Below are 115,343 nucleotides of genomic sequence, written 5' to 3'. Positions count from 1 at the left end.
AGTTTTTTGCTTTCTGTTTCACGACCTTTGTAGGTACGTCCACCCATCACCGCAGAGATCAGGCGCATCTGGCCTTCAGTTGCCGACGCCACGAGGTTGTAGCCGGCTTTATCCGTGTGGCCGGTTTTGATCCCGTCAACGTTCAGGCTGTTGTCCCACAACAGACCATTGCGGTTTAACTGGCGAATCCCGTTGAAGGTGAACTCTTTTTCTTTGTAGATAGAGTATTCGTTTGGCACATCGCGGATTAACGCCTGGCCGATCAGCGCCATGTCGCGCGCAGAGCTGTATTGTCCATCAGCATCCAGGCCATGAACGGTCTGGAAGTGGGTGTTTTTCAGACCCAGGGCATTCACATAGCTGTTCATCAGCCCGACGAAGGCATCCTGGCTGCCGGCGGCAAAGTCGGCCATCGCCACGCAGGCGTCGTTGCCGGATTGCAGGTTAATACCACGGATTAACTGGGAAACAGGAACTTGCATACCCGGTTTCAGGAACATCAGGGACGAGCCTTTAAATACCGGGTTGCCGGTAGCCCAGGCGTCGTTGCCGATCGTCACCAGATCGGTTTCTTTAAATTTCCCTGCTTTCATCGCCTGGCCGATGACATAGCTGGTCATCATTTTGGTCAGGCTGGCGGGATCGCGGCGCGTATCCGCATTCTGTTCCGCCAGCACTTTGCCGGAGTTGTAGTCGATCAGGATATACGACTCCGCATCGATCTGCGGAACGCCTGGGATCATGGTTTTGATATTCAGGTCATCGGCATGCGCGCTTGTGATAAAGGCGGCGCAAAGAGCCGTGGTGAGCGCCATGCGCTGCATGAAACGAGCGGAAAAAGTGGTCTTCATGGTCTGAACTACGACGTCCGTGATGGAATTAAAAAAAGTGCCCTACTATAGCAAAAGCATAACCGGCAGGCATCTGACTTTCCGCGTGACTTTGTTAATGTCATTTACAGAAATTGACAATTCAGATGCCCTTTGCAGGCTACTGCGCGCTGGCGATAAAGGACTGTAACTGGGCTTCAGATTGCAGACGCTGCTGCAACGCGCTGGCTTCAGTTTTGCTGGCGAATGGCCCAAGCTGAATGCGCCAGACCGCGCCGTTTTGCATCACACGGCCCGGTACGCCAAACTGCTGGCTTAAACGCTGCTGGTACTGCTGCGCGCGCGTTTGATCGCTGACCGCGCCAACCTGAACCACGAAACCGCTGCTTGCGGCGGCCGGAGCTGGAGCCGGCGTCGGGGCAGCGACTGCGCCCTGAGTCGAACCAGGAGCCGTTACCGGCGCGGCGGGTGTCGCTGCGGCGGGCTGTGGCGCGGGCGTTGGTTCGCTGCCTTCGAGCACCCCGGAGGCAAGCGTGGTCGGCGCGCCAAGGAAGCCGCTGCTGTTGACCGGTGCGCCGCTCGGGTCATCGCTTTTCAGCGTCGAATTGCTTATCGCCCGGACATCGCCTTGCGGCTGTACCGATTCCGGCGCGGAAGAGACGCTGCCCATGCCGCCGCTTAAATCAGGGCGCGCGGGCAGGGCGTAGGTCTGTTTCGCCACTGTCGTGCAGGCCATGCCTGGCCCTGACAGTGAACCGTCCTGCGCAACGATAATGGGATCAACGCGGACTTTGGTGTTATTCGACGTATTCAGGCGATCGGCCGCCGCGCGGGAGAGTGAAATCACCCGATCGTTACCGTAAGGGCCGCGATCGTTAATGCGTACCACGATCATCCGGCCATTCGCCAGATTCGTGATTCGCGCATAGCTCGGGATCGGCAGCGTTGGATGCGCAGCGGTGAGCTGCATCGGGTCAAACGCTTCGCCTGATGCGGTCAAATTGCTGCCGGGTTCCGCATCATAAATGGCGGCAAGCCCGGCCTGGCTAAAGCGAGACGGGTCCTGGACAATTTTGTAGCTTCTACCGTCTCGTTGATAATCCTGATTTGCTGTCGGGCTCAGAGGTTCATAACGTGGCTCCGCCCCGCCGATCTCAACAATCGGCCCGTTACACACCGCAGGCTGCGGCGCGACGGCAACCTGCTGCTGACCATCATCACTCGAACACGCCGCGAGTAACATTATTCCTGCCGCGACGCAGACTCCTGGCAACTGCTTACGCATTGCGCACCCCTTACACGCTTTTCGACAACATTTTTCTGTGGGTGTGGATCGACATAACAATCCCGAACCCGGCCATCAGCACTATCAGTGCGGAGCCTCCGTAACTGACCAGCGGGAGTGGAACCCCTACAACGGGCAGAATACCGCTCACCATACCAATATTTACGAAGACATAAACGAATAATATCAACATTAAACCACCGGCCATCACGCGGCCAAAGGTGGTTTGCGCGCGGGCAGCGATCCACAGTCCGCGCATAATCAGCAGAATGTAGAGCGCCAGCAGGATTAATATTCCCACCAGGCCTAACTCTTCCGCCAGTACGGCGAAGATAAAGTCGGTGTGGCGTTCGGGTAAAAACTCAAGCTGCGACTGAGTGCCGTGCAGCCAGCCTTTACCGCGCAGGCCGCCGGAGCCAATCGCAATTTTAGACTGGATGATATGATAACCCGCGCCTAAAGGGTCGGTCTCCGGGTCGAGAAGCATCATGACGCGCTGGCGCTGATAATCATGCATCAGGAAGAACCACATGATCGGGATAAACGCGGCAATCAGCACCACCGCAATGCCGATTAAACGCCAGCTCAAACCAGACAAAAACAGCACGAACAGGCCGGAAAGGGCGACCAGAATCGAGGTGCCCAGGTCAGGCTGCGCGGCGACCAGCAGCGTCGGCATAAAAATCAATACCAGCGCGATAGCCGTGTTTTTCAGCGACGGCGGGCAGACATCACGGTTGATAAAGCGCGCCACCATCAGGGGGACGGCGATCTTGGCGATTTCAGAAGGCTGAAAGCGGACGATCCCCAGATCCAGCCAGCGTTGCGCTCCTTTGGATATCGCCCCGAAGGCGTCTACCGCCACCAGCAGGATGATGCAGAAAATATAGAGATAGGGCGCCCATCCTTCGTAGACACGAGGCGGGATTTGCGCCATCACCACCATAATGACCAGACCCATCGCGATCTGACCGATTTTTCGCTCCATCATGCCAATATCCTGGCCGCTGGCGCTCCAGATGACTAATGAACTGTAAACCAGCAGCGCCAGCAGAATCAGTAACATCGTGGGATCGATATGGATTTTATCCCAGAATGTTTTTTTGTTCGGATTATCCGTCACGATTATTGGTCCTCCGCCGCTGCAACCGCCGGGTTTTCCGCAGGCAAATTGGTGTTGTTGTCGCCCAACATGATGTGGTCAAGAATCTGACGCATGATTGTACCGACAGCCGGGCCCGCGCCGCCGTTTTCCAGGATTATGGCGACAGCAACCTGGGGATTGTTATACGGCGCGAATGCCGTCATCAGTTTATGGTCGCGTAGTCGTTCAGCAATTTTGTGCGCGTTGTAGGTTTCGTTGGCTTTCAGGCCAAAGACCTGCGCCGTACCAGACTTCGCGGCGATTTTATACGGCGCGCTGGCGAAATATTTATGCGCAGTGCCGTTAGCGCGGTTTGCGACGCCGTACATGCCGTCTTTGGCGATTTCCCAGTAACCGGAGTGAATATCGCCGACAGGCGGTTCGTGCGGCTGTACCCACGGCACCTGCTTGCCATTCTCCGCCGTGCTCATCAGCAGATGCGGCACTTTTACCACCCCGTCGTTAATCAGGATCATCAGCGCCTTGCTCATCTGGATCGGGGTTGCCGTCCAGTAACCCTGGCCGATGCCCACCGGGATGGTATCGCCCTGATACCACGGCTTTTTAAAGCGTTTTTGCTTCCATTCACGGGTTGGCATATTGCCGGAACGCTCTTCAGCCAGATCGATGCCGGTATATTCCCCGTATCCAAATTTGCTCATCCACTCGGAGAGTCGGTCTATCCCCATGTCATAGGCCACCTGGTAGAAGAAGGTATCCGCTGACTCTTCAAGGGATTTGGTGATATTCAGATGACCGTGACCCCATTTTTTCCAGTCGCGGTAACGCTTCTCAGAACCCGGCAACTGCCACCATCCGGGGTCGAACAGGCTGGTATTGCGGGTGATCACCCCCGCGCTTAAAGCGGACACCGCGACATACGGTTTGACCGTTGAGGCCGGCGGGTAAACACCTTGCGTCGCCCGGTTAACCAGCGGCGTATTCGGGTCGTTGAGCAACCCTGAGTAATCTTTGCTGGAGATGCCATCCACAAACAGGTTCGGGTCGTAGCTCGGCATGGAAACCAGCGCCAGTACGCCGCCTGTCCGTGGGTCGGTTACGATCACGGCGGCGCGGCTGCCCGCCAGCAGCGTTTCAATATATTGCTGGAGTTTCAGGTCAATTGTGAGATGGATGTCATGCCCGGCCTGCGGCGGCACCTCTTTAAGCTGACGGATGACGCGGCCACGGTTGTTGACTTCAACCTCTTCATAACCCGTCTGGCCGTGCAGTACCTCTTCGTAATAGCGCTCAATCCCCAGCTTGCCGATATCGTGCGTGGCGGCGTAGTTGGCCAGCTTACCGTCTTTATCAAGGCGTTCGACGTCTTTATCGTTAATCTTCGAAACGTAGCCGATGACGTGGGTCAGCGCGGAGTTGTAAGGATAGTAGCGGCGCTTGTAGCCTTTCACTTCCACGCCAGGAAAACGGTACTGATTGACGGCAAAACGCGCGACCTGCACTTCGGTCAGGTTCGTTTTGACGGGAATAGAGGTAAAACGGTGTGAACGTGCGCGCTCTTTCTTGAACGCGGCAATGTCATCGTCGTTCAAATCGACCACGTTGCGTAACGCATCCAGCGTTTGCTGAACGTTATCGACCTTCTCCGGCATCATTTCTATCTGATAAATAGTGCGGTTGAGGGCGAGAGGGATGCCGTTACGGTCATAGATGATCCCACGGCTGGGGGCGATAGGGACCAGTTTGATGCGGTTTTCGTTCGAGCGGGTCTGGTAATCGGTAAAACGCACGATTTGCAGATTATAAAGGTTGGCGATGAGCACGCCGGTCAGCAGCAAAATACCCAAAAAAGCGACCAGCGCCCGGCGCACGAACAGCGCGGACTCAGCCGTATAGTCGCGAAAAGAATTCTGTAGTTTCATCCGCTGCTTAATCTACTCAAGGCTTAACAATCACTCACGGTGATAAGGGTGGTTGGTGGTAATACTCCACGCCCGGTACAGACTCTCTGCCACCAGCACCCGAACCAGCGGGTGAGGGAGGGTTAACGCAGAAAGTGACCAGCTTTGTTCCGCCGCCGCTTTACAGGCCGGAGACAACCCCTCAGGGCCGCCAATCAGGAGACTGACGTCGCGACCATCCAGCTTCCAGCGCTCCAGCTCAGTCGCCAGCTGCGGCGTGTCCCAGGGTTTCCCTGGGATATCAAGGGTGACGATACGGTTTTTGCCTGCGGCCGCCAGCATCTGCTCACCCTCTTTATCGAGAATACGTTTAATATCCGCGTTCTTGCCGCGTTTGCCCGCTGGAATTTCGATCAGCTCAAACGGCATGTCTTTAGGAAAACGCCGGAGATACTCCGTAAAACCGGTTTGTACCCAGTCGGGCATTTTCGTACCGACAGCGACAAGTTGAAGCTTCACGCATTAACTCCAGAGTTTTTCCAGTTCATACAGGCGACGGCTCTCTTCCTGCATGACATGGACAATCACATCACCCAGGTCAACGACAATCCAGTCGGCTACGCTTTCACCTTCAACGCCAAGCGGCAACATGCCTGCCGCGCGAGATTCCTGTACAACGTGGTCAGCAATAGACATAACGTGACGGCTGGATGTACCGGTGCAGATAATCATGCAGTCGGTGATACTGGATTTACCCTGAACATCTAAGGTGATGATGTCCTGACCTTTCAGGTCATCAATTTTGTCGATTACAAAATCCTGGAGTGCTTTACCCTGCAAGTTTTCCCCCTGGGTATTACGGATGAATATAAATAAGCCTGTCAGTATACCTGAACCCGAGGCGATGTCGGGACTAATGTCATCAACGGGCGTTTAAAAGTGGGTTATCATCCCATCCCGCACAACAGATTGCATCGCCATTTTTGTAAAACAATTTCTGCAAAGCTCTGAAGGGCGGGAGAAGTCTGGCGCGGAGGATAGCAGCCTGTCAGGGGGTGTCAATGGTCGAAACGCCCCCGAGGAGAAAAAACAGAAATATCACTCGCCGTGATGCCAGACGGCCCGACTGTTTAACACCTTCAGCGTGGCGAAATCTTCACAAAAATCAATGGCGCTCCAGCATCCTTGATCAACCCTGAAATGCCATAATGAGGCGGCGGGCATGGACAATAATCGCGCGATCATGAGACTCAGAACCCCCTGATGGCTCACGACCAACAGATTCTTATTATCTTTATAATCAGCAAGTTGTGCAATAAAACGCTCTACGCGTTGTGAGAATGCCTGGAAGCCTTCCCCATTGGTCGGGACGGCGTTCTGCCAGTCGGTACACCAGGCCGCGTAACTTGCCGCGTCTTCGCGGCTCAGATCGCGGTGATGACGCATCTCCCAGTCGCCAAAAAACATCTCGTTAAGCTCCGGGAACAGGCGCTGCGGCACGTCGCGGTCGTGAAGCACCAGCCGCGCCGTGTGGCGGGCGCGTTCCAGTTCGCTACAGAATACGTTGTCGAAGGGGACATTGCGCAGCAGGTTATTCAACGTTTGCGCCTGGGCTATCCCTTTTTCTGTCAGCGGAGTGGGGGCGTGGCCGCTGTATAATCCGGCTACATTGGCTTCGGTTTCCCCATGACGAACTAACCAGAGTCGCATGTTTTTCCTCGTGATACGTATTCGCGCAAAATATGATATTCACCCTGATTGCGCAGCGCTTTTTCACTAAAATAGACTTTTTATCGGAGGCAAGATGCCTTTACTGAAGAGTGCGCATGGCGGTAACACCCGGGAAGCCGCCGCATTGTTGGGCATCTCGCCTGAACAGTTGCTGGATTTTAGCGCAAATATTAATCCTCTGGGTATGCCAGGGCGCTTAAAACGCGCGCTTATCGACAATCTTACCTGCGCGGAGCGGTATCCTGATGTGGATTATCAGCATCTGCACCAGGCACTGGCGCAGCACCATCAGATCCCCGCGTCATGGCTCCTGGCCGGAAATGGCGAGACGGAATCCATCTTCACGCTGGTTCACGGGCTGAAGCCGCGTCATGCCATGATCGTCACGCCGGGCTTTGCCGAGTATCGCCGTGCGCTACAGTGGGGCGCGTGTGAGATACATGAATTTGCGCTTCGCGAAGCCGATGGCTGGCAACTCACGGACGCCATTCTGAATGCGCTGACCCCGGATCTGGACTGCCTGTTTCTCTGTACGCCAAATAATCCAACCGGACTCCTGCCTGCCCGCGAACTGTTACTGGCTATTGCGGAACGCTGTAAGACGCAGGGGATCGCGCTGATCCTGGATGAGGCGTTTATCGATTTTATTCCGGGTGAAGAGGGCTTTATTCCGCTGTTGCAGGGCAACCCGCATATCTGGGTGCTGCGTTCGCTCACCAAATTTTACGCCATTCCGGGGCTGCGGCTGGGCTATCTGGTGAACAGCGACGAGCAGGCGGTCGCGCAAATGAGAGCGCAACAGATGCCCTGGTCAATCAACGCGTTTGCGGCGCTGGCCGGAGAGGTTATCTTGCAGGATGCCGCCTATCACCAGGCGACCTGGCAGTGGCTGGCGGAGGAGGGACAACGCTTCCGTCAGCGGTTACATGCGTTTCCTGAGCTAACGGTTTATCCCGGTCGGGCGAATTATCTTTTATTGCGCTGTGAGCGGGAAGGTCTGGATTTGCAACGTGCCTTGCTGGAGAAGCACATTCTGATCCGCAGTTGTGCTAACTATCCGGGGCTTGACGCGCGTTATTACCGGGTGGCGATTCGCAGTCAGGAAGAGAACAGCCGCTTGCTGACGGCGCTGGCGGAAGTCTTTACCGATACAACCCTTGCTGGTTGATGTAGTTCAGGACGGATTCCGGCATGAGATCGTCGCACGGTTCGCCTTTCTCCAGCCGCTCGCGGATAAGAGTGGCGGAGATATTGAACCAGGGCGTTTCAGCCAGATAAATTTTACCCGCCGGGAGCGCGTGCAGATCGTCCGGCGTATGGGTTAAATGGCGCTCCAGCCACTGCTGATGTTGCTCTTTCACCATCTCAAGCGGGTAGCCGGGGCGTCGGCAAACGATCAGGTGAGTATTGTCCAGAATGGTTTCATAGTCGTGCCAGGTCGGGAACGTCAGTAAGGAGTCCTGGCCGATGATAAACGCCAGCGGCGCGTCCGGGCCTTGCTCTTCCCGCCACTCTTTCAGCGTTTGCGCGGTGTAAGAGGCGGTATCGCGTTTGAGTTCGCGCTCATCCAGGATAAACAGCGGTTTGTCGGCGATAGCCAGCTCAAGCATATATTTACGCTGTGCGCTGGACGCTTCAGGCTGTGGACGATGAGGCGGTACGTTATTGGGCATGATAATCACCCGCGACAGGCCAATCAGATTGGCCAGCGTTTCCACGGGCTTGAGATGACCATAATGCACGGGATCAAAGGTGCCGCCGAACAGAGCCTGTAACGATTTCATATCAACCATCAATAAAAACATCTGCCAGCGCTTTGTGGCAGAGAAGAAGAGAAAGCCCCTCCAGCTCAGCCCACACTGACTGTCCATAATCTTGTTTTAGCGTAATTTCCGTCCGCGTCAACAGTTGCACTGCCTGGCGAAGCTGGGTCTGCTGGAGCCGATTCAACGCATCGCCAATCATGCCGCGACGGTTTTGCCATACCCGATGTTTATCAAACAGCGTGCGCAGAGGCGTATGGGCGGATTGCCGTTTAAGGTTAACCAGCATCAGTAATTCGCGTTGCAGGGTGCGCAGCAGGATCACGGGTTCACTGCCTTCAAGGCGCAGTTGCTGCAAAATATGCAGGGCGCGTTTGCTTTTGCCCATCAATAACGCATCCACCCAATGGTATGGCGTGAAGTGCGCCGCGTCGTTGACGGCCTGCTCTACGCGTGGAAGCGTGAGCTTACCGTCAGGCCAGAGGAGTGAAAGCCGCTCCAGCGCCTGCGCCAGCGCCAGCAGGTTGCCTTCGTAGCAATAACACAGCAGCTGATTCGCGGCGTCATCCAGTTGCAAATTATTCTGCTTTGCTCTGGCGGCAACCCAGCGCGGTAGCTGCGCCTGCTCCGGCGTCTGACAGCTTACCTGCACGCCAGTGCCCGCCAGCGAGGTATACCAGGCGGCGTTTTCCTGGGCTTTGGTGAGCTTGTTTCCGCGCACGATCAGCAGCAGGTCGTCATGCAGCAAACCGCTGAGCGTTGCGAGCTGTTCATTGATCGCCGCATTCGGGCCATTTTCCGGTAGCAACAACAGCAGCGTTTGACGGCTGGCAAACAGGCTCATTGCCTGACACTGTGAGAACAGGGTTCCCCAGTCGGTGCTGGTGTCGATCGTAAAGGCGTGGTGTTCTTCGAACCCTTGCGCAGCGGCCGTCAGACGAATAGCGTCCTGGCTTTCCTGCAACAAGAGAGGGTCGTTGCCCAGGAGCAAATACGCCGCGCGCAGCCCTTCATTGAGCTGTGCGCGGAGTTGTTCAGGGTACAACCGGATCATCAGTTACCCAGCGTGGTGGACACGCGTGCCGGGGAAGATGCTGGCGTCGCCGTGGTGTTTTCAGCGGCGTCCGCGTTTTCCTGGGATGACTGAGCATCAGCGACATGGATACTCGGCAGCTTGCGAATCAACTGTTCGGCCGCTTTGTCATACATCTCTTTGATGATCATATCCTGTTCATTATCCTTCGCCAGCGCGGTTTGCGGGTTATCAAAGAATGAACGGTACACTTTCGTGCTGATCGGATAAATATCATGACCCGGGATCAGAACGCTTGCACTGACGCTCATGACCATCTGGTATTCCGCCGTACGGCCATCCTGGAACACGGAGGCGGTATCTTTAGAGATACTGGTCCGGCCAAGGCGCAGTGACGGAACATCCTGGCGCGTTGTATCTTTTTCAAGCAATTCAATATTGTTAAGACGCAGTTGGTTACGTACCGCCCGGCTTAATGGTCCATTCGGATCGCTTGTATCAAGAATCATAGTTTTCATCGTGCTGGGCACCTGCGTAGTGCTACGCAGATGCCAGCCGCACCCGGCGGTGACCAGCACCGCCAGGGATAACAACAATGTTGTCAGATGTCGCACGCTTCCTCCCGCGCTTAGCCAACGACCAAATTGAGGAGTTTACCCGGAACGTAAATCACTTTACGCACGGTAACGCCATCAAGATATTTTGCGACCAAATGTTCCTGGCCAGCACGTTCACGAACCTGTTCTTCAGTGGCGTTCACCGGTACGGTGATTTTGCCACGGACTTTACCGTTCACCTGAACCACAACCAGCGTAGAGTCTTCTACCATTGCTTTGTCGTCAGCGACCGGCCACGGCGCGTTATCGATATCGCCTTCGCCTTTCAGCGCTTCCCACAGCGTGAAGCAGGCATGTGGGGTGAACGGGTTGAGCATACGCACGACAGCCAGCAGCGCTTCCTGCATCAGGGCGCGATCCTGCTCGCCTTCCTGCGGCGCTTTCGCCAGTTTGTTCATCAGCTCCATAATTGCGGCAATCGCGGTGTTGAAGGTCTGACGGCGGCCGATATCATCGGTCACTTTCGCGATGGTTTTGTGGACGTCGCGACGCAGCGCTTTCTGATCTTCGCTCAGCGCATCAACGTTCAGTGCCGCAACCTCGCCTTTCGCGGTGTGCTCATAGACCAGTTTCCAGACGCGCTTCAGGAAGCGGTTTGCCCCTTCCACGCCAGATTCCTGCCATTCCAGCGTCATATCGGCCGGAGAAGCAAACATCATGAACAGACGCACGGTGTCCGCGCCGTAACGCTCAACCATTACCTGCGGGTCGATGCCGTTGTTTTTGGACTTGGACATCTTGCTCATGCCGGTGTACACCAGCTCATGGCCCGCCGCGTCTTTCGCCTTAACGATGCGGCCTTTCTCGTCGCGCTCAACGATGGCATCAACCGGGGAAACCCAGTTACGCTCGCCGTTTTCGCCTACATAGTAGAATGCGTCCGCCAGCACCATACCTTGGCACAGCAGCTGTTTCGCCGGTTCGTCAGAGTTCACCATGCCCGCGTCGCGCATCAGCTTGTGGAAGAAGCGGAAGTAGAGCAGGTGCATGATCGCGTGTTCAATACCGCCGATGTAGATATCGACCGGCAGCCAGTAGTTTGCTGCTTCCGGGTCCAGCATCCCTTCGTTGTACTGCGGGCAGGTGTAGCGCGCGTAGTACCAGGAGGACTCCATAAAGGTGTCAAAGGTGTCGGTTTCACGCAGCGCAGGCTGACCGTTAACGGTGGTTTTCGCCCACTCAGGATCGGCTTTGATCGGGCTGGTGATGCCGTCCATGACGACGTCTTCCGGCAGGATGACCGGCAGTTGATCTTCCGGGGTCGGCAGAACGGTGCCGTCTTCCAGAGTCACCATCGGAATCGGCGCACCCCAGTAACGCTGACGGGAAACGCCCCAGTCGCGTAGACGGTAGTTGACTTTACGCTCGCCGACGCCTTTTGCCGCCAGTTTATCGGCAATCGCGTTGAAGGCGTCTTCAAAGCCCAGACCGTTAAATTCGCCGGAGTTAAACAGTACGCCTTTCTCGGTCAGCGCCTGCTCGGACAGATCCGGTTCAGAGCCGTCAGCCGCCAGGATAACCGGCTTGATGGTCAGGCCATATTTGGTGGCAAATTCATAGTCACGCTGATCGTGGCCCGGAACGGCCATGACCGCACCGGTACCGTATTCCATCAGCACGAAGTTGGCGGCCCATACCGGGATCGCTTCGCCGGTCAGTGGGTGAATGGCTTTAAAACCGGTGTCGACGCCTTTTTTCTCCATCGTCGCCATATCGGCTTCCGCCACTTTGGTGTTGCGGCATTCGTCGATAAAGGCAGCCAGTTCCGGGTTGTTGGCAGCCGCTTTCTGCGCCAGCGGGTGACCTGCGGCGACCGCTAGGTAAGTGGCGCCCATGAACGTGTCTGGACGCGTGGTGTACACCGTCAGCGTATTGTCGTAGCCGTTCACGTCAAAAGTGATCTCGACGCCTTCAGAACGGCCGATCCAGTTGCGCTGCATGGTTTTAACGGTGTCTGGCCAGTGATCCAGTTTATCCAGATCGTTCAGCAGTTCGTCAGCGTAGGCGGTGATCTTAATGAACCACTGCGGGATCTCTTTACGCTCAACTTTGGTATCGCAGCGCCAGCAGCAGCCGTCGATAACCTGCTCGTTCGCCAGTACGGTCTGATCGTTCGGGCACCAGTTCACCGCAGAGGTCTTTTTGTACACCAGGCCTTTTTTATACAGCTCGGTGAAGAATTTCTGCTCCCAGCGGTAGTATTCCGGGGTACAGGTCGCCAGCTCGCGGCTCCAGTCATAGCCGAAGCCCAGCATTTTGAGCTGGTTTTTCATGTAGGCGATGTTGTCATAGGTCCACGGCGCAGGCGCCGTGTTGTTTTTCACCGCCGCGCCTTCAGCAGGCAGGCCGAAAGCATCCCAGCCGATGGGCTGTAAAACGTTTTTACCCAGCATGCGCTGGTAGCGGGCAATCACATCACCGATGGTGTAGTTACGCACATGGCCCATGTGTAGTCGACCAGAAGGATAGGGAAGCATCGACAGGCAGTAATACTTCTCTTTGCTCTCGTCTTCGGTTACTTCAAAGGTGCGCTTCTCGTCCCAGTGTTGCTGGACTTTTGATTCTATCTCTTCCGGGCGGTATTGCTCTTGCATGGCAGCCAGTGGTCCTGTTTTCATTACGGCTACAAACGTAGCGTTAGATGTGGTGTTTCAGATCCGCATAGCATAGCCCAAACGCCCGCGCCAAAACAGCCTTTCGCGCATTCTGCATTGAATTCCCGCCATGCTAATCCTTGCATGAATTTACACAGTCTGTGGGCGGTCTTGCAAAGCGCGGCGTAAATAACGTCTATTATTATAGACAGTTAACGACCCAGGAGGCGAAGCGATGAACAAGGTTGCTCAATATTACCGTGAACTGGTGACGTCATTAAGCGAACGCCTGCGTAATGGCGAACGCGATATTGACGCGCTGGTGGAACAGGCGCGTCAGAGCGTAATGAAAGCAGGGGAGTTAACGCGAATCGAGGTGGACGAACTGACGCGCGCCGTCAGACGTGACCTGGAAGAGTTCGCCATGAGCTACGAGGAGAGCCAGGAAGAGGAGAGCGACAGCGTCTTTATGCGGGTGATTAAAGAGAGCCTCTGGCAGGAGCTGGCGGACATCACCGACAAAACGCAACTGGAGTGGCGCGAAGTGTTCCAGGATCTCAATCACCACGGGGTCTACCACAGCGGCGAGGTGGTCGGCTTGGGCAACCTTGTGTGCGAGAAGTGTCATTACCATTTAGCGGTGTATACGCCGGATGTACTGCCGCTGTGCCCGAAATGCGGCCACGACCAGTTCCAGCGCAGACCGTTTGAGCCGTAATCGGCAGTGCCGGATGGTGACGCGAAGCGTCTTGTCCGGCCTACAAATTGTACGCTGATGTAGGCCGGATAAGCGTTAGCGCCATCCGGCTGGTTATGATGCGTAGAACGCCAGCCTCTCCGCCAGTAAATCTACAAAGCCCTGCCGGTCGATATCGACCATGACCGTCGCATTCGGTTTATTCCCCGTCAGGAAGTAATAATCCACGACCGTCATTCCCTGGGTGTATTTCCCCTGAGTCTCCACGCCGACCCAACGTTCAACGGTGGTGAAAAGCTCGGGTTTTAGCAGCCAGGCGATGGTGCAAGGGTCATGCAACGGCGCGCCGGTAAAGCCCCACTTTTCGTCTTTGTGATATTCGAGGAAGAAATCCAGCAGCTCCGCCACGATCGTGGAAACAGGATTGCCTATCGCCCGGAAACGCTCGGTATCTTCAGCGTGAATCTGCGCCTTGTGCGTTACGTCCAGCCCGGCCATCACCACGGGAATCCCTGACTGGAAAACAATCTCTGCCGCTTCGGGGTCGACGTAAATATTGAATTCTGCCGCTGGCGTCCAGTTACCTAATCCCATCGCGCCGCCCATGATCACAATACGGGCGATTTTACGGTGCAATTCTGGATGGCTGTTCAGCAGCAAGGCGACGTTGGTTTGCGGCCCGGTGGCGACGATGGTTACCGGTTCCGGGCTTTCGCGCAGGGTTTTCGCCATCAGCTCAACGGCGGTGCAGGTCTGCGGCGCAAATGACGGCTCCGGTAGCGCCGGGCCGTCCAGTCCGCTTTCGCCGTGTACGTTATCGGCGATGATCAGATCGCGCATCAGCGGTTTTATCGCGCCGCCCGCGACAGGAATATCGGTACGCCCCAGTAGCGTCAGCATACGCAATACGTTACGCAGCGTTTTGTCAGGCGTCTGGTTACCGGCGGAAGAGGTGATCGCTTTCACATCCAGTTCAGGCGATGCGAGGGCGAGAACAATTGCGATGGCGTCGTCATGACCTGGATCGCAATCAAAAAGGACTGGAAGTGCCATTGTTGCTCCTTGTAAGTGGTACTTTGTGACAAGGGTAACGCCGGGATGAGTGCGATTCGAGATATGAAGAGATAAAGCGTGATATGGCGCGCACTCTGTCGTGCGCGCCGAAAGGATTAATGCAGGATTTTCGCCAGGAAGTCTTTGGCACGGTCCGATTTCGGGTTGGCGAAGAACTCCTCTTTCGGTGAGTCTTCGACAATTTTCCCCTCGTCCATAAAGATCACCCGATTGGCCACCTTACGGGCAAAGCCCATTTCGTGGGTGACGACCATCATGGTCATCCCTTCGTTTGCCAGCTCGACCATAACGTCCAGCACTTCGTTGATCATTTCAGGATCGAGTGCGGATGTCGGTTCATCAAACAGCATAGCGATAGGGTCCATGCACAGCGCGCGCGCGATTGCCACACGCTGTTGCTGCCCGCCGGAAAGCTGCGCCGGGAACTTATTGGCATGGGCCGAAAGTCCTACGCGCTCAAGCAACTTCTGCGCTTTTTCACGGGCGGGCGCTTTGCCGCGTTTGAGCACTTTCACCTGCGCCAGCGTCAGGTTTTCAATGATCGACAGATGTGGGAATAGTTCAAAGTGCTGGAACACCATTCCGACCCGCGAGCGGAGCTTCGCCAGATCCGTTTTTTTGTCATTCACTTTGGTGCCGTCAACGGTGATTTCACCCTGTTGCACCGGTTCCAGTCCGTTCACCGTTTTGATCAGGGTCGATTTACCGGAACCCGACGGGCCGCAGACTACCACCACTTCACCTTTTTTCACTTCCGTGGAGCAGTCGGTCAGCACCTGAAAGTGACCATACCATTTAGAAACATTTTTCAGGGTAATCATTAAACTGTCCTTTTCTTCAAATAGCTGACCAACAACGACGCGCTCAGGCTGATAACAAAGTAGACGGCACCGGCAAACAGGATCATTTCGACCTGCGTACCATCACGCTCGCCAATGGTGGTGGCGGTGCGGAAGAAATCCGCGAGGCTTAACACGTAAACCAGGGAGGTATCCTGGAACAGTACGATACCCTGGGTAAGCAGCAGCGGCACCATTGCACGGAACGCCTGCGGCAGGATGATGAGCTTCATCGACTGCCAGTGGGTCATCCCCAGCGCCAGCGCAGCGCTGGACTGCCCGCGTGAAATGCTCTGAATACCCGCACGGATAATCTCCGAGTAATACGCCGCTTCAAACATGGAAAACGCGACCATCGCTGAAATCAGGCGAATATCCGTTTTGGGCGAAATACCCAGTACGTCCTGCAACAGCCCCGGCACAATCAGGTAGAACCATAGCAGCACCATCACCAGCGGGATGGAGCGGAAAACGTTGACGTAAGCTTTCGCAAACCAGGCGACAGGGGCGAAACTTGAGAGACGCATTACCGCCAGAATGGTGCCCCAGAGAATCCCGATCACCACGGCGGTGACGGTAATTTTCAGGGTGATCACCAGCCCGGCCAGCAAGTACGGCATGGAAGGAACGATCGAACTCCAGTCAAACTCGTACATTATTTGCCTCCCATATTGCCAGGCAGGCGGACTTTACGTTCCACCAGATTCATCACCAGCATAATGACGGCATTAATCAGCACGTAGGCCAGCGTAATTGCAGTGAATGACTCCCAGGCGTGGGCGGAGTAATCCAGCAGCTTGCCCGCCTGCGCCGCCATATCCACCAGACCAATGGTCGATGCGATGGCGGAGTTTTTCACCAGGTTCATCATTTCCGAGGTCATCGGCGGGACAATCACCCGATAGGCGTTCGGTAGCAGAACATAGCGATAAGCCTGAGGCAGCGTCAGCCCCATCGCCAGCGCAGCGTTTTTCTGCCCGCGAGGCAGCGACTGAATCGCGGCGCGTACCTGCTCGCAGACGCGCGCAGCGGTAAACAGCCCCAGGCAGATCATTGATGAGAGGAAAAATTGAATGTTCGGGTCCAGTTCCGCCTTGAACCACATGCCGATATTTTCCGGCAACAGCTCAGGCACGACCAGATACCAGGTAAAGAACTGAACAATCAGCGGGACGTTACGAAACAGTTCCACGTAAAGCGTCCCCATTCCTGAGAGGAAGCGGTTAGGTACAGTACGTAAAATGCCGAATAACGAGCCGACGAGGAAAGCAATAATCCAGGCGGTGATGGATAACGCGACGGTGACCTGGAAGCCGCTCCAGAGCCAGCCGAGATACGTGGTGTTGCCGAACGGGGCTTGTTGTAAAAAAATCCCCCAGTTCCAGTCTATTGACATAAATCTACTCCAGAAAAAAAAGGGTAGCAGCGCTACCCTCGAAGATTGTTATCCAGCGTTTTGCGGTTTTCAGGCCTGATGGGGAACGACCATCAGGCTTATAGTCTGTCCGTGCTGAATGACAATCGAGAGGGCAAGGAGATCCCGCCCCATTTATTTTAGTTAGTTAAGTGCTTTGTCATTCGGTTCTTTGAACAGCGCCTTCATCTCGTCGGACAGTTCGAAATTCATGTTCAGGTTTTTCGGCGGGATTGGGTTTTTAAACCACTTATCAAACCATTTTTCCGCTTCGCCTGAGGTCTGCACCTGGGCAATCGTGTCATCTACCAGCGTTTTAAACTCAGGATCGTTTTTACGCAGCATACAGCCGTAGGCTTCCTGAGATTGCGGCTTACCGACGATCTCCCAGTTGTCTGGTTTTTTGGCTTTCGCGCGTTCACCCGCCAGCAGGGCATCATCCATCATAAAGGCGACGGCGCGACCGCTTTCCAGCGTACGGAAGGAGTCGCCGTGGTCTTTCGCGCTGATAATGCGCATATTCATTTTTTGTTCTTCATTCAGCTTGTGCAGCAGAATTTCAGAGGTGGTACCGGAGGTGACCACGACCGCTTTCCCTTTCAGGTCCGGGAAGTCTTTAATATCGCCGTCTTTTTTCGCCAGCAGACGCGTACCGACGATGAAAATGGTGTCAGAGAACGCGGCCTGTTTCTGGCGTTCGACGTTGTTGGTGGTGGAGCCACATTCAAAGTCGAAGGTTCCGTTCTGCAACAGCGGGATACGGTTCTGGGAGGTAATTGGGATCAGCTTCACTTGCAGGTCAGGTTTGTTAAGCTTTTTCTTCACGGCTTCAACGATGGCGTTGGAGTAGTCCTGTGAATAACCGACCACTTTTTGCTGGTTGTCGTAGTAAGAGAACGGCACGGAGGACTCGCGGTGGCCGACGACGATAATGCCATTCTTCGCGATTTTATCCAGCGTACTGCCCGCCGCCGGCGCGGCGTCTTCCGCGTGTGCCAGACCGGCAGACATTCCCATGACCAGCATTGCTGTGGCTAGCTTACGTAATTGCATATCCAACTCCTTTATCGTCTGCGCCATCGACGCATTGATACCCATTGTGAGTGTTTGTGTTGTTATCGTCTGCAACTTGAGCGTGCAGTGTTATGCGTGTTTGTTAACATTTAGTTTGGCTGAATGTAAAGATTTTGCTGCTTTATTGTTTATTTTTGCGAAGTGCGCCGCACCGTTTAGAGGCAAAAATCTTTCATTGCACTGTTTGGGTGCTACCGATGATCGATATTGGTGCGACCAGGTTGCACATATAGCCAAAACAAGGTTTACCTTGTTTAACAAAGCAATAGGCGTGCCAGAATGGAGGGATATAGCCAGGCCGGATAAGACGCATTGCGTCTTATCCGGTAATAAGGGAGATTATTTACGACGCTGACGCAGGCTCATCACCACGGCGCCAAAGCCCATCAGCGCGGTGAGCAACCATAACGGCCAGTTGCCGGTACGGGCATAAGGCGTTAAACCACGGGTTGGCGTAACGTGGGTGGTCAACACGTCGCGGGTAAACTGCGGGATCATCGCCTGAATTTCACCCTGCGGGCCAATGACTGCCGTAATGCCGTTGTTGGTGCTGCGCAACAGCGGGCGCGCCAGCTCCAGAGAACGCATTCTCGCCATCTGGAAGTGCTGCCACGGGCCGATAGATTTTCCGAACCAGGCGTCGTTAGAGATGGTCAGCAGATAGTCAGTGTCCGGGCGGAAATTGTCCCGAACCTGTTCACCCAGAATGATTTCGTAGCAAATCGCCGCCGTCAGTTTAAAGCCATGCGCATGCAGCTGTGGCTGTATGTACGGCCCACGGCTGAATGAGGACATCGGCAGGTCAAAGAACGGCGCTAACGGGCGCAGAATCGACTCCAGCGGCACGAACTCGCCAAACGGCACCAGGTGGTTTTTGTTGTAGCGATTGCTGGAATCGTAGCTGTACGGGTTGTCTTTACCCAGCGTGATAATCGTGTTGTAGGTGTCGTAGCGGTTCTGCTTGTTCAGACGCGCATCGACTATGCCGGTAATCAACGTGCTGTTTTTGGATTTCAGCAGATCGTCCATCATGCCCAGAAAACGCTGCTGATTAATCTCCAGATCGGGAATGGCGGACTCTGGCCAGATAATCAGTTGCGATTTACCCATTTCCGGCTGGGTGGCGTCGAGATAGATTTTCAGCGTATTGATAAGCTGACTCTCATCCCACTTCAGCGATTGGGGAATGTCGCCCTGAACCAGCGAGACCTGCGTTGTTTTTTCTGGCTCCAGCGTATACCACTGGATGTAACGCAGCGGGAAGGGCAGGGCAAATAACACCAGCGCGACGACCAGAGGACGCCAGTTACGGGTGACTGCCGCCAGCACCAGCAGGCCGCTGACCATCATCAGCAGGAAGTTGATGGCCTCAACGCCCATCACCGGCGCCAGCCCCTTCAGCGGGCCGTCAATCTGGCTATAGCCGAACTGTAGCCACGGGAAGCCGGTCAGTACCCAGCCACGCAGAAACTCGGTGATTTGCCAGACTACGGGGGCGGCGATCGCCACGCGCAGCCAGGTGGTTTTCGGCCACAGACGCGACAGAATACCGGCAAACAGGCCCGTGTAGAGGGAAAGGTATGCGGCAAGCAGCACCACAAGGAAGACGTTTATCGGGCCGGGCATACCGCCGAACTGCGCGATACTGACGTAGACCCAGTTGATGCCGGAGCCAAAGAGTCCCAGCCCCCAGAAGTAGCCGATAGCAGCCGACTGGAGCGGGCGACGGTGTAAGGTTAACGCCTGTAGGCCCATAAGCGAGATAAGCGCGGCGGGCCAGACGTCATACGGAGAAAAAGCCAGCGTTCCGCAGGCGCCGAATAATAACGCCAGCAGCAGGCGAATGCGCTGGCGTTCAATCAGTGAGGCAAATGCCATTTAGTCTTTAGTCCACTTTTGGTTTTATTCGTCCAGTTTAGGCTGGGGCGAGTCATCCGGTATTCTGACATGAACCTGAATAATACGACGGCTGTCGGCCATAGCGACTTTGAACTGGTAACCATCAATGTCAATGGTCTCACCGCGCGCAGGCAGATGACCGAACGCCTGCATCACCAGACCGCCAATGGTATCGACCTCTTCATCGCTGAAGCTGGTGCCGAAGGCTTCGTTGAAGTCTTCAATCGGTGCGAGAGCGCGAATGGTCCAGGTGTGGCGACTGAGCTGACGGAAGTCGATATCATCTTCTTCATCATACTCGTCTTCAATTTCACCCACGATCAGTTCGAGAATGTCTTCAATGGTCACCAGACCCGACACCCCGCCAAACTCGTCGATAACGATCGCCATATGGTAACGCTGGGAACGGAACTCTTTGAGCATGCGGTCAACGCGCTTACTCTCCGGGACAACAACGGCCTGGCGTAACACTTTTTCCATGCTGAAGGCTTCGGCATCGCTGCGCATAAACGGCAGCAGATCCTTCGCCATCAGAATCCCTTCAATGTGATCTTTGTCTTCGCTGATGACCGGGAAACGCGAGTGTGCTGACTCAATGATGACATCAAGGCACTCATCCAGCGTCTGGTTGCGTTTCAGGGTAATCATCTGGGAGCGGGGGATCATGATGTCGCGAACGCGCTGGTCCGCAATGTCCATCACCCCTTCGAGCATATCGCGCGTATCTTCATCGATAAGGTCGTTCTGCCCGGAATCACGGATCAGCGCCAGCAGTTCGTCACGGTTTTTGGGTTCACCGTGGAAAAGTTGGCTCAGTAACAGGGAAAAAAATCCCTTTTTGCTGTTTAACGTGTCACTACTGTGTGAATTGTCGTCGCTCATGGCGTCGTATGGGTTCTCATGTTGGTTAATAGGTCGCTCGTCATGCATATACTTAACGGCTGACGGCATGTTTGTTCATCGTACTTAGTCTTTCTCGGAAATGTACGGGTCCTCATAGCCCAGAGCAAGCATAATCTCTGTTTCGAGGGCTTCCATCTCTTCCGCTTCATCGTCTTCGATATGGTCGTAGCCCAGCAAATGCAGGCTGCCGTGCACGACCATATGCGCCCAGTGGGCCTCCAGCGGCTTATCTTGTTCTTTCGCTTCTTGCTCCACCACCTGGCGGCAGATGATCAGATCGCCCAGCAGCGGTATCTCCATACCTGGCGGCGCTTCAAACGGGAAAGAGAGCACGTTGGTTGGCTTATCTTTCCCGCGGTAGGTCAGGTTAAGATCGTGGCTTTCGGCTTCATCCACCAGGCGAATCGTCACTTCTGATTCTTCCTGAAACTGTGGGATCACCGCATTCAGCCACGTCTGAAACTGGCTCTCTTCCGGCAGGTCGGAATGGTCTTCACATGCCAGTTGTAAATCGAGGATCACCTGACTCATTTTTGTTCCTGCTCCTGCGCTTCACGCTTGCGTTCTGCCGCCAGCGCTGCCTTGCGTTTTTGCTCCGCTTCTTCCCAGGCTTCATAGGCGTTAACGATACGGGCAACCACCGGATGGCGCACCACGTCTTCGCTGTGGAAAAAGTTAAAGCTGATCTCTTCGACTTCCGCCAGCACTTCTATCGCATGGCGCAGGCCAGACTTCGTGTTGCGCGGCAGGTCAATCTGCGTGACGTCGCCGGTAATAACCGCTTTCGAATTAAAGCCGATACGCGTCAGGAACATCTTCATCTGTTCGATGGTGGTGTTCTGGCTCTCATCGAGAATAATAAAGGCGTCGTTCAGCGTACGACCGCGCATATAGGCCAGCGGCGCGACTTCAATGACGTTGCGCTCAATCAGCTTTTCTACTTTCTCGAAGCCGAGCATCTCAAACAGCGCGTCATACAGCGGGCGAAGATACGGGTCTACCTTCTGGCTCAGGTCGCCTGGCAGAAAGCCCAGTTTTTCCCCGGCTTCCACTGCCGGACGGGTTAGCAGAATACGACGAATTTCCTGACGCTCAAGAGCGTCCACGGCGGCGGCAACGGCGAGGTAGGTTTTCCCCGTACCGGCAGGGCCAACGCCGAAAGTAATGTCGTGATCAAGAATGTTGGCGATGTACTGCGCCTGATTCGGCGTGCGCGGCTTAATCACGCCACGCTTGGTTTTAATATTTATCGCCTTGCCATAGTCAGGAACGCTCTCCGCGCTTTGTTCCAGCACGCGCGCTTCTTTAATCGCAAGGTGGATTTGTTCCGGCTCGATGTCCTGAATCTGACCGCGCATCGGGGCGGTATCGACGTACAGGCTGCGCAGGATATCTACCGCGGCGGTGACGCAAATCGGGCGACCGGTCAGCTTAAAGTGATTGTCACGACGGTTGATCTCGATGCCGAGACGGCGTTCCAGTTGTTTGATGTTGTCGTCAAACGGGCCGCAAAGGCTCAACAGACGGGCGTTGTCTGCGGGCTCAAGGGTAATTTCGCGAGTGTCTATGTTCAAACTGTTCCTCTTATGCCTGAGTCGCCGGAAAATGAAAATTCACCGGCAGATAAGGAAATTATTCACGCCACAGGATAAAGGCGCAAGCATTGCAATGAAGATGGGGGCGTAGGGGGGAATTACAAGGCCTGTCTGTTATTTGCCGGATGGCGGCACAAGTGCCTTATCGGGCCTACGAACCATATTGTGCCGTAGGCCCGATAAGTGCAGCGCCATCGGGCATTTTTTCGCTTTTCAGCAGGATTAAGGCTGGTAAAAACCGACGCCAATCTCGTTTTCTTTACGGGTACGGGCAATGACTGACTCCGGCGTTTCAGCCACACGCAGCCCCATCTCATCTTCGGTGCGTACAACCTTGCCGCGCAGAGAGTTGGTGTAGACATCGGTGATTTCCACATCCACAAACTTACCGATCATCTCCGGGGTGCCTTCAAAGTTCACCACGCGGTTATTTTCGGTACGGCCTGACAGTTCCATAATGCTCTTACGCGAGGTGCCTTCCACCAGAATACGCTGGACGGTGCCGAGCATCCGACGGCTCCAGGCCATCGCCTGCTGGTTAATACGCTCCTGTAGAATATACAGACGCTGCTTTTTCTCTTCTTCCGGCACATCGTCAACCATATCGGCCGCCGGTGTTCCCGGACGCGCCGAGAAAATAAAGCTGTAGCTCATGTCGAAATTGACGTCGGCAATCAGCTTCATGGTCTGTTCGAAGTCCTGAGTCGTTTCGCCAGGGAAGCCAACGATGAAGTCCGAGCTGATTTGAATATCCGGGCGCGCCGCGCGCAGTTTACGGATGATCGCTTTGTACTCCAGCGCCGTGTGGGTACGCCCCATCAGATTCAGTACGCGATCCGCGCCGCTCTGTACCGGCAGATGCAGGAAGCTCACCAGTTCTGGCGTATCACGGTAAACTTCGATGATGTCATCGGTGAACTCGATCGGGTGGCTGGTGGTGAAGCGGATGCGATCAATCCCGTCGATGGCGGCAACCAGGCGCAGCAGGTCGGCAAAGGAGCCGGTGGTGCCGTCGTAGTTTTCACCGCGCCAGGCGTTAACGTTCTGACCGAGCAGGTTGACTTCACGCACGCCCTGAGCGGCAAGCTGGGCGATCTCAAACAGGATGTCGTCAGACGGACGGCTGACCTCTTCACCACGGGTATACGGCACCACACAGTACGTGCAGTATTTATTACACCCTTCCATGATGGAGACAAACGCGGTCGGGCCTTCCGCACGCGGTTCCGGCAGGCGGTCGAACTTCTCGATTTCCGGGAAGCTGATGTCCACCACCGGGCTGCGGTCGCCACGAACGGAGTTGATCATTTCCGGTAAGCGGTGCAGCGTTTGCGGGCCAAAAATAATATCGACATAGTGCGCACGCTGACGGATGTGGTCGCCTTCCTGGGAGGCCACGCAACCGCCGACGCCGATAATCAGATCCGGGTTCTTCTCTTTTAAGAGTTTCCAGCGGCCTAATTGATGGAAGACTTTTTCCTGAGCCTTCTCGCGGATTGAGCAGGTATTCAGCAGCAGCACATCCGCTTCTTCCGCGACCTCGGTCAGTTGATACCCGTGGGTAGCATCCAGCAGATCGGCCATCTTCGATGAATCGTACTCGTTCATCTGACAGCCCCAGGTTTTAATATGGAGTTTTTTGGTCATCGACTTGCTCTTGCGAAATAGTGGCTGAATTGCAGGGCGCATAGTGTAATGCTTTGGCGCGGTTGTGACCAGTATGACGCTTATCAGCCCTTAGAGGTAAAAAATCCTGTAAACTTGTCTTATCAACGTAACAGGATGAGTGACCATGACAAATCAACCAACGGAAATTGCCATTGTTGGCGGGGGGATGGTCGGTGGCGCGCTGGCGCTGGGACTGGCGCAGCATGGATTTACCGTCACGGTGATTGAACATGCTGAGCCTGCGCCGTTTGTGGCCGATAGCCAGCCTGATGTGCGTATTTCAGCGATCAGCGCGGCGTCGGTGTCGCTGCTTAAAGGCCTGGGCGTCTGGGATGCGGTGCAGGGGATGCGCAGCCATCCGTACCGTCGTCTGGAGACCTGGGAGTGGGAAAACGCCCATGTGGTGTTTGACGCCGCCGAGCTTAAGTTACCGCTGCTTGGCTATATGGTTGAGAATATCGTGCTGCAACAGGCGCTGTGGCAGGCGCTGGATGCGCACCCGAAAGTGACGCTACGCGTACCTGCTTCACTGATTGCGTTGCATCGCCACAATGATCGACATGAGCTGGAGCTGGCGGATGGCGAGCGTCTTACCGCAAAACTGGTGATCGGCGCTGACGGTGCGAACTCGCAGGTACGACAGCTGGCGGGGATTGGCATTCATGCCTGGCAGTATGCTCAGTCCTGTATGCTGATTACTGTACAGTGTGAGAGCGAGCCCGGTGACAGCACCTGGCAGCAATTTACGCCAGACGGTCCACGGGCCTTTTTACCGTTGTTCGACAACTGGGCATCGTTGGTGTGGTATGACTCACCGGCGCGTATTCGCCAGTTGCAGAACCTGAGTATGCCGCAGTTGCAGGCGGAAATTATGCAACATTTTCCGTCGCGTTTGGGGGCGGTCACACCGGTTGCGGCAGGCGCTTTTCCGCTGACGCGCCGCCATGCGTTGCAATACGTACAGCCTGGTCTGGCGCTGGTGGGGGATGCGGCGCATACCATTCATCCATTAGCCGGGCAGGGGGTAAACCTGGGGTATCGTGATGTGGATGCGCTGCTGGATGTGTTGATCAGCGCCCGCAGTCATGGCGAGGTCTGGGCCAGTCACCAGGTGCTGAAACGCTATCAGACGCGCCGCATGGCGGATAACTTCATTATGCAAAGCGGGATGGATCTGTTCTATGCCGGTTTCAGCAATAATCTTCAGCCGCTGCGCATTATGCGTAATGTTGGATTGATGGCGGCAGAGCGCGCAGGCGTGTTGAAACGTCAGGCCCTGAAATATGCGTTAGGGTTGTAGGATGTTCTGTGCCTGATAGCGTTGCGCTTATCAGGCCTACACCGCCCGGAGTGCCGGGCAGAAAAGCAAAAAGCTCGCCGAAGCGAGCTTTTTTAATGTGGCTGGGGTACGAGGATTCGAACCTCGGAATGCCGGAATCAGAATCCGGTGCCTTACCGCTTGGCGATACCCCAATGATTGGGTTTTTGCGTTCGTCATCCGAACGTCTTTCAAATTTGGCTGGGGTACGAGGATTCGAACCTCGGAATGCCGGAATCAGAATCCGGTGCCTTACCGCTTGGCGATACCCCAAGAATTTGGTGGCTACGACGGGATTCGAACCTGTGACCCCATCATTATGAGTGATGTGCTCTAACCAACTGAGCTACGTAGCCAGATTGTTTTCTTCGATGGCTGGGGTACCTGGATTCGAACCAGGGAATGCCGGTATCAAAAACCGGTGCCTTACCGCTTGGCGATACCCCAATGACCGTCGCGGCAATCCGCAAACTCGAAGAAATATGGCTGGGGTACCTGGATTCGAACCAGGGAATGCCGGTATCAAAAACCGGTGCCTTACCGCTTGGCGATACCCCATCCGTGCAACGCGTACTGGTGAATGGTGCGGGAGGCGAGACTTGAACTCGCACACCTTGCGGCGCCAGAACCTAAATCTGGTGCGTCTACCAATTTCGCCACTCCCGCAAAAAAGATGGTGGCTACGACGGGATTCGAACCTGTGACCCCATCATTATGAGTGATGTGCTCTAACCAACTGAGCTACGTAGCCATCTTTTTTCGCGTTACCTTATCGGCGTTGCGGGGCGCATTATGCGTATTGAGCCTTGAAGCGTCAACCTCTTTTTCATTGAAAATGGCCGGAATGTGACTGTTTGGTTAGGTTGCGAACAGCGTGACGCAATATTCGGCAATTATTGGTTATTAATCGTTTTTTGCGGTGAAAAAACGGCGTAAAAAAAGAGCCCCGCAGGACTCTTTTTAACACGATAACTTATTTATAAGCGGACTGGTGTACGCCGACGGCGCGGCCTGATGGATCGTCCATCGTTTTGAACGCCTCATCCCATTCGATGGCCTTCGCAGAAGAACAGGCGACGGACGGGCCGCCTGGCACACATTCTGCCGCGCTGGGTACCGGGAACAACTCTTCGAAGATTTCACGGTACAGGTACGCTTCTTTAGAAGATGGCGTGTTGTACGGGAAACGGAAGCGGGCGGTTTCCAGTTGCTGGTCGGAAATTTGCTCCGCCGCGACCTCTTTCAGCGTGTCGATCCAGCTGTAGCCGACGCCGTCAGAGAACTGCTCTTTTTGACGCCATGCCACGCTTGCGGGCAGGTAGGATTCAAAACATTCACGCAGGATATGTTTCTCCATTTTGCCGTTGCCGCACATTTTGTCTTCCGGGTTGATGCGCATCGCCACATCGAGGAATTTCTTATCCAGGAACGGGACGCGGGCTTCGACGCCCCAGGCAGACATCGCTTTGTTGGCGCGAGCGCAGTCAAACATATGCAACGCCTGTAGCTTACGCACGGTCTCTTCGTGCAGTTCTTTGGCGTTTGGCGCTTTATGGAAGTAGAGATAGCCGCCGAACACTTCATCGGAACCTTCACCGGACAGCACCATTTTGATTCCCATCGCTTTGATTTTACGCGACATTAAATACATCGGCGTCGAGGCGCGAATGGTGGTGACATCGTAAGTTTCGATGTGGTAAATCACGTCGCGAATCGCATCCAGACCTTCCTGCACGGTGAAGTGAATTTCGTGATGCACGGTGCCGAGATGGTTTGCCACTTCCTGCGCGGCTTTCAGGTCCGGGGAGCCTTCCAGACCGACAGCAAAGGAGTGCAACTGAGGCCACCAGGCTTCCGAACGTTCCTGATCTTCCACGCGGCGTGCGGCGAATTTCTTGGTGATGGCGGAAATAATGGAGGAGTCCAGGCCGCCCGAGAGCAATACGCCGTATGGCACGTCTGACATCAGGTGGCTTTTGACGGACTCTTCCAGCGCCTGGCGCAGCACGTTTTTGTCCGTTTCGTTGTCTTTTACCGCGTCGAACTCGAACCAGTCGCGCTGGTAATACTGACGAATCTCACCGTCTTTGCTCCACAGGTAGCTGCCTGCCGGGAACTCTTTAATCGTGCGGCAGACTGGCACCAGCGCCTTCATTTCAGAGGCGACATAAAAGTTGCCGTGCTCGTCATGACCCATATAAAGCGGGATGATCCCGATGTGGTCGCGACCAATCAGCCAGGCATCCTGTTCGCTGTCGTACAGCGCAAAGGCGAACATACCCTGTAGGTCGTCGAGAAATTCCACCCCTTTTTCCTGGTACAGCGCGAGGATCACTTCACAGTCAGACCCGGTCTGGAACTGATAGCGATCGCCATATTCCGCGCGTAATGCCTGGTGGTTATAAATTTCACCGTTAACGGCCAGCACATGTGTTTTCTTTTCGTTGTACAGCGGCTGCGCACCGGCGTTGACGTCGACAATAGACAGACGCTCGTGTGCCAGAATCGCGTTATCGCAGGCGTAAATACCGGACCAGTCAGGGCCGCGATGGCGCATCAAACGTGACAGCTCAAGGGCTTTTTTACGCAGCTCAACCGCGTCTGTTTTGATATCGAATACGCCAAAAATAGAACACATAACCTTCTCCATTAACCCGTTGCGTGGTGCTTTTTTGTGTTTGCTTGTTTATGAAAATGCCGCAAAGCCGCAGGGTTCGCAAGAGATTTGGCGTGATGAAAGCAAAAAATGCAATGGCAGTTGTTGAATGATGAAAAAAGATTACGTAATGAGCGTGTTTATTGATGAATCGATAATTTTATGGCGATTTTATTAAACGATGTTTTTTATCAGGCCTACGATTCGAACAGAACAATATTGTAGGCCTGATAAGCGCAGCGCCATCAGGCTGGGGGGCGTTTAGATAACGTCGATTTCGGCGACGGAAGGATAAATCCAGCTTGGTCTGAACGGCATGTCGTCGATATCGTTGAGCGTTGAGACGCCAGAGAGCACCAGAATGGTTTCCAGACCGGCCTGGAATCCCGCCAGAATATCGGTGCGCAGATTGTCGCCGACGATAACGGTCTCTTCCGAGTGCGCCTGCATTTTGTTTAACGCGGCGCGGATAATCCACGGGCTGGGTTTACCGACGTAAAAAGGCTTACGGCCAGAAATTTTTTCAATACCTGCACAGAGCGCGCCGCAGGCCGGATAGAAACCACGACCGTGGGTATCGGGGTTGGTGGCGATGAAACGGGCGCCGTTGGCGACGAAAAAGGCCGCTTTATGCATCATGTCCCAGTTATAGGAACGGGTCTCACCGACAATCACAAAATCGGGATTGACGTCGGTAATGGTAAAACCTGCTTTATACAATTCGTGAATTAGTGCGCCTTCACCGACCACATAGGCTTTCTTGCCTTCCTGACGACGCAGGAAATCGGCGGTGGCCATCGCGGAAGTATAAAAAACGCTGTCCGGTACGTTAACCCCTGCGGTAGCAAAGCGGTTCGCCAGATCCTGGCCGGTCTGCGAAGGGTAATTGGTCAGCAGCACCAGCGGCAGACCTTTTTCCATTACATCCGTCAGAAATTCTGCCGCACCGGGTACGGCAACATTGTCGTGCATCAGCACGCCGTCAATATCACAAATTACATTCTTGATGGTCATGAACTACCCAAAGGATTTAGTCATAATGCGCCACTATAAAAGCTCATTAATTTTCCAGCAAATGTTGCAACAAAATGCCGTTGAGCATGGCGCGTTTCACCAGCGCAAATGCGCCGATGGCGGAGCGGTGATCCAGCGTGGAACGGACAACCGGCAAATTTTTGCGAAACGCTTTCAGCGCCTGTGTGTTGATGCAGCTTTCGATCGCCGGCAGCAGCACTTTATCCGCTTCGGTAATTTCACCGGCAATCACGATTTTTTGCGGATTAAACAGGTTGATAGCGATAGCGATGGTTTTGCCCAGATGACGACCAACGTGTTCAATCACCTCTGCCGCTAAGCTGTCACCTTTATTAGCTGCCTTGCAGATGGTTTTAATCGTGCAGTCGTCCAGCGTAACGCGACTTTGGTAGCCCTGCTTGAGTAAGTGCTGTACGCGTTGTTCAATGGCCGCGTTGGCGGCGATGGTTTCCAGACAGCCAAAATTGCCGCAGTGACAGCGCTCGCCCAGCGGCTCGACCTGAATATGACCGATCTCCCCGACGTTGCCGTTGCGACCAATAAAAATGCGGCCATTTGAGATAATCCCGGCGCCAGTCCCCCGGTGTACGCGCACCAGAATGGAATCTTCGCAATCCTGGCTTGCACCGAAATAGTGCTCGGCCAGCGCCAGACTGCGGATATCGTGACCGACAAAACAGGTTACGTGAAAACGTTTTTCCAGCGCTTCAACTAATCCCCAGTTTTCAACCTGAATATGCGGCATATAGCGGATCACGCCGCTTTCGGGATCGACAAGACCCGGCAGGATCACGGAAATCGCGATTAACTCGCGAAGTTTACGCTGGTTACTGTCGACGAATGTGGTGATGGCATTGAGCAGGGCATGTTCCAGCGTCTCCTGAGTGCGCTCTGGCAATGGATAGTGCTCTTCAGCCAGCACTTTACTGCTCAGGTCAAACAGGGTAATGGTTGCGTCATGACGACCCAACCGCACGCCAATGGCATGGAAATTACGGGTTTCGGTAACGATGGAGATGGCGCGGCGGCCCCCGGTGGAGGCCTGCTGATCAACTTCTTTGATCAGCCCGCGTTCAATGAGTTGACGCGTAATTTTGGTTACGCTGGCGGGAGCAAGCTGGCTTTGCTCGGCAATCTGAATACGCGAGATTGGCCCGTGCTGGTCAATCAGGCGGTAAACGGCCGCGCTGTTAAGCTGTTTTACGAGATCAACATTACCTATTTGAGCTTGTCCGCCTGGTGTCATACTTTCTCTTACTCAGTAACGACCTCGTTACCATTAACGATGGTCTTGATGATTTTAAAGTCGTGGGTGAAGGCGGTCAGGTTCGCAACTTTACCCGGCGCGAGGCTGCCGAGCTGCTTATCGACGCCAATCGCGCGCGCAGGGTAGAGCGTTGCCATACGCAGCACTTCATCCAGCGCAATACCGCAATGTTCAACCAGATTACGCACGCCTTCGATCATGGTTAATGATGATCCGCTCAGCGTACCGTTCTCATCCACACACAGTCCATTACGGTAGTATATTGTTTTACCAGCAAAAATGAACTGTTCAATGTTTGCACCCGCCGGGGCGGTTGCATCGGTCACCAGGCAAAGTTTGTCACCTTTCAGACGTTTAGCGTTACGAATGTTGACGTAATCAACATGCAGACCATCCGCGATGATGCCGCAATAAATATCGGCATCGTCAAGAATGGCGCCCGCCAGACCCGGTTCACGGCCCGTAATATACGGCATCGCGTTGAACAGGTGGGTGGCAAAGGTGATCCCTGCGCGGAAACCGGCTTTCGCCTCTTTTAACGTCGCGTTGGAGTGACCGGCTGAAACCACAATGCCCGCCGCCGCCAGCTTAGCGATCACTTCTGCCGGCACCATTTCCGGCGCCAGCGTGACTTTGGTGATCACATCGGCATTATCGCACAGGAAGTCCACCAGCGCAGCGTCAGGTTGGCGGACAAAACTTGGATTATGGGTGCCTTTTTTGACCAGGTTCAGCCACGGACCTTCAAGATGAAGACCTAATGCCTGATTCGGGTATTTCGCCAGGTATTCACGCATGACGCGAATGCCCTGTTTCATCAGATCGTCGCTGGTGGTAATCAGCGTCGGCAGGTAGCTGGTGCAGCCTGATTTCTCATTGGCTTTCTGCATGATTTCCAGCGTTTCGACAGTCACCGCGTCAGCGGTATCGTTGAACTGGACGCCGCCGCAGCCGTTTAATTGCACATCAATAAAACCGGGGGAGAGAATGGCCCCATTCAACGCGCGTTGTTCTATCTCTGGCGGCAGTTCCGCCACTGGACAGATGCGATCAATCAGGCCATTGGCGACAACAATCGCATGGTCATCAAGAATTTCGTGACCGGTAAAAATCCGGCCCTGGGTTAAAGCATACATTCCGACCCCCGATTTCAAAAAATGCCGCCCTGCGTCTGCGTGCAGGGCGGAGATAACATTACAGACCTTTAATATTTTCGGCTTCTAACTCGTTGAAATATTTCAGCGTCTTAACTTTCAGTTCCATAGTGGAAGGTTCGTCGCACACCACGACCGCTTTCGGATGCAGTTGCAGACAGCTAATGGTCCACATGTGGTTGACGTTGCCTTCGACAGCCGCCTGTAGCGCCTGCGCTTTCTGATGGCCCAGCACCAGAATCATCACTTCTTCTGCGTCCAGCAGCGTACCCACGCCTACGGTCAGCGCATATTTCGGCACCTGGTTGACGTCGCCGTCAAAGAAGCGGGAGTTTGCCACGCGGGTGTCATGGGTCAGCGTTTTGATACGCGTACGGGAAGCCAGGGAAGAAGCCGGTTCGTTAAACGCGATATGACCGTCGTTGCCTACGCCGCCCATAAACAGGTGAATTTTACCGTAAGAACGGATTTTTTCTTCATAATTACGGCATTCCGCATCGATATCCGGCGCGTTACCGTTGAGCAGGTTAATATTTTCTGCTGGAATATCAACGTGATCGAAGAAATTGCGATGCATGAAGCTGTGGTAGCTTTCCGGGTGTTCTTTCGGAAGGCCAACATATTCGTCCATGTTGAACGTCACCACATGCTTAAAGCTGACCTGGCCCGCTTTGTGCATTTCGACTAATGCTTTATACGCCGTCAGCGGCGTGCCGCCGGTCGGCAGGCCCAGGACGAACGGGCGATCGGCGGTAGGTTTGAAGGCGTTAATACGGTTAACGATATGGCGAGCAGCCCATTTGCCGACCTGTTCAGCGGACGTCAGGGGGATCAGTCTCATTCTTCACCTCAAAAGTAAAAGTAATAAATTGGCGGATTGAGCATCTGTACGTTAGTAAGCGTAACCTGGATTCGTATGGACAGGCGCTAATCCGTGTTGATTTTTTGAATGATAAAATAAGTTTTCGCAGTTAGCCAGTATAAGGGAGGGTGAATAACGATATTTGGTGATTCAAATCACAAAAAACACGCGTTTAATTTGCGATACGAATTAATTTTTCACACACTCTGAGCGTAGATGAATAATTCATACCGTTGTTGCCAAACATCACGCTTTAACGATTTGTCGCACAATAAAAAAATGGCTTCCAGAAGCCTAATCGGGGTCTCGTAGGGGGAATAAGATGAATATTTTAGGTTTTTTCCAGCGACTGGGTAGGGCGTTACAGCTCCCTATCGCAGTGCTGCCAGTGGCGGCACTGTTGCTGCGATTCGGTCAACCAGATTTACTGAATGTCGCCTTTATCGCGCAGGCGGGCGGGGCGATCTTCGATAACCTCGCACTGATCTTCGCCATCGGTGTGGCATCCAGCTGGTCTAAGGACAGCGCGGGTGCAGCAGCGCTGGCGGGTGCGGTCGGGTACTTCGTCCTGACCAAAGCGATGGTGACGATTAACCCGGAAATCAACATGGGCGTCCTGGCGGGTATCATTACCGGTCTGGTGGGCGGCGCCGTTTATAACCGTTGGTCCGGTATCAAACTTCCTGATTTCCTGAGCTTCTTTGGCGGCAAACGTTTTGTGCCGATCGCCACGGGCTTCTTCTGTCTGGTGCTGGCGGCGATTTTCGGTTACGTCTGGCCTCCGGTTCAGCACGCTATTCATTCGGGCGGTGAATGGATCGTCGGCGCGGGCGCGCTGGGTTCCGGTATCTTCGGTTTCATCAACCGTCTGTTGATCCCGACAGGTCTGCATCAGGTGCTGAACACCATCGCCTGGTTCCAGATTGGCGAGTTCACTAACACGGCAGGTACGGTATTCCACGGCGACATCAACCGCTTCTACGCGGGTGACGGCACGGCGGGGATGTTCATGTCCGGCTTCTTCCCGATCATGATGTTCGGTCTGCCGGGTGCGGCGCTGGCGATGTACTTCGCTGCGCCGAAAGCGCGTCGTCCAATGGTTGGCGGTATGCTGCTGTCCGTTGCGATCACCGCGTTCCTGACCGGTGTTACTGAGCCGCTGGAATTCCTGTTCATGTTCCTGGCACCGTTGCTGTACCTCCTGCACGCAGTATTGACCGGTATCAGCCTGTTCATCGCGACGCTGCTGGGTATTCATGCGGGCTTCTCCTTCTCCGCAGGCGCAATTGACTACGTGTTGATGTATAGCCTGCCTGCGGCCAGCAAAAACGTCTGGATGCTGCTGGTGATGGGCGCGGTCTTCTTCGTCATCTACTTCCTGCTGTTCAGCGCGGTAATTCGCGTGTTCAACCTGAAAACGCCAGGTCGTGAAGATAAAGACGACGATATCGTGACTGACGAAGCGAACAGCAACACTGAAGAAGGTATGGCCCAACTGGCGACCAACTACATTGCTGCGGTTGGCGGTACGGATAACCTGAAAGCGATCGATGCCTGCATCACCCGTCTGCGCCTGACCGTTGCCGACGCGGCTCGCGTGAGCGATGCAATGTGTAAACGTCTTGGTGCGTCCGGCGTGGTGAAACTGAACAAACAGACCATCCAGGTTATCGTCGGCGCGAAAGCGGAATCTATCGGCGACGAAATGAAGAAAGTGGTGGCGCGTGGCCCGGTTGCGGCAGCGTCTGCTGACAGCGCGCCAGTGACTGCGGCGCCGGTGGCAAAACCGCAGGCGGTTCCTAATGCGGTGACCATCGCGACGCTGGTGTCTCCAGTCACGGGTGACGTGGTTGCGCTGGAACAGGTTCCTGACGAAGCGTTCGCCAGCAAAGCGGTTGGCGACGGCGTGGCGGTGAAACCAACGGATAAAACCGTTGTTTCCCCGGCGGCAGGCACCATTGTGAAAATCTTCAACACCAATCATGCGTTCTGCCTGGAAACTGAAAAAGGCGCGGAAATCGTTGTCCACATGGGGATCGATACCGTTGCGCTGAACGGTCAGGGCTTCAAACGCCTGGTGGAAGAGGGTGCCGAAGTGGTTGCCGGTCAGCCGATCCTGGAAATGGATCTGGAGTTCCTGAACGCCAATGCGCGCTCGATGATTAGCCCGGTGGTTTGCAGCAACATCGACGACTTCAGCGGTCTGGTGATTAAAGCTGAAGGTCAGGTGGTTGCGGGTCAAACGCCACTGTATGAGATTAAAGGCAAATAATCGCTCCTGAGTAGAGTTTGTGCCTGAGCGGCGGGGGGAAACCTCCGCCGCTTTTTTTTTGCCGCCTGTAGGCCGGATAAGGTATAGCTGCTATCCGGCAAATGCGCCTGATGGCGCTGTGCTTATCAGGCCTACGGTTCGACACAGTTGTAGCAGTTTGTAGGCCGGATAAGGCGTAGCCGTCATCCGGCAAAGCGCCGTCGCTTTTTTTTACAGCAATCAGCCCCCATATTTTCTTCAAAGCCACTTTTTAAGTAACTAAAGGTTGTCAGTCTGTCCGGCTTATAAGATCATATGCCGTTATACGTTGTTTACGCTTTGAGGAATCCACGATGAGTGAGGCTGAAGCCCGCCCGACTAACTTTATTCGTCAGATCATCGATGAAGATCTGGCCAGTGGTAAGCACACCACAATCCACACCCGTTTTCCGCCGGAGCCGAATGGCTATCTGCACATCGGCCACGCGAAATCCATCTGTCTGAACTTTGGCATCGCGCAAGATTATCAGGGCCTGTGCAACCTGCGTTTCGATGATACCAACCCGGTAAAAGAAGATATCGAGTACGTTGATTCGATCAAAAACGACGTCGAGTGGTTAGGTTTTCACTGGGCTGGCAACGTTTGCTACTCCTCAGATTACTTCGATCAACTGCATGCGTATGCGGTTGAGCTGATCACCAAAGGTCTGGCGTACGTCGATGAGCTGACGCCGGATCAGATCCGCGAATATCGCGGTACGCTGAAAGAGCCGGGTAAAAACAGCCCGTTCCGCGATCGCAGCGTGGAAGAGAACCTGGCGCTGTTTGAAAAAATGCGTACCGGTGGTTTTGAAGAAGGTAAAGCGTGCCTGCGCGCCAAAATTGATATGGCGTCGCCGTTTATCGTGATGCGCGATCCGGTGCTGTACCGCATTAAATTTGCCGAACACCACCAGACCGGCAACAAGTGGTGCATCTACCCGATGTACGACTTTACCCACTGCATCAGCGATGCGCTGGAAGGCATTACGCACTCTCTGTGTACGCTGGAATTCCAGGACAACCGTCGTCTGTACGACTGGGTGCTGGACAACATCACCATCCCGGTTCACCCGCGTCAGTACGAATTCTCGCGCCTGAATCTGGAATACACCGTGATGTCCAAGCGTAAGCTGAACCTGCTGGTGACGGACAAACACGTTGAAGGCTGGGACGATCCGCGTATGCCGACCATTTCTGGCCTGCGTCGTCGTGGCTATACCGCGGCCTCCATCCGTGAATTCTGCAAACGCATCGGCGTTACCAAGCAGGACAACACCATTGAGATGGCGTCGCTGGAGTCCTGCATTCGTGAAGATCTGAACGAAAACGCACCGCGCGCGATGGCGGTTATCGATCCGGTGAAACTGGTTATCGAAAACTACCCGCAGGGCGAAAGCGAAATGGTCACCATGCCGAACCATCCGAACAAACCGGAAATGGGCAGCCGTGAAGTACCGTTTAGCGGTGAAATCTGGATCGATCGTGCCGACTTCCGCGAAGAAGCGAACAAGCAGTACAAGCGTCTGGTGATGGGGAAAGAAGTGCGTCTGCGTAACGCCTATGTGGTGAAAGCTGAGCGCGTGGAGAAGGATGTGGAAGGCAATATCACCACCATCTTCTGTACCTATGATGCGGACACCCTGAGCAAAGATCCGGCTGATGGCCGTAAAGTGAAGGGCGTCATTCACTGGGTAAGCGCGGCACACGCGCTGCCGGTTGAAATTCGTCAGTACGATCGTCTGTTCAGCGTGCCGAACCCGGGCGCCGCAGAGGACTTCCTGTCCGTGATCAACCCTGAATCGCTGGTGATTAAGCAGGGTTACGCGGAACCGTCGTTGCAGAACGCCGTAGCGGGTAAAGCGTATCAGTTTGAGCGTGAAGGCTACTTCTGCCTGGACAGCCGCTACACAACGGCGGATAAACGTGTGTTTAACCGTACCGTAGGTCTGCGCGATACGTGGGCTAAAGCGGGCGAGTAAAGCTACCGCATCACATCACCTTCCAACGCCGCATTTTGCGGCGTTTTTTTATCCTTTCCATTTTGTCATCCCGCTCTCTGTTTGCAGAGCGAATTAATGCCGTCGGGAAAATAATTTCGCAACAAAATAGTTTTGGCGTAGTGAATTTATGGAATGAATATCATTTCATGTGAAACCGATTTCATGTGCATGGAAAACAAGACAATTTTAACTTTTGTTCATCTTTTTTAGCGCCTGATGAAAATGTAACAGAAAGCAATGAAATATGTGCGGTTGCTCATACTCTTACATTCTCGTTACAGAAAGAGATTGATAATTCGCGTCGCGAAAAATAGTCTATTCACTGTAGTCTGCGAGGTTTTTCTCAACGCTACTTTTACATTTTTATTTTTCGCTGTCCGCTTTTGTTCGGCAGCATTTTATACGTCAAAGAGGATTAACACATGCGTACGTTTAGTGGCAAACGTAGTACGCTGGCGCTGGCTATCGCCGGTATCACAGCAATGTCAGGTTTGGTCGTCGTTCCACAGGCTCAGGCCGAAGGCTTTATTGACGATTCCACGTTAACAGGCGGCATCTATTACTGGCAGCGTGAGCGTGACCGTAAAGATGTCACCGACGATGACAAATATAAAACCAACCTTTCACACGCGACCTGGAACGCCAACCTGGATTTCCAGTCTGGTTATGCGGCTGATATGTTCGGTCTGGATATCGCGGCATTTACCGCGATAGAAATGGCGGAAAACGGCGACAGCGGACACCCCAACGAAATCGCCTTCTCGAAAAAGAATAAAGGTTATGATGAGGATTATTCTGGCGATAAGAGCGGGATCAGCCTTTATAAAGCCGCGGCAAAATTTAAGTACGGGCCAACCTGGGCGCGTGCGGGGTATATCCAGCCGACCGGTCAGACGCTGTTAGCGCCGCACTGGAGCTTTATGCCGGGTACTTATCAGGGCGCGGAAGCCGGAGCGAATTTTGACTACGGTGATGCGGGCGCGCTGAGTTTCTCCTATATGTGGGCCAACCAATATAAAGCGCCGTGGCACACCGATGTTGATAAATTCTATCAGGCCGATAAAAAGACCAAAGTGGATTACCTCCACTCTATCGGCGCTAAATACGATTTCAAAAATGACCTCGTGCTGGAAGCGGCATTTGGTCAGTCAGAAGGGTATGTCGACCAGTATTTTGCCAAAGCCAGCTACAAATTTGATTTGGGCGGTAACCCGTTCACCACCAGCTATCAGTTCTATGGTGCGCGCGACAAAGTTGATGATCGCAGCGTAAACGATATTTATGACGGCACCGCCTGGTTGCAGGCGCTGACTTTCGGTTACAAAGTGGCCGAAGTCGTCGATTTGCGCCTGGAAGGGACCTGGGTTAAGGCGGACGGTCAACAAGGTTACTTCCTGCAACGTATGACGCCAACTTACGCATCCTCAAACGGTCGTCTGGATATCTGGTGGGATAACCGCTCAGACTTTAACGCCAACGGCGAAAAAGCCGTCTTCTTCGGTGCGATGTACGATCTGAAAAACTGGAACCTACCGGGCTGGGCAGTGGGGGCGTCATACGTTTACGCCTGGGACGCGAAGCCATCAACCTGGCAGATTACCCCGGATGCGTACTATGACAAAAACCGTACCATTGAAGAGTCTTCTTACAGCCTTGATGCGGTCTACACCCTACAGGAAGGCCGTGCCAAAGGCACCATGTTTAAACTGCACTTCACGGAATATGACAACCACTCCAACATCCCAAGCTGGGGCGGCGGTTACGGCAACATCTTCCAGGATGAACGTGACGTGAAGTTCATGGTTATCGCTCCGTTCACTATTTTCTGATGCCTGTTGCGGCAGGCGATTTGTCTGCCGCAACGTTGAGGACACTGATATGAAAAAACTGTTACTCATCGCCATGATGGCATCGGGACTGGTGGCCTGCGCGCAGCCAACCGCGCCCAAAGAAGACAGTCAGTTAAAAGAGGCATACAGCGCCTGCATCAATACGGCGCAAGGTTCGCCAGAGAAAATTGAAGCCTGTCAGAGCGTACTGAACGTGCTGAAGAAAGATGACCAGCACAAGCAGTTTGCTACAGAAGAGAGCGTGCGCGTGCTGGATTATCAGCAGTGCATTCAGGCTACGCGTACGGGGAACGATCAGGCGGTGACCGCCGATTGCGATAAAATCTGGCAGGAAATTCGCAGTAAAAATAGCGCCAAATAAAAGCAGGGCGGGTTAATGGCGGGCGGAGAGAACTCTCCGCCCGTTTGCGTTTTTTAAGACTGCTACCGGCTCGGAGGCATAAAAAAAGCCAACCGGTCGGTTGGCTTTTTAGCAGGGTTCACATTACTTCGCGTCGTGCGCGTGCTCGTCTTCCCGGCAATCGCCTTCAGCGCAGTGGCCGTAGAGATAGAGGCTGTGGTTCGTCAAACGAATGCCATGCTTAGCCGCAATCTCACGCTGGCGCGCTTCGATGGAATCATCACTGAATTCGATCACTTTGCCACAATCGAGGCAAATAAGGTGATCGTGATGATGCTGTTGGGTCAGCTCAAAAACGGATTTACCGCCTTCAAAATTGTGGCGGGTTACGATACCGGCGTCATCAAACTGGTTCAGCACGCGGTACACGGTCGCCAGCCCAATCTCTTCACCCATGTCGATCAGACGTTTATATAAATCTTCCGCACTGACGTGATGGTTATCCGGTTCCTGAAGAACTTCCAGAATTTTTAAACGAGGAAGCGTTACTTTCAGGCCAGCCTTCTTTAATGCGGTATTGTTGTCAGTCATGCGGAATCTGTCCTGTTGCTAAACGATTCACTTCCAACAAAGAAGTGACAGAAATTGCACTTGAGATAATGCGTTTCATTATAGAACTGCCACGCCTAAATGAAAACTGCAAGCCTCCGGCAAATATTGTTAATAAAAACGAGGTATCGCCAACAAACACACTGTGCAATACCAGAATAACACCCGGACATTGTACAGGGTCAGGCAAGAAAGTTACAAATTTGTAGCAATTATTTTAATTGGTTTTATCTATTGATGCGACGCAGATGCTTTTCTGCGCCGCACAAAATCAGGCGTTAATGATTTCGTCGAGGTGCAGTTCGCCGGAAATCTGTTTAACCCATTTTTCAACGCGCTCTGCGGTCAGTTCAGGCTGACGGTCTTCGTCGATAGCCAGACCAACAAAGTGATCGTCGTCAGCCAGACCTTTGGACGCTTCAAAATGGTAGCCCGCCGTTGGCCAGTGGCCGACGATGGTCGCGCCGCGCGGCTCAATGATGTCGCGGATGGTGCCTAACGCGTCGCAGAAATATTCTGCGTAATCTTCCTGGTCGCCGCAGCCGAACAGCGCCACCAGTTTACCGTTAAAATCAATCTCTTCGAGAGTCGGGAAGAAGTCATCCCAGTCACATTGCGCTTCACCGTAGTACCAGGTCGGGATGCCCAGCAGCAGGATGTCGTACCCTTCCAGGTCCTCTTTGCTGCTTTTCGCAATGTCATGCACATCGGCAACGTCTTTACCAAGCTGTTTTTGAATCATTTTTGCGATATTTTCGGTATTACCGGTGTCGCTGCCGAAAAAGATGCCAGTGATTGCCATGAGTAAAATAACCTCTTGAAACTTATTGAAATGGTGGTGGCGTATTGCCCGCAGATAAGGGCAATCATAGCAGAACAGTCAGGCATGCGGAAACAGCAATCACGCGGGACTGCACTCTGTGCTACATGATTTATGATATTGAGCAGTTTTTCAGACTACGCCCTGGCCGCGCAGCGCTGCCAGTTGAGTCATCAGCATCTCTTCGATGAGTTCGCTACGGCTCATATTGCGGGATTCGGCCAGCTCGTTCAGCGCATCGACAGCCTCAGCGTTGAGTTTCAGTTCGACACGCTTAAGGCCACGTACTTTGTCGCGTTTTAGCTGGTTACGCTTATTAATGCGCAGCTGTTCATCACGCGAAAGCGGATTGGTTTTGGGTCGTCCCGGGCGACGCTCGTGTGCGAACAGATCTAATGTCGTACGGTCCGTTTGTTCTTTGGCCATGATTTTGGTGACTTCGGGGAAACAATCAGCCAGGCGTCTGCCCGGATGGATAGCGCGCCATCATACATCAGCAAGGCAGACACGCCAACGCCCGCGGACGTAATCGCGCGCGGACGCTGAGTTTTTAATCAGTTGGCCTTATCTGCCAGATAGCGACGAATGGCGCGCAGCACCGCATCAGGTTTTTCCGCGTGAACCCAGTGGCCCGCTCCGGCGATGACGTGCGCTCGCGCCTGAGGGAACTGCGCCAGCAGATCGTGACGATATGCTTCGGTCACATAAGGCGAGTTGCCGCCGGGGATAAACAACGCCGGGCGATCCCAGGCTGGAATGGTCTCCCAGCCCACAATATGTGGATACTGTTCCCACAACACCGGTACGTTAAAGCGCCATTCGCCGTCGATAAACGATTTCAGCAGAAACTGGATGACGCCTTCTTCTTGCAGATGTTGATGCATAACGGTGGCGGCCTGTTGACGGGTTTCGGCGCCCGCGTCGGTGACGGCATTGATGGCGGCGAAGATTTCATCGTGGCGGCGAACGTGGTAATCGACCGGCGCGATGTCTATCGCGACCAACTGGTCAATACGCTCCGGCGCCAGCGCGGTGAGCGCCATTACCGCTTTACCGCCCATGGAGTGGCCGATAAAGGTGGCTTTCTCAATGCCTTCGGCATCAATGGTATCCAGTAAGTCTTGCGCCATTGCCGGGTAGTCCATCACCGGATCGCGAGGGGAGAGACCGTGGTTGCGCATATCAACCTGAATGATATCGTGATCGGTCACCAGGTCGCGCGCCAGCACGCCGAGGTTGTCCAGGCTGCCAAACAAACCGTGAACGAGGACGATGGGAGAATTATTGTGCAGGTTTTGTGCAGTTTGCGCTCGGATATTCAATTTCATGGCAAAGTTCTTTTTTTCGCTCTGTCGGGTTAGGGTATTATGTTGACTATTCTGCCACAGGGCTGCAACAACTACGGTTTACTCCGAGTTTTTCCGTCAGCCAGGTTTGACGCTATCCGCTGTTGGAATTTGCCTTTACACTACGTGCAGGTAATCCCAACGACTTGTATTCAGATAAGACACCGCACTGGATTAAGATGAAAACGATTGAAGTTGATGATGAACTCTATAGCTATATTGCCAGCCACACCAAGCATATTGGCGAGAGCGCATCCGACATTTTACGGCGCATGTTGAAGTTTTCCGCCGTATCACAGCCTGTCACTCCGGCGGCGAAAGAGGTTCGCGTCGCGCAACCTGCTATCGTGGAAGCGAAGCCCGTCAACCCCGTAAAAGATAAAGTCCGCGCCATGCGTGAACTGCTGCTTTCCGACGAGTACGCGGAGCAGAAGAAAGCGGTAAACCGCTTCATGCTGGTGCTGTCTACACTCTACTCACTGGATAATCGCGCGTTTGCCGAAGCAACGGAGTCGTTGCATGGCCGTACGCGCGTCTATTTTGCGGCTGATGAACAAACGCTGCTGAAAAATGGTAATCAAACCAAACCGAAACATGTGCCCGGCACGCCGTATTGGGTGATTACCAACACCAACACCGGCCGTAAATGCAGCATGGTTGAACACATCATGCAGTCAATGCAATTCCCGGCGGAATTGATTGAGAAGGTTTGCGGAACAATTTAATCCTTGCATTAAAAGGACCAGGCAATGGCAATCCACAACCGTGCAGGTCAACCTGCGCAACAGAGTGATTTGATTAACGTCGCCCAACTGACGGCACAGTACTATGTACTGAAACCCGAAGCAGGGAATGCAGAGCACGCCGTGAAGTTCGGTACGTCCGGGCATCGCGGTAGCGCAGGTCGTCATAGTTTTAACGAGCCGCACATCCTGGCGATCGCCCAGGCGATTGCGGAAGAGCGTGCAAAAAACGGTATCACTGGTCCTTGTTATGTGGGCAAAGATACCCACGCGCTGTCTGAACCGGCATTTATCTCTGTACTGGAAGTGCTGGCGGCGAACGGTGTTGATGTCATCGTGCAGGAAAACAATGGCTTCACGCCAACGCCTGCCGTTTCTAACGCTATCCTGGTTCACAATAAAAAAGGCGGCCCGCTGGCTGATGGCATCGTGATCACGCCATCTCACAACCCACCGGAAGACGGCGGTATTAAGTACAACCCGCCAAACGGCGGCCCGGCGGATACCAACGTCACCAAAGTGGTGGAAGACAGGGCCAACGCGCTGCTGGCTGACGGTCTGAAGGGCGTGAAGCGTATCTCTCTGGATGCGGCGATGGCCTCAGGCCACGTTAAAGAGCAGGATCTGGTGCAGCCGTTCGTTGAAGGGCTGGCGGATATCGTCGATATGGCGGCGATTCAGAAAGCGGGCCTGACGCTGGGCGTCGATCCGCTGGGTGGTTCCGGTATCGAATACTGGAAGCGTATTGCTAAGCACTACAACCTGAACCTGACTATCGTTAACGATCACGTTGACCAGACGTTCCGCTTTATGCATCTCGACAAAGACGGCGCAATCCGTATGGACTGTTCCTCCGAGTGCGCGATGGCGGGTCTGCTGGCTCTGCGTGATAAGTTCGATCTGGCGTTCGCCAACGACCCGGACTATGACCGCCACGGCATCGTGACTCCGGCAGGGCTGATGAACCCGAACCACTATCTGGCGGTAGCGATCAACTATCTGTTCCAGCACCGCCCGCAGTGGGGTAAAGACGTGGCGGTCGGTAAAACGCTGGTTTCCTCTGCGATGATCGACCGCGTGGTGAACGATTTGGGGCGTAAGCTGGTGGAAGTGCCGGTCGGCTTTAAATGGTTCGTCGACGGTCTGTTCGACGGCAGCTTCGGCTTCGGCGGCGAAGAGAGCGCCGGGGCGTCTTTCCTGCGTTTCGACGGTACGCCGTGGTCTACCGATAAAGACGGCATCATCATGTGCCTGCTGGCGGCGGAAATCACGGCCGTCACCGGGAAAAACCCGCAGGAGCACTACAACGAGCTGGCGGCTCGCTTTGGCGCGCCGAGCTATAACCGTTTGCAGGCAAGCGCAACGTCTGCGCAGAAAGCCGCATTGTCTAAGCTCTCTCCAGAAATGGTGAGCGCCAGCACGCTGGCGGGCGATCCGATCACCGCGCGTCTGACGGCGGCGCCGGGTAACGGCGCGTCGATTGGCGGCTTGAAAGTGATGACCGACAACGGCTGGTTTGCCGCGCGGCCTTCTGGCACGGAAGACGCTTATAAGATTTATTGCGAAAGCTTCCTCGGCGAGGAACACCGCAAGCAGATCGAAAAAGAAGCGGTTGAGATTGTCAGCGAAGTGCTGAAAAACGCGTAAGTGCGGTTTGTGTGCCGGGCGGTACTGCATTTGCCCGGCTACAACAACGATCGTAGGCCCGGTAAGCGTTAGCGCCACCGGGCTTTTTTTTTTAGCCGTGTTTGTTTTTCAGCTCAAAGCGCGGCGATACCAGTCCATACAGCGTCCAGCCGAGGAAGGTCACGATGGAGCCGTACAGCATCGCTTCTTCACCGGATGAATACAGCGCGTAGAAGCTGTACAGCGCGCCGATGAATGCCACGAAGTTCGCCGTTTTGGCTTTTGACGACGGAACATTTGCCACTTTCTGAATGATCACCAGCGCGGCCATCGACAGAATGTACGGGATAATGTTTGTTACCACCGCCAGGTTAACCAGCACGTTGAACTGGCTGTTCAGCGATGGGCTGATGGTCATCAGCGATAATCCGCTCTGGATAATCACGATGGTCAGCATCCCCTGAACTGGCGCATCCACTTTCGTTACGCGAGAGAAGATTTTCGGGAAATATCCTTCATCCGCCGAGGATTTGAAAACCTGGGCGATAGTGAACTGCCAGCCCAGCAGCGAACCGCAGCAGGACATCACCATCAACGCCATGATCACTTTACCGACTTCCAGGGTAAACATCTGTGCGAATGCCAGACCGAACGGCGCGGTGGAGTTGGCCAGATCCATGTTCGGTACGATCCCGGCAATCACGTTGGTGGAGATGATGTAAATCACCGCCGCGCCCAGCGTACCGCCTAATACCGCAATCGGTACGTTACGCTCCGGGTTTTCCACCACTTCGGCGTTGGCGCAGGCAGATTCCAGACCGAGGAAGGCCCACAGCGTCATCGCAATAGAAGAACCGACGGCGGTGAAGAACGGTACGTGATGCGGGTTCCAGGAGTTGGCGTACAGCGTCGGGCTAAACCAGAACCAGCCGATGATGCACAGACCGACAACCGGAATAATCACGCCCCAGACGGTGATACTGCTGATTTGCCCGGTAATGCGCGCGCCGCCGAAGTTGGCGACGGTGCACAGCCACAGCACGCCGATGGTCGCCAGACCGATCTGCACCGGTGACAGCGTGGCGCCGAACAGCTCGGTGCCGTAGCCGACGGCGGAGATGGCGATAGCGACGTTGGCAATCAGCAGCGAAACGCCATAGGTGTAGTTCGCCATAAAGTTGCCGGATTTACCAAAGGCATACTCCGCGTAGCCGCCCATGCCGCCGGATTTACGGCTGAACATCCCGCATTTGGCGAAAGCCCATGCCAGCGCCATTGAACCAACGGCAGTCACCAGCCACGAGATGATCGAGATGGTGCCGACCTCCGCAAGTTTGGTGGGCAGCATGATAATCCCGGAGCCCATCATATTGACCATTGTCAGGATGGTGAGCTGAACGACGCCCATTTTATTGGATTTGGCTTTACTCATAATTTTTCCCCTTTCAGCAGGGTGTTCTGTGCTTCGCGCGGTTTAATGACGTAGCACCACACCTGTTTACGGCCGTCGTGTTCTTCGATGTAAACGCCCTGTAGTTCAGGCGCAAAGCCCGGCAGCAGGTTGATTCCTTCTTCCAGCGCGCTGAAATAACGCAGCACCGCACCGCCCCAGATTTCACCCGGAACAACGCACAAAACCCCTGGCGGATACGGAAGCGCGCCTTCTGCCGCGATCCGTCCTTCCGCATCCGGCAGGCGAACCAGTTCGACTTCACCGCGCAGATAGGCGTAGTTGGCGTCCTGCGGGTTCATGCTGACGCGTGGAAAATGGGATTTACGGAACATCTCTTTTTGCAGCTGTTTCACGTTATGGCGTGCGTACAGATCGTGCATCTCCTGGCACAGCTGACGCAGGGTGTAGCCGGCATAACGCGCTTCATGCTGCTTATAAATTGACGGCAGAACGTCAGCCAGCGGCGCATCGGCTTCCAGCAGTTTCTCAAAGCGCACCAGCAGGGCGACGAGTTGCTGCAATTTCGCCATGTCTTCCGCTGGCGTCAGCAGGAACAGGATCGAGTTGAGATCGCATTTTTCCGGTACCACGCCGTTTTCACGCAGGAAGTTGGCAAGGATGGTCGCCGGAACGCCGAAGGTGTCGTATTCGCCGTTGCGCGCATTGATGCCCGGCGTCGTGAGCAGCAGTTTGCACGGATCAACAAAGTACTGGTGTTCGGCGTAGCCTTCGAAGGCATGCCAGTGTTCGCCCGGCACAAAGTGGAAGAAGCGCAGGTCGTTTGCGATCTCCGCCGTGGGGTAAGACTGCCACGGTTTGCCGTCGATCAGTTCCGGCACGAACGGACGGATGTGATGGCAGTTATCAAGGATCAGCTTACGTGCATTGATGCCGTTCGCCACGCAGTCCATCCACATGTTACGGCCACCGACGCCTTCGTGCATTTTGGCGTTGATGTCCAGGGCGGCGAACAGCGGGTAGAACGGGCTGGTGGAGGCGTGCATCATGAACGCGTTATTCATACGTTTATGCGGCACATAGCGAGACTGACCTTTGATATGGCTGTCTTTCTTGTGGATCTGCGAGGTCTGGGAGAAACCGGCCTGCTGTTTGTGAACAGACTGCGTGACCAGGATACCCGGATCGTTCTCGTTCAGGTCCAGCAACAACGGCGAGCAATCGGCCATCATCGGAATAAACTGCTCGTAGCCGACCCATGCGGAGTCAAACAGGATGTAGTCGCACAGATGACCAATCTTATCCACCACCTGACGGGCGTTATAGATGGTGCCGTCGTAGGTGCCTAACTGGATCACCGCCAGGCGGAACGGACGGGCGTCTTGCGCGCGTTGCGGCGCCACTTCGCTGACCAGTTCACGCAGATAGTCTTCTTCAAAGCAGTGGGCGTCGATCCCGCCGATGAAGCCGTACGGGTTGCGCGCGGTTTCCAGATAAACCGGCGTCGCGCCCGCCTGCAACAGCGCGCCGTGGTGGTTCGATTTGTGGTTATTACGATCGAACAGCACCAGATCGCCTGGGGTCAGCAGCGCGTTAAGTACCACTTTGTTTGACGATGAGGTGCCGTTCAGCACAAAGTAGGTTTTATCGGCGTTGAACACTTTCGCGGCGTGTTGTTGCGCGATGCACGGCGCGCCTTCATGGATAAGCAGATCGCCCATCGCCACGTCGGCATTACACAAATCAGAGCGGAAAAGCGTTTCGCCAAAGTACTCAACAAACTGGTTCCCTGCGGGGTGACGGCGGAAGAATTCACCGCCCTGATGCCCCGGACAGTCAAATGCGCTGTTGCCCTGGTTTACGTAGTCCACCAGCGCCCGGAAGAACGGCGGGCGCAGTTGCGTTTCATAGTGGCTGGCAGCGGTCTCCAGTTGGCGGCCATAGAAGGCGTTACGGGCTTCATTATGTTCGAATACGCCCGAGATCCGCGGCAGATATTCTGCCGGAACGCGCTCTTCATTTTGTGTCGCGATAAACACGGGAATACCGTAGCCCGTCGCATCAATCTCATCGAGTTTACCTCGTTCAATATCATTGATGGATAACACGATAGCGGCAACATCAATGAAATTACTTTCATCAACATTAACGATACTGCGCTGTGTAGAAAAACAATCAGGGCAGGAACGACTGACGGCAATTTTTAATTCAGACATTTTCATCTCTTTATTTTCAGGTAATAGCAGGTCCTCAATTTCTCGAATGAGAAACTGATAGCTCCGGAAAAAAAGCAATACGACGCCACTGATAAATAAATCAGTAAATTGCTTTTTAGAAGATGCAATAAACCCTAACCTTTCCGGTCACAGGTAAAACAGGGTTATGCAGTGTGAGCACCACGAGATACAGGCGTTAGCCTGCAATGCAAGGGGTCAGGAAGACCTGTATGCTGGAGTGCCCTTAGTCGAAAGACTAACGGGCATTAAAGAAATGAAAGTCGAAGCTGTTACGGTGAGCAAACATCATAATATGAGTTGTCCGCCTTATATGGGGCATTGTACGGCTATTATTTTCCATTTTGGTTACCTTTACTGGATAAGTGGAAGGTGAGGGTATTTTATCCAGGAAATGAGCCTGATCTGTGAAGAAGATCAATAAAAAACGATCATTTCTAAAATATTTAGTCGTTGTTTATGCATATCACACGATAAGATATCGTATTGTTGTTTATATGTTATGGGTTTGTATTTTTATATTTTTTAAGGAATGAGCTTACACTGCAAAATACATTATTTGCAGTGTGGTTAATGATAAAAATGATATTTAGGAATTAATTAAAAAAAATGAATAACCATTCATGGCATAAAACGATAACCGATTCCGGTTTCGGTAATGAAATGGCGGGGGCGGGCGGGATCTTTCTCCAGTTTCTGTCGCAGGTGACCCATATAAATACGCAAATAGTGACTGTGCTCGACGGCGTTCGGTCCCCAGACCTGGTTCAACAGCTGCCGCTGGGTGAGCACTTTGCCCGCATTATTCAGCAACACGGCCAGTAAGCGAAACTCAATCGGCGTCAGGTGAATTTCTTCTTCATCACGGTGGACAAGGTGTGCTGCTAAGTCCACTTTTATGCTGGAAAACTGCACGATGGGGTCAGGAGAAGGGCCGCTGGCGTGACGGCGCAGCGCCACGCGTAAGCGCGCCTGTAGTTCGCCAATGCCGAAGGGTTTACTCAGATAGTCATCGGCGCCCGCATCCAGCGCAGTGATTTTATCGCTCTCCTCGCTGCGAGCAGAAAGCACAATCACCGGAATTGCGCTCCATTGTCGCAGGTCGCGAATAAAATCGATGCCGTCGCCGTCAGGCAGTCCAAGATCAAGAATGATGAGATCGGGTTTCCGCGTGGCGGCTTCCAGCAACCCACGGCTTAGCGTCTCTGCTTCGTACACGCGCAGCCCGTCGCTTTCCAGCGCGCTGCGCAGAAAGCGACGAATAGCCTGTTCGTCTTCAACAATCAGAACGTTGGTCACATATCCTCATGAAAATCTTCAAGTTCAGGTGCAGTTTCCTGCGGGAGTGTAACACGGAAACAGGCTCCGCCCTGCGGGCGATTGTGGGCGGAAATCGTTCCACCGTGCACTTCAACAATCGCCTGGCAAATAGCCAACCCCAGCCCAACGCCCGGTACGGCAGACTCTTTATTTCCCCGGGCAAATTTGTCGAAGATGCTTTTCTCCTGCCCGTCAGGAATGCCGGGGCCATTATCCCAGACGTCAAGCTGAAGATGTTCGTCTTCAACATGGGCATCAATGCCGATCTCCGCCTGTGAACCGGCGTATTTGACGGCGTTTTCCAGAAGGTTGATCAGTACCCGTTCAAACAGCGGGCCGTCAACGTGTACCAGCGTCAGCGGCGCTGGCAGCGACAGGTTAATGGGGTGGGATAGCCCCGGCTCCAGCATTTGCAGGGCGCTGCCGACAACCTCTTCCAGCGTCAGCCACTCTTTTTTAAGATTAAATCCACCGGACTGAATGCGCGCCATGTCCAGCAGGTTATTCACCAGTCGGGTGGTGTTGAGTATGTGCTGGCGGATTTCGCTGGCCTGGCGCGCATGCGGCGATCCTTCACTTGCCAAATCCAGGGTTAAAATCTCCGCCTGACCAAACAGCACCGTCAGCGGCGTGCGCAAGTCGTGGGAGAGGGCGGCGAGCAGGGCATTGCGAATGCTCTCGCGCTCGCTGGCGAGTCGGGCCAGCTCTTCACTGGCGGTAAGCGTCAGACGCTCCAGCGCGCTGGCGACCAGCAAGGTGAATGTTTCCAGTAGCCGCTGTTGTTCCGGGATCATTAACTGACGAAGATTCCCCGGCTCGACCACCACCAGGCCATGCGTTTTATCGGCGCTTTTTAACGGTAAAATTTGATACGGCACGCCGGGCAGGGTATCCGTACCCGCCCCGGCCGGCTGGCCTTTGTCAAAGCTCCACCGGGCGATGGCGTCATCCCACGGCGTTATGCCCTGCTGGTGGGTCAGCGGCGTCAGCGTGCCGTTTTCATCCGGCAATAACACCTGGCTGCGGGCCTGAAACGTGGAGGCGATAAACTGTTCGCTGGTGGCGGCGATATCCTGCCTGCTTCGCCCCACCGCCAGCGCTTTGGACATCTCGTACAGATGGCGCGTGCGCTGTTCCCGATAGCGGGCAACCCGCGCCTGATAGCGCACGCCCGCCGTCAGGTTACCGATCACCAGCCCCACCGTCAGCATCACGGCGAAGGTCAACAGATACTGCACATCGGAAACGGCAAGCGTGCCGCGAGGAGCAATAAAAAAGAGATCGAAGCTGGCGACGTTAATAAAGGTTGCCACTACCGAGGGCCAGCGCCCATAAAACAGAGCGATAATCACCACGCCCAGCAGATACAGCATCACCAGGTTAGCCGCGTCAAAGGCGACCATCCACTGTACGGCGATGACGGTGGTCACTGCGCAAAGGGCGATCGCGACCAGGCAGCCCTGTATCTGCACCCGCCACTTATCTTTGAAGGCACGGGTATCCGGTGTCTGATTCAACGGGCGAGTCGGGGGATCATCAAGGGCGACGACCACCTGATCGAGATCCGGCGCCTGTTTCGCCAGGCGATCGGCAAACGAATCTCTGCGCCACCAGCGTCGCGTTGCCGGACGCCCCAGCACAATTTTGCCAAGATTATGTTCCCGGGCGTAACGCACAACCGCTTTTTCTTCGGCGGGATCGGAAAGCGTGGCGGTCTCTGCGCCCAGCTCCTGCGCCAGACGCAGGGCGCTCAAGATGGCGCGCCGCTGCTTTTCCGGCAGGCGATGCAGCGCCGGGGTTTCGACATACACCGCGTGCCAGATGCTGCCGAGGCGGGCAGCCAGCCGCGCGGCGGCACGCACCAGTTTTTCACTGCCGGTGTTGTGCCCGATGCACAGCAGAATGGCGTCGCGGGTATGCCACACTTTCTCTTCGCCTGGATGGCTCCGCCAGGCGCGCATTTGATCGTCCACCCGGTCGGCCGTGCGGCGCAGTGCCAGTTCACGCAGGGCGATCAAATTGCCTTTGCGAAAGAAGTGCTCAATGGCGCGTTCAGCCTGGCCGGCAATGTACACCTTGCCCTCTTTCAGACGCGCTCGCAGATCGTCAGGCGGCAGGTCGACCAGAACCACCTCGTCGGCGGCATCGAAGAAAGGGTCTGGCACGGTTTCACGAACCTGAATGCCGGTCACGCCGCTGACCACATCGTTGAGGCTTTCCAGGTGCTGGACGTTGACGGTGGTAAAGACGTCAATACCCGCTTCCAGCAGTTCTTCGATATCCTGCCAGCGTTTGGGATGGCGCGAGCCTGGCGCATTGCTGTGCGCCAGTTCGTCCATGAGAATAAGCGCCGGGCGACGGGCCAGCGCCGCGTCGAGATCGAACTCGCTGAGATGGCGTCCGTGACGCGCCTGCCGTTTTAGCGGCAGGATGCTGAGGCCGTCCAGCAGCGCGGCGGTCTCTTTACGCCCGTGGGTTTCCACGACACCCGTCAAAATATCCAGCCCTTGCGCCCGCAGTCGCTGCGCCTCAGCCAGCATCGCCCAGGTTTTCCCGACGCCTGCGCAGGCGCCGAAGAAGATTTTCAGTTTTCCCCGGTGTGGTGCGGCGGTCTGTTCCAGCAGGCGATCGGGGTCAGGGCGTAGCGGTTCTTCATTAACCATCAGAGCTTATCCAGCGCTAAATTGAGTTCCACGATATTGACCACTGGCTGGCCGATAAAACTCACCAGCGGCTTTTGCGTATATTCTGCGACCAACTGCGTCACGGCTTCAACGCTGAGATTTCGCGCTTTGGCGACGCGCGGGATCTGCCACGCCGCCGCCGCTGGCGTCAGGTTATTGTCCAGCCCGCTGGCGGAGGCGGTGAGCAGTTCCACCGGAATCGTCGTGCTGGCGTCCGGGTTAGCGGCCCGCAGCGCCTTCACCCGCTGCTGCAACTGGTTATCCAGCTCCGGGTTGCTGACCGCCAGATTACTGCCGCCGGAAGCCATGGGATTATAGGGTATTTCCGCCGTTGCTGACGGGCGTCCCTGAAAATAGCCGTCGGCGGTAAAATTCTGCCCGATAAGCGCAGAGCCGCGCACGAGACTGCCATCAACAATCAGTGAGCCGTTAGCCTGATGCGGGAACCACCATTGCCCCAGCGCGGTGGTAAGCAGCGGGTAAATGCCGCCGGTTAGCAGCGTCAGAAACACCAGCGTTGATAATGCAGGACGTAATCCACTCATTATAAACCTCACACCAGACCCAGCAGAGTCAGCAGTAAATCAATCACTTTAATGCCGATAAACGGCACAACCAGACCACCCAGGCCGTAAATCCACAGATTACGGCGCAGCATGGCAGAGGCCGAAAGTGGCTTATAGCTCACCCCTTTCAATGCCAGCGGGATCAGAAAAACGATAATCAACGCATTGAAGATCACCGCGCTGAGGATTGCGGAATCCGGCGAATGCAGACGCATAATGTTCAGCGTATTCAACTGCGGGTACGTCGCGGCAAACGCCGCCGGAATGATGGCGAAATATTTCGCCACGTCATTGGCGATACTGAACGTGGTGAGCGAACCGCGCGTCATCAGCATCTGTTTACCGATATGCACCACTTCGATCAGCTTGGTCGGGTTGGAATCCAGATCCACCATGTTACCGGCTTCTTTCGCTGCCTGAGTACCGGAGTTCATCGCCACCGCCACATCAGCCTGCGCCAGCGCCGGTGCATCGTTGGTTCCGTCGCCGGTCATCGCCACCAGGCGACCTTCAGCCTGGTACTGGCGGATCAACGCCAGCTTGGCTTCTGGTGTGGCTTCCGCCAGGAAATCATCCACTCCGGCTTCGGCGGCAATCGCCGCGGCCGTCAGGCGGTTGTCGCCGGTGATCATCACCGTTTTGATGCCCATTTTGCGCAACTGGGCAAAACGTTCCTTAATCCCGCCTTTGACAATATCTTTCAGCGCGATAACGCCCAGCACGCGGGAACCTTCCACCACCACCAGCGGCGTGGCGCCAAGACGGGCGACGCTATCCACTTTTTGCTCCACGTCAGCAGGGAAGTGACCGCCGCTGGCTTCAACGTGGCGGCGAATGGCATCCACGGAACCTTTACGGATCATTCGGTTATCAATGTTGATACCGCTCATCCGGCTTTGCGCGGTAAAGGGAACAAAGGTGGCATGGCGCGACTGCACATCGCGCTCGCGCAGATTAAAACGCTGTTTGGCGAGAATGACGATGCTGCGGCCTTCCGGCGTCTCGTCGGCCAGCGAAGAGAGTTGCGCCGCGTCGGCCAGCGTCTTTTCATCCACGCCCTGAGCGGGCAGAAAGTCCGAGGCCTGACGGTTGCCGAGGGTGATGGTGCCGGTTTTATCCAGCAGCAGCACGTCCACGTCGCCTGCGGCTTCCACCGCCCGCCCGCTGGTGGCGATGACGTTTGCTCCCAGCATTCGACTCATCCCGGCGACGCCGATCGCCGAAAGTAATCCGCCGATAGTGGTGGGGATCAGGCAAACCAGCAGGGCGACCAGCACCGTCACGCTGACGGCATGGCCGCCCCAGGCGGAAAAGGGCCAGAGCGTGGCGGTTGCCAGTAAAAAGACAATAGTCAGGGCAATCAGCAGAATGGTCAGCGCGATTTCGTTTGGCGTTTTACGGCGCTGCGCGCCTTCCACCATCGCGATCATCCGGTCAAGGAAGGTTTCGCCGGGATTCACGCTGCATTCGATGACCAGCCAGTCGGAGAGAATACGTGTTCCGCCGGTCACTGAGGCAAAGTCGCCGCCGGATTCACGAATCACCGGCGCGGACTCACCGGTAATGGCGCTTTCGTCCACCGATGCGCCGCCTTCAATGACCTCGCCGTCGCAGGGAATAATATCGCCCGCTTCAACCAGGACGATATCCCCTTTACGCAGCTCATCGGCAGGGAGGCGATCCGCCTGCGCGCCATACTTTGGTTCACGCAGTTTGCGGGCAAATGCCGTTTTCTTCACCCCTTTCAGACTGCTGGCCTGCGCTTTGCTGCGACCTTCCGCCAGCGCTTCGGCAACGTTTGCGAACAGGACGGTAACCCACAGCCAGAGGCTTATCGCGCCAGTAAACCGGGGATTCCCTGGCATCTGCCCGGTTGCCATCGCCACCGTGATAAGGGTCGTCAGCAGACTGCCGATCCAGACAATAAACATGACCGGATTGCGCCACTGGGTATGTGGGCTTAATTTTTTCACGGCCTCGATCAGCGCCTGAGCGACCAGGGAGGGCTCGAACAGCGCCAGTTGTTTGCGACTCATCACCATGTACTCCGCTTCGCTCAATATAAAGAGAGGTGTTCAGCAACCGGCCCAAGCGCCAGCGCAGGAATAAAGGTCAGTGCGCCCACCAGCAACACCGTACCGATCAGCAGGCCGACAAACAGCGCGCCGTGCGTCGGCAGTGTGCCGGGGCTGGCCGGCTGGCGCTTTTTACCGACCAGCGATCCGGCAATTGTCATGACCGGGATAATCACCCCGAAGCGACCGACAAACATGCAGAAGGCCAGCAGGCAGTTCCAGAAGGGCGTGTTGGCGTTCAGACCGGCAAAGGCGCTGCCGTTGTTGTTGGCCGCCGAAGAGACGGCGTACAGCACTTCGCTAAAACCGTGTGGGCCGGGGTTGAGCATTCCGCTGCGGCCGGTTTCGGTCATCATCGCCAGCGCCGTACCGAGCAATACCAACGTCGGGGTAATCAGAATCGCCAGGGCGGTCATTTTCATTTCGCGCACGTCGATTTTTTTACCCAGATATTCTGGCGTGCGGCCAATCATCAGCCCGGCGATAAATACGGCTAACAATACGAACAACAGCATGCCGTACAAACCCGAACCGACGCCGCCAAAAACCACTTCTCCGATTTGCATCAGCCACATTGGCACCATGCCGCCCAGCGCGGTAAAGGAGTCATGCATAGCGATAACCGCCCCGCAGGAGGCCGCCGTGGTCACGACGGCGAACAGGCTGCTGACCAGCACGCCAAAGCGGCTCTCTTTGCCTTCCATATTGAGGCTGCTGTCGGCGCCAAACTTCAGCAGATGAGGATTGCCCTGAACTTCCGCCGACATCACCACGGCGACGCAGACCACGAAAATGATCGACATCGCCCACAGCAGCATCTGCCCCTGACGGCGATCGCCTGACGCATCGCCAAAGGCAAAGCAAAGCGCGGCGGGAATCAAAAAGATCGCCAGCATCTGTACCATGTTGGTTAATGCGCTCGGGTTTTCAAACGGATGCGATGAGTTGGCGTTGAAGAACCCGCCGCCGTTGGTGCCGAGCATCTTTATGGCTTCCTGTGAAGCTACCGGCCCCATCGGTAAAAGCTGTTTCACACCTTCAACACTGGTGAACGATTGATAGGGCAGCAGGTTTTGCAGTGCGCCCTGCTGGATGAAAAGCAGGGCGATTAACAGGGCGAGCGGCAATAAGATCCACAGCGTAATGCGCACCAAATCCATCCAGGCGTTGCCCAGCGTATTCATGCTCTGGCGCGTAAAGGCGCGGATCAGGGCGAAGATCACCGCGATACCGGTAGCCGCCGACAGGAAGTTCTGTACGGTCAGTCCCGCCATCTGGCTGAAGTAGCTTAAGGTGGTTTCCCCGCCGTAGGACTGCCAGTTGGTATTGGTGACAAAACTGATGGCCGTATTGAGCGCCAGATGCCAGGAAAGACCAGGCAACTGCTGCGGGTTCAGCGGCAGCAGGTTTTGCCCCAGCAGCATCAGAAACAGCACTGCCAGACCCAACAGATTCAGGGTAAGAATGGCCAGCAGATACTGTTTCCAGTCCATTTCCTGCGTCGGTATCCCCAACCCGCGCCATAGCAGACGCTCTGCGCTGGCGGTGCCTGGCAGGGAAATGTCGTTGATAAGTCGCGCCAGACCCACGCCTAAAGGGCGGGCGAGCACGAACAGGATCAGTAAAAAACTGGCTGTCAGTAAAAATCCCTGGGCCGCCATCAGAATGCCTCCGCATTAATCAGGGCATACACCAGGTAACCCAAAAGTAAGAAAATCAGCATGATGCCGATGATTACGCCTGCACTCACAGTGCACCTCCAGTGGTTTTTCTTCTGATATGCGGAGGGTAATTTTTTGCCTGCAAAGATTTCGCAAAAATCGGCGCGTAGGGTGTAAAAAAAGTATAAAAATGGAAAAGACCATCATTTAACTAATGATTAGTATTAATTTAACTTTTATGTAACTTAATTACAGGGCGAATGTAAATAAACCTTAAATAGACAAAAATAAGTGGTCGGATGAGTAGTAAAATTACACGCAAAGCGGTACTATTTTCAGCAGATAACCAATTTGACTTTACCGGTGATGATTACCGGCCAGATAAAGGGGAGAAAAGTATGGAACTCTATAAAGAATATCCAGCTCATGTTGTTTTGTTACGCCGCACTCTCGCCGTTGTGGCTGGGGTTCTGGCGCTGCCGGTCATGTTGTTCTGGAAAGACCGTGCTCGTTTTTACAGCTATCTGCATCGCGTCTGGTCGAAAACCAGCGATAAACCGGTGTGGATGGCGCAGGCAGAAAAAGTGACCTGCGATTTCTACTGATATACAGCATCGTCCGAGAAAACCGCCAACAGAAATGTGGCGGTTTTTTTTTATACGTTATGCCGGATGGCGGCGATGCCTTATCCGGCCTACAGGATAGTGCCACGCTGTAGGCCCGGTAAGCGTAGCGCCACCGGGCGTAATGTCATTCAGGACTCAACCGCCAGCGGGCGGTTTCTGAATTTGAGTGACTGATACAGCCAAATCAGCAGTACCAGCGCCACGCAGGCCAGCGCTCCCCAGGTTATCTGGTCGAACACATCGATATAGGCATTGATGGCGTAGTTGATCGCGCCGCTTGCATCAAACGCGCTCTGCGAGGTCTGATCGGCAATGACGCCAGCCAGATAGTTGGCGATCGCGCCGGAGAGCAACATATAGATACCGGTCAGAACGCCCGTCACGCCAGGGATCTCAATACGTGTAATCTGCGACATTGCGACCGGGTCGATGAACAACTCGGCAAAACCCATTACCGCCAACCCTAAGATCATCAGTGGCATAGAAGAGTGACCGTAGGCGGCAGATAACCGGGCGCTTACGGTCAGAATGCAGAATCCGGCGCTCATCAAACCGAGGCCCAGGGCGAATTTCCCCCAGATCCGCACGGTACGGTTGCCGCCCATACTCTCCTTAATCAGCCAGGCCAGCACCACGCCGCACAGCATGACCGCGAAGGCATTCACTGACTGGAACATCGCCGTCGGTACTTCGTAACCCAGAATCGTACGGTTCACGAATCGGTCGATGTACAAACTGATGGAGCTGCCGCCCTGTTGGGCGAACGCCCAGAACAACATGCTGAAGAAGGTGAGAACCACAATCAGCCCCAGCTCTTTACGCTGTTTTTGCGTCTGTGCCTGACGGTAGATTTTTGTCAGCACCGCAAGACCAATGACGGTGGCGACAATCAGCGCATAGACCGACCATTCTTTCCAGAACAGCACCGTGATCAGCAGCGGCGCGGCAACTAACAGCACCAGCAGCCAACACCAGTTGGGCAGAACAAACGTTCTGGCGTGCAGCGCGGCTTTATTCACCCCAGTGGTGTGGGCGAAATGGCGATTGCCGCACAGGAAGATAATTAACCCGGCGATCATGCCGATGGCGGCCAGCGCAAAACCCATCGCCCAGCTGTACTCTTCCTGAACATAACCACAGGCGATAGGGGCAACGATCGAGCCGATATTGCCGGCGGCATACAGCAGTGAGAATCCCCCGTCGCGGCGTGGATCTTCCGGTTTATACAGCTCACCCAACAGGCAACTGATGTTGGATTTGAACAGACCGTAACCGCAGACGATGATCGCCAGCGACAAATAAAGGAAGGTCGGCGCGATTTCACTCGCCCCCAGCACCAGATGCCCAACGGCCATCAAGAATGCTCCCAGCATGACCGCCATGCGATTACCAAGCACTTTATCCGCCAGATACCCGCCGAGAATCGGGGTGACATAGACCAGCGAACAGTAAGCGCTGAACAGCGCATACGCATGGTTATCGTCGTATTTTAGCTGGTTGGTGAGATAGAGAATCAGCAGGGCGCGCATGCCGTAAAAGCTGAAGTATTCCCAAATTTGCAGTGCGACGACGTAATAAATGGCGCGCGGTTGAGAAGATGGTTTATTCATTGTGATTCCGGGATGGATGTCACACCGCAAAAGAAATCCGCGGCGTGAGTGTGTTTCCTTAAAGTTATAACTTCGATACAGATCTGATTATTTTTGCAATATGCTGTCTGATTGCATAAATATACATGAATCAGATCGAGTAAGGGTAAGCATTTTGCGTCTTAAAACGGCGTGATTGTTTCTCAATGTGTCGAAGAAATGGCTATCGACGAAGTGACGGGAGAACGCTATTTTAACGTAGTGCACATATGAAGAAGGGAGCGATGATGAAAAACACCGAACTGGAACAACTGATCAATGAAAAGCTGAACAGCGCGGCCATCAGCGATTACGCGCCGAATGGCTTACAGGTTGAAGGCAAAGAGACGGTGCAAAAAATCGTGACCGGCGTGACGGCAAGCCAGGCCTTACTGGATGAAGCGGTACGCCAGCAGGCTGATGCGGTCATCGTTCATCATGGTTACTTCTGGAAAGGGGAATCTCCGGTCATTCGCGGTATGAAACGCAATCGGCTGAAAACGCTGCTGGCGAATGACATTAACCTCTATGGCTGGCATCTGCCGTTGGATGCGCACCCGGAACTGGGAAACAACGTGCAGCTGGCGGCGCTGCTTGGCATTACCGTGATGGGGGAAATCGAGCCGCTGGTGCCGTGGGGAGAGTTATCAATGCCGGTGCCGGGGCTGGAACTGGCCTCGTGGATTGAAGCGCGCCTGGGACGTAAACCGTTATGGTGCGGCGATACCGGGCCGGAAAAAGTGCAGCGTGTGGCCTGGTGTACCGGTGGCGGGCAAAGTTTTATCGACAGCGCCGCGCGCTTTGGCGTGGATGCGTTTATTACTGGCGAGGTCTCTGAACAAACGATTCACTCCGCCCGCGAACAGGGGCTGCATTTCTATGCCGCCGGACACCACGCCACCGAGCGCGGCGGTATTCGCGCGTTAAGCGAATGGCTGACTGAAAATACGAGTCTGGATGTGACCTTTATTGATATTCCCAATCCGGCATAACGCATAAAACACGAGAGGGACGAAAGTGCAACGAGCGCGTTGTTATCTGTTAGGTGAAACGGCGGTGGTGCTGGAGCTTGAGCCGCCGGTCACGCTGGCATCCCAGAAACGCATCTGGCGACTGGCGCAGCGTCTGGTCGATATGCCGAATGTTGTTGAAGCAATTCCGGGTATGAACAATATCACGGTGATCCTGCGCGAGCCGCAGACGCTGGCGCTGGATGCGATTGAACGTTTGCAGCGCTGGTGGGAAGAGAGCGAGGCGCTGGAGCCTGATTCACGCTTTATCGAAATTCCCGTGACCTACGGCGGCGAGGGCGGCCCGGATCTGGCGGAGGTGGCGCGACACAGCGGATTAAGCGAAAAGCAGGTGGTTGAACTGCACGCTTCAGTAGAGTACGTCGTCTGGTTTTTAGGTTTTCAGCCGGGCTTTCCGTATCTCGGGGGCTTACCGGAACAATTACACACGCCAAGACGGGCAGAACCGCGCCTGATTGTTCCGGCGGGTTCCGTGGGGATTGGCGGCCCGCAAACCGGGATTTACCCTCTGCCGACGCCGGGTGGCTGGCAACTAATCGGCCATACGCCGCTGAAGCTGTTCGACCCACAGCGGGATGAGCCCATCCTGTTACGTCCGGGCGACACCATACGCTTTGTCCCGCAGAAGGAGGGGGTATGCTGAACATTATTCGCGCGGGTATGTACACCTCAGTGCAGGATGGGGGACGACACGGCTATCGTCAGTCCGGTATTAGCCATTGCGGCGCGCTGGACAAACCGGCACTGCATATTGCGAACCTGCTGGTGGGGAATGACGCCAGTGCTCCGGCGCTGGAGATTACGCTCGGCCAACTGGTGGTGGAATTTGAATCCGACGGCTGGTTTGCATTGACCGGCGCCGGGTGCGAGGCCCGTCTGGACGACCAACCGGTCTGGACCGGCTGGCGGCTGCCGGTGAAAGCAGAGCAGCGTCTGGCGCTGAAGCGCCCGCTCCACGGAATGCGCAGCTATCTGGCCGTGGCGGGCGGCATTGACGTGCCTGAAGTGATGGGGTCGTGCAGTACCGACCTGAAGGTCGGCATTGGCGGGCTGGAAGGGCGCTTGTTAAAAGATGGCGATCGGCTGGCGACAGGAAGGTCAGAACGCCAGTTCAGCGGCCCGCAGGGCGTTAAACAGCTGCTGTGGGGGAACCGGATTCGCGCGTTGCCTGGCCCGGAATACCAGGAGTTTGAAGCGGCCTCGCAGGAGGCGTTCTGGCGCTCGCCGTGGCAGCTTAGCCCGCAAAGTAACCGTATGGGCTATCGTTTGCAGGGGCAACCGCTGAAACGTACCACCGAACGTGAGTTACTGTCGCACGGGCTGCTGCCGGGCGTTATTCAGGTGCCGCATAATGGTCAGCCGATCGTGCTGATGAACGATGCCCAGACCACCGGCGGCTACCCGCGTATCGCCTGCATCATTGAGGCGGATATGTATCATCTGGCGCAGATCCCTCTCGGGCAACCGATCCATTTTGTTCAGTGTACGCTGGAGGAGGCGCTTAAGGCGCGTCACGATCAGCAGCGTTATCTGGAACAGTTAACATGGCGACTCAACGATGAACATTGATCTTAACGCAGACTTAGGAGAAGGGTGCGCCAGCGATGCGGCGTTACTGCAACTGGTGTCATCCGCCAACATCGCCTGCGGATTTCACGCGGGCGATGCGCAAACCATGCTGGCGAGCGTGCGCGAAGCGCTGAAAAACGGCGTAGCGATTGGCGCGCATCCCAGTTTCCCGGATCGGGAAAACTTTGGCCGCACCGCCATGACGTTACCGCCGGAAACCGTCTACGCCCAGACGCTGTACCAGATCGGCGCGCTGGCGGCGATAGCCCGCGCGGAAGGCGGCGTTATGCGTCATGTCAAACCGCACGGTATGTTGTACAACCAGGCGGCGAAAGATCCACAGCTGGCGGATGCCATCGCCAGAGCGGTACATGCCTGCGATCCGTCGCTGATTCTGGTCGGGCTGGCGGGCAGCGAACTGATTCGCGCAGGCGAGCATTATGGCCTGACGACGCGTCAGGAAGTTTTTGCCGATCGGGGGTATCAGGCTGACGGCAGCCTGGTGCCGCGAACCCAGCCGGGCGCGCTGGTAGAAGACGAAGAGCACGCGTTGGCGCAAACGCTGGGCATGGTGGAATCCGGTAGAGTGAAAAGCATTACCGGTGAATGGGCGAACGTTGTGGCGCAAACGGTATGTATTCACGGCGACGGCGAGCACGCACTCGCTTTTGCCCGTCGTTTGCGCGCGGCGTTTGAAGAACGCAGTATCAGGATTATGGCATAACCAATAACCAGGCTGACACAGTGCCCGAAGAGGCGCTGTGCAAATAAAAACAACGCAACACGACTGACAGGAACGGATCATGGGAGACGCAATTTCTCTCTGGCCACTGATGGGTATCGCCGTCATTGTGGCTGGATTTCTTTTACGCTTTAACCCGGTATTAGTGGTCATTATTGCCGGGATCGTCACGGGACTGGCGGCGCAGATGCCGATCGCCACGATCCTCGAAAAACTGGGTGAAGGGTTCCTCAATACCCGTAACCTGCCCTTTATTCTGCTGATTCCGCTGGCGGTTATCGGTCTGCTGGAACGTCACGGGCTCAAAGAGCGCGCGCAGGCGTGGATCGCGAAAATCCGCAGCGCCACGGCAGGACGTCTGCTGATTGTCTATCTGTTTGTCCGCGAAGCGACGGCAGCGCTGGGGCTGACCAGTCTCGGCGGCCATCCGCAAATGGTGCGTCCGTTGCTGGCGCCGATGGCGGAAGGGGCGGCAGAGAAAATACACGGGGAACTGCCAGGCACGGTTCGCTACCGGCTGCGGGCAATGTCAGCAGCCACCGATAACGTCGGGCTGTTTTTTGGCGAAGACATTTTCGTGGCTTTTGGCGCCATCATCTTTATGCACAACTTCATGCTGGAGTCCGGCGGGATTCAGACCGAGCCGCTGCATATTGCGCTGTGGGGGATTCCGACGGCGATCTGCGCTTTTCTGATTCACGGCGCGCGCCTGTGGCGTCTGGACAATTATCTGCAACGTGAAGTGGCGAAAGTCAGCGCGGCGATGAGCAAAGGAGAGGCGAAATGAATTTTCAACAAAGCTATCTCTATTGGCTGGCCGGTGTGGTGCTGTTGATTGTCGCCGTCATGTCGTGGCAGGACAAAGCCAATCCGCGTCGCCTGACGACGGGGTTATTCTGGGGCGTTTATGGCGTACTGTTCCTGCTCGGCGACTGGACTTATCAGCTGGTGGGCGACAAACGCATGGTTAACATCGCTGTCGGTGGGGCGGTGGTGGTGATGGCGCTGATTGCCGGTTTTGGCGGCGTGAAGCTGGGAAGCTATCACCAGCGAACTCGCGAACAGCGTGAGGAAAGCGCCAGTCGTCTGGGCAACCGCCTGTTTTATCCGGCGCTGGCGATCCCGGTGGTCACGGTGATCGGCGTGCTTATGTTCAACCATGTTCCCGGATTGCAGGAGGCGCTATTCGGGCCGGGCAATCACGCCACGCTGGTGACGCTGTTTTCCATGACTGCGGGGTCATTGATTGGTCTGGGGATGGCGATAAAGATGACGCATGAGAAGGTACACCAGCCGATTCAGGAAGCGCGTCGTCTGCTGGATTCCATCGGTTGGGCGTTCATTTTACCGCAGATCCTCGCCACGTTAGGGCTGTTATTTACCGCGGCAGGCGTCGGCAGCGGAATTTCGTATCTCACCCAGGAATATCTTGCCGTCGATAGCCGTTTTATCGCCGTGGCGGTCTACACCATCGGTATGGCGCTACTGACGATGGTGATGGGGAACGCCTTTGCTGCATTCCCGATTGTGACGGCGGGGATTGGGATTCCAATCCTGGTGCTGCAACATGGCGGGAACCCGGCGGTGATGGCGGCAATCGGCATGTTCTCCGGCTACTGCGGAACGCTGATGACGCCGATGGCGGCAAACTTTAATATCGTGCCTGCGGCGCTGCTGGAACTGCCGGATAAAAATGCGGTGATTAAAGCGCAGGTGCCGACCGGTATTGTGCTGCTGTTGGTTAACGTGTTTCTGATGTATTTCCTGATGTTTCTGTAAGGAGGAAGGATGAAGACGGTATTAATCACCGGGTTTGAACCCTTCGGCGGCGAGCAGGTTAACCCTTCCTGGGAAGTGGTCTCGCGTCTCGACAATGCTATTATCGCAGGGTGTCGCGTGGTGGCCCGCCAACTCCCTTGCGTCTTTGGCGACTCTCTCACCGTGCTGAATGCGGCGATTGACGCGTTATCCCCGGTGCTGGTGCTGGCGATAGGGCAGGCCGGAGGGCGCACGGATATTACCGTGGAGCGCGTGGCGATTAATATTGACGATGCGCGTATCCCCGATAATCGCGGCAGGCAGCCAGTTGATGAGCCCATCGTGGCGGAAGGCCCGGCAGCCTGGTTTAGCACGCTGCCGATCAAAGCGATGGTCTCGGCGATGCGCGAAGCGGGGATTCCGGCATCGGTCTCTCAGACCGCAGGCACTTTTGTCTGCAACCACGTAATGTATGGACTGTTGCATAAATTGCGCGATATTCAGGACGTGAAGGGTGGATTTATCCATATTCCTTATCTGCCGGAACAGGCGGCGGCACATCCTGGTGCGCCCAGCATGGCGGCGGAAACGGTGCGTCAGGCGTTGGAAATCGCCATTGTCACAGCGCTTCATGTGGAAACTGACATTGCAGTAACAGGCGGAGCAACTCACTAACAAAGGACAGAACTATGCCTGAAGGCCCGGAGATCCGTCGTGCGGCGGATAACCTGGAGGCGGCGATCAAAGGCAAACCGTTGACGGACGTCTGGTTTGCCTTTTCGCAGTTAAAACCGTATGAATCGCCGCTGATTGGGCAGACGGTCACCCATATCGAAACGCGGGGGAAAGCGTTGCTGACCCACTTTTCGCAGGGGCTGACGCTCTACAGCCATAACCAGTTGTATGGCGTATGGCGAGTAGTGGAGACGGGGAACATCCCGGCAACCAGCCGGGTATTACGCGTTAACCTGCAAACGGCGGATAAAACCATTCTGCTTTACAGCGCGTCCGACATTGAAATGTTGACGCCGGAACAGCTCGCCACCCACCCGTTTCTGCAACGCGTCGGGCCGGACGTGCTGGACCCGCGGCTGACGCCCAGTGATGTAAAAGCGCGTCTGCTCTCTGCGCGTTTTCGTAATCGTCAGTTTTCCGGGCTGTTGCTGGATCAGGCGTTTCTCGCCGGGCTGGGCAACTATCTGCGTGTGGAAATTCTCTGGCAGGTAGGGCTGACGGGGCAGCATAAGGCGAAAGATCTCAGTGACCAACAGCTGGAGGCGTTATCTCATGCGCTGCTCGATATCCCGCGTCTTTCTTATACCACGCGCGGTCAGGCGGATGAGAACACGCATCACGGCGCGCTGTTTCGCTTTAAGGTGTTCCACCGGGACGGCGAAGCCTGCGAGCGCTGCGGCGGCATTATTGAGAAAACGACGCTCTCCTCGCGCCCGTTCTACTGGTGTCCACACTGCCAGACGTAATCTGTCAACGCGCCGGGTGGCGGCTTCGCCTTATCCGGCCTACAGACCAGACCATCCAGCGTGGAAACTAGGCGGGGGAATACGTTTTGCGATATTGCAACGGCGTTTTACCCATATTCTTGCGAAAACAGGTAATAAACCAGGCGTACTCGGAGAAACCGACCTGTTCGGCAATCTCACGCACTGAGCTGTTGGTGTGCAACAGCAATTCACATGCCTGACGGATACGGCGCATCATCAGATACTCCTGAATGGTGCCGCCCGTTTCCTCGTGAAAGCGGCGTGAGGCATGTCCGCGCGAGCAGCCCATCTCGCGGGCGATATCGTCCAGCGAGCAGCGCTGGTGAAAATGAGTTTCTATCCAACGGATAATGCTGACCGAAAAGGTATTGTATCCCGTCGCCTGCTCCTGATGCGGCAGCAGGCTGATAATCTGCATCACCAGAAATGCGCTGTCGCTGACGCTGAACGTTTTGCTTTTTACCAGCGTTTCAAAACGGCTCAGCAGCGTTTCAATCACCGGCTGTACGTCGCCGACATCAAATACCCGCGCCTTTTCTCCCCGACCGCAGAGCTGACGCAGCAACATTTGCTGACGCGGAAAATCCCGCAGGTACTGCTCAATAATTGAGCCATTAAAATGCAGCGTTGTACGGTGATAAACATTACGATCGTCCTGCTCGACAAACACCTTATGCAGCTTTCCCGGCGGAAAAATAAAAATACGCCCCGGTTTAACGGTGTACTGCTGGTGCTCCATTAGCGCGATGCCAACTCCCTGAGAAACTGACAGGATCTCCACACACTGATGCCAGTGGTAGTAGTTGGCAGGCATATTCTTCATGCGGTTAAAGTAAATCGACTTATCGTTGAGGTTGATATTCTCAAGATAACTGCTGTCTTCCATTCGCTGCATTTCTGCCCGCCCCTCCCGCAATGTGAATAAACTTAAACTTTTATCACTCTAATCGAATTTTTGTCGCTAAAAGAGGATGAATGTTGTTATTCATCACCGACGTTGTCCGAAAATACGACAATTATCACATTTGTCTGTCCGTCTGAATCCTTATTATGCGTCCAACATTTATCAAATGAAACGAGGTTTCATTATGCGAATAAGGCAAGAATATGTCGGACTGGCGCAACAATGGCTGGCGTCAGCCGTCCCCCATTTGAGGCGAGGGAACACGCGTCTGGACGCCGGAGAAACGTCTGCACACTACCCGGCGGATGTCGCCGGAATGGAAGGTTTCTCCCGTCTGCTGTGGCTGCTGGCGCCGTTACTGAGCGGTGGCGAAGCCGATGATTTTCGCGAGACGTTTATCGACGGTATTCGTCACGGCTGCGATCCCGAACATCCTGATTACTGGGGCTCCCTGGCGGATAACGATCAGCGATGCGTCGAAATGGCGGCGTTTGGCCTGGCGCTGGCGTTACCGGGAACGGGGCTTTGGTCAGCGCTCTCCACCGACGAGCAAAACAATCTGGAGCGCTGGTTACGCCAGAGCGCCGACATTCAGATCCCCGATAACAACTGGCATTTCTTCCCGGTGCTGGTGCAGGTGGGGCTTAAGTGCGTCGGGCGGCATTACGACATGATGGTGATTGATAAGCATCTGAATGCCATTGAACCGTTCTGGCTTGGCAACGGCTGGTACGCCGATGGCGCCGGTAAGCCGCGCGACTACTACATCTCCAGCGGGTTTCACTTTTACAGCCTGCTGTACAGCCACTTTATGCAGGATGCTGATCCCGAACGTTGCCTGCGCTATCGTCAGCGCGCGCGTCAGTTCGCGAAAGATTATATCCATTACTTTACCGGTGACGGCAATGCGATCCCCTTTGGCCGTAGCCTGACTTATCGCTTCGTACAGGTCGCATTCTGGAGCGCGGTGGCATATACCGGGCTGGATGTGTTTAGCGTACCGGTTATCAAAGGGCTGATCCTGCGGCATATCGACTGGTGGCTGAGCCAACCGTTTATCGGCCCGGATGGTTTGTTCACGCTGGGGTACACATACCCGAATCTGGTGATGACCGAAGATTACAACAGCCCCGGTTCGCCGTACTGGGCATGTAAGGCATTGCTGATTCTGGCGCTGCCGCAAGAGAGTGCGTTCTGGCAGGCGGAACCCGCGCCATTGCCCGTGCTGGAGACGGTTCACCCGATAGCGGAAGCCGGGCAGTTTATTGTTCATGCGGAGGATAACCATCACGTCTGGATGCTGATGTCCGGGCAGTACGATCGCAATAACTTCGTCAATTTCGACGCCAAATACTGCAAGTTCGCCTATTCCAGCCACTTTGGTTTCACCCTTGAACGCGGTGTGTATGGTCTGAACCATGCCGCCTGTGACTCGACGCTGATGTTCAGCGAGCAGGACGGCTACTGGCGCGGGCGTCGCGAGTGCGATGCGGTGGAGATGACGCCAGCGTGGCTTCGAAGCGTCTGGCGCCCCTGGCCGGATGTCAGCGTCACGACCTGGCTTATTCCGCATGAGCAGGGGCATCTCCGGCTGCATCGCGTTGTAACCCCACGCACGCTCGACTGCGTGGAAGGCGGATTCGCACTGAATCGCCATCATCTGACGACGACCCGAATGGCAAAAAACGGGCTGACTCTCAGTACCACTTCCGGCGTGTGTCAGATCGAGGATTTGCTGGCTGAACGCCAGCCGCTGGTCGTCACCACCCCGCCGAACAGCAACATTCTGTATGCCTCTCCTGGAGAGATCCCCTGTCTCGGCACGACGCTCACGCCGGGCACTCACTGGCTGGCCTGTAGCGTTAACGCCACGATGTCTCCGACGCTGCCGCCGCCGGTAATCATGGCATTCGATCGTGTCAATCAGGTGCTGACGCTGAACTCGAAAACGCTGGAAATAAAATAATTGACGCTGATGCGGAGAAAATAATGATGAACCCTGTTCAGTCGACACGTTCGGCTTACATCAAGCTGAGTCTGTTTGTATTTCTGTTTACCTTTACCTGGGCGGCCAGTTTTGGCCTGTATGCTATCTGGCTGGGGGATAAAGCCGGGCTGGATGGCGTGGAAATCGGCACGGTGTTTGCCGTTAACGGCGTTTTTGCGGTGATTATCAAACCCGTTTACGGCTACATCATGGACAAAATGGGCATGAAAAAACACCTGCTCTATTTTGTCTGTATTGTTTCGGCACTGATGGCGCCGTTTTACATCTGGTGCTATCTGCCGCTGCTGCAAACCCATTTTGTCAGCGGAATGATTGTCGGCGCGCTGTTTTTCAGCCTCGGCTGGTATGCGGGCGTGGCGGCAGAAGAGTCGTATGTTGACCGTTTCAGCCGTCTGTATGACATGGAGTTTGGCCGTATCCGCATGTGGGCGGCGCTGGGCTGGGCGACGGCGTCGTCGTTTTCCGGCTATCTCTACAATATCTCCCCCAAAATCAACTTTGTTATCAGCACCGTTTCCGCGCTGTGCATGTTCGCGGTGCTGCTGACGCTGAAGGTCGATCACTTTGGTCAGGAAGAAAACAACGTTCTGTCGAAAGAGAAGATTGTCATTGGCGATGTGTTCCAGCTGCTGCGTAATAAAAAGTTCTGGACCTTCTCCCTGTATATCGCGGGCGTGGCATGGATGATGTTTATTGCCGAGCAGCAATTCTCTCGCTATTTCGTCACCTTCTTCAGTACCAAAGAGGAAGGAAACGCCATGTTTGGCTACATGAGCACCGCGCAGTCCGCCGCCGAGTTCTTCGGCATGATGCTGGTGCCCGCCATCATTAACCGCATCGGCGCCAAGCAGGGGATGCTCCTGACAGGGCTGGTGATCAGCCTGCGTTTGATTATCTCCGGGTTAACCAACGATCCGCTGATTATCTGCCTGGTGAAACCGCTGTATGGGATTGAAATTGCGCTGATTCTGGTCTCGGTTTTCAAATATATCGCCGAACACTTCGACAAACGCGTCAACGCCACGATGTATCTGCTGGGTTATCAGGCCATGATTTACGTCGGCTCTATCGTGGTGGCGCCGCCTGCCGGGTATGCCTATCAGAAGATCGGTTTTGAGCACACCTATCTGATTATGGGCATCATCGCGCTGATATTTACCGGGATCTCCGCCATCACGCTATCTCCCTGCTATCAGCATAAAAAAAACACCGCCATCCCTGCCCACGGGCAAGAAGCCATTCATTAAAGTAAAGAAAACGAGAGAATTATGTCTGCAACTATCCGTAAAGAAACGATTGTCCCTGTTGCGCTACAGCGCGGCGAGCGCGCTGCTATCGCGCAGAAAATTCGTCATGCGTTGCCGGTGATTTTAAAGGCTGTTGATCGTAACAGCGCTTATTTCGGCCAGCGTTTTCCCGACGCGGCATGTAAAAACGGTATCTATCCGATTATCGATAATCAGGAGTGGACGACCAGTTTCTGGACCGGGCAACTGTGGCTGGCATGGGAGTGGACAGGGAATGCCGCATATCGCGCGTTAGCCGGGCAGCATGTCCGCTCCTTTGGCGAACGTATCGCAAAGCGCGACCACACTAACCACCATGACCTCGGGTTTCTGTACAGCCTTTCCTGCGTGGCTGCCAGCAAATTGACCGATAACCGGGAGGCAATATATATCGCCCAGCAGGCGGCAGAAGTGTTGATGGAGCGCTATCACGACAAGTGCGGCATTATTCAGGCATGGGGAGAGCTGGATAACCCGGAACAGCAGGGGAGGATGATCATTGACTGCAATATGAATCTGCCGTTGTTGTATCAGGCCAGCGCGACAACGGGCGACCCGCGCTATGCACAGGCGGCGAAAAGCCATATTGAGCAGGCGCGACGCTATATTGTGCGCGAGGACGGCTCGACGTTTCACACGTACTATATGGATGTTCACACCGGTGAGCCACGCTTTGGCAATACCCATCAGGGGTTCTCCGACGATTCCTGCTGGTCGCGTGGGCAGGCATGGGGCGTGTATGGTTTTCTGCTGAACTACCTCTATACCGGGGATGAGAAACTGCTGGAATTGAGCCAGACGCTGGCAAACTATTTTATTAACCGTTTGCCGGAAGACCTGGTCTGTTACTGGGATCTGGCGCTGACCGATCCCAACAGCGAAAGAGACAGTTCTGCCAGCGCGATTCTCGCCTGCGCCTTACTGGAGCTGGTAAAACAGCTTCCGGCGACTCATCCCGATCGTGAAAGTTATGAGGCGCTGGCATTGCGAATGATTGAGCGGATGCTCGACGGCTATCTCAATCTGGAGCACAAAGAAGGCGAAGGATTATTAAAACATTCTGTTTATTATTTTAAAGGTAACGTCGGCGTGAATGAATGCTGTGCCTGGGGTGATTATTTCCTGATGGAGGCCATTACCCGCGCAACGTCATGCTGGAATAGTTACTGGTAATATCCCACTCCTCCTGTTGAATAATAATGCTATTCAGTTAGCAGGGGGAGATTTTATCTCTGTTTCTGCAAGGAAAATATAATGCAAAGTAAGAATATGAATACAGCCCTATTAGCGGCTGCACTGGTCATGCCTTCCGCCAGCGTTTTTGCGGACAATAGCAGTCATTCAACGACGGCGCCACAGGCAAAAGAAAAACCGTTTACGACGGTTTATTTTGCGCCACGCACACAGTATCGCACGGCCAGCGAGCGTTTTTTACAACGACTGATGCTGACAGGCGTGGTGCAGGACCCGAACAGTATTTTCGCCCGAATGTACTGGAGTTTTGAGACGGACTCCGATCTCGGTAAGAATATGGAGCAGTGGAAAAGCAGCTACGAAGAAGCAGAGTTTAACAAGCCGTTCCCGCTGGGCGAGAGCGACTTCTGGCTTGAACCTGGGGTTGTCTTCCATTGGGAGTCCGCCGGTTCACGTATCGATCCTTACCTCGGTATTGGTTATCACTTTGACCCAACGCTGGGTGCCGTTTTACGCTATCGCTATAATCATCAAAATCACGACAGCCAGACGCTACAGGGCGACTGGGACGACTCTTCGGAACATCGCGTTGATATTTATCTGACCAAATATTTTACGCCAGATTTTTGGGTGCAATATAATCCGACATATTACAGTAAAACGCATGGCGATAAATTTGAATATGCGAATGGTAAAAACCATACGCTGCAACATAATTTTGTTTTTAACTTCCATGCGACGCCACGTTTTTATCCCTTCTTTGAATTAGGTTATCTGGATGAATATAAAGATGGCGATGACACCAAAAACGAATACCAGATCAGGGTTGGGTTTAAATATAATTTAAATTAAACATTTTTATGCCTGCGGCTGTTTCGGCGCATAGGTTGAAATAAAACGGGCAACCGCAGGCCCGGTCAACAAAATGCTGAACAGCCGCAGGGTTTGCATCGCCATAATCAGCGCCATGTCGGCGTTGCTACCGGCGGCGATCACCGCCACGGTATCCAGCCCGCCGGGGCTGGTGGCAAGCCAGGCGGTGATAAAATCAATCTGCATGTAGTGGGCGAGTCCCCAGGCCATCGCCGCGCAAATCGCCATCAGGGCAAAGATGGAGGCCAGAATCTGCGGCAGCGGACGCAGCGCCATAAAAAAGACCTGCCTGTCGAACCCTAATCCGATGCGCCAGCCAATGGCCATATACGCAATCGCCAGCAGCCATTCCGGCAGTTCAATCACGATCATGCCGCCTGCATGAAGCCATGCGCCGACGATCATCGGCGCCAGCATAGTACCGGAAGGAATGCGCAATATGCGCCCGGCGAAGCCTGCAACCGCAGCCAGCAGCAGCGTGCTCCACAGATTGCCGCTCAGCGGCGGGAACCACTCATTCTGCTGGCTGACCGCTTCTGCGCTGTCGCCGAGGATCAGCCGCGTGACCAGCACGGCGGCGCCTGCGACAAACAGTACCCGCAGGTACTGCATAAACGCCACCAGGCGGATATCCGCGCCGTAGTCCTGCGCCATCGCCACCATTGCCGCCGCGCCGCCGGGGGAGGAACCCCATGCGCCGGTATTGCCTGGCAGTGAGCTGTAGCGCACCAGCAGCCAGCCGACCACCGCGCTGGAGAGCAGCGTCACCAGCAGAATGGCTAACACCACCGGCCAGTTCACCGCCAGCGTGGTGAGAATCGAACCAGTAAGGTTTTGCGCAATCATGCAGCCGAGAATGGCCTGCGCTGCGAGAAAAGTGGAGCGGGGGAGTCGCAGCGTAATGCCTTTCAGACTGAATGCGATACCGGCAATCATCGGGCCGAGCAGCAGCGCCGCCGGAAGGTGGATGCAGAGAAAAGCCAGCGAAAGAAGGAGTGATAGCAGGAACAACAAACCCCACTGCAAAACCGGCATCCTGTGCTCCCTGGCGATATCCAATCAAGTGTATCGATACAGCATAGAGAAAAAGTACGCTGAAAAAAATATCAGGCGTCAATAAAAGCGGGCTAAACCTATATCCGGGACAGGAGCCGTCAGGTGTACTGACGGTCTGCCACGAGCGAAGAACGGACTTTAAAGATGCCCACAGTTTAAACGTAGCGTGTTAAGATCGTAAAGAAGATGGTTTCACTCTTATTGAGAGTCGGCTAATGGAACCGGATACTTTAGCTCTATTGTTGGTGCATCGGCTAAATGCCTACCGGATCGGGCCATTAAATATCCCGCGATCTCTTCAGTAGTCAACTCAACATGCAACATATCTGGATTCTGGAACCATTCATTCGGCCAAAAAATAAGATCGGATGGATTACCGTCAAAATTTTTTTCGAGCAACGAAAGAGCAAAATCTTGTTCGGACTCCTTATCTTTGGCATGACACACAGTGTCAATTGTTTGAATCAATTCATCCCATGTAAAATCTGCGTACTGTTGCACTTGGTTAAAAGCGATACGGGTAAATTCTATAGCGCTAGTCCAGGAGGAAAAGTCTCTGAAATCTGAAAATGTACAGGGACATACTACCTGACTATTCCATTCATCAATCATTACCTTTAACGCAGAGTCTTCTTCATTTACACCTTCATCGATTTTTGCAAGTATCTGCCAGGCTTTATTTGACAGTTCTTTGATCTTGTTGCTACTGACTTTAGCTGGTCTCATTCGTTCAGGTAGAGGCATTGTTAGAATCCTTAAATAGTGGAAGCCCCTGGGATTTACGCCATCTTTTAATTTCTTCAATGATGCCTTGTGGGCTGTCCTCCCTGTCATCCGGGGGATAAAAAATCAAACCATTCCCTTCAGGATGATCCACGATTTTATCGAAGTGTTTGACTAGCCTATTAGAGTGAGATTCAAATTCTCTTCCTTTCAGATTGCCAGGGTTTTCAAAAAATTCATTCAGGAATTTTATGAATTCGGATTCAGTGTAGTCTTCGAGTTTTTGTTTAAAATGAATCATATGTTCACCTTTATAATAAGATGCTTTGCAGAGTGCTATTATTTGTTTTCTAAATGGTTATTCAACTTTTAAGACAAAAAGGTAACTGTTCTAAAACTATGTTTAACTTTTCAATTAACTCATTCTTATCCCATCCTGAGGATGTTTTTATCATAGGGTGATCCCAATCGCCATCCGATATAACCTGGATAAGAAACTCACCTTTCTCGTCAAGTGAGGGATACCAGCCGATGTCTATGGCAACACCATTATTTTGGGTTAGTTGAAACAAATCTTCATCTAGTCGAATAGCCTCCTCTGATACTGTTTTGGTAAAATCTATAGTAGATAACTCATCGTAAATATTCTTCACATTTTCAATGTGATAGACTTCCTCAAAAATAATATAATTAGTTTCCATTTCGTTAGCTTCATTACCTTTAAGGTCCTTAGAGTTTTCAAAAAACTCATTTAAAAACGCCAAAATTTCAGACTCAGTGTAATCTTTCAGGCAGTTTTTGAACATTCTAATATCTCTTGATATATATATTATTTAGAATCTTTAAATAACTCTAAGCCATGAGATGCTCTCCACTTTTTTATTTCCTTAAATATTCCCAAGGGTGAACATTCAATATCATTTGGTGTATTAAAAATCAGTCCATTACCAAGTGGGTGCTGGGTGACTTTGACTACATGTAGTTGTAGGTCATCGATAAATTTACCAAAATCCCTGGCATTTAACCCATGTTTATTCTCAAAAAAGTTAGATAGTAGAGCAATGAACTCTGACTCAGTGTAATCACTTATTTTTTTTCCATTATCTATTAGCATTTTTATGTATTCCTATATGTAAGCGAGGAGTGGTAATGTTTATATTATCCATATTAAACACTTCTCCGCCATGCTGGATTTCTTCTAAGTGATGAAGTTCAAAAGTCGTTCTGCCGCCTACCTGCTCTGAAGGAATAGGATATGGTGCTAACCCCATTCTTATCAGGGTTTGGTTGGATGGTTTAAAATCCTTCATAAGCTCAGGGCATTCTGACACCGCAAGCCAGAATTCTTCTCTGAAATGGTCAAAGTTGCGAAACGTTCTTCCTCGCAGCTTATCTGCCACCTGTGCAGGTATCGGCGCTCCCAGCCCAGAACTGGCGGCCTCAAGCCAACGACTATTTTCGGGTAAAATTTCGCCGTAACCGGTTGCCGTGCCGGGTTGTTTGCGCGGATCTTCACGAAGATAAACATATATCGGCTGAATGCCTGAATCTGCCGGGAAAACCAGAATGTAATCGTTAAAATCAGCGGCATCTGGTACCGGGAACGGGGGCGTGGTGTACTCGTCTTTCCCGTCCGGGATAGGGGTCACCAGAATAGTGGCCTGATCCAGCGGTATTACATCATTCCCGGTATGGGAAGGGGCATCGCCGGTATCGGGTTTTCCCGGCGTCCATGTGATCAACGGGCCATCAGCGCTCCCGGCGGGGGTAAATTCATAGCGCTTCGCGTTGGCATTCCACACCATGTTCGCGACGCGGACATTTTCATAGGGGGTACCTTCCCCTGTATGTACGCCATAGACCTGCGGTGCGCCGTGAGTGTCGGTACCCCAGAAAAAGCGTACCCGGGTGGTGGCGGTACTTCCGGTTAGCGCTTTCTGTCTGAGGGTCTCTTCGTACCAGTATTCATCACGCCCGGGAACGCGCGCGCTGCCTTCGCCAGCAGACGAAATATACAGAGCGGAAGCCAGGGCTCCCACATAAGGTATCGCTCTTGTCGCACTGAGCGTACCGCTAAGCGGCCACTCCCCCCACACCTGCGCCAGTCCGCCCAGAGCCAGCGGCATGGCTGAGGCTTCTGCGGACTGCGTATATCCGCAACAATCATCGACTGAAGATTGTGCAAAGATCGCCATCTGGCCGAAGTTTTCTGCCGGTTCTTCTGTGTTCCCGGCGTCCGTACATCCTTTCGCTTTCAGGCAGGATTTAGCATAGACCGGTGTGATTTTTGGGGGATGTTGGCTGGGGGGCGTGATTTTTATTGCCGCTGGTCTGGGGGAACTTACCGGTTGAGGGCGCTGCGGCATAAACAAGTGGTTATATTCAGCGGGAAATGCCAGGTAGTAAAATTCGGTATTGGCGATGAGGTGTTTGCAAAGAATATAATCATATGATACCGCAATCTCTTCGGTATCCAGCTCATTAAGGGCCACATGCGTTTGAATACTTCTCACAGAAGTATTTCTTAGTTGAATATAATAATAGCGTTCCCATCGGCCCGTTCTGTTTATTCGCCAGAAATCAATTTCAATGAACAGCCTTTCATTATTAGTGATTGCATTACAAAATAGCGGGGTGCTTTTATCGATTAATTTGCTGAATCTGAGTCCCTGAAGGTTAATACCTCTTCCTGTATTACTCAATGCGCTGAATAGCGAAAATACGAAGATCTCGTCTTCATGCCCTTTTTGCCAGCGATTACCTGTTGACGAATATGTTCCACATCCCGCCGAAATGTTTCCTTGTTCTTCACCTGTGATTCTCAGGTAAATAATATCGCCCATTCCATTTAGCCTTTACCTGCATCCAATTGTGTCGGATTAAAGATCTAATGGTTTTAAAGGTCAAATAATGCATTAGCTATTGATGCTATGTGAAAGGAAATAGCTATTTTTCGGCGGTGATATATTGGGAGTGACTGGAATAATAAAGGTTATATTGGCAAGATGAATATTGTTGCCAGAGTTTCAGTAAATAATAAAGGCCACCGGTGTTACCCGATGGCCAGGATGATTAACGCTTAATATCAGACTTGAAATCGCGCTTTTCGTAGCCGGTGTACAGCTGACGCGGACGGGCGATTTTCATGCCTTCGCTGTGCATTTCGTTCCAGTGTGCAATCCAGCCCACGGTACGCGCCATCGCGAAGATCACGGTGAACATGGAGGACGGAATGCCCATCGCTTTCAGAATGATGCCGGAGTAGAAGTCTACGTTCGGGTAGAGTTTCTTCTCGATAAAGTACGGGTCGTTCAGCGCGATGTGTTCCAGCTCCATCGCGACTTCCAGCAGGTCATCTTTGGTGCCCAGCTCTTTCAGAACTTCGTGGCAGGTTTCACGCATGACGGTAGCGCGCGGGTCATAGTTTTTGTAAACACGGTGACCGAAGCCCATCAGGCGGAAAGAATCATTCTTGTCTTTTGCCCGGCGAATAAATTCCGGGATGTGTTTAACAGAGCTGATTTCTACCAGCATTTTCAGCGCCGCTTCGTTCGCGCCGCCATGCGCCGGTCCCCACAGGGAGGCAATGCCCGCCGCGATGCAGGCGAACGGGTTCGCGCCGGAGGAGCCTGCGGTACGGACGGTTGACGTCGATGCGTTCTGTTCGTGATCGGCGTGAAGAATCAGAATCCTGTCCATTGCGCGTTCCAGCACCGGGTTAACTTCATAGTTTTCGCACGGTGTGGAGAACATCATGTTCAGGAAGTTGCCGGAATAGGAGAGGTCGTTGCGCGGGTAGACGAACGGTTGACCGATAGAATACTTGTAACACATTGCCGCCATTGTCGGCATTTTGGACAGCAGGCGGAACGCGGCGATTTCACGATGACGCGGATTATTCACATCCATCGAGTCGTGGTAGAACGCAGCCAGCGCGCCGGTGACGCCGCACATAACGGCCATCGGATGCGAGTCGCGGCGAAAACCGTGGAACAGACGGGTAATCTGCTCATGGATCATGGTATGGCGTGTGACGGTGGTTTTGAACTCGTCGTACTCTGCCTGGGTCGGTTTCTCGCCGTACAGCAGGATGTAACATACTTCCAGATAGTTAGACTCGGTAGCCAGTTGGTCAATCGGGAAGCCGCGATGTAACAGAATGCCTTCGTCGCCGTCGATGAAGGTGATTTTGGATTCGCAGGATGCGGTAGAGGTGAAACCTGGATCAAAAGTGAACATCCCCTTTGAGCCGAGACTACGAATATCAATAACGTCTTGACCGAGTGTGCCCTTTAGCACATCCAGTTCAATAGCAGAGTCACCATTTAGGGTGAGTTTTGCTTTTGTATCAGCCATTTACGGTCTCCTTAGCGCCTTATTGCTTAAGACTACTCAGTGAGATTTGCTTCGTTACATAAATCAACCGTTACCAGTTTGTTATTTGGCTCGCCGCTCTGCGAAAGAGGAGAAAACCAGGGTACAGAGCAATGGGCGCTTGCAGGTAAAAACAGTTAACTTATGGCGAATTAGCAACAAATCAACAACTTAGCAATCCGAATTATTAAACCTGACTATCACTAATAACTGTCCTGAATAAATTGGTCAATACCGCCACACTGTTACATAACTTATTAGCAGGTGAAAGAGTGACCCCATAACTTTTGCGCATTATATGCCTTTTCTGGTGTTGTTTGTAACAACTTTGTTTAATGTTTGTCAAATCAGATGATTAAAAATTAAATAAATGTTGTTATCGTGACCTATGTCACTGTTCGGGATAAAACCCGACAAACTATATGTAGGTTAATTGTAATGATTTTGTGAACGTCCTATACTGCCGCCAGGTCTCCGGAATACCCTGCAATCCCGAGCCACCCAGCGTTGTAACGTGTCGTTTTAGCAACTGGAAGCAGTGTTTTACATGACGCGCAGTTATAGAAAGGACGCTGTCTGACCCGCAAGCAGACCGGAGGAAGGAAATCCCGTCGTCTTTCTGGCTACAGGTAGATTCACCCTCTGTACCCGAAGTCCAAAGGGAATAATAAGAACAGCATGTGGGCGTTATTCATGATAAGAAATGTGAAAAAACAAAGACCTGTCAATCTGGATCTGACAACGATCCGGTTCCCAATCACGGCGATAGCGTCCATTCTCCATCGCGTTTCTGGAGTGATCACCTTCGTGGCGGTCGGGATTCTGTTGTGGTTATTGGGCACCAGCCTCTCTTCCCCTGAAGGATTCCAGCAGGCATCCGCCATCATGGGGAGCTTCTTTGTTAAATTTATTATGTGGGGCATCCTCACCGCGCTGGCGTATCACGTCGTGGTCGGTATTCGTCACATGATGATGGATTTTGGCTATCTGGAAGAAACATTCGAAGCGGGTAAACGCTCAGCCAAAATCTCTTTTGTTATCACTGTCGTGCTTTCACTTCTCGCAGGAGTCCTCGTATGGTAAGCAACGCCTCCGCATTAGGACGCAATGGCGTACATGACTTCATCCTGGTCCGTGCTACCGCTATCGTTCTGACCCTCTACATCGTTTATATGGTGGGCTTTTTCGCAATAAGCGGCGAGCTGACCTTTGATGTCTGGAGCGGTTTCTTCTCATCGGCATTCACCAAAGTCTTCACCCTGCTGGCACTTTTCTCCATCTTGATTCATGCCTGGATCGGCATGTGGCAGGTGTTGACCGACTACGTTAAACCTCTGGCCCTGCGCCTTGTGCTACAGCTGGCAATCGTTGTTGCGCTGGTGGTTTACGTCATTTATGGATTTGTTGTGGTGTGGGGTGTGTAATGAAACTGCCAGTCAGAGAATTTGATGCTGTTGTTATTGGCGCAGGCGGCGCAGGTATGCGCGCAGCGCTGCAAATTTCCCAGAGCGGCCAGACCTGTGCGCTGCTCTCCAAAGTCTTCCCAACCCGTTCCCATACCGTATCCGCACAAGGTGGCATCACCGTGGCGCTCGGTAATACCCATGAAGATAACTGGGAATGGCACATGTACGATACCGTAAAAGGATCGGACTACATCGGCGACCAGGACGCGATTGAATATATGTGCAAAACCGGCCCGGAAGCGATTCTGGAACTGGAGCACATGGGGCTGCCTTTCTCCCGTCTTGACGATGGTCGTATCTATCAGCGTCCGTTCGGCGGCCAGTCGAAAAACTTCGGCGGCGAACAGGCGGCGCGTACCGCAGCGGCGGCTGACCGTACCGGTCACGCGCTGTTGCACACGCTGTACCAGCAGAACCTGAAAAACCACACCACCATTTTTTCTGAATGGTATGCGCTGGATCTGGTGAAAAACCAGGATGGCGCGGTAGTGGGGTGTACCGCGCTGTGTATCGAAACCGGCGAAGTGGTTTACTTCAAAGCTCGCGCAACCGTGCTGGCGACCGGCGGCGCAGGCCGTATTTACCAGTCCACCACTAACGCTCATATCAACACCGGCGACGGCGTGGGTATGGCGCTGCGTGCCGGTGTTCCGGTGCAGGATATGGAAATGTGGCAGTTCCATCCGACCGGTATTGCGGGCGCGGGCGTGCTGGTGACAGAAGGCTGCCGCGGTGAAGGCGGTTATCTGCTGAATAAACATGGCGAGCGCTTTATGGAGCGCTATGCCCCGAACGCGAAGGACCTGGCCGGTCGTGACGTGGTCGCGCGTTCTATTATGATCGAAATCCGTGAAGGTCGCGGCTGCGACGGCCCGTGGGGGCCGCACGCGAAACTGAAACTCGACCATCTGGGTAAAGAAGTGCTCGAATCCCGTCTGCCGGGTATCCTCGAATTGTCCCGTACCTTTGCGCACGTTGACCCGGTTAAAGAGCCGATCCCGGTTATCCCAACCTGTCACTACATGATGGGCGGTATCCCGACCAAAGTGACCGGTCAGGCGCTGACCGTGAACGAGCAGGGCGAAGACGTGGTGATTCCTGGCCTGTTCGCGGTGGGTGAGATCGCCTGCGTATCCGTACACGGCGCTAACCGTCTGGGCGGCAACTCGCTGCTTGACCTGGTGGTCTTCGGACGTGCGGCCGGTCTGCATTTGCAGGAGTCCATCGCCGAGCAGGGCGCGCTGCGTGACGCCAGCGAGTCTGACATTGAGGCCTCTCTGGAACGTCTCAACCGCTGGAACAACAACCGTGACGGCGAAGATCCGGTGGTTATCCGTAAAGCGTTGCAGGAATGTATGCAGCACAACTTCTCGGTATTCCGTGAAGGCGATGCGATGGCGAAAGGGCTTGAGCAACTGAAGGTGATCCGCGAACGTCTGAAAAACGCCCGTCTGGATGACACCTCCAGCGAGTTCAACACCCAGCGCGTCGAGTGTCTGGAGCTGGACAACCTGATGGAAACGGCTTACGCAACTGCGGTATCCGCCAACTTCCGTACCGAAAGCCGTGGCGCGCATAGCCGCTTCGACTTCCCGGATCGTGATGATGAAAACTGGCTGTGCCATTCCCTGTATCTGCCAGAGACGGAATCCATGACGCGTCGTAGCGTCAATATGGAACCGAAACTGCGCCCGGCATTCCCGCCGAAGATTCGTACTTACTAATGCGGAGACAGGAAAATGAAACTCGAGTTTTCGATTTATCGCTATAACCCGGATGTTGATGACGCTCCGCGCATGCAGGATTACACCCTGGAAGGCGAAGAAGGGCGTGACATGATGCTGCTGGATGCGCTGATGCAGCTGAAAGAGAAAGATCCCAGCCTCTCTTTCCGTCGCTCATGCCGTGAAGGCGTGTGCGGTTCAGATGGCCTGAACATGAACGGTAAAAACGGCCTGGCGTGTATTACGCCGGTTTCGGCGCTACACCAGCCGGGTAAGAAGATTGTTATCCGTCCGCTGCCCGGTTTACCGGTTATCCGCGATTTGGTGGTAGACATGGGGCAATTCTACGCACAATATGAGAAGATTAAGCCTTACTTATTGAATAATGGGCAAAATCCACCCGCTCGTGAGCATTTACAGATGCCTGAGCAGCGTGAAAAACTCGATGGGCTGTATGAGTGTATTCTTTGTGCGTGCTGTTCAACGTCGTGCCCGTCGTTCTGGTGGAACCCGGATAAGTTTATCGGCCCGGCAGGCCTGTTAGCGGCGTATCGTTTCCTGATCGATAGCCGTGATACCGAGACCGACAGCCGCCTGGAAGACCTGAGCGATGCATTCAGCGTATTCCGCTGTCATAGCATCATGAACTGCGTCAGTGTATGTCCTAAGGGGCTGAACCCGACGCGCGCCATCGGCCATATTAAGTCGATGTTGTTGCAACGCAGTGCGTAAATAATAACGCCGGTAAGCGCAGTAAATGACAGTCCCGTAGGCCGGATAAGACGTTGGCGTCGTCATCCGGCATATATTGCCCGATGGCGCTACGCTTATCAGGTCTACGGGGCCACCACCGGTTTGAAATGCAGGAAACCTTTAAAAACTGCCCTGATGGTTAGACAGTTTCTAAAGGTTCCTTCGCGAGCCGCTACACAGAGAAGAGCTCGCAAGTGAACCCCGGCACGCACAGCAATGTGCGTGGTAGTATCCACGGCGAAGTAAGCATACAGAATGCTTAAGGGATCACGATGCAGAACAGCGCTTTGAAAGCCTGGTTGGACTCTTCTTACCTCTCTGGCGCAAACCAGAGCTGGATAGAACAGCTCTATGAAGACTTCTTAACCGATCCTGACTCGGTAGACGCTAACTGGCGTTCGACGTTCCAGCAGTTACCTGGCACCGGAGTCAAACCGGATCAATTCCATTCAAAAACGCGTGATTATTTCCGTCGTCTGGCGAAGGATGCCTCACGTTACTCTTCTTCGATTTCCGACCCTGACACCAATACGAAGCAGGTCAAAGTCCTGCAACTTATCAACGCTTATCGTTTCCGTGGTCACCAGCATGCGAATCTCGATCCGCTGGGACTGTGGGAGCAAGAAAACGTGGCGGATCTGGACCCCTCTTTCCACGATCTGACAGAGGCCGATTTCCAGGAAAGCTTTAACGTAGGTTCTTTTGCGATTGGCAAAGAGACGATGAAGCTGGGCGAACTTATTTCCGCGCTCAAACAAACATACTGCGGCCCGATTGGCGCCGAGTATATGCACATCACCAGCACCGAAGAGAAACGCTGGATTCAGCAGCGTATCGAATCCGGCCGCGCCGCCTTCAGCGCGGAAGAGAAAAAACGCTTCCTCAACGAACTGACCGCCGCCGAAGGGCTGGAGCGTTATCTGGGGGCGAAATTCCCGGGGGCGAAACGCTTCTCGCTGGAAGGCGGCGATGCGTTAATCCCGATGCTCAAAGAGATGATCCGCCATGCGGGCAACAGCGGCACCCGCGAAGTGGTGCTGGGTATGGCGCACCGTGGTCGTCTGAACGTGCTGGTCAACGTGCTGGGTAAAAAACCGCAGGATCTGTTCGACGAATTTGCGGGCAAACATAAAGAACACCTCGGCACCGGCGACGTGAAGTACCACATGGGCTTCTCGTCTGATATCGAAACCGAAGGCGGTCTGGTTCACCTGGCGCTGGCGTTTAACCCGTCGCACCTGGAAATCGTCAGCCCGGTGGTGATCGGTTCCGTGCGCGCCCGTCTGGATCGTCTGGATGAGCCGAGCAGCAATAAAGTGCTGCCAATCACCATTCACGGTGACGCCGCAGTGACGGGCCAGGGCGTGGTTCAGGAAACCCTGAACATGTCCAAGGCGCGTGGTTACGAAGTGGGTGGTACGGTGCGTATCGTCATCAACAACCAGGTGGGCTTTACCACCTCCAACCCGCTGGATGCGCGTTCCACCCCATACTGCACCGACATCGGCAAGATGGTTCAGGCGCCGATTTTCCACGTTAACGCGGATGACCCGGAAGCGGTGGCTTTCGTTACCCGTCTGGCGCTGGACTTCCGTAACACCTTTAAACGCGATGTTTTCATCGATCTGGTGTGCTACCGCCGTCACGGCCATAACGAAGCCGACGAGCCGAGCGCAACCCAGCCGCTGATGTACCAGAAAATCAAAAAGCATCCGACGCCGCGTAAACTCTACGCCGACAAGCTGGAAGCGGACAAGGTCGCTACGCTGGAAGACGCCACTGAAATGGTCAACCTCTACCGCGATGCGCTGGATGCAGGCGAATGCGTGGTGAAAGAGTGGCGTCCGATGAACATGCACTCCTTCACCTGGTCGCCGTACCTCAACCATGAATGGGATGAGAGCTACCCGAACAAGGTGGAAATGAAGCGTTTGCAGGAACTGGCTAAACGCATCAGCACAGTGCCGGAAGCGGTAGAAATGCAGTCGCGCGTCGCCAAAATTTACGGCGATCGTCAGTCGATGGCCGCTGGCGAGAAGCTGTTCGACTGGGGCGGCGCGGAAACGCTGGCCTACGCCACGCTGGTTGATGAGGGGATTCCGGTGCGTCTGTCCGGCGAGGACTCCGGTCGCGGCACCTTCTTCCACCGTCATGCGGTGATTCATAACCAGGCAAATGGTTCCACGTATACGCCGTTGCAGCACATTCATAACGGTCAGGGCACCTTCCGCGTCTGGGACTCCGTCCTGTCTGAAGAAGCGGTGCTGGCGTTCGAATACGGCTATGCCACCGCTGAACCGCGCACCCTGACCATCTGGGAAGCGCAGTTCGGCGACTTCGCCAACGGCGCGCAGGTGGTGATCGATCAGTTCATCTCCTCCGGCGAGCAGAAATGGGGGCGGATGTGCGGTCTGGTGATGCTGCTGCCGCACGGTTACGAAGGGCAGGGGCCGGAGCACTCCTCCGCGCGTCTGGAACGTTATCTGCAACTTTGCGCTGAGCAGAACATGCAGGTTTGCGTCCCGTCCACCCCGGCGCAGGTTTACCACATGCTGCGTCGTCAGGCGCTGCGCGGTATGCGCCGTCCGCTGGTTGTTATGTCGCCGAAGTCGCTGCTGCGTCATCCGCTGGCGGTCTCCAGCCTGGACGAACTGGCCAACGGCGCCTTCCAGCCAGCGATTGGCGAGGTTGATGAGCTCGATCCGCAAGGCGTGAAGCGCGTGGTGATGTGTTCTGGTAAGGTTTATTACGACCTGCTGGAACAACGCCGTAAAAACGATCAGAAAGATGTCGCCATTGTGCGCATTGAACAGCTCTACCCGTTCCCGCACAAAGCGGTTCAGGAAGCGCTGAAACCGTACGCCCACGTACATGATTTTGTCTGGTGCCAGGAAGAGCCGCTCAACCAGGGCGCATGGTACTGTAGTCAGCATCATTTCCGTGAAGTGATTCCATTTGGGTCTGCTCTGCGTTACGCAGGTCGCCCGGCCTCCGCCTCCCCGGCGGTAGGGTATCTGTCCGTTCACCAGAAACAGCAACAAGATCTGGTTAATGACGCGCTGAACGTCGATTAATTAAAGGATAAATAATGAGTAGCGTAGATATTCTTGTTCCCGACCTGCCTGAGTCCGTAGCGGACGCAACCGTTGCGACCTGGCACAAAAAACCGGGCGATAGTGTCCAGCGTGATGAAGTGCTGGTAGAAATCGAAACTGACAAAGTGGTACTGGAAGTACCGGCATCGGCTGACGGCATTCTGGATGCGGTTCTGGAAGATGAAGGTACGACGGTAACGTCTCGCCAGATCCTGGGTCGCCTGCGTGAAGGCAACAGCTCCGGTAAAGAGACCAGCGCCAAATCCGAAGAGAAAGCGTCTACGCCGGCGCAGCGCCAGCAGGCGTCACTATCCGAGCAGAACAACGATGCCCTCAGCCCGGCGATCCGCCGTCTGTTGGGTGAACACAATCTCGACGCCAGCGCCATCAAAGGCACGGGCGTAGGTGGCCGCATCACACGCGAAGATGTGGAAAAACATCTGGCGAAGGCACCGGCGAAAGCGGAAGCCAAAGCGCCGGAAGCCGCGCCTGCCGCACAGCCTGCGCTTGGCGCTCGCAGTGAAAAACGCGTCCCGATGACCCGTCTGCGCAAGCGCGTAGCCGAGCGTCTGCTGGAAGCGAAAAACTCCACCGCGATGCTGACCACGTTCAACGAAGTCAACATGAAGCCAATCATGGATCTGCGTAAGCAGTACGGCGACGCGTTTGAAAAACGTCACGGCATTCGTCTGGGCTTCATGTCCTTCTACGTGAAAGCGGTGGTTGAAGCGCTGAAACGCTACCCGGAAGTGAACGCCTCCATTGATGGCGACGACGTGGTGTATCACAACTACTTCGACGTCAGCATGGCGGTTTCCACGCCGCGTGGTCTGGTAACGCCGGTACTGCGTGATGTTGATACCCTCGGCATGGCGGATATCGAGAAGAAAATCAAAGAACTGGCCGTGAAAGGGCGTGACGGTAAGCTGACGGTGGACGATCTGACCGGCGGTAACTTCACCATCACCAACGGTGGCGTGTTCGGCTCGCTGATGTCTACCCCGATCATCAACCCGCCGCAGAGCGCAATCCTCGGCATGCATGCGATCAAAGATCGTCCGATGGCGGTGGATGGCAAGGTTGAGATCCTGCCGATGATGTACCTGGCGCTGTCTTACGATCACCGTCTGATCGATGGTCGTGAATCAGTGGGCTTCCTGGTCGCCATTAAAGAGCTGCTGGAAGATCCGACGCGTCTGCTGCTGGACGTGTAGTCACTTTTTAGTGTCACCTGCCCTGTAGGCCGGATAAGGCGCTGGTGAGATGCCTGATGGCGACGCAGCCGCGTCTTATCAGGCCTACAGGTTTAAAGATAACGATTACCTGAAGGATGGACAGAACACATGAACTTACATGAATATCAGGCAAAACAACTTTTTGCCCGCTATGGCTTACCGGCGCCGGTGGGTTATGCCTGTACTACTCCGCGTGAAGCAGAAGAAGCCGCTTCAAAAATCGGCGCGGGTCCGTGGGTAGTAAAATGTCAGGTTCACGCAGGCGGCCGTGGCAAAGCGGGCGGTGTGAAGGTTGTTAACAGCAAAGAAGAGATTCGCGCGTTTGCGGAACACTGGCTGGGTAAACGCCTCGTGACCTACCAGACAGACGCTAACGGTCAACCGGTCAACCAGATTCTGGTTGAAGCGGCGACCGATATCGATAAAGAGCTGTATCTTGGCGCGGTTGTTGACCGTAGCTCCCGCCGCGTGGTCTTTATGGCCTCCACCGAAGGCGGCGTGGAAATCGAAAAAGTGGCGGAAGAGACCCCGCACCTGATCCACAAAATCGCCCTCGATCCGCTGGCGGGTCCAATGCCGTATCAGGGCCGCGAACTGGCGTTCAAACTGGGTCTGGAAGGTAAGCAGGTTCAGCAATTCACGAAGATCTTTATGGGTCTGGCGACCATTTTCCTTGAGCGCGATCTGGCGCTGATCGAAATCAACCCGCTGGTGATTACTAAGCAGGGCGATCTGATCTGTCTCGACGGCAAACTGGGCGCTGACGGCAACGCGCTGTTCCGCCAGCCGGATCTGCGCGAAATGCGCGACCAGTCTCAGGAAGACCCGCGTGAAGCACAGGCGGCGCAGTGGGAACTGAACTACGTGGCGCTGGACGGCAACATCGGCTGCATGGTTAACGGCGCAGGTCTGGCGATGGGCACGATGGACATCGTTAAACTGCACGGCGGCGAACCGGCTAACTTCCTCGACGTAGGCGGCGGCGCGACCAAAGAGCGCGTAACCGAAGCGTTCAAAATCATCCTCTCTGATGACAACGTGAAAGCGGTTCTGGTTAACATCTTCGGCGGCATCGTCCGTTGCGACCTGATTGCCGACGGTATCATCGGCGCGGTAGAAGAAGTGGGTGTTAGCGTACCGGTTGTCGTACGTCTGGAAGGCAACAACGCCGAACTCGGCGCGAAAAAACTGGCTGACAGCGGCCTGAATATTATTGCAGCGAAAAGTCTGACGGATGCAGCTCAGCAGGTTGTTGCCGCAGTGGAGGGGAAATAATGTCTGTTTTAATCGATAAAAACACCAAGGTTATCTGCCAGGGCTTTACCGGTAGCCAGGGGACTTTCCACTCTGAACAGGCGATTGCTTACGGCACGCAGATGGTGGGCGGCGTAACGCCAGGCAAAGGCGGCACCACGCATCTGGGTCTGCCGGTGTTCAATACCGTGCGTGAAGCGGTAGAAGCCACTGGCGCCACCGCAACGGTTATCTACGTTCCGGCGCCGTTCTGTAAAGACTCCATTCTGGAGGCTGTCGACGCGGGCATCAAACTGATTATCACCATCACTGAAGGTATCCCGACGCTGGATATGCTGACCGTGAAAGTCGCGCTTGACGAAGCGGGCGTGCGCATGATCGGCCCGAACTGCCCGGGCGTGATCACCCCTGGCGAGTGCAAAATCGGCATCATGCCGGGCCACATCCACAAGCCGGGCAAAGTGGGCATCGTGTCCCGCTCCGGTACGCTGACCTATGAAGCGGTTAAGCAGACCACTGACTACGGTTTCGGCCAGTCCACCTGTGTGGGCATCGGCGGCGACCCGATCCCGGGCTCTAACTTCATCGATATCCTGAAACTGTTCCAGGAAGATCCGCAGACTGAAGCGATCGTGATGATCGGTGAGATCGGCGGTAGCGCGGAAGAAGAGGCGGCGGCATACATCAAAGAACACGTAACCAAGCCGGTTGTCGGTTACATCGCGGGCGTTACCGCGCCGAAAGGCAAGCGTATGGGTCACGCGGGCGCGATTATCGCGGGTGGTAAAGGTACGGCGGATGAGAAATTCGCCGCGCTGGAAGCCGCAGGCGTGAAAACCGTTCGTAGCCTGGCGGATATCGGCGAAGCGCTGAAAGCCGTAATGAAGTAATTCTCAAAAAGCAGCAATAAGGCCCGACTCCTTCGTGCGACAGGGGAATACCTGAAGCGCGAAGGATGCAGGGCTGGTCCGTTTTCGACATGGTTGGTCACCTTCTGGTGACCTTTTTTTTGCCTGTTTTGCCGCTTAACCGTGTTGAAAATAAGCATCTTGCTGCGGTAAACGTTTACCCGCGCTTATTGTTATTAATATCATCCTGCCAGCAGGTGACGAACAGAAAATTATCAGACACATAAACAGTCGCTTTCTGTTATGCCGCGTGTTAAATCCTCCTTAAATAAACCACAAATAATATTGATTCACCTCGCAACATTTTTTCTCCATAAAACAAGTTAACATGAAAAATTATTAAGAACTTATTAGCACTATTTGCCTGTAATTAACCGCGTTTAAATTGTGTTTATTGTCGGGGTTGAGTATTATTGCTTAATATTTAAACACTGGCAGTGTGCGTAAATCATGGAGTGGATCAATGACATTAGCGGAGAAAATAAAATATAACTCTCGGGGATAATCTGGAGGGGTTGCATTAATTTTTTATAAATTAAACTATTTTTGTACGCTGCATATGGAAGACGTTATGAGAGGAAAGATACCCAAGACCGAATTACTGGTGACTTTTGAAGTGGTGGCGCGTCACGAAAGCTATACCCGGGCAGCAGAAGAGTTGGCGTTGACTCAGAGTGCCGTGTTCCGGCAGGTGAATGCGCTGGAGGATTTTTTACATACCTCGTTATTTAACCATGCCAAAAAGCGAATTTTTTTAAATGCAGCCGGTAAGCATTATCTGAGCATTGTTAAAGAAACACTTAACAAACTTGAACGCGATACCAATACGATAATGACCTGGCAACCCACCGTTCAGGTCATTGAGCTGGCGGTGAACCCAACGTTCAGTACCCACTGGCTGATTCCGAATTTACGTGAATTTAATAAAATAAATCCTGACATTATCGTTAATATTCATTCGCTGGCGAATATTGGCGATTTTCTTAACCGTGAGTATGACGCCGCCATTATGCGGGAAGATTTTTGCTCGCCCTGGTCAGAGGTGGAGTATTTATTTGAAGAGGAAATTTTACCCGTATGCAGTGGCAGCCTTTTACCTCAGCCGAATCAAAAACTGACCGTAGAAGAGTTGCTCAATGAATTTCCCCTTTTGCATCAAAGTACGCGCATCAAAGGCTGGCAGGAATGGTTCGCGCTGTCGGATATCAACAGTCCGCTGGTGAATAAAGGCCCGCGCTTTGATTTATTGTCGATGCTGATTGCCGCCGTGCGTTCTAATCTGGGCGTGGCGCTATTGCCCCGGTTTGCGATCCAGCACGATCTGGATAACGGTGAGATGGTGATTCCCTGCGATGTGCCGATGCGTACAGGGAACCGGTTTATTATGACGTGGCGCGAAGAAAAAGCGGAATCCCGGTATTTACAGATCTTCCGTGACTGGCTGCTGCAAAAATCGGTAATCTCAGCGGTGGAGCGCTGATGCCGGATGGCGGCCAGTGGCCTTATCCGGCCTGCAAACGGTGAGAACTGATGCCGGATGCCGGCCAGTGGCCTTATCCGGCCTACAAACGGTGAGAACTGATGCCGGATGGCGGCCGGTGGCCTTATCCGGCCTATAAGCGGTGAGGGCTGCGGCCAATGGCCTTATCCGGCCTACAGGCGGTGAGGACTGTAGGCCTGATAAGCGCAGCGCCATCAGGCAAAGGCGCGGCTACCAGTCTATCCCGGCCTGCGCCTGAATGCCGCTATCGAATGCATGCTTCACCGGGCGGACTTCGCTGACCGTATCGGCGAGTTCCAGTAACTGCGTATGACACCCGCGACCGGTAACGATCACGCTCTGCTGTTCGGGACGATTCACAATCGCGGCGATCACGTCCTGGGTGTCCAGGTAGTGATAAGCCAGCATGTATGTCAGTTCATCCAGCACCACCAGATCGTAACGCGGGTCGGCGAGCATACGCCTGCCTTCCTGCCAGACGGCTTCCGCCGCCTGTATATCCGCTTCCCGGTCCTGCGTCTCCCAGGTAAAACCGGTGCCCATAATGTGAAACTCAACGCCAAGCGGTTGCAGCGTGTTGTATTCACCGTTATCCCACTGACCTTTAATAAATTGCGCGACGCCAACGGTTTTGCCGTGACCGACCGCGCGGGTCGCGGTGCCAAAGGCCGCCGTCGATTTTCCTTTACCGTTCCCGGTGAAAACAATCAGGACTCCTTTCTGTTCCGTGGCCGCTGCCACACGGGTGTCCACCTGTTCTTTCAGTTTTTGCTGCCGCTGGCGGTGCCTGTCAGTATTGGCTCGCGCTTCCATAAATGCTCCTTAATGTCCTGCCGGACAGGTCGCGCAGCGATGTTGCTGCTCAAACTGGCTGAAGAAGTTATTGCCTTTATCATCCACCAGCACAAAGGCGGGCAGGTTTTTGACCTCCATCATCCACACGGCTTCCATCCCCAGTTCGGGATACTCAAGGCAGCGCAAGCTTTTAACGTATTGCTGCGCCAGAAGCGCGGCGGCGCCGCCAATGCTGCCAAGATTGAAGCCGCCATGCTTGTGGCAGGCTTCGGTCACTTGCTGGCTGCGGTTGCCTTTCGAAAGCATGATCAAACTGCCGCCCGCCGCCTGGAAGGCGTCAACATAGCCGTCCATGCGCCCGCCGGTGGTCGGGCCGAGCGAGCCGCAGGCCTGTTTTTCCGGCGTTTTGGCTGGCCCCGCGTAATAAACAATGTGATTTTTCATGTAGTCCGGCATCGGTTCGCCGTTATCCAGACGCTCTTTAATTTTGGCGTGCGCGATATCGCGGGCGACGACAATCGGGCCGTTCAGCGACAGTCGGGTGCCGACAGGCAGCGTGGAAAGGTTATGCAGGATCTCGCGCAGAGGACGGTTGAGATCGAGCTGTACGGTCTGGGCGCTGTTTTCCACGCGCAGGGATTCAGGAATAAATTTTCCCGGATTGTGTTCGAGTTTTTCCAGCCAGATGCCGCGTTTGTTGATCTTCGCTTTAATATTGCGGTCGGCAGAGCAGGAGAGCGCCATTGCGATGGGGCAGGAGCCGCCGTGACGCGGCAGGCGGATAACGCGGATATCATGAGCGAAATATTTGCCGCCAAACTGTGCTCCGATGCCAAACTCGCGGCTGGCATTGAGCAGGATTGTTTCCAGCGCCGTGTCGCGAAACGCCTGGCCCAACTCGTTTCCGCTGGTCGGCAGGGTGTCGTAATATTTGGTTGAGGCCAGCTTCGCCACTTTCAGCGCCTGGTCGGCAGACAATCCGCCAACCACAAAAGCGATATGGTAGGGCGGGCAGGCTGCTGTTCCCAGCGAACGCATTTTTTCGATCAGGAAAGCGGTGAGTTTTTCGGGTTGCAGAATAGATTTGGTTTCCTGAAACAGCGCCGCTTTGTTGGCGGAACCGCCGCCTTTATTGACGAAGAGAAACCGGTATTCGTCACCCGGCGTCGCGCTGATATCAATCTGGGCGGGCAGGTTGGTTTGGGTATTCACCTCGGTGTACATGTCCAGCGGGGCGTTCTGGGAGTAGCGTAAGTTATTTTCCTGGAAAGTGATGTACACGCCTTTGCTCAGGGCTTCGGCATCGTCGCCGCCTGTCCAGACGTGCTGACCTTTGCTCGCCACAATGGTTGCCGTTCCTGTGTCCTGGCAGTTTGGCAGTACGCCTTTCGCCGAGACTTCGGCATTGCGTAACAGTTGCAGCGCGACGTACTTATCATTACTGCTGGCCTGCGGATCGTGCAGGATGCTGGCAATCTGCTTCAGATGCGCGGTGCGCAGGAAAAACGAGGCTTCATAAAATGCCTGTTGGGCCAGCAGAGTCAGCGCTTCAGGCGCGACTTTGATAACCTCTTCACCGTCTAACTCCGTTACCGTAATGTGCTTGTCGCTGAGTAATTCATATTCCGTCGTATCTTTGCTTTGAACAAACGGTTCCTGCCAGACAAATGGTTTAGACATATTAACTTCTCACCTTTAAGTTATTTTTGCCGGACGGTTGTCCGGCCTACAACAATGCGCAAACCGTAGGCCGGATAAGCGTTAGCGCCATCCGGCATCGCTGTGGTATCAGGACATCGCCACTTCTGAGTGTTCGGTTGCCGGGCGCTCCTGTTCCGGGGTTTTGACCGGCGCTTTGCCACGGCAGCCTGCGCCGAAGTGCTCGCCTTCCCAACGACCGACAATCGCCGCACCCATCGCATTACTCATCACGTTGGTGGCAGAACGGCCCATATCGAGGAACGGATCGACGCCCATCAGCAGGATCAGACCGGCTTCTGGAATGTTGAACTGGTTGAGGGTAGCGGCGATAACCACCATTGACGCACGCGGCACGCCTGCCATTCCTTTGGAGGTCAGCATCAGAATCAGCAGCATGGTGATCTGCTCGCCCATGCTCAGTTCAATGTTGCACGCCTGGGCGATAAACACGGTGGCAAACGAGCAGTAGGCCATTGAGCCGACGAGGTTAAAGGAGTAACCGATAGGCAGTACGAAGCTGGCAATCTTGGAAGAGACGCCAAACTTCTCCAGTTTGTCCAGCGTACCGGGGAAAGCCGCTTCCGAGCTGGACGTGGTAAAGGCCAGCAGCGCGGGTTCGAAGATTGCTTTGGTCAGACGACTGATGCACGGCCCGACAATCATTGTCGACAGGCCAATCAGGATCGCCCACAGCATCCCCAGCGTCAGGTAGAACTCGCCCATGAAGATCCCGGCGCTGACCATCACGCCCAGACCGCGTTCAGCAATCAGACCGGAGATGGCGGCAAAGACGGTCAGCGGCGCAAACAGCATCACGTAACCTGTCAGCTTCAGCATGACGTGCACCAGCGAGTCGAGCACTTTAACAATGGCGGCGCCTTTTTCACCAACAGCGGCCAGGCTGCAACCGAGGAAAATGGAGAACACCACAATTTGCAGGATCTCGTTGCGCGCCATCGCATCGATAATGCTGGTGGGCACGGCGTGCGAGATAAAGACTTTCAGCGTGAAGGGTTCAGACTGCACGGCGGCAACCGCGCCTGCGTCGTGTGCCACAAAGTTAATGCCTGCGCCTGGCTGGAACATATTGACGATGACCAGACCCAACGCAATAGACAACAATGAGGCGCAAATAAACAGGAAAAAGGTTTTAGAGAATATACGTCCCAGCGTTTTGGCATCGCCCATTTTGGCGATCCCCACCACTAACGTTGAAATAACCAGGGGGGCAATAATCATTTTTACCATGCGCAAAAATATGGTGGTAAAAATAGAGATGTCCTGGGCGTACGATTTTGCTGTTTCAGCCGATGCCATATTATTAATGGCCACCCCGGCAATCATGCCGAGTATCAGGCCTAATATGATCATTTTGGTTAAACTTATTTTTTTCATGTTTGCTCCATCGGATAATGGTTGGAGAATAATGTGTAGGGCAGCGCATACCCGAACGCAGACAACCGCTCAGGCACGCGCTTGTTATGACCAACCGCATGAATAATCAGGAAAACAGTGATACAGCAAAATCCTGTATCCTGATGTCTGTTGTTGTATTGTTATGACTACAAGTCGAAGGTAATACTTAATAGCGGCGCGTGTTGCTGCGCGCCATAAACATCATTGTCACCAACGTTGCCGGAAATAATATCGCGCGGCATGACAATTTTTACCGCATTTGCCGGATCAAACCAGACAATGCGATGAATAAAATCAGGCTCGACGTTATATAAACGGGCAATAAGCTGCGGCGTTAATTGTTCCGATGCTTTTACCCGCTGATAGTCTTCCCGGGTTTTAAACAAAATATCTAAAACCAGTTCGTACGGTCCGGCGTTTTTGGAACGAATCACCTGCGCCAGTGAGCAAATAGAGTGTTTCATGCCTGAACTCCTTCCGGCGTCACCTGTTCGAGGTGGAAATCAAATTGCAGCGCGTCGCTCGCTTCAATCAGGTGATAGATTGAAAACTCATACACTGGCCCGCTTTGAATGTCGGAAGGCGAGAACGGGAAGGCGAGGTTGCCCGCCGTCGCAATCCGGTTTTCATAGCCATAGTGCAGGAGGGTGGAACGCACCAGCGAACAGACGCTGTTGGCGATATCCTGCGTCGGCGCGACCACGTCGAGTAATATGCCCAGTTCGTGCCCGGCGCTCTGCATCGGTTCGTGATTGCCCATCACCCCGTTCTTACCGTACAGATGGAACGTCATGCGGATGCTGTCATCATTCAGCGAGAGGTTACGCGCCACGCTGGTCTTCACCTCTTCGAGAATGGTGTCAATGCTGGCAATCATGATCGGGTCGCGCGTCCCGGCGATGGTCAGACAGCGGAAGCCCACCTGACGCGCGCCTTCCAGCTTCAGCGCGTATGGCGTCTCTTCGTGACGGGAACCGCTGACGTAGACCTCGCCCTCGTTGACCGCTTTGAAGCTGCACCCTTTCAGATTCAGCACGCCGCCCGGCCCCGGCAGGTAGTACGGATCGGATTTCTCATACAGGGTGTGCGCCGCCGCAGAGGTTTCGGTGAACTTGCGCTTTGGATTGAACGTCTTAAGCGTAAAGCCGTTATCGTCAATGATCCCCATTGCGCAGTCGGAACCGGAACCCGGCGTCGCGGCGATGGCCGCGCACTCAAGGATCTTGCCGCAGTGCAGCGCCAGACCTTCATCAAAGCCCTGCATGATCGGCAGCGCCGCGAAGCAGGCCGGATCGTAAGCGCGTCCGCCCAGCACCACCTGCGCACCGGCTTTCAGCGCTCGCTGGAAAGGTTCGATGCCCATTTGCGCTACGATATAGGTGCTTTGGTCGATCGCGTCGTGGGTCAGTTCCGGGACGAAATCCAGCGCGGTGATTTTGCCGTTATCCAGCGCCTGGTGAACGATCGCTTTATCAACATCTGACGGGATAAGCGCCATCGAGAACGACAGTTTCTCTTCCTGCGCAATCTCAAGGATTATCTGGCGACACCACTCCAGATGCGGCGCCGCGCCGGAGCCTCCGGCAGTGCCGATCACCACCGGGATGTCGTTTTTTACGCCTGCGGTGATCATATAGCGCAGATCGCGTTTCACTCCCGCCCTGTCGGTAAAGGGTTTCCCTGCCCCCAGGTAGTGGGGGCCAGGATCGGAGGAACCGGCGTCAACGGCGATCAGATCCGGCGACTCCTCCATCGCTTTGCGAAAGCTCTCTTCCGGGAAGCCATAACCCAGAATGGCCGTCGGCGATAAGATCTTAAATGTGCGTGCCATTTCTCAATCCTTTGTCTGCAACAGCGCGATGGTGCGGTTCATCTCGTTAAACACGATGTTGAGACCTTCATCGAAGCCCATACCCGGTTTCACCAGCATCCGCATCGGGCGCGCGGCCAGTGCGACATGTACGCAGGTGCGGGCGCTGATCTCGGTTTCGTTACAGGTGCCGCCCTGATAGGCTTCCATCCCGTGTTTGTTGCAATAGAGCACGGCGTCAACGATGTTGTGAATGCCGCCGAGATCCGGGGTTTTGATCTGCACCATGTGGCAACTGCCCGCGTCAGTGAAATCGACGATGTCCTGATAGGTGTTACACCATTCGTCAGCGACAATTTTCACGCCGGAACCGAGACGGGTCAGCTCTTTGGTGATGGCGGTCAGCAGACGGATCTGATCCGGTTTGTTACCGGCATCCACCGGGCCTTCAATGTACAACGGCAGACCCTGCGCTTCTTTCTCCAGGCTGGCGATGTACTCCGCGCAGCGTACCGGGTCCATATCGAAGATCAGGCCGATGGTGCCGTAGACATCAATATGCAGCGTCGGGTGATAGCGGGGGCTGGTGCGCAGGCTCAGGATGCGGTCGGACAGCCAGCGTACATACTCACGCAGTTTCTCGCCCTGAAAGCCCAGTTTCTCTTCCACGTTGTTGATCAGCGCATGCGGCAGCACGTCAACGCCTTTGAGGATCATCTTATCGACGGCGATATAGCGATCGTCGCCGCTCTGACCAAATAACGGAATCGCTTCCGGGACGCACGGCAACTGCCATTCATCGCAAACCACTTCTGCTTTCAGACGACCGGACGCCAGCGCGGTGGCGTCGAGCAGCGCCTGCGACAGGCCGTAACGCACGGCGGTGTGCAGCAGATTGCCGTCAATGCGCAGCTTGTCGAAGAAGCGGGCGTTCGGCAGGAATGCATCGACATCACGACCTTCCAGCAGCGGTTTAATGTGATCGTTCAGGAACGGAATAAAGTGCTCCGCCAGGAACAGCGGGTCACGACCGCCAGCGCCGGAATACTGCACGGCGGCGCAGTCACCGACCGCTACCGCGCCATTTTCCAGAATCAGCTGTACCGAGATGCACTCGCCCGCCTGACGCACAGAGGTAAAGCCGGGCGTGACCGGCGCGCCGGTATAAATGAATCCATCATGACCCGCGCCGTTTTTAATCGCCTGCTGATCGTCGAAATAGAATGAGGAGTAGCCAGCGGTGAAAAGGGCCTGTTTAATTTTCATTATGGTCTTCCTATTAATTGACTGTGGGATACCGCGTTGATGTCATCAACAACCATCTGGAATGAGGGCTTGCGTCCTTCAAAATGGGCGCGCTCAGCGACGTAATCGTGGTGCAGGGCGAGGATATCTTTCGGCAGCGGAACCGCACCGGCTTCAAGGATGCGAATGGCGCCGGAGTTATCGCGAACCGGCAGGATTTTGCCTGCGTTACAGGAGGCCGGGGCGAAAGGGACGTCCAGCACGCCAGCTTCAAAAGCCAGCACCGTGCCGCGCGCCACATCGCCGTTACCCAGCTCAAAGACTTTTTTCAGCACCGCACGGACTTCGCACTTAATCAGTTCGACTTCCTGTTCCACGGCCGCGCACGGCGGGAACTTCTGGTCGCTGACCATATTGAGCATCTGGCGAGAGGCTTTAAGCCCCTGGGCGTTTGCGGCGGCCGTTGGGATACCGAAGGCTTCGTGCGGACTCTTGGTGATCACTTTGGTCGCGCCGGACATACCCGCCACCGCCGCGCCCCAGGAGATAATGGCGAACGCTTTGGATTCATCTTCCGGGAAGCCGCCCATCCACTGGTGGAAGACGGTGCTCAGTTCGTAATCATCAAAGCCGTAGTTCTGGAAATATTCGTGGGACAGTTCGCGCAGTGACTGAATGGCGGCGATATCCTGCGTCAGGCTGCCCACCTGGCCATAGCCGACGGTAATCGACTTCACGCCCTGTTCCAGCGCCAGCAGACCTTCGATGATGGCGACAGCGTGGGACATAAACGGCGGGATCAGCGTGCCGGTCAGCGGGCCGAACGGCTCGCGGTTAATACGGATGCCGTGTTCTTCATACATTCCCATCAGACGGTCGCAGTACTGCCAGTCGCGGATTGATTTTTCCAGCGTGACGCGCTTGGCGTAAGGAATGTTGTAGGAGATGCCGCCGCCTTCATAGCTGGTGAAGCCGCTGGCCATCGCGATTTCCGCCAGCAGTCGCGCATCCGGCGTACCGTGACGAACCTGAATGGGTTTTTCCAGTGCTTCCGTCATCCGGCGGCAGGCAGCAACGCCGTGGTTGACAACCGGCAGGCCGTTCAGCTTAGAGGTGCCTGCTTCGATGGATTTTTGAATACCGATCGCCGCTTCTTCGTAACGGTTCAGACGGGTATAGGCATCGATGGTGCTGGGAAGCAGATCGCACTCTTCCTGCAACGTTTTGAGCAGCGCGATGTGTTCATCCATCAGCGCCACGCCCGCGCGCGGCTGGCTGAGCGTTTTGCCTTCCTGATCGGCTTTTAACAGGGCATGAGAAAAGCGTTTTTTCTCTGGAATGGTTTGCTGATACTTCACGCCATCTTCAAAATTCTCGACGTCCTTGCCGGTATGCCAGGTTTGCAATACCTGATGCCGCTCGGTCATGAATTCGTCATGGGTTAATTTTTTATTTCGGAGTTCCATTCGTAGCTGCCTTAGGTTTTATAGGGTTAAACATTGAATACTGGTGCGAGCGGCGAGCTGCGGGTACAGCCTGGCGACATTCGCCAGCAGAGGAAGCAAGCCTTTTGAATCGCGGTAATAGTCAAACTGCCCGGGTAAGAGAATGCGTCTGCCGTCATCGTCCAGCTCGCGGTATTTCAACCAGCGATGGATGTCGAACTGACTGGCGCGGGAGAGCCATCCGCCGGAACCGACAACTTTGCGAACGGTGGTGAGGTCGCGCCCCATCTGTAAGTCGACGTTGCCCACGCAGGTGCAGACCTGCTTTTTGGTGCCCGCGTGACGTTCGCTGGCATAACCCACGCACAGCCCAGCCAGCAGGGCGTCGAAGAATTTCTCTTCGTCGCTGCGAGGGAGGTAATCGGGGTGGGACACCAGGTGGCGCAGATAGCCGTAAAACGCCTCCTGACGCTCAGGCTGTTGGGCAAACACGACGTTTACCATCTCCTGGGTGCTTTCTCCGACCACAAGGGCAGAGACGCGCATCCCGAGATCGCCTTCAACGGTGCGTTTGACGAACGGTTCCGGCACGCCATGCAGCACGGTATCGGGAGAGAGCATATTGGCGCAGGCGGAGTACACGTCGGTGGTGGCGCCGCCCATATCGATCAGCATGAACTCTTTCCATGCGCTGTCGATGTCGCTGATGGCTTTAACCAGCTCGTAGACGGTCCACGGCGTTGGCATCGGCTCTTCGCCGGTTTCGCCAACAATCACGTCCAGCCCTTTGCCTTTCACGATGCGGGACAGGAACAGATCGCAAATGGCCTGGCGGGCGGCATACGGATTCGGGTGATCGAGGTCGGGCAGAATGTTGTCTACCGTGGTCAGATCTTTATGCCCCAGAATGGCCTGTACCTCATCCTGAATGTCACGGTTTCCGGCATAAATAATCGCGCAATCCAGATTTGAGTTCGCCAGCGCGCGCGCATTCGCCAGGCCGTAGCTTTCTTCGCCGCCATCCGTACCGCCGGTAAACAGCAGGATGTCCGGCGGCGAGTTTTCTAACGCCTGGATGTCATGGCGGTTGAGCTTATACGCGTAATATTGCGCGATCTTCGCCCCCGCTGAGTGGGCAGTAACTTTTGCGGATTCCAGCGTGATAGACGGCACCAGCCCCATAGCGGCGACGGCGAGCCCGCCTTTTGCCGATGAGGAGTATTTCAACTGCACTTCGCCGCTTTTCAGCAACGGACGAGCATCGGCGACATTCAGCACCTGATTCAGACTGGCAAAAAAACCGTCTGCCAGATGGTATGTGGTGGTTGGCGTCAGGACATGGTTCACCAGGGTTAACGCATCCCCCTCCCTGGCGAAGAGGGCGGCTTTGGTCCATGTCGAGCCGATATCGACAGAGACGATTTGCATCAGATGGCCTCTTCAAGGCAGCGCTGTTCAACACCATGACGCCGGTTAATGTCCCCGGCCATTAACCGGCACACATCTTCCAGATCATGACTTGGCGCAAAGACGCGGTTAAAGCCCATCTCTTTAAACTTCGCTTCCACGTCGGCAAAGTCATGTTTACCCACCACCAGATTGCCGCCGACATAGAGCAGAATGTCACCAATACCGCGTTCGATGCAGCGTTCACGTAAACCGAGGCAGTCGATATCGCCGTGGCCGTAAATGGATGACACGACAATCGCATCGGCGCCGGTTTCGATTGCGGCATCAATATATTCATCCTGGCTTACCATGACCCCCAGATTGATTACGCGAAAATCATGGGCAGTAAAAACGCGATCCAAAACTTTATTGCCTACTGCATGGCAGTCAGCACCAATGACGCCAATAACAAGTGTTGATTTTTTCATGAGTAATCCTCTGTAGAGCTGATGAACAAAAGGTAAGAGTCTTCGTTTAATATTGCGCACTCAGGTTTCTGCAACCTTTTAATAGTCATGGAGTGTCTGTGCAGGCGGGAAGGGATGCAATTGATCTATTTTCAAAATATCTTTCTTAAAAATAATGTTCTTAATTAATCATTAGAAGGGTGTTTGTTATCAATGAGTTATTATTGATTGTCCAGCTCTGGTTAATTTAATTGGAACAGGGAGTTAATAAATAATATGCTGTGTTTGTGATCGCGGTCTTATTTATTTTTGCAAACGGTTATTGAGAGATAAATATAATACAAAGGCAAAACTGTGAGTTAAATAACGGAACGGAAATGGATGTTTCTATAGGAACACGGTTCATTGTTAATGAAAGGATAAATATGATAATAATTTGTTCTTTCTTACCGGGCGGATTATTTGTGAGCCCGGTAGCATATTGTCACAATACCGTGAACAGAAAACATGATCAGCGCTGTTTTCTGCGCGCGATCAACGTAAATTTATAATCATCAGTATTAAACGCATTACGGCTATATTCAAATACCTGACCGTCTTTCAGAAATCCGCGAGAGACTTTCTCCAGGATCGGTTTACTTGCGCTGATCGCCAGCGTGCGGCTCATTTCTTCGGTTGGCATGATCGGGATCAGCTCCTGCTCGCTGCGATCAATGACCATCTGCTTCACCTCTTCAATAAAGTGATACTTGGAATTTTCCATCACCTGCCAGGTCAGGTCGGGAAAGAGCGCCAGCGGCATCCATGTCTCTTCGAGAGCGACGGGTTTTTGCTTAATGTAACGCACGCGTTTTACGTGCCAGACCCGGTTGTTCTCCGCCAGTTGTAACTGGTTGCGCAGAAAGTCGTCCGCCGGGATCACTTCAAAAACCAAAACGTCACTGTGGGTGTCAACATGGCGATCGGCGAGTTTTTCGTAAAAGCTGGTTAACTGGTAAATGTCGTAATTGACCCGCTCTTCTTTCACATAGGTCCCGCTGCCCTGAATGCTTTCGATGATCTGCTGTTCGGTCAGTTGCTTGAGCGCCTGGCGTACCGTGACCCGGCTCACGCCAAACGCATGCTGCAATGCCTGCTCGGTGGGTAACGCGTCGCCTGCTTTCAGTTCGCCACGTTCAATCTGCTCGCGGATTCGGTCGGCAATCTGTCGGTATAACGGTTTTTGGCTCATCTTTTTACTTTTGTATGAATGAATTAATACGACTTCGTTGATTATGCCCGATCAATAGCTCTTGTAAATAATACAAATTAAATACAAATTATTTTGCGTAAGTGAAAATGATCACATAAATGTATTGTTTCATCTGGCACAATTTCTGAAACATACAATGACAGTGTGAGGACTATGATGAACCTGACGACGTTAACCCACCGCGATGCGTTATGCCTGAACGCCCGGTTTGGCAGTCGTGAAGAGGCTATTCACGCGTTAACCCAGCGGCTTGTGCAACTGGGGAAAATTTCAGATTCCGATGCTTACCTTGAAGAAGTCTTTTTGCGTGAAAGTCAGGGGCCAACGGCGTTGGGAGAAGGGCTGGCGGTGCCGCATGGTAAAACGTCGGCGGTTAAAGAAGCGGCATTTGCCGTGGCCACCCTGCGCGAACCCATGATGTGGGAAGGGGTTGACGGGCCGGAAGCGGTGACGCTGATTTTTCTGCTCGCCATTCCGCCAGGCGAAGCGGGAAGCACCCATATGCAGTTGCTGACCGCACTCACCACGCGACTGGCGGATGATGACACCCGCGCGAGGATTCTGGCAGCGACCACGGCGGATGAGCTACTGTCGGCGCTGGACGACCAATATCAGGAAAGCGCTTTTCAGCCCTTACAGGATGCGCCGACCATCGTCTGCGTAACGGCGTGCCCGGCGGGGATTGCGCACACCTATATGGCGGCGGAGTATCTGGAAAAAGCGGGACGCAAACTGGGCGTGAACGTGTATGTGGAAAAGCAGGGCGCTAACGGAATTGAAGGCCGTCTTACCGCACAGCAGCTGAACGCGGCAAAAGCCTGCATTTTCGCCGCAGAGGTGGCGATAAAAGAGAGTGAGCGCTTTGCGGGCATTCCTGCGCTGTCGGTGCCCGTCGCCGAACCTATCCGCCACGCCGAAGCATTGATCCAACAAGCGCTGGCGCTGGAACCCGCGCAGGGCGATCGCGCGGTTTACCAGGAAACGGCAGCGCCTAAGAGTCTAAAAACGGAGTTAAAACAGGCGCTGTTGAGCGGCATCTCGTTCGCCGTGCCGCTGATTGTCGCCGGGGGAACCGTACTGGCCGTGTCGGTGCTGCTGGCGCAAATGCTCGGCTTGCAGCATCTCTTCGATCAGGAGAACTCCTGGCTGTGGATGTACCGCAAGCTGGGCGGCGGGATGCTCGGCATCCTGATGGTGCCGGTGCTCGCGGCTTATACCGCCTATTCGCTGGCGGATAAACCCGCGCTGGCTCCCGGATTCGCCGCCGGCCTTGCCGCCAATATGATTGGCTCCGGCTTTCTCGGCGCGATCGCGGGTGGCTTGATCGCCGGATATCTGATGCGCTGGGTGAAAAACCATCTTCGCCTGAGCAGCAAATTCAACGGCTTCCTGACCTTCTATCTGTATCCGGTCATCGGCACCTTAGGCGCGGGCAGCCTGATGCTGTTTGTGGTGGGCGAGCCCGTTGCGTGGATCAACAACGCGCTGACCGCCTGGCTTAATGGGCTGAGCGGCGCCAATGCGCTGCTGCTTGGCGCGATTCTCGGCTTTATGTGTTCTTTCGATTTGGGCGGGCCGGTCAATAAAGCGTCTTACGCGTTCTGCCTTGGGGCGATGGCGAACGGCGTCTACGGCCCGTATGCCATTTTCGCCTCGGTCAAAATGGTGTCCGCCTTCACCGTAACGGCATCAACGATGCTGGCGCCGAGGCTGTTCAAAGAGTTTGAGATCGAAACAGGAAAGTCGACCTGGCTACTGGGGCTGGCGGGCATTACGGAAGGGGCAATCCCGATGGCGATTGAAGATCCGCTGCGGGTTATCGGTTCTTTTGTTCTGGGGTCAATGGTGACGGGCGCGATTGTCGGCGCGATGAACATTGGTCTTTCGACGCCGGGCGCAGGCATTTTTTCACTCTTTCTTTTGCATGACGCCGGATACGGCGGTTTCGCCGCCGCCGCAGGCTGGTTTGGCGCAGCGTTAGTGGGGACAGCGATATCGACCACTATCCTGCTGTTCTGGCGTCGTCATGCGGTAAAGCAGGGCAAGTATCTGACTAACAATGTGTTGCCATAAACGAACTAACAGGAAACGAAGATGAAAGCAGTATCTCGCGTTCACATTACGCCGCACATGCACTGGGATCGTGAATGGTATTTCACCACGGAAGCGTCACGTATTTTGCTGGTCAACAATATGGAGGAGATCCTGACCCGCCTGGAGCAGGATGCAGAGTATAAATACTATGTCCTTGACGGGCAGACGGCGGTGCTGGAGGACTATTTCGCCGTCAAAGCGGAAAATAAAGCGCGGGTAAGAAAACTGGTGCAGGCCGGAAAACTGATTATCGGCCCGTGGTATACCCAAACGGATACCACGCTGGTATCCGGGGAGTCGATCGTGCGTAATCTGATGTACGGTATGCGCGACTGCCAGGCGTTTGGCGAACCGATGAAAATTGGCTATCTGCCGGATTCGTTCGGCATGTCGGGGCAGCTTCCGCATATCTATAACGGTTTCGGTATTACCCGCGCCATGTTCTGGCGTGGTTGTTCGGAACGCCACGGCACCGATAAAACCGAGTTTTTATGGCAAAGCGCGGATGGCAGTGAAGTGACGGCGCAGGTGCTGCCGCTGGGCTACGCGATTGGTAAGTACTTACCGGAGGACGAGGCCGGGCTGTGTAAACGTCTCGACAGCTACTTCGATGTGCTGGAGCGCGCGTCGCTGACCAAAGAAATTTTGCTGCCGAATGGCCACGATCAGATGCCGTTGCAGCAAAATATCTTTGCGGTGATGGATAAACTGCGCGAAATCTACCCGCAGCGTAAGTTTGTGATGAGCCGCTTTGAAGAGGTGTTTGAACACATAGAAGCCCGCCGCGAGCAGCTTGCCACGCTGAAAGGCGAGTTTATTGATGGCAAATATATGCGCGTTCATCGCACCATTGGTTCGACGCGGATGGACATCAAAATCGCCCATGCGCGCATTGAGAACAAAATCGTCAACATTCTTGAGCCGCTGGCGACGCTGGCCTGGACGCTGGGGTTTGAGTATCACCACGGCCTGCTGGAGAAAATGTGGAAAGAGATTCTGAAGAATCACGCCCACGACAGCATCGGCTGCTGTTGCAGTGACAAAGTACACCGCGAAATTGCGTCCCGTTTCGAGCTGGCTGAGGATATGGCCGACAACCTGATCTGTTTTTATCAGCGCAAAATCGCCGACAACATGCCGCAGAGCGATGCCGACAAACTGGTGCTGTTTAACCTGATGCCGTGGCCGCGTGAAGAGGTGATTAACACCACGGTACGCCTGCGCGCCAGCCAGTTCTCTCTGCGGGATGATCGGGGCAACGCCATTCCTTATTGCATTCGCCAAGCCCGGGAGATCGATCCCGGTTTAATCGACCGCCAGATTGTGCATTACGGTAACTACGAGCCGTTTATGGAATTTGATATCCAGATCCAGCAGATTATCCCTTCAATGGGCTATCGCACGCTTTATATCGAACCGAACGCAGCGGGCAATGTGGTGAGCCCGACGGTTTCATCAGACGCGCTGCTGGAGAACGCGTTCTGGCAGATTACGGCGAATGATGACGGTACGCTGAACCTGCGCGATAAAGACAGCGGCGTGCGTTATCAGCGCATACTGGCGCTGGAAGAGGGGTCAGACGATGGCGATGAGTACGATTACTCCCCCGCCAGAGAAGAGTGGCTGCTTACTTCGACGACGGCAAAACCGGAATATGAAGTGATTCATGACGCGTGGCAGAGCAGGGTTGTCATTCGCTATACCCTGGCGGTTCCGGCGAATCTTGCCGAACGCAGCGCGCGGCAGCGCAACGGAACGTTAGGCGTGGAGATTGCCGTCACCCTGAGCCATAACAGCAGACGCATTGATGTTGAGGTGGCGCTGGATAATCAGGCTGACGATCACCGCGTGCGGGTGTTAATCCCCACGCCGTTCACGACGGATGTTGTGCTGGCGGACACCCAGTTTGGCGCAGTGACGCGTCCGGTACAGGACAGCGCGATGGAAAACTGGCAGGAAGAGGGGTGGAAAGAGGCGCCGGTACCGGTCTGGAATATGCTGAACTATGCGGCGCTTCAGGAAGAGAGAAATGGCCTTGCGCTTTTCACGGAGGGATTACGTGAATTTGAAGTTATTGGCGAAGGGAAGAAAACGTTCGCCTTAACGCTCCTGCGTGGGGTGGGGCTGCTGGGGAAAGAGGATCTCCTGCTGCGGCCAGGGCGGCCTTCCGGCATCAAAATGGCGGTGCCGGATTCACAAATGCGCGGAATGCTGCGCAGTCGGTTTAGCCTGTTCAGCTATAGCGGAACGCCTTTTAGCGCCGGTGTCGCGCAACAGGCGAAGGCGTGGCTGACGCCTGTTCAGTGCTATAACAAAATTCCCTGGGATGCGATGAAACTCAACAAGGCCGATGTTTGCGTACCGGAACATTACAGCCTGTTAACGATGTCGCCGGTGGGCTGCCTGTTAAGCGCGCTGAAAAAAGCAGAGGATCGCGATGATGTCATCCTGCGCCTGTACAATCCGTCCGAAACAACCTCATGTGATGCCACCGTTGCCTTCGGCAGAGCCGTTAGCGCATGTACAGAGACCATGATGGATGAACAGGCGTGCCCTGCGAAAGGAGAGGGCGCAAGTGGGGCTGGCCTCTTTCTGCCGGGGCAGTCCCGAACGTTTAGCTACACGCTTGCCTGAATCTCAGACAAACAGATTAAAGCCACGCTTAGCGTGGCTTTATTGTTAACGGAATAATAACAATCCGGTGTTAATTTCAATGGGCTCAAAAGTAAAATATTTGTGATTATTTCATGGCAAATTGACCCTGTGGAAAATTACGCTGAAGCGTCTACGCTAAATAGTTGCAGACGGCAAAAGAATGTCGTCGATGATAACGTTAAATGAAATGCTGTTTTTTTATATATACCTTTCTATTAGATAACCGCCAACACCCTCAGAGATACATATGTGCAACATTGTTTTCACTGTGTTTACGCATTGTATACACCGTTAACGAATTTTGGTGTTTTTGATTTAAATCAATGTTTAATGCTTGGAAAAAGATGTCAAAACACGATAAATTGTCGCCGATCAAATTGGCCTTAAACCGGTAAATTAGCTATAAATTGATCAATGTCGAAAAATGCAAATTTGACTCAATAAAAACCTGTTTATTGTAGGGATTTTACGGCGTAATATATTTGCGGGATCAATTTAGGTTTTTTATTAACATGTTTGTAACTTTTTATCATTGCTGTTTCCTCTGATGATGAAACGGCAACGGTGAAGGGGAGCAAATAAATTTTATTGGGGCATGCGTGTGACCCTTTCTAACGGGGTTCACTCTCGGAGTCTTCATGCGATGAGCAAGGAGTCATGATGTTAGATATAGTCGAACTGTCGCGCTTACAGTTTGCCTTGACCGCGATGTACCACTTCCTGTTTGTGCCGCTGACGCTCGGTATGGCGTTCCTGCTGGCCATTATGGAAACGGTATACGTCCTTTCCGGCAAACAGATTTATAAAGATATGACCAAGTTCTGGGGCAAGTTGTTTGGTATCAACTTCGCTCTGGGTGTGGCTACCGGTCTGACCATGGAGTTCCAGTTCGGGACTAACTGGTCTTACTATTCCCACTATGTAGGGGATATCTTCGGTGCGCCGCTGGCAATCGAAGGTTTGATGGCCTTCTTCCTCGAATCCACCTTTGTAGGTCTGTTCTTCTTTGGCTGGGACCGTCTGGGTAAAGTCCAGCATATGTGTGTCACCTGGCTGGTGGCGCTGGGTTCCAACCTGTCTGCGCTGTGGATACTTGTGGCGAACGGCTGGATGCAGAACCCTATCGCATCGGATTTCAACTTCGAAACCATGCGTATGGAGATGGTGAGCTTCTCCGAACTGGTGCTTAACCCGGTTGCGCAGGTGAAATTCGTTCACACTGTGGCGTCTGGCTATGTGACCGGTGCAATGTTCATCCTCGGTATCAGTGCTTACTACCTGCTGAAAGGCCGCGACATCGCGTTCGCTAAACGCTCCTTTGCTATCGCCGCCAGCTTCGGTATGGCTGCTGTGCTGTCTGTTATCGTGCTGGGTGACGAATCCGGCTACGAAATGGGCGACGTGCAGAAAACCAAACTCGCCGCGATTGAAGCAGAATGGGAAACCCAGCCAGCGCCTGCTTCCTTCACCCTGTTCGGTATCCCGGATCAGGAGACGCAGGAAAACAAACTGGCTATCCAGATCCCTTACGCGCTGGGTATTATCGCGACTCGCTCCGTCGATACGCCGGTCATCGGTCTGAAAGACCTGATGGTGCAGCATGAAGAACGTATCCGTAGCGGGATGAAAGCCTACGCGCTGCTGGAAGAACTGCGTGCCGGTTCTACCGACCAGGCCGTTCGCGACCAGTTCAATAACGTGAAGAAAGATCTGGGCTACGGTCTGCTGCTTAAACGCTATACGCCGAACGTCACTGACGCGACCGAAGCGCAAATTGAGATGGCGACCAAAGACTCCATCCCACGCGTTGCGCCGCTGTACTTTGCGTTCCGTATCATGGTTGCGTGCGGCTTCCTGCTGCTGGCGATCATCGCGCTCTCCTTCTGGAGCGTCATTCGTAACCGCATCGGTGAGAAAAAATGGCTGCTGCGCGCGGCGCTGTACGGCATCCCGCTGCCGTGGATTGCTGTAGAAGCAGGCTGGTTCGTTGCCGAATATGGTCGTCAGCCGTGGGCGATCGGTGAGGTGCTGCCAACCGCCGTGGCGAACTCGTCACTGACGGTCGGTGACCTGCTGTTCTCCATGATCCTGATTTGCGGCCTGTATACCCTGTTCCTGGTGGCGGAGCTGTACTTAATGTTCAAGTTTGCACGCCGTGGCCCAAGCAGCCTGAAAACCGGTCGCTATCACTTTGAGCAGCCCAATGTGGCCTCTCAGCCGGCACGCTAAGACAGGAGTCGTCAAATGATCGATTATGAAGTATTGCGTTTTATCTGGTGGCTGCTGGTTGGCATTCTGCTGATCGGTTTTGCGGTTACCGATGGCTTCGACATGGGGGTGGGCATGCTCACCCGTTTCCTCGGTCGTAACGACACCGAGCGTCGAATTATGATCAACTCCATCGCCCCGCACTGGGACGGTAACCAGGTGTGGCTGATCACCGCCGGTGGCGCGCTGTTCGCCGCCTGGCCGATGGTTTACGCTGCGGCGTTTTCCGGTTTCTATGTGGCGATGATCCTCGTGCTGGCGTCCTTGTTCTTCCGTCCGGTCGGTTTTGACTACCGTTCCAAGATTGAAGACACCCGCTGGCGCAACATGTGGGACTGGGGCATCTTCGTGGGGAGCTTTGTGCCGCCGCTGGTTATCGGCGTGGCGTTCGGCAACCTGTTGCAGGGCGTACCGTTCCATATCGACGAGTATCTGCGTCTGTACTACACCGGTAACTTCTTCCAGCTGCTGAACCCGTTTGGCCTGCTGGCAGGTATCGTCAGCGTAGGGATGATCATTACCCAGGGCGCGACCTATCTGCAAATGCGTACCGTGGGTGAGCTGCACCTGCGTTCCCGCACGACGGCACAGGTAGCCGCGCTGGTTACGCTGGTGTGCTTCGCGCTGGCGGGCGTATGGGTGGTTTACGGTATTGATGGTTATGTCGTGACTTCCGCGATGGATCATCACGCCGCATCTAACCCGCTGACCAAAGAAGTCGCGCGTGAAGCCGGTGCGTGGATGGTGAACTTCAACAGTACGCCGATCCTGTGGCTGGTTCCGGCGCTGGGCGTGGTTCTGCCGCTGCTGACTATCCTGACCTCCCGTATGGAGAAAGGAGCATGGGCATTCCTGTTCTCTTCTCTGACTCTGGCCTGCATCATCCTGACTGCCGGTATCGCAATGTTCCCGTTTGTGATGCCTTCCAGCACCATGATGAATGCGAGCCTGACCATGTGGGATGCGACCTCCAGCCAGAGAACGCTGAACCTGATGACCTGGGTTGCGTTGGTGTTTGTACCGATCATTCTGATCTACACCAGCTGGTGTTACTGGAAAATGTTCGGCCGCATCACTAAAGAACATATTGAAAGCAACACCCACTCTCTGTACTAAGTAAGGAGCTAAAAATGTGGTATTTCGCATGGATTCTGGGAACGCTTCTTGCCTGTGCATTTGGGATAATCACTGCGCTGGCGCTTGAGCACGTAGAATCAGGTAAAGCCGGACAAGAAGACAGCTAATGACCAGTATTATCGCAACGTTGTATGCGGTAATGGATAAGCGCCCATTACGGGCGCTTTCCTTTATGCTGGCGTTAGTGTTGGCAGGCTGCATCTTCTGGGACCCGACGCGTTTCGCGGCGAAAACAAGCGAGCTGGAAATCTGGCATGGTTTTCTGCTGATGTGGGCCGTCTGTACGGGCGTGATTCATGGTGTAGGATTTCGTCCTCGCGCCGTTCACTGGCAGGGGATCTTTTGCCCGCTGCTCGCCGATATCGTGCTTATTGTTGGTCTGATTTTCTTCTTCTTTTGAATAAGAAGTATCCTTAAAAATTTATGGGTTTTCATAAGCCCATAAATTTTTACTCTCCCTTAACTTCCCCCCATTCCCAAGCCTCATCCGCGCGCGTATAGTAGCAACGTTTAAAAGCGTTAACTTTTTTTGCATTACCGGGATGTACAGTGAATATATTTCGATGGCCGGTTCGTGTCTATTATGAGGATACCGACGCCGGTGGTGTGGTTTACCACGCCAGTTACGTCGCTTTTTATGAAAGAGCACGCACAGAGATGCTGCGTCATCATCACTTCAGTCAGCAGGTGCTGTTGGCTGAACGGGTTGCCTTCGTGGTGCGTAAAATGACGCTGGAATATTATGCGCCTGCGCGACTCGACGATATGCTCGAAGTCCAAACTGAAATTACGTCAATGCGTGGCACCTCTTTGGTTTTCACGCAACGCATTGTCAACGCAGAGAACAACGTGCTCAACGAAGCGGAAGTTCTGATTGTTTGCGTTGATCCACTCAAAATGAAGCCTCGTGCGCTTCCCAAGTCTATTGTCGCGGAGTTTAAGCAGTGACTGACATGAATATCCTTGATTTGTTCCTGAAGGCAAGCCTTCTGGTTAAACTTATCATGTTGATTTTGATTGGTTTTTCAATCGCATCCTGGGCTATCATCATCCAGCGGACTCGTATTCTTAACGCTGCGGCGCGCGAAGCGGAAGCGTTTGAAGATAAATTCTGGTCTGGAATCGAACTGTCTCGCCTGTATCAGGAGAGCCAGGGGCGTCGTGATAGCCTCGCGGGTTCGGAACAAATCTTCTATAGCGGGTTCAAAGAGTTTGTGCGTCTGCATCGTGCAAACAACCATGCGCCGGAAGCGGTTGTTGAGGGGGCGTCTCGTGCGATGCGTATCTCCATGAACCGTGAGCTGGAAACATTAGAGACGCACATTCCTTTCCTCGGCACCGTGGGTTCCATCAGTCCGTATATTGGTCTGTTTGGTACGGTATGGGGGATTATGCACGCGTTTATCGCCCTCGGTGCGGTGAAACAGGCGACGCTACAAATGGTGGCGCCGGGTATCGCGGAAGCGCTGATTGCAACGGCTATCGGTCTGTTTGCGGCGATTCCAGCGGTTATGGCCTACAACCGCCTGAATCAGCGCGTGAACAAACTGGAACTGAATTACGACAACTTTATGGAAGAGTTCACCGCCATTCTGCACCGTCAGGCGTTTACCAGTAGCGAGAGCAACAAGGGGTAAGCATGGCCAGAACGCGTGGACGAGGTCGTCGCGATCTCAAGTCCGAAATCAACATTGTACCGTTGCTCGACGTACTGTTGGTGCTGCTGCTGATCTTCATGGCGACGGCGCCGATCATTACCCAGAGTGTGGAAGTCGACCTGCCGGACGCGACCGAGTCGCAGGCCGTCAGCACCAATGACGATCCGCCGGTCATTATTGAAGTTTCCGGTATTGGGCAATACAGCGTGGTGGTTGAGAAAGACAGGATGGATCAGTTGCCGCCAGAGCAGGTTATTGCCGAAGCGAAAAGTCGCCTGGAGTCCAATCCGAAAACGGTCTTCTTAATCGGTGGCGCGAAAGACGTGCCTTACGATGAAATAATTAAAGCGCTGAACTTGTTACACAGTGCGGGCGTGAAATCGGTTGGCTTGATGACGCAGCCTATCTGATCTTCTGCGTCTCCGGGACGTAAAGATAGCAAGTAACAGGCGCACAGTTTTTGGGAACCGAGAGTGTCAAAGGCAACCGAACAAAACGACAAGCTCAAACGGGCGATAATTATTTCAGCGGTACTGCATGTCATCTTATTTGCAGTGCTGATCTGGAGTTCGTTCGATGAGCATATAGAGGCTTCAGCCGGGGGCGGTGGTGGTTCTTCCATCGACGCCGTCATGGTCGATCCCGGCGCAGTTGTTCAGCAGTACGATCGTCAGCAGCAGCAACAGGCGAGCGCGAAGCGTGCGGCGGAACAGCGTGAAAAACAGGCGCAGCAGCAAGCTGAAGAGCTTCGCGAGAAGCAGGCGGCTGAACAGGAACGACTGAAGCAACTTGAGAAAGAACGTTTAGCCGCGCAGGAACAGGCGCGCGAGCAGGCGGAACAGCAGAAACAAGCGGAAGCGGCCGCGAAGAAAGCGCAGGAGCAGCAGAAACAGGCTGAAGAAGCGGCGGCGAAAGCCGCAGCGGATGCGAAAGCGAAAGCGGACGCGCAGGCTAAAGCAGCGGCGGAAGCGCAGAAGAAAGCGGAAGCCGAAGCGGTAAAAGCGGCTGCTGATGCGAAGAAGAAAGCCGAAGCTGAAGCGGCAAAAGCCGCCGCCGACGCGAAGAAAAAAGCGGAAGCCGAGGCGGCTAAGCAGGCTCAGGCAGAGGCCGCGAAGAAAGCTGCGGCAGAAAAGGCTGCTGCTGAAAAAGCGGCCGCAGAGAAGAAAGCTGCCGCCGACAAAGCCGCCGCTGAGAAAGCGGCAGCAGCAAAAAAAGCTGCTGCTGAGAAGGCTGCTGCCGATAAGAAAGCTGCGGCAGATAAAGCGGCTGCTGCGAAGAAAGCCGCAGCCGAAAAAGCCGCTGCCGCATCTGGCGTCGATGACCTGTTGGGCGATTTAAGCTCCGGTAAGAATGCGCCGAAAACCGGCGGCGGAGCGGCAGGAAGCAATGCTTCTCCTGCGGGGAGTGGTAATACTAAAAACAATGGCGCATCAGGCGCGGATATCAGCAACTATGCCGGGCAGATTAAATCGGCCATTGAAAGTAAGTTTTACGACGCATCGTCCTATGCAGGTAAAACCTGTACGCTGCGTATAAAACTGGCGCCAGACGGCCTGTTGCTGGATATTCAGTCTGAAGGTGGCGATCCCGCGCTTTGTCAGGCAGCGCTTGCTGCGGCCCGACAGGCGAAGATTCCAAAACCACCAAGCCAGGCGGTATACGAAGTGTTTAAAAACGCACCTCTGGACTTTAAACCGTAAGCTAAACTTTCCCCGTCACGGCGGGGAAAGAAACGCTACGGGAGTCGCTGGGTTCTGGTAGTTTTGTGTATTTGAGTTTGTTAACATTCTGCTAAATTATCGTGGGCTTTCCGCCCGGATAAGGGAGATATGATGAAGCAGGCATTACGAGTAGCATTTGGTTTCTTAATGCTGTGGGCAGCGGTGCTGCACGCAGAAGTACGTATCGAGATCACCCAGGGGGTGGACTCGGCGCGCCCGATTGGCGTTGTGCCATTCCAGTGGGCAGGGCCGGGAGCTGCGCCTGAAGATATTGGCGGCATCGTTGGCGCTGACCTGCGCAACAGCGGTAAATTCAATCCGTTGGATCGTTCTCGTCTGCCGCAGCAGCCGGGTACGGCGCAAGAAGTTCAGCCGGCGGCATGGTCTGCGCTGGGTATTGATGCGGTTGTTGTCGGCCAGGTGACTCCGAATCCTGACGGTTCCTACAATGTTGCTTATCAGCTGGTTGACACTGGCGGCGCACCGGGTACTGTACTGGCGCAGAACTCTTACAAAGTGAACAAGCAGTGGCTGCGTTATGCTGGCCATACTGCAAGTGATGAAGTGTTTGAGAAGCTGACCGGCATCAAGGGCGCATTCCGCACCCGTATCGCTTACGTTGTGCAGACTAACGGCGGCCAGTTCCCGTATGAGTTGCGCGTGTCTGACTACGATGGCTACAACCAGTTCGTGGTTCACCGTTCTCCGCAGCCGCTGATGTCTCCGGCGTGGTCTCCTGACGGCTCTAAACTGGCCTACGTGACCTTCGAAAGCGGTCGTTCCGCGCTGGTTATCCAGACGCTGGCTAACGGGGCTGTGCGTCAGGTTGCGTCGTTCCCGCGTCACAACGGCGCGCCTGCGTTCTCGCCGGATGGCAGCAAACTGGCGTTTGCGTTGTCTAAAACCGGTAGCCTGAACCTGTATGTGATGGACATTGGTTCTGGTCAGATTCGTCAGGTGACGGATGGTCGCAGCAACAACACCGAACCAACGTGGTTCCCGGACAGCCAGAACCTGGCCTTTACCTCTGACCAGGCCGGTCGTCCGCAGGTGTATAAAGTTAACGTGAACGGCGGTGCTCCGCAGCGTATCACCTGGGAAGGTTCGCAAAACCAGGATGCGGATGTGAGCAGCGACGGTAAATTTATGGTAATGGTAAGCTCGGCGAATGGTCAGCAGCACATTGCCAAACAAGATCTGGTAGCGGGTGGCGTACAGGTTCTGTCGTCAACGTTCCTGGATGAAACGCCAAGTCTGGCACCTAACGGCACTATGGTAATCTACAGCTCTTCTCAGGGGATGGGATCCGTGCTGAATTTGGTTTCTACAGATGGGCGTTTCAAGGCGCGTCTTCCGGCAACCGATGGTCAGGTTAAATTCCCTGCCTGGTCGCCGTATCTGTGATAATAATTAATTGATTAGTAAAGGAATCATTGAAATGCAACTGAACAAAGTGCTGAAAGGGCTGATGATCGCTCTGCCTGTTATGGCAATTGCTGCATGTTCTTCCAACAAGAACGCCAGCAATGACGGCAGCGAAGGCATGCTGGGTGCAGGCACTGGTATGGATGCGAACGGCAGCGGCAACATGTCTTCTGAAGAGCAAGCGCGTTTGCAGATGCAGCAATTGCAGCAGAACAACATCGTTTACTTCGATCTGGACAAGTACGATATCCGTTCTGACTTCGCGGCAATGCTGGATGCGCACGCTAACTTCCTGCGTAGCAACCCGTCTTACAAAGTCACCGTAGAAGGTCATGCGGACGAACGTGGTACTCCTGAGTACAACATCTCCCTGGGCGAACGCCGTGCTAACGCTGTTAAGATGTACTTGCAGGGTAAAGGCGTTTCTGCTGACCAGATCTCCATCGTTTCTTACGGTAAAGAAAAACCCGCAGTACTGGGTCACGACGAAGCGGCTTACGCTAAAAACCGTCGCGCCGTACTGGTTTACTAAGAGAATTGCATGAGCAGTAACTTCAGACATCACCTGTTGAGTCTGTCGTTACTGGTTGGCATAGCGGCCCCCTGGGCCGCTTTTGCTCAGGCGCCAATCAGTAGTGTCGGCTCAGGCTCGGTCGAAGACCGCGTCACTCAACTCGAGCGTATTTCGAATGCTCACAGCCAGCTTTTAACCCAACTCCAGCAACAACTCTCTGATAATCAGTCCGATATTGATTCCCTGCGTGGTCAAATCCAGGAAAGCCAGTATCAATTGAATCAGGTTGTTGAACGGCAGAAGCAGATCCTGCTACAGATGGACAGTCTGAGCAGCGGTAGCGCAGCGACGCCGTCGGCGGGCGGCGAGCAAAGCGGGGCGGCAACCGCAACACCTGCGCCTGGCGCGGGCGCGGCGACGTCAGGCGCGCCGGTACAAAGCGGCGACGCCAATACCGATTACAATGCGGCAATTGCTCTGGTGCAGGATAAGTCCCGCCAGGATGATGCGATTGTGGCGTTTCAGAACTTCATCAAAAAATACCCGGACTCAACTTATCAGCCGAATGCCAATTACTGGCTCGGCCAGTTGAATTACAACAAGGGTAAAAAAGATGATGCCGCATTTTATTTTGCCTCGGTAGTCAAAAACTACCCGAAGTCACCAAAAGCGGCTGACGCGATGTACAAAGTCGGCGTCATCATGCAGGACAAAGGCGACGCGGCAAAAGCCAAAGCGGTTTATCAGCAGGTTATCAGTAAATACCCTGGCACTGATGGCGCAAAACAAGCGCAAAAACGTCTTAACGCGATGTAATGCACACCACGCGACCAGAAATCGCGTTATTTCTGGTCTCGTCGTGCGATTCCTAAGCAGTTGAGTGATCTACATCGAAATTTTTGTTGCGCTGAAATCTGAAATCAGTAATATATGCCGCCGTTGCCAGGGGATATCAAACAAACCGAAAGCAGCGCAAAAGTGGGTCGTTAGCTCAGTTGGTAGAGCAGTTGACTTTTAATCAATTGGTCGCAGGTTCGAATCCTGCACGACCCACCACTAATTTAGTTAGTAAGCAGTATCCAGCGTAGTATCGGGTGATTAGCTCAGCTGGGAGAGCACCTCCCTTACAAGGAGGGGGTCGGCGGTTCGATCCCGTCATCACCCACCACTCGGGTCGTTAGCTCAGTTGGTAGAGCAGTTGACTTTTAATCAATTGGTCGCAGGTTCGAATCCTGCACGACCCACCAGT

General features: G+C 54.2%; 103 protein-coding genes and 10 tRNA genes (1 of these 113 running past the window's edge). 47 read left to right on the top strand and 66 right to left on the bottom strand.

Annotation, left to right across the window (positions count from 1 at the left end; translation table 11 throughout):
- The 7 genes from dacA to OGV82_RS00530 form a co-directional block, all read right to left on the bottom strand.
- On the bottom strand, window positions 1–851 hold the 5' portion of the coding sequence (gene dacA, locus OGV82_RS00560; protein WP_012133355.1) for a D-alanyl-D-alanine carboxypeptidase DacA. It extends 361 nt beyond the left edge of the window; 851 of the gene's 1,212 nt are visible here — the first part of the coding sequence; the start codon lies at window positions 849–851; its stop codon lies beyond the left edge, outside the window.
- A gap of 139 nt (window positions 852–990) precedes the next feature.
- The gene (rlpA, locus tag OGV82_RS00555; protein WP_012133353.1) at window positions 991–2,115 is read right to left on the bottom strand and encodes an endolytic peptidoglycan transglycosylase RlpA; all 1,125 of its coding nucleotides are present in this window, start codon (window positions 2,113–2,115) and stop codon (window positions 991–993) included.
- A 10-nt stretch (window positions 2,116–2,125) separates the two neighbouring features.
- Window positions 2,126–3,238 (bottom strand): peptidoglycan glycosyltransferase MrdB, encoded by a 1,113-nt coding sequence (mrdB, locus tag OGV82_RS00550; RefSeq protein WP_012133352.1) that lies wholly within the window; start codon window positions 3,236–3,238, stop codon window positions 2,126–2,128.
- Between the two features lie 2 nt (window positions 3,239–3,240).
- The gene (mrdA, locus tag OGV82_RS00545; protein ID WP_047458187.1) at window positions 3,241–5,142 is read right to left on the bottom strand and encodes a peptidoglycan DD-transpeptidase MrdA; all 1,902 of its coding nucleotides are present in this window, start codon (window positions 5,140–5,142) and stop codon (window positions 3,241–3,243) included.
- A 30-nt stretch (window positions 5,143–5,172) separates the two neighbouring features.
- Window positions 5,173–5,640, bottom strand: coding sequence for a 23S rRNA (pseudouridine(1915)-N(3))-methyltransferase RlmH (gene rlmH / locus OGV82_RS00540; RefSeq protein WP_003022725.1), 468 nt, complete (start codon window positions 5,638–5,640; stop codon window positions 5,173–5,175).
- Between the two features lie 3 nt (window positions 5,641–5,643).
- Window positions 5,644–5,961, bottom strand: coding sequence for a ribosome silencing factor (gene rsfS / locus OGV82_RS00535; RefSeq protein ID WP_012133350.1), 318 nt, complete (start codon window positions 5,959–5,961; stop codon window positions 5,644–5,646).
- Window positions 5,962–6,219: 258 nt separating this feature from the next.
- Window positions 6,220–6,831: an adenosylcobalamin/alpha-ribazole phosphatase gene (locus OGV82_RS00530; protein WP_047458183.1), complete on the bottom strand. Its 612-nt coding sequence runs from the start codon at window positions 6,829–6,831 to the stop codon at window positions 6,220–6,222.
- A 94-nt stretch (window positions 6,832–6,925) separates the two neighbouring features.
- On the opposite strand from OGV82_RS00530, the gene cobD reads away from it, so the two are divergent.
- Entirely contained in the window at window positions 6,926–8,020 is a 1,095-nt protein-coding gene (gene cobD / locus OGV82_RS00525) for a threonine-phosphate decarboxylase CobD (RefSeq protein ID WP_012133348.1), read from the top strand.
- Here cobD and nadD read toward each other — a convergent pair.
- From nadD to leuS, 4 genes are read right to left on the bottom strand one after another with little or no spacing between them, the layout of a single operon-like run.
- Complete coding sequence (gene nadD / locus OGV82_RS00520) at window positions 7,995–8,636, bottom strand: nicotinate-nucleotide adenylyltransferase (RefSeq protein WP_024130547.1); 642 nt, start codon at window positions 8,634–8,636, stop codon at window positions 7,995–7,997. The two genes, cobD and nadD, sit on opposite strands and share 26 nt — an antisense overlap.
- Window position 8,637: 1 nt before the next feature.
- Window positions 8,638–9,669 carry a DNA polymerase III subunit delta gene (gene holA, locus OGV82_RS00515; protein ID WP_012133346.1) on the bottom strand — a complete coding sequence of 344 codons (1,032 nt, stop codon included), beginning with the start codon at window positions 9,667–9,669 and terminating at the stop codon, window positions 8,638–8,640.
- Window positions 9,669–10,262, bottom strand: a complete 594-nt coding sequence (gene lptE, locus OGV82_RS00510; protein ID WP_024130546.1) for an LPS assembly lipoprotein LptE — start codon at window positions 10,260–10,262, stop codon at window positions 9,669–9,671. Before lptE ends, holA begins: the two co-directional genes overlap by 1 nt.
- 14 nt (window positions 10,263–10,276) lie before the next feature.
- Window positions 10,277–12,859, bottom strand: a complete 2,583-nt coding sequence (gene leuS / locus OGV82_RS00505; RefSeq protein ID WP_024130545.1) for a leucine--tRNA ligase — start codon at window positions 12,857–12,859, stop codon at window positions 10,277–10,279.
- Window positions 12,860–13,094: 235 nt separating this feature from the next.
- Between leuS and OGV82_RS00500 the strand changes: the two genes are divergently transcribed.
- Window positions 13,095–13,577: a zinc ribbon-containing protein gene (locus OGV82_RS00500; RefSeq protein WP_012133343.1), complete on the top strand. Its 483-nt coding sequence runs from the start codon at window positions 13,095–13,097 to the stop codon at window positions 13,575–13,577.
- A 93-nt stretch (window positions 13,578–13,670) separates the two neighbouring features.
- Here the strand turns inward: OGV82_RS00500 and rihA are convergent, their stop codons facing one another.
- The 10 genes from rihA to miaB all read right to left on the bottom strand — a co-directional run bounded on the left by rihA (window position 13,671) and on the right by miaB (window position 24,001).
- Window positions 13,671–14,609 (bottom strand): pyrimidine-specific ribonucleoside hydrolase RihA, encoded by a 939-nt coding sequence (gene rihA, locus OGV82_RS00495; RefSeq protein ID WP_047458179.1) that lies wholly within the window; start codon window positions 14,607–14,609, stop codon window positions 13,671–13,673.
- 116 nt (window positions 14,610–14,725) lie between these two features.
- Window positions 14,726–15,451, bottom strand: coding sequence for a glutamate/aspartate ABC transporter ATP-binding protein GltL (gltL, locus tag OGV82_RS00490; protein WP_012133341.1), 726 nt, complete (start codon window positions 15,449–15,451; stop codon window positions 14,726–14,728).
- Complete coding sequence (gene gltK / locus OGV82_RS00485) at window positions 15,451–16,125, bottom strand: glutamate/aspartate ABC transporter permease GltK (protein ID WP_012133340.1); 675 nt, start codon at window positions 16,123–16,125, stop codon at window positions 15,451–15,453. Before gltK ends, gltL begins: the two co-directional genes overlap by 1 nt.
- Window positions 16,125–16,865 carry a glutamate/aspartate ABC transporter permease GltJ gene (gltJ, locus tag OGV82_RS00480; protein ID WP_012133339.1) on the bottom strand — a complete coding sequence of 247 codons (741 nt, stop codon included), beginning with the start codon at window positions 16,863–16,865 and terminating at the stop codon, window positions 16,125–16,127. The genes gltK and gltJ overlap by 1 nt, the downstream gene beginning before the upstream one ends.
- 162 nt (window positions 16,866–17,027) lie before the next feature.
- Window positions 17,028–17,936, bottom strand: coding sequence for an amino acid ABC transporter substrate-binding protein (locus tag OGV82_RS00475; protein ID WP_047458175.1), 909 nt, complete (start codon window positions 17,934–17,936; stop codon window positions 17,028–17,030).
- A gap of 360 nt (window positions 17,937–18,296) precedes the next feature.
- Window positions 18,297–19,835, bottom strand: a complete 1,539-nt coding sequence (lnt, locus tag OGV82_RS00470; RefSeq protein ID WP_200023802.1) for an apolipoprotein N-acyltransferase — start codon at window positions 19,833–19,835, stop codon at window positions 18,297–18,299.
- A gap of 24 nt (window positions 19,836–19,859) precedes the next feature.
- Complete coding sequence (gene corC / locus OGV82_RS00465) at window positions 19,860–20,738, bottom strand: CNNM family magnesium/cobalt transport protein CorC (RefSeq protein WP_024130542.1); 879 nt, start codon at window positions 20,736–20,738, stop codon at window positions 19,860–19,862.
- 84 nt (window positions 20,739–20,822) lie between these two features.
- On the bottom strand, window positions 20,823–21,290 hold the full coding sequence (ybeY, locus tag OGV82_RS00460) for an rRNA maturation RNase YbeY (protein ID WP_047458169.1): 468 nt from the start codon (window positions 21,288–21,290) through the stop codon (window positions 20,823–20,825).
- Window positions 21,287–22,333, bottom strand: a complete 1,047-nt coding sequence (locus tag OGV82_RS00455; RefSeq protein WP_012133334.1) for a PhoH family protein — start codon at window positions 22,331–22,333, stop codon at window positions 21,287–21,289. Before OGV82_RS00455 ends, ybeY begins: the two co-directional genes overlap by 4 nt.
- A 243-nt stretch (window positions 22,334–22,576) precedes the next feature.
- On the bottom strand, window positions 22,577–24,001 hold the full coding sequence (miaB, locus tag OGV82_RS00450; protein ID WP_024130541.1) for a tRNA (N6-isopentenyl adenosine(37)-C2)-methylthiotransferase MiaB: 1,425 nt from the start codon (window positions 23,999–24,001) through the stop codon (window positions 22,577–22,579).
- Between the two features lie 145 nt (window positions 24,002–24,146).
- On the opposite strand from miaB, the gene ubiF reads away from it, so the two are divergent.
- Window positions 24,147–25,322, top strand: coding sequence for a 3-demethoxyubiquinol 3-hydroxylase (gene ubiF / locus OGV82_RS00445; RefSeq protein WP_047458167.1), 1,176 nt, complete (start codon window positions 24,147–24,149; stop codon window positions 25,320–25,322).
- 98 nt (window positions 25,323–25,420) lie between these two features.
- Here the strand turns inward: ubiF and OGV82_RS00440 are convergent.
- The 12 genes from OGV82_RS00440 to nagB form a co-directional block, all read right to left on the bottom strand.
- Window positions 25,421–25,495 (bottom strand) — tRNA-Gln (locus tag OGV82_RS00440).
- Between the two features lie 43 nt (window positions 25,496–25,538).
- Window positions 25,539–25,613: transfer RNA gene (locus OGV82_RS00435), tRNA-Gln, on the bottom strand.
- 6 nt (window positions 25,614–25,619) lie between these two features.
- A tRNA-Met gene (locus OGV82_RS00430) sits at window positions 25,620–25,696 on the bottom strand.
- Between the two features lie 16 nt (window positions 25,697–25,712).
- Window positions 25,713–25,787, bottom strand: a tRNA-Gln gene (locus OGV82_RS00425).
- Between the two features lie 36 nt (window positions 25,788–25,823).
- Window positions 25,824–25,898, bottom strand: a tRNA-Gln gene (locus tag OGV82_RS00420).
- A 23-nt stretch (window positions 25,899–25,921) separates the two neighbouring features.
- Window positions 25,922–26,006: transfer RNA gene (locus OGV82_RS00415), tRNA-Leu, on the bottom strand.
- An 8-nt stretch (window positions 26,007–26,014) separates the two neighbouring features.
- Window positions 26,015–26,091, bottom strand: a tRNA-Met gene (locus tag OGV82_RS00410).
- A 222-nt stretch (window positions 26,092–26,313) separates the two neighbouring features.
- Entirely contained in the window at window positions 26,314–27,978 is a 1,665-nt protein-coding gene (asnB, locus tag OGV82_RS00405; protein WP_047458165.1) for an asparagine synthase B, read from the bottom strand.
- Between the two features lie 279 nt (window positions 27,979–28,257).
- Window positions 28,258–29,010 (bottom strand): ribonucleotide monophosphatase NagD, encoded by a 753-nt coding sequence (gene nagD, locus OGV82_RS00400; protein ID WP_012133329.1) that lies wholly within the window; start codon window positions 29,008–29,010, stop codon window positions 28,258–28,260.
- A 46-nt stretch (window positions 29,011–29,056) separates the two neighbouring features.
- Complete coding sequence (nagC, locus tag OGV82_RS00395) at window positions 29,057–30,277, bottom strand: DNA-binding transcriptional regulator NagC (RefSeq protein WP_012133328.1); 1,221 nt, start codon at window positions 30,275–30,277, stop codon at window positions 29,057–29,059.
- A gap of 8 nt (window positions 30,278–30,285) precedes the next feature.
- A complete protein-coding gene (gene nagA, locus OGV82_RS00390; RefSeq protein ID WP_047458163.1) occupies window positions 30,286–31,434 on the bottom strand; it encodes an N-acetylglucosamine-6-phosphate deacetylase in 1,149 nt (382 codons plus the stop codon).
- 58 nt (window positions 31,435–31,492) lie between these two features.
- Window positions 31,493–32,293, bottom strand: coding sequence for a glucosamine-6-phosphate deaminase (gene nagB / locus OGV82_RS00385; protein WP_012133326.1), 801 nt, complete (start codon window positions 32,291–32,293; stop codon window positions 31,493–31,495).
- Window positions 32,294–32,636: 343 nt separating this feature from the next.
- Between nagB and nagE the strand changes: the two genes are divergently transcribed.
- The 4 genes from nagE (at window position 32,637) to chiQ (ending at window position 38,818) form a co-directional block, all read left to right on the top strand.
- A complete protein-coding gene (gene nagE, locus OGV82_RS00380; RefSeq protein WP_101743888.1) occupies window positions 32,637–34,586 on the top strand; it encodes a PTS N-acetyl glucosamine transporter subunit IIABC in 1,950 nt (649 codons plus the stop codon).
- 332 nt (window positions 34,587–34,918) lie between these two features.
- On the top strand, window positions 34,919–36,586 hold the full coding sequence (gene glnS, locus OGV82_RS00375) for a glutamine--tRNA ligase (protein ID WP_047458159.1): 1,668 nt from the start codon (window positions 34,919–34,921) through the stop codon (window positions 36,584–36,586).
- A gap of 443 nt (window positions 36,587–37,029) precedes the next feature.
- Entirely contained in the window at window positions 37,030–38,436 is a 1,407-nt protein-coding gene (gene chiP, locus OGV82_RS00370; RefSeq protein WP_012133319.1) for a chitoporin ChiP, read from the top strand.
- Window positions 38,437–38,485: 49 nt separating this feature from the next.
- Window positions 38,486–38,818, top strand: a complete 333-nt coding sequence (gene chiQ / locus OGV82_RS00365) for a ChiQ/YbfN family lipoprotein (protein ID WP_047458156.1) — start codon at window positions 38,486–38,488, stop codon at window positions 38,816–38,818.
- Between the two features lie 123 nt (window positions 38,819–38,941).
- On the opposite strand, the gene fur is transcribed toward chiQ, so the two are convergent.
- From fur to ybfF, 4 genes are all read right to left on the bottom strand, one after another.
- A complete protein-coding gene (gene fur / locus OGV82_RS00360; protein ID WP_007373881.1) occupies window positions 38,942–39,388 on the bottom strand; it encodes a ferric iron uptake transcriptional regulator in 447 nt (148 codons plus the stop codon).
- 289 nt (window positions 39,389–39,677) lie between these two features.
- Window positions 39,678–40,208: a flavodoxin FldA gene (gene fldA, locus OGV82_RS00355; RefSeq protein ID WP_047458152.1), complete on the bottom strand. Its 531-nt coding sequence runs from the start codon at window positions 40,206–40,208 to the stop codon at window positions 39,678–39,680.
- A 150-nt stretch (window positions 40,209–40,358) separates the two neighbouring features.
- Entirely contained in the window at window positions 40,359–40,652 is a 294-nt protein-coding gene (gene ybfE / locus OGV82_RS00350; protein WP_012133315.1) for a LexA regulated protein, read from the bottom strand.
- 128 nt (window positions 40,653–40,780) lie between these two features.
- Complete coding sequence (gene ybfF / locus OGV82_RS00345) at window positions 40,781–41,554, bottom strand: esterase (RefSeq protein ID WP_047458149.1); 774 nt, start codon at window positions 41,552–41,554, stop codon at window positions 40,781–40,783.
- 197 nt (window positions 41,555–41,751) lie between these two features.
- Here ybfF and seqA point away from each other — a divergent pair, with 197 nt between their 5' ends.
- Together seqA and pgm are read left to right on the top strand one after the other, a co-directional pair.
- A complete protein-coding gene (gene seqA / locus OGV82_RS00340) occupies window positions 41,752–42,297 on the top strand; it encodes a replication initiation negative regulator SeqA (RefSeq protein ID WP_047458147.1) in 546 nt (181 codons plus the stop codon).
- A gap of 24 nt (window positions 42,298–42,321) precedes the next feature.
- Window positions 42,322–43,962, top strand: coding sequence for a phosphoglucomutase (alpha-D-glucose-1,6-bisphosphate-dependent) (pgm, locus tag OGV82_RS00335; protein WP_047458144.1), 1,641 nt, complete (start codon window positions 42,322–42,324; stop codon window positions 43,960–43,962).
- A gap of 91 nt (window positions 43,963–44,053) precedes the next feature.
- Here the strand turns inward: pgm and potE are convergent, their stop codons facing one another.
- The 9 genes from potE to kdpF all read right to left on the bottom strand — a co-directional run bounded on the left by potE (window position 44,054) and on the right by kdpF (window position 55,981).
- Window positions 44,054–45,373, bottom strand: coding sequence for a putrescine-ornithine antiporter (gene potE / locus OGV82_RS00330; protein ID WP_101743886.1), 1,320 nt, complete (start codon window positions 45,371–45,373; stop codon window positions 44,054–44,056).
- The gene (gene speF, locus OGV82_RS00325) at window positions 45,370–47,568 is read right to left on the bottom strand and encodes an ornithine decarboxylase SpeF (protein ID WP_024130539.1); all 2,199 of its coding nucleotides are present in this window, start codon (window positions 47,566–47,568) and stop codon (window positions 45,370–45,372) included. Before speF ends, potE begins: the two co-directional genes overlap by 4 nt.
- A 256-nt stretch (window positions 47,569–47,824) precedes the next feature.
- Window positions 47,825–47,929, bottom strand: a complete 105-nt coding sequence (speFL, locus tag OGV82_RS00320; protein WP_114149115.1) for a leader peptide SpeFL — start codon at window positions 47,927–47,929, stop codon at window positions 47,825–47,827.
- A 278-nt stretch (window positions 47,930–48,207) separates the two neighbouring features.
- Window positions 48,208–48,885 (bottom strand): two-component system response regulator KdpE, encoded by a 678-nt coding sequence (kdpE, locus tag OGV82_RS00315; protein ID WP_012133308.1) that lies wholly within the window; start codon window positions 48,883–48,885, stop codon window positions 48,208–48,210.
- Entirely contained in the window at window positions 48,882–51,569 is a 2,688-nt protein-coding gene (kdpD, locus tag OGV82_RS00310) for a two-component system sensor histidine kinase KdpD (protein ID WP_101743885.1), read from the bottom strand. Before kdpD ends, kdpE begins: the two co-directional genes overlap by 4 nt.
- Entirely contained in the window at window positions 51,569–52,135 is a 567-nt protein-coding gene (gene kdpC, locus OGV82_RS00305) for a potassium-transporting ATPase subunit KdpC (protein ID WP_101743884.1), read from the bottom strand. The genes kdpD and kdpC overlap by 1 nt, the downstream gene beginning before the upstream one ends.
- Window positions 52,136–52,143: 8 nt before the next feature.
- On the bottom strand, window positions 52,144–54,192 hold the full coding sequence (kdpB, locus tag OGV82_RS00300) for a potassium-transporting ATPase subunit KdpB (RefSeq protein WP_024130536.1): 2,049 nt from the start codon (window positions 54,190–54,192) through the stop codon (window positions 52,144–52,146).
- 20 nt (window positions 54,193–54,212) lie between these two features.
- Window positions 54,213–55,892 (bottom strand): potassium-transporting ATPase subunit KdpA, encoded by a 1,680-nt coding sequence (gene kdpA, locus OGV82_RS00295; RefSeq protein ID WP_047458131.1) that lies wholly within the window; start codon window positions 55,890–55,892, stop codon window positions 54,213–54,215.
- Complete coding sequence (gene kdpF, locus OGV82_RS00290) at window positions 55,892–55,981, bottom strand: K(+)-transporting ATPase subunit F (RefSeq protein WP_047458128.1); 90 nt, start codon at window positions 55,979–55,981, stop codon at window positions 55,892–55,894. The genes kdpA and kdpF overlap by 1 nt, the downstream gene beginning before the upstream one ends.
- A gap of 309 nt (window positions 55,982–56,290) precedes the next feature.
- On the opposite strand from kdpF, the gene OGV82_RS00285 reads away from it, so the two are divergent.
- Complete coding sequence (locus OGV82_RS00285; RefSeq protein ID WP_047458125.1) at window positions 56,291–56,497, top strand: YbfA family protein; 207 nt, start codon at window positions 56,291–56,293, stop codon at window positions 56,495–56,497.
- Between the two features lie 149 nt (window positions 56,498–56,646).
- Here the strand turns inward: OGV82_RS00285 and OGV82_RS00280 are convergent, their stop codons facing one another.
- Window positions 56,647–58,128, bottom strand: coding sequence for an MFS transporter (locus tag OGV82_RS00280; RefSeq protein ID WP_012133300.1), 1,482 nt, complete (start codon window positions 58,126–58,128; stop codon window positions 56,647–56,649).
- Between the two features lie 266 nt (window positions 58,129–58,394).
- Between OGV82_RS00280 and ybgI the strand changes: the two genes are divergently transcribed.
- The 8 genes from ybgI to nei all read left to right on the top strand — a co-directional run bounded on the left by ybgI (window position 58,395) and on the right by nei (window position 64,727).
- A complete protein-coding gene (gene ybgI, locus OGV82_RS00275; RefSeq protein WP_024130534.1) occupies window positions 58,395–59,138 on the top strand; it encodes a radiation resistance protein YbgI in 744 nt (247 codons plus the stop codon).
- Between the two features lie 25 nt (window positions 59,139–59,163).
- A complete protein-coding gene (gene pxpB, locus OGV82_RS00270) occupies window positions 59,164–59,820 on the top strand; it encodes a 5-oxoprolinase subunit PxpB (protein ID WP_047458123.1) in 657 nt (218 codons plus the stop codon).
- Complete coding sequence (gene pxpC, locus OGV82_RS00265; RefSeq protein ID WP_047458120.1) at window positions 59,814–60,746, top strand: 5-oxoprolinase subunit PxpC; 933 nt, start codon at window positions 59,814–59,816, stop codon at window positions 60,744–60,746. The genes pxpB and pxpC overlap by 7 nt, the downstream gene beginning before the upstream one ends.
- A complete protein-coding gene (pxpA, locus tag OGV82_RS00260; RefSeq protein WP_047458118.1) occupies window positions 60,736–61,470 on the top strand; it encodes a 5-oxoprolinase subunit PxpA in 735 nt (244 codons plus the stop codon). The genes pxpC and pxpA overlap by 11 nt, the downstream gene beginning before the upstream one ends.
- 79 nt (window positions 61,471–61,549) lie before the next feature.
- Window positions 61,550–62,275, top strand: a complete 726-nt coding sequence (locus tag OGV82_RS00255; RefSeq protein WP_012133295.1) for a DUF969 domain-containing protein — start codon at window positions 61,550–61,552, stop codon at window positions 62,273–62,275.
- Window positions 62,272–63,267 carry a DUF979 domain-containing protein gene (locus OGV82_RS00250; RefSeq protein WP_012133294.1) on the top strand — a complete coding sequence of 332 codons (996 nt, stop codon included), beginning with the start codon at window positions 62,272–62,274 and terminating at the stop codon, window positions 63,265–63,267. The genes OGV82_RS00255 and OGV82_RS00250 overlap by 4 nt, the downstream gene beginning before the upstream one ends.
- A gap of 9 nt (window positions 63,268–63,276) precedes the next feature.
- Window positions 63,277–63,921 (top strand): pyroglutamyl-peptidase I, encoded by a 645-nt coding sequence (gene pcp / locus OGV82_RS00245; RefSeq protein ID WP_012133293.1) that lies wholly within the window; start codon window positions 63,277–63,279, stop codon window positions 63,919–63,921.
- Window positions 63,922–63,935: 14 nt separating this feature from the next.
- Window positions 63,936–64,727, top strand: a complete 792-nt coding sequence (gene nei, locus OGV82_RS00240; protein WP_047458116.1) for an endonuclease VIII — start codon at window positions 63,936–63,938, stop codon at window positions 64,725–64,727.
- Between the two features lie 67 nt (window positions 64,728–64,794).
- On the opposite strand, the gene OGV82_RS00235 is transcribed toward nei, so the two are convergent.
- Window positions 64,795–65,643 carry an AraC family transcriptional regulator gene (locus OGV82_RS00235; protein ID WP_058668776.1) on the bottom strand — a complete coding sequence of 283 codons (849 nt, stop codon included), beginning with the start codon at window positions 65,641–65,643 and terminating at the stop codon, window positions 64,795–64,797.
- Between the two features lie 193 nt (window positions 65,644–65,836).
- Between OGV82_RS00235 and OGV82_RS00230 the strand changes: the two genes are divergently transcribed.
- The 4 genes from OGV82_RS00230 to OGV82_RS00215 all read left to right on the top strand — a co-directional run bounded on the left by OGV82_RS00230 (window position 65,837) and on the right by OGV82_RS00215 (window position 70,992).
- Entirely contained in the window at window positions 65,837–67,618 is a 1,782-nt protein-coding gene (locus OGV82_RS00230) for a DUF2264 domain-containing protein (RefSeq protein WP_047458113.1), read from the top strand.
- Window positions 67,619–67,641: 23 nt separating this feature from the next.
- A complete protein-coding gene (locus tag OGV82_RS00225; protein WP_012133289.1) occupies window positions 67,642–68,907 on the top strand; it encodes an oligosaccharide MFS transporter in 1,266 nt (421 codons plus the stop codon).
- A 21-nt stretch (window positions 68,908–68,928) separates the two neighbouring features.
- A complete protein-coding gene (locus tag OGV82_RS00220) occupies window positions 68,929–70,119 on the top strand; it encodes a glycoside hydrolase family 88 protein (RefSeq protein ID WP_047458103.1) in 1,191 nt (396 codons plus the stop codon).
- 81 nt (window positions 70,120–70,200) lie between these two features.
- Window positions 70,201–70,992, top strand: coding sequence for an oligogalacturonate-specific porin KdgM family protein (locus tag OGV82_RS00215; RefSeq protein WP_047458101.1), 792 nt, complete (start codon window positions 70,201–70,203; stop codon window positions 70,990–70,992).
- A gap of 6 nt (window positions 70,993–70,998) precedes the next feature.
- Here the strand turns inward: OGV82_RS00215 and OGV82_RS00210 are convergent, their stop codons facing one another.
- From OGV82_RS00210 to OGV82_RS22920, 8 genes are all read right to left on the bottom strand, one after another.
- A complete protein-coding gene (locus OGV82_RS00210) occupies window positions 70,999–72,048 on the bottom strand; it encodes an AbrB family transcriptional regulator (RefSeq protein WP_047458098.1) in 1,050 nt (349 codons plus the stop codon).
- Between the two features lie 219 nt (window positions 72,049–72,267).
- A complete protein-coding gene (locus OGV82_RS00205; protein WP_047458095.1) occupies window positions 72,268–72,813 on the bottom strand; it encodes a hypothetical protein in 546 nt (181 codons plus the stop codon).
- The gene (locus OGV82_RS00200; protein ID WP_012133284.1) at window positions 72,800–73,093 is read right to left on the bottom strand and encodes a bacteriocin immunity protein; all 294 of its coding nucleotides are present in this window, start codon (window positions 73,091–73,093) and stop codon (window positions 72,800–72,802) included. Before OGV82_RS00200 ends, OGV82_RS00205 begins: the two co-directional genes overlap by 14 nt.
- Window positions 73,094–73,154: 61 nt before the next feature.
- A complete protein-coding gene (locus OGV82_RS00195; protein ID WP_227657965.1) occupies window positions 73,155–73,598 on the bottom strand; it encodes a bacteriocin immunity protein in 444 nt (147 codons plus the stop codon).
- A gap of 23 nt (window positions 73,599–73,621) precedes the next feature.
- Window positions 73,622–73,906: a bacteriocin immunity protein gene (locus OGV82_RS00190; RefSeq protein WP_012133282.1), complete on the bottom strand. Its 285-nt coding sequence runs from the start codon at window positions 73,904–73,906 to the stop codon at window positions 73,622–73,624.
- Window positions 73,893–75,635, bottom strand: coding sequence for a type VI secretion system tube protein TssD (gene tssD, locus OGV82_RS00185; protein ID WP_047458092.1), 1,743 nt, complete (start codon window positions 75,633–75,635; stop codon window positions 73,893–73,895). The genes OGV82_RS00190 and tssD overlap by 14 nt, the downstream gene beginning before the upstream one ends.
- Window positions 75,636–75,864: 229 nt before the next feature.
- Window positions 75,865–77,148 carry a citrate synthase gene (locus OGV82_RS00180; RefSeq protein WP_012133280.1) on the bottom strand — a complete coding sequence of 428 codons (1,284 nt, stop codon included), beginning with the start codon at window positions 77,146–77,148 and terminating at the stop codon, window positions 75,865–75,867.
- Window positions 77,149–77,353: 205 nt separating this feature from the next.
- Window positions 77,354–77,461 carry a hypothetical protein gene (locus tag OGV82_RS22920; RefSeq protein WP_418222314.1) on the bottom strand — a complete coding sequence of 36 codons (108 nt, stop codon included), beginning with the start codon at window positions 77,459–77,461 and terminating at the stop codon, window positions 77,354–77,356.
- A 383-nt stretch (window positions 77,462–77,844) separates the two neighbouring features.
- Here OGV82_RS22920 and sdhC point away from each other — a divergent pair, with 383 nt between their 5' ends.
- The 9 genes from sdhC to OGV82_RS00135 all read left to right on the top strand — a co-directional run bounded on the left by sdhC (window position 77,845) and on the right by OGV82_RS00135 (window position 89,081).
- Complete coding sequence (gene sdhC / locus OGV82_RS00175; RefSeq protein ID WP_047458089.1) at window positions 77,845–78,249, top strand: succinate dehydrogenase cytochrome b556 subunit; 405 nt, start codon at window positions 77,845–77,847, stop codon at window positions 78,247–78,249.
- On the top strand, window positions 78,243–78,590 hold the full coding sequence (sdhD, locus tag OGV82_RS00170; protein ID WP_012133278.1) for a succinate dehydrogenase membrane anchor subunit: 348 nt from the start codon (window positions 78,243–78,245) through the stop codon (window positions 78,588–78,590). Before sdhC ends, sdhD begins: the two co-directional genes overlap by 7 nt.
- Complete coding sequence (gene sdhA / locus OGV82_RS00165) at window positions 78,590–80,356, top strand: succinate dehydrogenase flavoprotein subunit (protein ID WP_012133277.1); 1,767 nt, start codon at window positions 78,590–78,592, stop codon at window positions 80,354–80,356. The genes sdhD and sdhA overlap by 1 nt, the downstream gene beginning before the upstream one ends.
- A 15-nt stretch (window positions 80,357–80,371) precedes the next feature.
- Complete coding sequence (gene sdhB / locus OGV82_RS00160; protein ID WP_012133276.1) at window positions 80,372–81,088, top strand: succinate dehydrogenase iron-sulfur subunit SdhB; 717 nt, start codon at window positions 80,372–80,374, stop codon at window positions 81,086–81,088.
- 293 nt (window positions 81,089–81,381) lie between these two features.
- Window positions 81,382–84,183, top strand: coding sequence for a 2-oxoglutarate dehydrogenase E1 component (gene sucA / locus OGV82_RS00155; protein WP_012133275.1), 2,802 nt, complete (start codon window positions 81,382–81,384; stop codon window positions 84,181–84,183).
- A gap of 14 nt (window positions 84,184–84,197) precedes the next feature.
- Window positions 84,198–85,418, top strand: coding sequence for a 2-oxoglutarate dehydrogenase complex dihydrolipoyllysine-residue succinyltransferase (gene odhB / locus OGV82_RS00150; protein ID WP_047458082.1), 1,221 nt, complete (start codon window positions 84,198–84,200; stop codon window positions 85,416–85,418).
- 129 nt (window positions 85,419–85,547) lie between these two features.
- Window positions 85,548–86,714 (top strand): ADP-forming succinate--CoA ligase subunit beta, encoded by a 1,167-nt coding sequence (sucC, locus tag OGV82_RS00145; protein WP_012133271.1) that lies wholly within the window; start codon window positions 85,548–85,550, stop codon window positions 86,712–86,714.
- Window positions 86,714–87,583, top strand: a complete 870-nt coding sequence (gene sucD / locus OGV82_RS00140) for a succinate--CoA ligase subunit alpha (RefSeq protein WP_012133270.1) — start codon at window positions 86,714–86,716, stop codon at window positions 87,581–87,583. Before sucC ends, sucD begins: the two co-directional genes overlap by 1 nt.
- A gap of 589 nt (window positions 87,584–88,172) precedes the next feature.
- Window positions 88,173–89,081 (top strand): LysR family transcriptional regulator, encoded by a 909-nt coding sequence (locus tag OGV82_RS00135; RefSeq protein ID WP_024130527.1) that lies wholly within the window; start codon window positions 88,173–88,175, stop codon window positions 89,079–89,081.
- Window positions 89,082–89,312: 231 nt separating this feature from the next.
- Here OGV82_RS00135 and cobO read toward each other — a convergent pair whose 3' ends face one another.
- From cobO to OGV82_RS00085, 10 genes are all read right to left on the bottom strand, one after another.
- A complete protein-coding gene (cobO, locus tag OGV82_RS00130) occupies window positions 89,313–89,915 on the bottom strand; it encodes a cob(I)yrinic acid a,c-diamide adenosyltransferase (protein WP_012133266.1) in 603 nt (200 codons plus the stop codon).
- 9 nt (window positions 89,916–89,924) lie between these two features.
- Complete coding sequence (locus OGV82_RS00125; protein ID WP_047458079.1) at window positions 89,925–91,577, bottom strand: class I fumarate hydratase; 1,653 nt, start codon at window positions 91,575–91,577, stop codon at window positions 89,925–89,927.
- A gap of 108 nt (window positions 91,578–91,685) precedes the next feature.
- On the bottom strand, window positions 91,686–92,993 hold the full coding sequence (locus OGV82_RS00120; protein WP_012133264.1) for a dicarboxylate/amino acid:cation symporter: 1,308 nt from the start codon (window positions 92,991–92,993) through the stop codon (window positions 91,686–91,688).
- Between the two features lie 167 nt (window positions 92,994–93,160).
- Window positions 93,161–93,478, bottom strand: a complete 318-nt coding sequence (locus OGV82_RS00115) for a DUF4387 domain-containing protein (protein WP_012133262.1) — start codon at window positions 93,476–93,478, stop codon at window positions 93,161–93,163.
- On the bottom strand, window positions 93,475–94,845 hold the full coding sequence (locus tag OGV82_RS00110) for an acyclic terpene utilization AtuA family protein (protein WP_047458076.1): 1,371 nt from the start codon (window positions 94,843–94,845) through the stop codon (window positions 93,475–93,477). Before OGV82_RS00110 ends, OGV82_RS00115 begins: the two co-directional genes overlap by 4 nt.
- Before the next feature lie 3 nt (window positions 94,846–94,848).
- Entirely contained in the window at window positions 94,849–96,090 is a 1,242-nt protein-coding gene (locus tag OGV82_RS00105; RefSeq protein WP_012133260.1) for a methylaspartate ammonia-lyase, read from the bottom strand.
- Window positions 96,090–97,535, bottom strand: a complete 1,446-nt coding sequence (locus OGV82_RS00100; protein WP_012133259.1) for a methylaspartate mutase subunit E — start codon at window positions 97,533–97,535, stop codon at window positions 96,090–96,092. The genes OGV82_RS00105 and OGV82_RS00100 overlap by 1 nt, the downstream gene beginning before the upstream one ends.
- An 18-nt stretch (window positions 97,536–97,553) precedes the next feature.
- Window positions 97,554–98,942, bottom strand: coding sequence for a methylaspartate mutase accessory protein GlmL (gene glmL, locus OGV82_RS00095; protein WP_012133258.1), 1,389 nt, complete (start codon window positions 98,940–98,942; stop codon window positions 97,554–97,556).
- On the bottom strand, window positions 98,942–99,391 hold the full coding sequence (gene glmS, locus OGV82_RS00090) for a methylaspartate mutase subunit S (protein WP_047458071.1): 450 nt from the start codon (window positions 99,389–99,391) through the stop codon (window positions 98,942–98,944). Before glmS ends, glmL begins: the two co-directional genes overlap by 1 nt.
- Before the next feature lie 490 nt (window positions 99,392–99,881).
- On the bottom strand, window positions 99,882–100,601 hold the full coding sequence (locus OGV82_RS00085; RefSeq protein WP_047458069.1) for a GntR family transcriptional regulator: 720 nt from the start codon (window positions 100,599–100,601) through the stop codon (window positions 99,882–99,884).
- Window positions 100,602–100,778: 177 nt separating this feature from the next.
- Here OGV82_RS00085 and mngA point away from each other — a divergent pair, with 177 nt between their 5' ends.
- The 16 genes from mngA (at window position 100,779) to OGV82_RS00005 (ending at window position 115,341) form a co-directional block, all read left to right on the top strand.
- Window positions 100,779–102,695, top strand: a complete 1,917-nt coding sequence (mngA, locus tag OGV82_RS00080; RefSeq protein ID WP_047458066.1) for a PTS 2-O-a-mannosyl-D-glycerate transporter subunit IIABC — start codon at window positions 100,779–100,781, stop codon at window positions 102,693–102,695.
- Between the two features lie 21 nt (window positions 102,696–102,716).
- Window positions 102,717–105,350 carry a mannosylglycerate hydrolase gene (gene mngB, locus OGV82_RS00075; RefSeq protein WP_047458063.1) on the top strand — a complete coding sequence of 878 codons (2,634 nt, stop codon included), beginning with the start codon at window positions 102,717–102,719 and terminating at the stop codon, window positions 105,348–105,350.
- A 681-nt stretch (window positions 105,351–106,031) separates the two neighbouring features.
- Complete coding sequence (gene cydA, locus OGV82_RS00070) at window positions 106,032–107,600, top strand: cytochrome ubiquinol oxidase subunit I (RefSeq protein WP_024130525.1); 1,569 nt, start codon at window positions 106,032–106,034, stop codon at window positions 107,598–107,600.
- 15 nt (window positions 107,601–107,615) lie between these two features.
- Window positions 107,616–108,755 (top strand): cytochrome d ubiquinol oxidase subunit II, encoded by a 1,140-nt coding sequence (gene cydB, locus OGV82_RS00065; protein WP_012133250.1) that lies wholly within the window; start codon window positions 107,616–107,618, stop codon window positions 108,753–108,755.
- A 14-nt stretch (window positions 108,756–108,769) separates the two neighbouring features.
- The gene (gene cydX / locus OGV82_RS00060) at window positions 108,770–108,883 is read left to right on the top strand and encodes a cytochrome bd-I oxidase subunit CydX (RefSeq protein WP_003022970.1); all 114 of its coding nucleotides are present in this window, start codon (window positions 108,770–108,772) and stop codon (window positions 108,881–108,883) included.
- The gene (gene ybgE / locus OGV82_RS00055) at window positions 108,883–109,176 is read left to right on the top strand and encodes a cyd operon protein YbgE (RefSeq protein ID WP_012133248.1); all 294 of its coding nucleotides are present in this window, start codon (window positions 108,883–108,885) and stop codon (window positions 109,174–109,176) included. The genes cydX and ybgE overlap by 1 nt, the downstream gene beginning before the upstream one ends.
- A 149-nt stretch (window positions 109,177–109,325) precedes the next feature.
- Entirely contained in the window at window positions 109,326–109,724 is a 399-nt protein-coding gene (ybgC, locus tag OGV82_RS00050; protein ID WP_012133247.1) for a tol-pal system-associated acyl-CoA thioesterase, read from the top strand.
- Window positions 109,721–110,413, top strand: a complete 693-nt coding sequence (gene tolQ / locus OGV82_RS00045) for a Tol-Pal system protein TolQ (protein ID WP_024130524.1) — start codon at window positions 109,721–109,723, stop codon at window positions 110,411–110,413. Before ybgC ends, tolQ begins: the two co-directional genes overlap by 4 nt.
- Window positions 110,414–110,415: 2 nt before the next feature.
- Window positions 110,416–110,844, top strand: coding sequence for a colicin uptake protein TolR (gene tolR / locus OGV82_RS00040; RefSeq protein ID WP_012133245.1), 429 nt, complete (start codon window positions 110,416–110,418; stop codon window positions 110,842–110,844).
- 63 nt (window positions 110,845–110,907) lie between these two features.
- Window positions 110,908–112,134, top strand: coding sequence for a cell envelope integrity protein TolA (tolA, locus tag OGV82_RS00035; RefSeq protein ID WP_047458058.1), 1,227 nt, complete (start codon window positions 110,908–110,910; stop codon window positions 112,132–112,134).
- A 132-nt stretch (window positions 112,135–112,266) separates the two neighbouring features.
- Complete coding sequence (tolB, locus tag OGV82_RS00030) at window positions 112,267–113,559, top strand: Tol-Pal system beta propeller repeat protein TolB (RefSeq protein ID WP_024130523.1); 1,293 nt, start codon at window positions 112,267–112,269, stop codon at window positions 113,557–113,559.
- A 34-nt stretch (window positions 113,560–113,593) separates the two neighbouring features.
- On the top strand, window positions 113,594–114,112 hold the full coding sequence (gene pal, locus OGV82_RS00025; RefSeq protein WP_003022983.1) for a peptidoglycan-associated lipoprotein Pal: 519 nt from the start codon (window positions 113,594–113,596) through the stop codon (window positions 114,110–114,112).
- A gap of 9 nt (window positions 114,113–114,121) precedes the next feature.
- Window positions 114,122–114,910 (top strand): cell division protein CpoB, encoded by a 789-nt coding sequence (gene cpoB, locus OGV82_RS00020; RefSeq protein ID WP_012133241.1) that lies wholly within the window; start codon window positions 114,122–114,124, stop codon window positions 114,908–114,910.
- A gap of 164 nt (window positions 114,911–115,074) precedes the next feature.
- A tRNA-Lys gene (locus OGV82_RS00015) sits at window positions 115,075–115,150 on the top strand.
- 36 nt (window positions 115,151–115,186) lie between these two features.
- A tRNA-Val gene (locus tag OGV82_RS00010) sits at window positions 115,187–115,262 on the top strand.
- A 3-nt stretch (window positions 115,263–115,265) separates the two neighbouring features.
- Window positions 115,266–115,341: transfer RNA gene (locus tag OGV82_RS00005), tRNA-Lys, on the top strand.
- Window positions 115,342–115,343 lie beyond the last annotated feature (2 nt).

Source organism: Citrobacter sp. CK191 (assembly GCF_030333435.1).
Taxonomy (GTDB): domain Bacteria; phylum Pseudomonadota; class Gammaproteobacteria; order Enterobacterales; family Enterobacteriaceae; genus Citrobacter_B; species Citrobacter_B koseri.
This window is presented reverse-complemented; position numbering and strand designations above follow the sequence as displayed.

What these genes read in the sequence shown, in the direction of transcription:
- rlpA (WP_012133353.1), bottom strand. Translation starts at nt 2,115, where the DNA reads ATGCGTAAGCAGTTGCCAGGAGTCTGCGTCGCGGCAGGAATAATGTTA.
- mrdA (WP_047458187.1), bottom strand. Translation starts at nt 5,142, where the DNA reads ATGAAACTACAGAATTCTTTTCGCGACTATACGGCTGAGTCCGCGCTG.
- OGV82_RS00530 (WP_047458183.1), bottom strand. Translation starts at nt 6,831, where the DNA reads ATGCGACTCTGGTTAGTTCGTCATGGGGAAACCGAAGCCAATGTAGCC.
- cobD (WP_012133348.1), top strand. Translation starts at nt 6,926, where the DNA reads ATGCCTTTACTGAAGAGTGCGCATGGCGGTAACACCCGGGAAGCCGCC.
- nadD (WP_024130547.1), bottom strand. Translation starts at nt 8,636, where the DNA reads ATGAAATCGTTACAGGCTCTGTTCGGCGGCACCTTTGATCCCGTGCAT.
- holA (WP_012133346.1), bottom strand. Translation starts at nt 9,669, where the DNA reads ATGATCCGGTTGTACCCTGAACAACTCCGCGCACAGCTCAATGAAGGG.
- leuS (WP_024130545.1), bottom strand. Translation starts at nt 12,859, where the DNA reads ATGCAAGAGCAATACCGCCCGGAAGAGATAGAATCAAAAGTCCAGCAA.
- OGV82_RS00500 (WP_012133343.1), top strand. Translation starts at nt 13,095, where the DNA reads ATGAACAAGGTTGCTCAATATTACCGTGAACTGGTGACGTCATTAAGC.
- rihA (WP_047458179.1), bottom strand. Translation starts at nt 14,609, where the DNA reads ATGGCACTTCCAGTCCTTTTTGATTGCGATCCAGGTCATGACGACGCC.
- gltL (WP_012133341.1), bottom strand. Translation starts at nt 15,451, where the DNA reads ATGATTACCCTGAAAAATGTTTCTAAATGGTATGGTCACTTTCAGGTG.
- gltK (WP_012133340.1), bottom strand. Translation starts at nt 16,125, where the DNA reads ATGTACGAGTTTGACTGGAGTTCGATCGTTCCTTCCATGCCGTACTTG.
- gltJ (WP_012133339.1), bottom strand. Translation starts at nt 16,865, where the DNA reads ATGTCAATAGACTGGAACTGGGGGATTTTTTTACAACAAGCCCCGTTC.
- OGV82_RS00475 (WP_047458175.1), bottom strand. Translation starts at nt 17,936, where the DNA reads ATGCAATTACGTAAGCTAGCCACAGCAATGCTGGTCATGGGAATGTCT.
- lnt (WP_200023802.1), bottom strand. Translation starts at nt 19,835, where the DNA reads ATGGCATTTGCCTCACTGATTGAACGCCAGCGCATTCGCCTGCTGCTG.
- corC (WP_024130542.1), bottom strand. Translation starts at nt 20,738, where the DNA reads ATGAGCGACGACAATTCACACAGTAGTGACACGTTAAACAGCAAAAAG.
- ybeY (WP_047458169.1), bottom strand. Translation starts at nt 21,290, where the DNA reads ATGAGTCAGGTGATCCTCGATTTACAACTGGCATGTGAAGACCATTCC.
- miaB (WP_024130541.1), bottom strand. Translation starts at nt 24,001, where the DNA reads ATGACCAAAAAACTCCATATTAAAACCTGGGGCTGTCAGATGAACGAG.
- ubiF (WP_047458167.1), top strand. Translation starts at nt 24,147, where the DNA reads ATGACAAATCAACCAACGGAAATTGCCATTGTTGGCGGGGGGATGGTC.
- asnB (WP_047458165.1), bottom strand. Translation starts at nt 27,978, where the DNA reads ATGTGTTCTATTTTTGGCGTATTCGATATCAAAACAGACGCGGTTGAG.
- nagD (WP_012133329.1), bottom strand. Translation starts at nt 29,010, where the DNA reads ATGACCATCAAGAATGTAATTTGTGATATTGACGGCGTGCTGATGCAC.
- nagC (WP_012133328.1), bottom strand. Translation starts at nt 30,277, where the DNA reads ATGACACCAGGCGGACAAGCTCAAATAGGTAATGTTGATCTCGTAAAA.
- nagA (WP_047458163.1), bottom strand. Translation starts at nt 31,434, where the DNA reads ATGTATGCTTTAACCCAGGGCCGGATTTTTACCGGTCACGAAATTCTT.
- nagB (WP_012133326.1), bottom strand. Translation starts at nt 32,293, where the DNA reads ATGAGACTGATCCCCCTGACGTCCGCTGAACAGGTCGGCAAATGGGCT.
- nagE (WP_101743888.1), top strand. Translation starts at nt 32,637, where the DNA reads ATGAATATTTTAGGTTTTTTCCAGCGACTGGGTAGGGCGTTACAGCTC.
- glnS (WP_047458159.1), top strand. Translation starts at nt 34,919, where the DNA reads ATGAGTGAGGCTGAAGCCCGCCCGACTAACTTTATTCGTCAGATCATC.
- chiP (WP_012133319.1), top strand. Translation starts at nt 37,030, where the DNA reads ATGCGTACGTTTAGTGGCAAACGTAGTACGCTGGCGCTGGCTATCGCC.
- chiQ (WP_047458156.1), top strand. Translation starts at nt 38,486, where the DNA reads ATGAAAAAACTGTTACTCATCGCCATGATGGCATCGGGACTGGTGGCC.
- fur (WP_007373881.1), bottom strand. Translation starts at nt 39,388, where the DNA reads ATGACTGACAACAATACCGCATTAAAGAAGGCTGGCCTGAAAGTAACG.
- fldA (WP_047458152.1), bottom strand. Translation starts at nt 40,208, where the DNA reads ATGGCAATCACTGGCATCTTTTTCGGCAGCGACACCGGTAATACCGAA.
- ybfE (WP_012133315.1), bottom strand. Translation starts at nt 40,652, where the DNA reads ATGGCCAAAGAACAAACGGACCGTACGACATTAGATCTGTTCGCACAC.
- ybfF (WP_047458149.1), bottom strand. Translation starts at nt 41,554, where the DNA reads ATGAAATTGAATATCCGAGCGCAAACTGCACAAAACCTGCACAATAAT.
- seqA (WP_047458147.1), top strand. Translation starts at nt 41,752, where the DNA reads ATGAAAACGATTGAAGTTGATGATGAACTCTATAGCTATATTGCCAGC.
- pgm (WP_047458144.1), top strand. Translation starts at nt 42,322, where the DNA reads ATGGCAATCCACAACCGTGCAGGTCAACCTGCGCAACAGAGTGATTTG.
- potE (WP_101743886.1), bottom strand. Translation starts at nt 45,373, where the DNA reads ATGAGTAAAGCCAAATCCAATAAAATGGGCGTCGTTCAGCTCACCATC.
- speF (WP_024130539.1), bottom strand. Translation starts at nt 47,568, where the DNA reads ATGTCTGAATTAAAAATTGCCGTCAGTCGTTCCTGCCCTGATTGTTTT.
- speFL (WP_114149115.1), bottom strand. Translation starts at nt 47,929, where the DNA reads ATGGAAAATAATAGCCGTACAATGCCCCATATAAGGCGGACAACTCAT.
- kdpD (WP_101743885.1), bottom strand. Translation starts at nt 51,569, where the DNA reads ATGGTTAATGAAGAACCGCTACGCCCTGACCCCGATCGCCTGCTGGAA.
- kdpC (WP_101743884.1), bottom strand. Translation starts at nt 52,135, where the DNA reads ATGAGTGGATTACGTCCTGCATTATCAACGCTGGTGTTTCTGACGCTG.
- kdpB (WP_024130536.1), bottom strand. Translation starts at nt 54,192, where the DNA reads ATGAGTCGCAAACAACTGGCGCTGTTCGAGCCCTCCCTGGTCGCTCAG.
- kdpA (WP_047458131.1), bottom strand. Translation starts at nt 55,892, where the DNA reads ATGGCGGCCCAGGGATTTTTACTGACAGCCAGTTTTTTACTGATCCTG.
- OGV82_RS00285 (WP_047458125.1), top strand. Translation starts at nt 56,291, where the DNA reads ATGGAACTCTATAAAGAATATCCAGCTCATGTTGTTTTGTTACGCCGC.
- OGV82_RS00280 (WP_012133300.1), bottom strand. Translation starts at nt 58,128, where the DNA reads ATGAATAAACCATCTTCTCAACCGCGCGCCATTTATTACGTCGTCGCA.
- ybgI (WP_024130534.1), top strand. Translation starts at nt 58,395, where the DNA reads ATGAAAAACACCGAACTGGAACAACTGATCAATGAAAAGCTGAACAGC.
- pxpC (WP_047458120.1), top strand. Translation starts at nt 59,814, where the DNA reads ATGCTGAACATTATTCGCGCGGGTATGTACACCTCAGTGCAGGATGGG.
- pxpA (WP_047458118.1), top strand. Translation starts at nt 60,736, where the DNA reads ATGAACATTGATCTTAACGCAGACTTAGGAGAAGGGTGCGCCAGCGAT.
- OGV82_RS00255 (WP_012133295.1), top strand. Translation starts at nt 61,550, where the DNA reads ATGGGAGACGCAATTTCTCTCTGGCCACTGATGGGTATCGCCGTCATT.
- OGV82_RS00250 (WP_012133294.1), top strand. Translation starts at nt 62,272, where the DNA reads ATGAATTTTCAACAAAGCTATCTCTATTGGCTGGCCGGTGTGGTGCTG.
- pcp (WP_012133293.1), top strand. Translation starts at nt 63,277, where the DNA reads ATGAAGACGGTATTAATCACCGGGTTTGAACCCTTCGGCGGCGAGCAG.
- nei (WP_047458116.1), top strand. Translation starts at nt 63,936, where the DNA reads ATGCCTGAAGGCCCGGAGATCCGTCGTGCGGCGGATAACCTGGAGGCG.
- OGV82_RS00235 (WP_058668776.1), bottom strand. Translation starts at nt 65,643, where the DNA reads ATGCAGCGAATGGAAGACAGCAGTTATCTTGAGAATATCAACCTCAAC.
- OGV82_RS00230 (WP_047458113.1), top strand. Translation starts at nt 65,837, where the DNA reads ATGCGAATAAGGCAAGAATATGTCGGACTGGCGCAACAATGGCTGGCG.
- OGV82_RS00225 (WP_012133289.1), top strand. Translation starts at nt 67,642, where the DNA reads ATGATGAACCCTGTTCAGTCGACACGTTCGGCTTACATCAAGCTGAGT.
- OGV82_RS00220 (WP_047458103.1), top strand. Translation starts at nt 68,929, where the DNA reads ATGTCTGCAACTATCCGTAAAGAAACGATTGTCCCTGTTGCGCTACAG.
- OGV82_RS00215 (WP_047458101.1), top strand. Translation starts at nt 70,201, where the DNA reads ATGCAAAGTAAGAATATGAATACAGCCCTATTAGCGGCTGCACTGGTC.
- OGV82_RS00210 (WP_047458098.1), bottom strand. Translation starts at nt 72,048, where the DNA reads ATGCCGGTTTTGCAGTGGGGTTTGTTGTTCCTGCTATCACTCCTTCTT.
- OGV82_RS00205 (WP_047458095.1), bottom strand. Translation starts at nt 72,813, where the DNA reads ATGCCTCTACCTGAACGAATGAGACCAGCTAAAGTCAGTAGCAACAAG.
- OGV82_RS00200 (WP_012133284.1), bottom strand. Translation starts at nt 73,093, where the DNA reads ATGATTCATTTTAAACAAAAACTCGAAGACTACACTGAATCCGAATTC.
- OGV82_RS00195 (WP_227657965.1), bottom strand. Translation starts at nt 73,598, where the DNA reads ATGTTCAAAAACTGCCTGAAAGATTACACTGAGTCTGAAATTTTGGCG.
- OGV82_RS00190 (WP_012133282.1), bottom strand. Translation starts at nt 73,906, where the DNA reads ATGCTAATAGATAATGGAAAAAAAATAAGTGATTACACTGAGTCAGAG.
- tssD (WP_047458092.1), bottom strand. Translation starts at nt 75,635, where the DNA reads ATGGGCGATATTATTTACCTGAGAATCACAGGTGAAGAACAAGGAAAC.
- OGV82_RS00180 (WP_012133280.1), bottom strand. Translation starts at nt 77,148, where the DNA reads ATGGCTGATACAAAAGCAAAACTCACCCTAAATGGTGACTCTGCTATT.
- OGV82_RS22920 (WP_418222314.1), bottom strand. Translation starts at nt 77,461, where the DNA reads ATGCGCAAAAGTTATGGGGTCACTCTTTCACCTGCTAATAAGTTATGT.
- sdhC (WP_047458089.1), top strand. Translation starts at nt 77,845, where the DNA reads ATGTGGGCGTTATTCATGATAAGAAATGTGAAAAAACAAAGACCTGTC.
- sdhD (WP_012133278.1), top strand. Translation starts at nt 78,243, where the DNA reads ATGGTAAGCAACGCCTCCGCATTAGGACGCAATGGCGTACATGACTTC.
- sdhA (WP_012133277.1), top strand. Translation starts at nt 78,590, where the DNA reads ATGAAACTGCCAGTCAGAGAATTTGATGCTGTTGTTATTGGCGCAGGC.
- sdhB (WP_012133276.1), top strand. Translation starts at nt 80,372, where the DNA reads ATGAAACTCGAGTTTTCGATTTATCGCTATAACCCGGATGTTGATGAC.
- sucA (WP_012133275.1), top strand. Translation starts at nt 81,382, where the DNA reads ATGCAGAACAGCGCTTTGAAAGCCTGGTTGGACTCTTCTTACCTCTCT.
- odhB (WP_047458082.1), top strand. Translation starts at nt 84,198, where the DNA reads ATGAGTAGCGTAGATATTCTTGTTCCCGACCTGCCTGAGTCCGTAGCG.
- sucC (WP_012133271.1), top strand. Translation starts at nt 85,548, where the DNA reads ATGAACTTACATGAATATCAGGCAAAACAACTTTTTGCCCGCTATGGC.
- sucD (WP_012133270.1), top strand. Translation starts at nt 86,714, where the DNA reads ATGTCTGTTTTAATCGATAAAAACACCAAGGTTATCTGCCAGGGCTTT.
- OGV82_RS00135 (WP_024130527.1), top strand. Translation starts at nt 88,173, where the DNA reads ATGAGAGGAAAGATACCCAAGACCGAATTACTGGTGACTTTTGAAGTG.
- cobO (WP_012133266.1), bottom strand. Translation starts at nt 89,915, where the DNA reads ATGGAAGCGCGAGCCAATACTGACAGGCACCGCCAGCGGCAGCAAAAA.
- OGV82_RS00125 (WP_047458079.1), bottom strand. Translation starts at nt 91,577, where the DNA reads ATGTCTAAACCATTTGTCTGGCAGGAACCGTTTGTTCAAAGCAAAGAT.
- OGV82_RS00120 (WP_012133264.1), bottom strand. Translation starts at nt 92,993, where the DNA reads ATGAAAAAAATAAGTTTAACCAAAATGATCATATTAGGCCTGATACTC.
- OGV82_RS00115 (WP_012133262.1), bottom strand. Translation starts at nt 93,478, where the DNA reads ATGAAACACTCTATTTGCTCACTGGCGCAGGTGATTCGTTCCAAAAAC.
- OGV82_RS00110 (WP_047458076.1), bottom strand. Translation starts at nt 94,845, where the DNA reads ATGGCACGCACATTTAAGATCTTATCGCCGACGGCCATTCTGGGTTAT.
- OGV82_RS00105 (WP_012133260.1), bottom strand. Translation starts at nt 96,090, where the DNA reads ATGAAAATTAAACAGGCCCTTTTCACCGCTGGCTACTCCTCATTCTAT.
- OGV82_RS00100 (WP_012133259.1), bottom strand. Translation starts at nt 97,535, where the DNA reads ATGGAACTCCGAAATAAAAAATTAACCCATGACGAATTCATGACCGAG.
- glmL (WP_012133258.1), bottom strand. Translation starts at nt 98,942, where the DNA reads ATGCAAATCGTCTCTGTCGATATCGGCTCGACATGGACCAAAGCCGCC.
- glmS (WP_047458071.1), bottom strand. Translation starts at nt 99,391, where the DNA reads ATGAAAAAATCAACACTTGTTATTGGCGTCATTGGTGCTGACTGCCAT.
- OGV82_RS00085 (WP_047458069.1), bottom strand. Translation starts at nt 100,601, where the DNA reads ATGAGCCAAAAACCGTTATACCGACAGATTGCCGACCGAATCCGCGAG.
- mngA (WP_047458066.1), top strand. Translation starts at nt 100,779, where the DNA reads ATGAACCTGACGACGTTAACCCACCGCGATGCGTTATGCCTGAACGCC.
- mngB (WP_047458063.1), top strand. Translation starts at nt 102,717, where the DNA reads ATGAAAGCAGTATCTCGCGTTCACATTACGCCGCACATGCACTGGGAT.
- cydA (WP_024130525.1), top strand. Translation starts at nt 106,032, where the DNA reads ATGTTAGATATAGTCGAACTGTCGCGCTTACAGTTTGCCTTGACCGCG.
- cydB (WP_012133250.1), top strand. Translation starts at nt 107,616, where the DNA reads ATGATCGATTATGAAGTATTGCGTTTTATCTGGTGGCTGCTGGTTGGC.
- cydX (WP_003022970.1), top strand. Translation starts at nt 108,770, where the DNA reads ATGTGGTATTTCGCATGGATTCTGGGAACGCTTCTTGCCTGTGCATTT.
- ybgE (WP_012133248.1), top strand. Translation starts at nt 108,883, where the DNA reads ATGACCAGTATTATCGCAACGTTGTATGCGGTAATGGATAAGCGCCCA.
- tolR (WP_012133245.1), top strand. Translation starts at nt 110,416, where the DNA reads ATGGCCAGAACGCGTGGACGAGGTCGTCGCGATCTCAAGTCCGAAATC.
- tolB (WP_024130523.1), top strand. Translation starts at nt 112,267, where the DNA reads ATGAAGCAGGCATTACGAGTAGCATTTGGTTTCTTAATGCTGTGGGCA.
- pal (WP_003022983.1), top strand. Translation starts at nt 113,594, where the DNA reads ATGCAACTGAACAAAGTGCTGAAAGGGCTGATGATCGCTCTGCCTGTT.
- cpoB (WP_012133241.1), top strand. Translation starts at nt 114,122, where the DNA reads ATGAGCAGTAACTTCAGACATCACCTGTTGAGTCTGTCGTTACTGGTT.